100 protein-coding genes, 1 tRNA gene and 3 pseudogenes (2 of these 104 running past the window's edge) are annotated in these 115,343 nt (G+C 58.3%); 51 read left to right on the top strand and 53 right to left on the bottom strand.

Annotated elements, in window-relative coordinates:
- Positions 1-684 carry the 5' portion of a septum site-determining protein MinD gene (gene minD / locus ACOYXE_RS13830; RefSeq protein WP_007913953.1) on the bottom strand. 129 nt of this gene lie to the left of the window's left edge, so the window shows 684 of its 813 coding nt (coding positions 1-684); its start codon is at positions 682-684; its stop codon lies off the left edge, out of view.
- A gap of 169 nt (positions 685-853) precedes the next feature.
- On the bottom strand, positions 854-1,591 hold the full coding sequence (gene minC / locus ACOYXE_RS13825) for a septum site-determining protein MinC (protein ID WP_095114357.1): 738 nt from the start codon (positions 1,589-1,591) through the stop codon (positions 854-856).
- Positions 1,592-1,708: 117 nt separating this feature from the next.
- Here minC and ACOYXE_RS13820 point away from each other — a divergent pair, with 117 nt between their 5' ends.
- Together ACOYXE_RS13820 and ACOYXE_RS13815 are read left to right on the top strand one after the other, a co-directional pair.
- Complete coding sequence (locus ACOYXE_RS13820; RefSeq protein WP_095050911.1) at positions 1,709-2,641, top strand: lipid A biosynthesis lauroyl acyltransferase; 933 nt, start codon at positions 1,709-1,711, stop codon at positions 2,639-2,641.
- Positions 2,642-2,676: 35 nt separating this feature from the next.
- Complete coding sequence (locus ACOYXE_RS13815; RefSeq protein WP_110721143.1) at positions 2,677-3,849, top strand: patatin-like phospholipase family protein; 1,173 nt, start codon at positions 2,677-2,679, stop codon at positions 3,847-3,849.
- A gap of 133 nt (positions 3,850-3,982) precedes the next feature.
- Here ACOYXE_RS13815 and ACOYXE_RS13810 read toward each other — a convergent pair whose 3' ends face one another.
- The 8 genes from ACOYXE_RS13810 to puuE form a co-directional block, all read right to left on the bottom strand.
- Entirely contained in the window at positions 3,983-4,768 is a 786-nt protein-coding gene (locus tag ACOYXE_RS13810; protein WP_122609080.1) for an outer membrane protein OmpK, read from the bottom strand.
- A 374-nt stretch (positions 4,769-5,142) separates the two neighbouring features.
- Entirely contained in the window at positions 5,143-5,928 is a 786-nt protein-coding gene (locus ACOYXE_RS13805) for an outer membrane protein OmpK (RefSeq protein ID WP_460929649.1), read from the bottom strand.
- 177 nt (positions 5,929-6,105) lie between these two features.
- Complete coding sequence (locus ACOYXE_RS13800; protein ID WP_460929647.1) at positions 6,106-7,464, bottom strand: nucleobase:cation symporter-2 family protein; 1,359 nt, start codon at positions 7,462-7,464, stop codon at positions 6,106-6,108.
- A 166-nt stretch (positions 7,465-7,630) separates the two neighbouring features.
- Positions 7,631-8,944, bottom strand: a complete 1,314-nt coding sequence (locus ACOYXE_RS13795; RefSeq protein ID WP_160056978.1) for a urate hydroxylase PuuD — start codon at positions 8,942-8,944, stop codon at positions 7,631-7,633.
- A gap of 51 nt (positions 8,945-8,995) precedes the next feature.
- On the bottom strand, positions 8,996-9,499 hold the full coding sequence (locus ACOYXE_RS13790; RefSeq protein WP_034151759.1) for an ureidoglycolate lyase: 504 nt from the start codon (positions 9,497-9,499) through the stop codon (positions 8,996-8,998).
- A gap of 147 nt (positions 9,500-9,646) precedes the next feature.
- Positions 9,647-10,642 carry an allantoicase gene (alc, locus tag ACOYXE_RS13785; protein ID WP_007913974.1) on the bottom strand — a complete coding sequence of 332 codons (996 nt, stop codon included), beginning with the start codon at positions 10,640-10,642 and terminating at the stop codon, positions 9,647-9,649.
- An 88-nt stretch (positions 10,643-10,730) separates the two neighbouring features.
- A complete protein-coding gene (uraD, locus tag ACOYXE_RS13780) occupies positions 10,731-11,246 on the bottom strand; it encodes a 2-oxo-4-hydroxy-4-carboxy-5-ureidoimidazoline decarboxylase (RefSeq protein WP_034151758.1) in 516 nt (171 codons plus the stop codon).
- The gene (puuE, locus tag ACOYXE_RS13775) at positions 11,243-12,169 is read right to left on the bottom strand and encodes an allantoinase PuuE (RefSeq protein WP_034151757.1); all 927 of its coding nucleotides are present in this window, start codon (positions 12,167-12,169) and stop codon (positions 11,243-11,245) included. Before puuE ends, uraD begins: the two co-directional genes overlap by 4 nt.
- A 420-nt stretch (positions 12,170-12,589) precedes the next feature.
- Here puuE and uraH point away from each other — a divergent pair, with 420 nt between their 5' ends.
- The gene (uraH, locus tag ACOYXE_RS13770; protein ID WP_160056980.1) at positions 12,590-12,943 is read left to right on the top strand and encodes a hydroxyisourate hydrolase; all 354 of its coding nucleotides are present in this window, start codon (positions 12,590-12,592) and stop codon (positions 12,941-12,943) included.
- 166 nt (positions 12,944-13,109) lie between these two features.
- Here the strand turns inward: uraH and ACOYXE_RS13765 are convergent, their stop codons facing one another.
- The 8 genes from ACOYXE_RS13765 to ACOYXE_RS13730 all read right to left on the bottom strand — a co-directional run bounded on the left by ACOYXE_RS13765 (position 13,110) and on the right by ACOYXE_RS13730 (position 27,543).
- Positions 13,110-14,984 (bottom strand): hypothetical protein, encoded by a 1,875-nt coding sequence (locus ACOYXE_RS13765; RefSeq protein WP_160056982.1) that lies wholly within the window; start codon positions 14,982-14,984, stop codon positions 13,110-13,112.
- Positions 14,985-15,033: 49 nt separating this feature from the next.
- On the bottom strand, positions 15,034-16,884 hold the full coding sequence (locus ACOYXE_RS13760; protein WP_405122045.1) for a hypothetical protein: 1,851 nt from the start codon (positions 16,882-16,884) through the stop codon (positions 15,034-15,036).
- A gap of 93 nt (positions 16,885-16,977) precedes the next feature.
- Positions 16,978-18,708 carry a hypothetical protein gene (locus ACOYXE_RS13755; RefSeq protein ID WP_460929642.1) on the bottom strand — a complete coding sequence of 577 codons (1,731 nt, stop codon included), beginning with the start codon at positions 18,706-18,708 and terminating at the stop codon, positions 16,978-16,980.
- A gap of 230 nt (positions 18,709-18,938) precedes the next feature.
- Positions 18,939-20,789, bottom strand: a complete 1,851-nt coding sequence (locus ACOYXE_RS13750; RefSeq protein ID WP_460929640.1) for a hypothetical protein — start codon at positions 20,787-20,789, stop codon at positions 18,939-18,941.
- Positions 20,790-20,961: 172 nt separating this feature from the next.
- A complete protein-coding gene (locus ACOYXE_RS13745; RefSeq protein ID WP_238785239.1) occupies positions 20,962-24,507 on the bottom strand; it encodes a calcium-binding protein in 3,546 nt (1,181 codons plus the stop codon).
- A 230-nt stretch (positions 24,508-24,737) separates the two neighbouring features.
- Positions 24,738-25,367, bottom strand: a complete 630-nt coding sequence (locus ACOYXE_RS13740) for a LysE family translocator (RefSeq protein ID WP_038366975.1) — start codon at positions 25,365-25,367, stop codon at positions 24,738-24,740.
- Positions 25,368-25,455: 88 nt separating this feature from the next.
- Positions 25,456-26,805: an NCS2 family permease gene (locus ACOYXE_RS13735; RefSeq protein ID WP_460929638.1), complete on the bottom strand. Its 1,350-nt coding sequence runs from the start codon at positions 26,803-26,805 to the stop codon at positions 25,456-25,458.
- Between the two features lie 291 nt (positions 26,806-27,096).
- The gene (locus ACOYXE_RS13730) at positions 27,097-27,543 is read right to left on the bottom strand and encodes a MarR family winged helix-turn-helix transcriptional regulator (protein ID WP_160056992.1); all 447 of its coding nucleotides are present in this window, start codon (positions 27,541-27,543) and stop codon (positions 27,097-27,099) included.
- A gap of 82 nt (positions 27,544-27,625) precedes the next feature.
- On the opposite strand from ACOYXE_RS13730, the gene ACOYXE_RS13725 reads away from it, so the two are divergent.
- Positions 27,626-28,792: an aminotransferase-like domain-containing protein gene (locus ACOYXE_RS13725; RefSeq protein WP_460929636.1), complete on the top strand. Its 1,167-nt coding sequence runs from the start codon at positions 27,626-27,628 to the stop codon at positions 28,790-28,792.
- 161 nt (positions 28,793-28,953) lie between these two features.
- Here the strand turns inward: ACOYXE_RS13725 and ACOYXE_RS13720 are convergent, their stop codons facing one another.
- The 3 genes and pseudogenes from ACOYXE_RS13720 to ACOYXE_RS13710 all read right to left on the bottom strand — a co-directional run.
- Complete coding sequence (locus ACOYXE_RS13720) at positions 28,954-29,325, bottom strand: glutathione S-transferase N-terminal domain-containing protein (protein WP_405122040.1); 372 nt, start codon at positions 29,323-29,325, stop codon at positions 28,954-28,956.
- Positions 29,326-29,431: 106 nt separating this feature from the next.
- Entirely contained in the window at positions 29,432-29,977 is a 546-nt protein-coding gene (folE, locus tag ACOYXE_RS13715; protein ID WP_019826593.1) for a GTP cyclohydrolase I FolE, read from the bottom strand.
- Positions 29,978-29,999: 22 nt separating this feature from the next.
- A pseudogene (locus ACOYXE_RS13710) lies at positions 30,000-30,249 on the bottom strand (site-specific integrase); the annotation flags it as partial.
- Positions 30,250-30,498: 249 nt separating this feature from the next.
- Here ACOYXE_RS13710 and ACOYXE_RS13705 point away from each other — a divergent pair.
- A complete protein-coding gene (locus ACOYXE_RS13705) occupies positions 30,499-31,119 on the top strand; it encodes a hypothetical protein (RefSeq protein WP_405122039.1) in 621 nt (206 codons plus the stop codon).
- Positions 31,120-31,261: 142 nt separating this feature from the next.
- On the opposite strand, the gene ACOYXE_RS13700 is transcribed toward ACOYXE_RS13705, so the two are convergent.
- The 3 genes from ACOYXE_RS13700 to ACOYXE_RS13690 form a co-directional block, all read right to left on the bottom strand.
- Entirely contained in the window at positions 31,262-31,819 is a 558-nt protein-coding gene (locus tag ACOYXE_RS13700) for a Smr/MutS family protein (RefSeq protein WP_127926454.1), read from the bottom strand.
- A 74-nt stretch (positions 31,820-31,893) separates the two neighbouring features.
- Positions 31,894-32,214, bottom strand: a complete 321-nt coding sequence (locus ACOYXE_RS13695; RefSeq protein WP_007914024.1) for a hypothetical protein — start codon at positions 32,212-32,214, stop codon at positions 31,894-31,896.
- A 130-nt stretch (positions 32,215-32,344) separates the two neighbouring features.
- Complete coding sequence (locus ACOYXE_RS13690; protein ID WP_007914026.1) at positions 32,345-32,935, bottom strand: cysteine hydrolase family protein; 591 nt, start codon at positions 32,933-32,935, stop codon at positions 32,345-32,347.
- Between the two features lie 239 nt (positions 32,936-33,174).
- On the opposite strand from ACOYXE_RS13690, the gene prmB reads away from it, so the two are divergent.
- Complete coding sequence (prmB, locus tag ACOYXE_RS13685; RefSeq protein ID WP_460929632.1) at positions 33,175-34,083, top strand: 50S ribosomal protein L3 N(5)-glutamine methyltransferase; 909 nt, start codon at positions 33,175-33,177, stop codon at positions 34,081-34,083.
- An 89-nt stretch (positions 34,084-34,172) separates the two neighbouring features.
- Here the strand turns inward: prmB and ACOYXE_RS13680 are convergent, their stop codons facing one another.
- Both ACOYXE_RS13680 and ACOYXE_RS13675 read right to left on the bottom strand, forming a co-directional pair.
- The gene (locus tag ACOYXE_RS13680) at positions 34,173-34,964 is read right to left on the bottom strand and encodes a hypothetical protein (RefSeq protein WP_150794495.1); all 792 of its coding nucleotides are present in this window, start codon (positions 34,962-34,964) and stop codon (positions 34,173-34,175) included.
- A 99-nt stretch (positions 34,965-35,063) separates the two neighbouring features.
- Positions 35,064-36,017, bottom strand: a complete 954-nt coding sequence (locus ACOYXE_RS13675) for an alpha/beta hydrolase (RefSeq protein WP_127926456.1) — start codon at positions 36,015-36,017, stop codon at positions 35,064-35,066.
- A gap of 130 nt (positions 36,018-36,147) precedes the next feature.
- On the opposite strand from ACOYXE_RS13675, the gene aroC reads away from it, so the two are divergent.
- The 5 genes from aroC (at position 36,148) to mtnC (ending at position 40,366) form a co-directional block, all read left to right on the top strand.
- Positions 36,148-37,239, top strand: a complete 1,092-nt coding sequence (aroC, locus tag ACOYXE_RS13670; RefSeq protein ID WP_077571784.1) for a chorismate synthase — start codon at positions 36,148-36,150, stop codon at positions 37,237-37,239.
- A gap of 31 nt (positions 37,240-37,270) precedes the next feature.
- Positions 37,271-38,416, top strand: coding sequence for an MFS transporter (locus tag ACOYXE_RS13665; protein WP_160057002.1), 1,146 nt, complete (start codon positions 37,271-37,273; stop codon positions 38,414-38,416).
- Positions 38,413-39,039: a methylthioribulose 1-phosphate dehydratase gene (locus ACOYXE_RS13660; RefSeq protein WP_008080933.1), complete on the top strand. Its 627-nt coding sequence runs from the start codon at positions 38,413-38,415 to the stop codon at positions 39,037-39,039. Before ACOYXE_RS13665 ends, ACOYXE_RS13660 begins: the two co-directional genes overlap by 4 nt.
- A gap of 93 nt (positions 39,040-39,132) precedes the next feature.
- Positions 39,133-39,678, top strand: coding sequence for a 1,2-dihydroxy-3-keto-5-methylthiopentene dioxygenase (locus ACOYXE_RS13655; RefSeq protein ID WP_405122036.1), 546 nt, complete (start codon positions 39,133-39,135; stop codon positions 39,676-39,678).
- Positions 39,679-39,682: 4 nt separating this feature from the next.
- The gene (gene mtnC, locus ACOYXE_RS13650) at positions 39,683-40,366 is read left to right on the top strand and encodes an acireductone synthase (protein ID WP_160057004.1); all 684 of its coding nucleotides are present in this window, start codon (positions 39,683-39,685) and stop codon (positions 40,364-40,366) included.
- A gap of 189 nt (positions 40,367-40,555) precedes the next feature.
- On the opposite strand, the gene ACOYXE_RS13645 is transcribed toward mtnC, so the two are convergent.
- Complete coding sequence (locus ACOYXE_RS13645) at positions 40,556-40,834, bottom strand: DUF3509 domain-containing protein (RefSeq protein ID WP_008080936.1); 279 nt, start codon at positions 40,832-40,834, stop codon at positions 40,556-40,558.
- A 51-nt stretch (positions 40,835-40,885) separates the two neighbouring features.
- Between ACOYXE_RS13645 and ACOYXE_RS13640 the strand changes: the two genes are divergently transcribed.
- The 11 genes from ACOYXE_RS13640 to ACOYXE_RS13590 all read left to right on the top strand — a co-directional run bounded on the left by ACOYXE_RS13640 (position 40,886) and on the right by ACOYXE_RS13590 (position 50,297).
- Entirely contained in the window at positions 40,886-41,119 is a 234-nt protein-coding gene (locus ACOYXE_RS13640; RefSeq protein WP_160057009.1) for a hypothetical protein, read from the top strand.
- 105 nt (positions 41,120-41,224) lie between these two features.
- A complete protein-coding gene (locus ACOYXE_RS13635) occupies positions 41,225-43,063 on the top strand; it encodes a long-chain-acyl-CoA synthetase (protein WP_160057011.1) in 1,839 nt (612 codons plus the stop codon).
- 97 nt (positions 43,064-43,160) lie between these two features.
- On the top strand, positions 43,161-43,679 hold the full coding sequence (locus tag ACOYXE_RS13630; protein ID WP_160057013.1) for an ankyrin repeat domain-containing protein: 519 nt from the start codon (positions 43,161-43,163) through the stop codon (positions 43,677-43,679).
- A gap of 86 nt (positions 43,680-43,765) precedes the next feature.
- Positions 43,766-44,296 carry a hypothetical protein gene (locus ACOYXE_RS13625; RefSeq protein WP_160057015.1) on the top strand — a complete coding sequence of 177 codons (531 nt, stop codon included), beginning with the start codon at positions 43,766-43,768 and terminating at the stop codon, positions 44,294-44,296.
- Positions 44,297-44,367: 71 nt separating this feature from the next.
- Complete coding sequence (locus ACOYXE_RS13620) at positions 44,368-44,559, top strand: PLDc N-terminal domain-containing protein (RefSeq protein ID WP_007914053.1); 192 nt, start codon at positions 44,368-44,370, stop codon at positions 44,557-44,559.
- 239 nt (positions 44,560-44,798) lie between these two features.
- Complete coding sequence (speE, locus tag ACOYXE_RS13615) at positions 44,799-45,674, top strand: polyamine aminopropyltransferase (RefSeq protein WP_460929625.1); 876 nt, start codon at positions 44,799-44,801, stop codon at positions 45,672-45,674.
- Between the two features lie 172 nt (positions 45,675-45,846).
- Positions 45,847-46,080, top strand: coding sequence for a hypothetical protein (locus ACOYXE_RS13610; protein ID WP_093441755.1), 234 nt, complete (start codon positions 45,847-45,849; stop codon positions 46,078-46,080).
- A gap of 209 nt (positions 46,081-46,289) precedes the next feature.
- Complete coding sequence (locus ACOYXE_RS13605; RefSeq protein WP_007914059.1) at positions 46,290-46,637, top strand: ribonuclease E inhibitor RraB; 348 nt, start codon at positions 46,290-46,292, stop codon at positions 46,635-46,637.
- A 487-nt stretch (positions 46,638-47,124) separates the two neighbouring features.
- The gene (locus tag ACOYXE_RS13600) at positions 47,125-48,534 is read left to right on the top strand and encodes a circularly permuted type 2 ATP-grasp protein (RefSeq protein ID WP_007914061.1); all 1,410 of its coding nucleotides are present in this window, start codon (positions 47,125-47,127) and stop codon (positions 48,532-48,534) included.
- Between the two features lie 12 nt (positions 48,535-48,546).
- Positions 48,547-49,497 carry an alpha-E domain-containing protein gene (locus ACOYXE_RS13595; RefSeq protein ID WP_016982907.1) on the top strand — a complete coding sequence of 317 codons (951 nt, stop codon included), beginning with the start codon at positions 48,547-48,549 and terminating at the stop codon, positions 49,495-49,497.
- The gene (locus ACOYXE_RS13590; RefSeq protein WP_102901166.1) at positions 49,494-50,297 is read left to right on the top strand and encodes a transglutaminase family protein; all 804 of its coding nucleotides are present in this window, start codon (positions 49,494-49,496) and stop codon (positions 50,295-50,297) included. The genes ACOYXE_RS13595 and ACOYXE_RS13590 overlap by 4 nt, the downstream gene beginning before the upstream one ends.
- 112 nt (positions 50,298-50,409) lie before the next feature.
- Here ACOYXE_RS13590 and ACOYXE_RS13585 read toward each other — a convergent pair whose 3' ends face one another.
- Positions 50,410-51,231, bottom strand: a complete 822-nt coding sequence (locus tag ACOYXE_RS13585; protein ID WP_160060064.1) for a c-type cytochrome — start codon at positions 51,229-51,231, stop codon at positions 50,410-50,412.
- Positions 51,232-51,816: 585 nt separating this feature from the next.
- Here ACOYXE_RS13585 and ACOYXE_RS13580 point away from each other — a divergent pair.
- The 3 genes from ACOYXE_RS13580 to ACOYXE_RS13570 all read left to right on the top strand — a co-directional run bounded on the left by ACOYXE_RS13580 (position 51,817) and on the right by ACOYXE_RS13570 (position 56,005).
- Positions 51,817-53,022: an acetyl-CoA C-acetyltransferase gene (locus ACOYXE_RS13580; RefSeq protein ID WP_460929621.1), complete on the top strand. Its 1,206-nt coding sequence runs from the start codon at positions 51,817-51,819 to the stop codon at positions 53,020-53,022.
- Between the two features lie 23 nt (positions 53,023-53,045).
- Positions 53,046-55,190 (top strand): 3-hydroxyacyl-CoA dehydrogenase NAD-binding domain-containing protein, encoded by a 2,145-nt coding sequence (locus ACOYXE_RS13575; RefSeq protein ID WP_160057019.1) that lies wholly within the window; start codon positions 53,046-53,048, stop codon positions 55,188-55,190.
- Between the two features lie 92 nt (positions 55,191-55,282).
- On the top strand, positions 55,283-56,005 hold the full coding sequence (locus ACOYXE_RS13570) for an amidotransferase (RefSeq protein WP_160057021.1): 723 nt from the start codon (positions 55,283-55,285) through the stop codon (positions 56,003-56,005).
- Between the two features lie 109 nt (positions 56,006-56,114).
- Here the strand turns inward: ACOYXE_RS13570 and ACOYXE_RS13565 are convergent, their stop codons facing one another.
- The 3 genes and pseudogenes from ACOYXE_RS13565 to ACOYXE_RS13555 form a co-directional block, all read right to left on the bottom strand.
- Positions 56,115-57,086 (bottom strand): magnesium and cobalt transport protein CorA, encoded by a 972-nt coding sequence (locus ACOYXE_RS13565; RefSeq protein WP_134175048.1) that lies wholly within the window; start codon positions 57,084-57,086, stop codon positions 56,115-56,117.
- A 134-nt stretch (positions 57,087-57,220) separates the two neighbouring features.
- A pseudogene (locus ACOYXE_RS13560) lies at positions 57,221-57,944 on the bottom strand (lysophospholipid acyltransferase family protein).
- A 217-nt stretch (positions 57,945-58,161) separates the two neighbouring features.
- Entirely contained in the window at positions 58,162-58,851 is a 690-nt protein-coding gene (locus ACOYXE_RS13555) for a crotonase/enoyl-CoA hydratase family protein (protein WP_405122032.1), read from the bottom strand.
- A 295-nt stretch (positions 58,852-59,146) separates the two neighbouring features.
- Here ACOYXE_RS13555 and ACOYXE_RS13550 point away from each other — a divergent pair.
- Together ACOYXE_RS13550 and ACOYXE_RS13545 are read left to right on the top strand one after the other, a co-directional pair.
- Positions 59,147-59,236: transfer RNA gene (locus tag ACOYXE_RS13550), tRNA-Ser, on the top strand.
- A gap of 143 nt (positions 59,237-59,379) precedes the next feature.
- The gene (locus tag ACOYXE_RS13545; protein ID WP_016985528.1) at positions 59,380-59,700 is read left to right on the top strand and encodes a YbjQ family protein; all 321 of its coding nucleotides are present in this window, start codon (positions 59,380-59,382) and stop codon (positions 59,698-59,700) included.
- 60 nt (positions 59,701-59,760) lie between these two features.
- On the opposite strand, the gene ACOYXE_RS13540 is transcribed toward ACOYXE_RS13545, so the two are convergent.
- Positions 59,761-60,045: a hypothetical protein gene (locus ACOYXE_RS13540; protein ID WP_460929617.1), complete on the bottom strand. Its 285-nt coding sequence runs from the start codon at positions 60,043-60,045 to the stop codon at positions 59,761-59,763.
- Positions 60,046-60,285: 240 nt separating this feature from the next.
- On the opposite strand from ACOYXE_RS13540, the gene ACOYXE_RS13535 reads away from it, so the two are divergent.
- The 5 genes and pseudogenes from ACOYXE_RS13535 to ACOYXE_RS13515 all read left to right on the top strand — a co-directional run bounded on the left by ACOYXE_RS13535 (position 60,286) and on the right by ACOYXE_RS13515 (position 63,457).
- On the top strand, positions 60,286-60,474 hold the full coding sequence (locus ACOYXE_RS13535) for a hypothetical protein (RefSeq protein WP_095050941.1): 189 nt from the start codon (positions 60,286-60,288) through the stop codon (positions 60,472-60,474).
- Between the two features lie 324 nt (positions 60,475-60,798).
- Positions 60,799-61,170, top strand: a complete 372-nt coding sequence (locus ACOYXE_RS13530; RefSeq protein WP_016983669.1) for a glycine zipper domain-containing protein — start codon at positions 60,799-60,801, stop codon at positions 61,168-61,170.
- Positions 61,171-61,289: 119 nt separating this feature from the next.
- Positions 61,290-62,621 (top strand): annotated as a pseudogene (locus tag ACOYXE_RS13525) (IS4 family transposase).
- Positions 62,622-62,741: 120 nt separating this feature from the next.
- Positions 62,742-63,161: a YMGG-like glycine zipper-containing protein gene (locus tag ACOYXE_RS13520; RefSeq protein WP_007914081.1), complete on the top strand. Its 420-nt coding sequence runs from the start codon at positions 62,742-62,744 to the stop codon at positions 63,159-63,161.
- 122 nt (positions 63,162-63,283) lie between these two features.
- Positions 63,284-63,457 carry a hypothetical protein gene (locus tag ACOYXE_RS13515; protein ID WP_174244440.1) on the top strand — a complete coding sequence of 58 codons (174 nt, stop codon included), beginning with the start codon at positions 63,284-63,286 and terminating at the stop codon, positions 63,455-63,457.
- Positions 63,458-63,538: 81 nt separating this feature from the next.
- On the opposite strand, the gene ACOYXE_RS13510 is transcribed toward ACOYXE_RS13515, so the two are convergent.
- From ACOYXE_RS13510 to ACOYXE_RS13500, 3 genes are all read right to left on the bottom strand, one after another.
- Positions 63,539-63,757 (bottom strand): hypothetical protein, encoded by a 219-nt coding sequence (locus tag ACOYXE_RS13510; protein WP_238785296.1) that lies wholly within the window; start codon positions 63,755-63,757, stop codon positions 63,539-63,541.
- Between the two features lie 312 nt (positions 63,758-64,069).
- Positions 64,070-64,309 (bottom strand): contact-dependent growth inhibition system immunity protein, encoded by a 240-nt coding sequence (locus ACOYXE_RS13505; RefSeq protein WP_238785308.1) that lies wholly within the window; start codon positions 64,307-64,309, stop codon positions 64,070-64,072.
- A gap of 52 nt (positions 64,310-64,361) precedes the next feature.
- Entirely contained in the window at positions 64,362-69,149 is a 4,788-nt protein-coding gene (locus tag ACOYXE_RS13500; protein ID WP_460929613.1) for an RHS repeat-associated core domain-containing protein, read from the bottom strand.
- Between the two features lie 246 nt (positions 69,150-69,395).
- On the opposite strand from ACOYXE_RS13500, the gene ACOYXE_RS13495 reads away from it, so the two are divergent.
- Positions 69,396-70,091, top strand: coding sequence for an HAD-IA family hydrolase (locus ACOYXE_RS13495; RefSeq protein WP_034152892.1), 696 nt, complete (start codon positions 69,396-69,398; stop codon positions 70,089-70,091).
- 73 nt (positions 70,092-70,164) lie between these two features.
- Here the strand turns inward: ACOYXE_RS13495 and ACOYXE_RS13490 are convergent, their stop codons facing one another.
- Positions 70,165-70,911 carry a 3-oxoacyl-ACP reductase family protein gene (locus ACOYXE_RS13490; RefSeq protein WP_053116857.1) on the bottom strand — a complete coding sequence of 249 codons (747 nt, stop codon included), beginning with the start codon at positions 70,909-70,911 and terminating at the stop codon, positions 70,165-70,167.
- Positions 70,912-71,038: 127 nt separating this feature from the next.
- Here ACOYXE_RS13490 and ACOYXE_RS13485 point away from each other — a divergent pair, with 127 nt between their 5' ends.
- The gene (locus ACOYXE_RS13485) at positions 71,039-71,965 is read left to right on the top strand and encodes a LysR family transcriptional regulator (RefSeq protein WP_405122030.1); all 927 of its coding nucleotides are present in this window, start codon (positions 71,039-71,041) and stop codon (positions 71,963-71,965) included.
- Between the two features lie 121 nt (positions 71,966-72,086).
- Here the strand turns inward: ACOYXE_RS13485 and ACOYXE_RS13480 are convergent, their stop codons facing one another.
- From ACOYXE_RS13480 to ACOYXE_RS13470, 3 genes are all read right to left on the bottom strand, one after another.
- Positions 72,087-72,815, bottom strand: a complete 729-nt coding sequence (locus ACOYXE_RS13480; protein WP_405122029.1) for an aspartate/glutamate racemase family protein — start codon at positions 72,813-72,815, stop codon at positions 72,087-72,089.
- Between the two features lie 54 nt (positions 72,816-72,869).
- Complete coding sequence (locus tag ACOYXE_RS13475) at positions 72,870-74,408, bottom strand: NCS1 family nucleobase:cation symporter-1 (protein ID WP_405122028.1); 1,539 nt, start codon at positions 74,406-74,408, stop codon at positions 72,870-72,872.
- Positions 74,409-74,983: 575 nt separating this feature from the next.
- Positions 74,984-75,718, bottom strand: a complete 735-nt coding sequence (locus ACOYXE_RS13470; RefSeq protein ID WP_160057037.1) for a phosphoadenylyl-sulfate reductase — start codon at positions 75,716-75,718, stop codon at positions 74,984-74,986.
- A 165-nt stretch (positions 75,719-75,883) separates the two neighbouring features.
- Here ACOYXE_RS13470 and thrH point away from each other — a divergent pair, with 165 nt between their 5' ends.
- Positions 75,884-76,501, top strand: coding sequence for a bifunctional phosphoserine phosphatase/homoserine phosphotransferase ThrH (gene thrH / locus ACOYXE_RS13465; RefSeq protein WP_160057039.1), 618 nt, complete (start codon positions 75,884-75,886; stop codon positions 76,499-76,501).
- Between the two features lie 95 nt (positions 76,502-76,596).
- Here thrH and pabB read toward each other — a convergent pair whose 3' ends face one another.
- From pabB to rloA, 4 genes are all read right to left on the bottom strand, one after another.
- Positions 76,597-77,940, bottom strand: a complete 1,344-nt coding sequence (pabB, locus tag ACOYXE_RS13460; protein WP_460929609.1) for an aminodeoxychorismate synthase component I — start codon at positions 77,938-77,940, stop codon at positions 76,597-76,599.
- Between the two features lie 323 nt (positions 77,941-78,263).
- A complete protein-coding gene (locus ACOYXE_RS13455; protein WP_460929607.1) occupies positions 78,264-79,250 on the bottom strand; it encodes an alpha-L-glutamate ligase-like protein in 987 nt (328 codons plus the stop codon).
- Positions 79,250-80,785 (bottom strand): osmotic stress tolerance membrane protein RloB, encoded by a 1,536-nt coding sequence (rloB, locus tag ACOYXE_RS13450; RefSeq protein ID WP_134175033.1) that lies wholly within the window; start codon positions 80,783-80,785, stop codon positions 79,250-79,252. The genes ACOYXE_RS13455 and rloB overlap by 1 nt, the downstream gene beginning before the upstream one ends.
- 5 nt (positions 80,786-80,790) lie before the next feature.
- On the bottom strand, positions 80,791-81,327 hold the full coding sequence (rloA, locus tag ACOYXE_RS13445) for a retropepsin-like aspartic peptidase RloA (protein WP_008081000.1): 537 nt from the start codon (positions 81,325-81,327) through the stop codon (positions 80,791-80,793).
- 357 nt (positions 81,328-81,684) lie between these two features.
- Here rloA and ACOYXE_RS13440 point away from each other — a divergent pair, with 357 nt between their 5' ends.
- From ACOYXE_RS13440 to prpD, 6 genes are all read left to right on the top strand, one after another.
- Positions 81,685-82,407 (top strand): GntR family transcriptional regulator, encoded by a 723-nt coding sequence (locus tag ACOYXE_RS13440; protein ID WP_174244498.1) that lies wholly within the window; start codon positions 81,685-81,687, stop codon positions 82,405-82,407.
- A complete protein-coding gene (gene prpB / locus ACOYXE_RS13435) occupies positions 82,404-83,297 on the top strand; it encodes a methylisocitrate lyase (protein ID WP_103303868.1) in 894 nt (297 codons plus the stop codon). The genes ACOYXE_RS13440 and prpB overlap by 4 nt, the downstream gene beginning before the upstream one ends.
- Positions 83,298-83,433: 136 nt before the next feature.
- The gene (gene prpC / locus ACOYXE_RS13430) at positions 83,434-84,561 is read left to right on the top strand and encodes a bifunctional 2-methylcitrate synthase/citrate synthase (protein WP_460929604.1); all 1,128 of its coding nucleotides are present in this window, start codon (positions 83,434-83,436) and stop codon (positions 84,559-84,561) included.
- A gap of 199 nt (positions 84,562-84,760) precedes the next feature.
- Positions 84,761-87,355, top strand: a complete 2,595-nt coding sequence (acnD, locus tag ACOYXE_RS13425; protein ID WP_460929602.1) for a Fe/S-dependent 2-methylisocitrate dehydratase AcnD — start codon at positions 84,761-84,763, stop codon at positions 87,353-87,355.
- Positions 87,356-87,409: 54 nt separating this feature from the next.
- The gene (prpF, locus tag ACOYXE_RS13420) at positions 87,410-88,600 is read left to right on the top strand and encodes a 2-methylaconitate cis-trans isomerase PrpF (RefSeq protein ID WP_405122024.1); all 1,191 of its coding nucleotides are present in this window, start codon (positions 87,410-87,412) and stop codon (positions 88,598-88,600) included.
- A gap of 294 nt (positions 88,601-88,894) precedes the next feature.
- Complete coding sequence (gene prpD / locus ACOYXE_RS13415; RefSeq protein WP_160057053.1) at positions 88,895-90,379, top strand: 2-methylcitrate dehydratase; 1,485 nt, start codon at positions 88,895-88,897, stop codon at positions 90,377-90,379.
- An 88-nt stretch (positions 90,380-90,467) separates the two neighbouring features.
- Here prpD and ACOYXE_RS13410 read toward each other — a convergent pair whose 3' ends face one another.
- The gene (locus ACOYXE_RS13410; RefSeq protein WP_174244499.1) at positions 90,468-91,382 is read right to left on the bottom strand and encodes a DMT family transporter; all 915 of its coding nucleotides are present in this window, start codon (positions 91,380-91,382) and stop codon (positions 90,468-90,470) included.
- 114 nt (positions 91,383-91,496) lie between these two features.
- On the opposite strand from ACOYXE_RS13410, the gene ACOYXE_RS13405 reads away from it, so the two are divergent.
- Positions 91,497-92,906, top strand: coding sequence for an aminotransferase-like domain-containing protein (locus ACOYXE_RS13405; RefSeq protein WP_405122023.1), 1,410 nt, complete (start codon positions 91,497-91,499; stop codon positions 92,904-92,906).
- Positions 92,907-93,020: 114 nt separating this feature from the next.
- Here the strand turns inward: ACOYXE_RS13405 and ppsR are convergent, their stop codons facing one another.
- Positions 93,021-93,839 carry a posphoenolpyruvate synthetase regulatory kinase/phosphorylase PpsR gene (ppsR, locus tag ACOYXE_RS13400; RefSeq protein WP_034152875.1) on the bottom strand — a complete coding sequence of 273 codons (819 nt, stop codon included), beginning with the start codon at positions 93,837-93,839 and terminating at the stop codon, positions 93,021-93,023.
- A 174-nt stretch (positions 93,840-94,013) separates the two neighbouring features.
- Here ppsR and ppsA point away from each other — a divergent pair, with 174 nt between their 5' ends.
- The 8 genes from ppsA (at position 94,014) to ACOYXE_RS13360 (ending at position 102,260) form a co-directional block, all read left to right on the top strand.
- Positions 94,014-96,389 carry a phosphoenolpyruvate synthase gene (ppsA, locus tag ACOYXE_RS13395; protein WP_160057057.1) on the top strand — a complete coding sequence of 792 codons (2,376 nt, stop codon included), beginning with the start codon at positions 94,014-94,016 and terminating at the stop codon, positions 96,387-96,389.
- Positions 96,390-96,574: 185 nt separating this feature from the next.
- Complete coding sequence (locus ACOYXE_RS13390) at positions 96,575-97,564, top strand: alpha/beta fold hydrolase (RefSeq protein ID WP_460929598.1); 990 nt, start codon at positions 96,575-96,577, stop codon at positions 97,562-97,564.
- 224 nt (positions 97,565-97,788) lie between these two features.
- Positions 97,789-98,280, top strand: coding sequence for a ribonuclease E activity regulator RraA (rraA, locus tag ACOYXE_RS13385; RefSeq protein WP_137218790.1), 492 nt, complete (start codon positions 97,789-97,791; stop codon positions 98,278-98,280).
- Between the two features lie 22 nt (positions 98,281-98,302).
- Positions 98,303-99,298, top strand: a complete 996-nt coding sequence (locus ACOYXE_RS13380; protein ID WP_160057059.1) for a zinc transporter ZntB — start codon at positions 98,303-98,305, stop codon at positions 99,296-99,298.
- A gap of 63 nt (positions 99,299-99,361) precedes the next feature.
- Entirely contained in the window at positions 99,362-99,610 is a 249-nt protein-coding gene (locus tag ACOYXE_RS13375; RefSeq protein ID WP_008076827.1) for a hypothetical protein, read from the top strand.
- Between the two features lie 2 nt (positions 99,611-99,612).
- Complete coding sequence (locus tag ACOYXE_RS13370; RefSeq protein WP_007916401.1) at positions 99,613-100,437, top strand: mechanosensitive ion channel family protein; 825 nt, start codon at positions 99,613-99,615, stop codon at positions 100,435-100,437.
- Between the two features lie 90 nt (positions 100,438-100,527).
- Positions 100,528-101,118: an RNA polymerase sigma factor SigX gene (sigX, locus tag ACOYXE_RS13365; RefSeq protein ID WP_011333251.1), complete on the top strand. Its 591-nt coding sequence runs from the start codon at positions 100,528-100,530 to the stop codon at positions 101,116-101,118.
- A gap of 107 nt (positions 101,119-101,225) precedes the next feature.
- Complete coding sequence (locus ACOYXE_RS13360) at positions 101,226-102,260, top strand: OmpA family protein (RefSeq protein ID WP_160057060.1); 1,035 nt, start codon at positions 101,226-101,228, stop codon at positions 102,258-102,260.
- A gap of 87 nt (positions 102,261-102,347) precedes the next feature.
- Here ACOYXE_RS13360 and cobA read toward each other — a convergent pair whose 3' ends face one another.
- From cobA to ACOYXE_RS13320, 8 genes are all read right to left on the bottom strand, one after another.
- Complete coding sequence (cobA, locus tag ACOYXE_RS13355) at positions 102,348-103,091, bottom strand: uroporphyrinogen-III C-methyltransferase (protein WP_160057061.1); 744 nt, start codon at positions 103,089-103,091, stop codon at positions 102,348-102,350.
- 13 nt (positions 103,092-103,104) lie between these two features.
- On the bottom strand, positions 103,105-105,819 hold the full coding sequence (locus ACOYXE_RS13350) for a nitrate reductase (RefSeq protein WP_160057062.1): 2,715 nt from the start codon (positions 105,817-105,819) through the stop codon (positions 103,105-103,107).
- Positions 105,819-106,136 carry a nitrite reductase small subunit NirD gene (gene nirD / locus ACOYXE_RS13345; RefSeq protein WP_053118721.1) on the bottom strand — a complete coding sequence of 106 codons (318 nt, stop codon included), beginning with the start codon at positions 106,134-106,136 and terminating at the stop codon, positions 105,819-105,821. The genes ACOYXE_RS13350 and nirD overlap by 1 nt, the downstream gene beginning before the upstream one ends.
- Positions 106,133-108,586, bottom strand: a complete 2,454-nt coding sequence (nirB, locus tag ACOYXE_RS13340; RefSeq protein ID WP_160057063.1) for a nitrite reductase large subunit NirB — start codon at positions 108,584-108,586, stop codon at positions 106,133-106,135. Before nirB ends, nirD begins: the two co-directional genes overlap by 4 nt.
- Before the next feature lie 423 nt (positions 108,587-109,009).
- Positions 109,010-110,680, bottom strand: coding sequence for a protein kinase domain-containing protein (locus ACOYXE_RS13335; RefSeq protein WP_405122022.1), 1,671 nt, complete (start codon positions 110,678-110,680; stop codon positions 109,010-109,012).
- 7 nt (positions 110,681-110,687) lie between these two features.
- Positions 110,688-111,899 carry a nitrate/nitrite transporter gene (locus ACOYXE_RS13330; RefSeq protein WP_095120053.1) on the bottom strand — a complete coding sequence of 404 codons (1,212 nt, stop codon included), beginning with the start codon at positions 111,897-111,899 and terminating at the stop codon, positions 110,688-110,690.
- 434 nt (positions 111,900-112,333) lie between these two features.
- Positions 112,334-112,909: an ANTAR domain-containing response regulator gene (locus ACOYXE_RS13325; protein WP_007916390.1), complete on the bottom strand. Its 576-nt coding sequence runs from the start codon at positions 112,907-112,909 to the stop codon at positions 112,334-112,336.
- Between the two features lie 15 nt (positions 112,910-112,924).
- Entirely contained in the window at positions 112,925-114,136 is a 1,212-nt protein-coding gene (locus ACOYXE_RS13320; protein ID WP_460929591.1) for a CmpA/NrtA family ABC transporter substrate-binding protein, read from the bottom strand.
- A 223-nt stretch (positions 114,137-114,359) separates the two neighbouring features.
- On the opposite strand from ACOYXE_RS13320, the gene ACOYXE_RS13315 reads away from it, so the two are divergent.
- Positions 114,360-115,343 carry the 5' portion of a quinone-dependent dihydroorotate dehydrogenase gene (locus ACOYXE_RS13315; protein ID WP_160057066.1) on the top strand. The gene runs 36 nt beyond the window's last position, so the window shows 984 of its 1,020 coding nt (coding positions 1-984); it begins with the start codon at positions 114,360-114,362; the stop codon falls past the right edge of the window.

The raw sequence follows: 115,343 nt of genomic DNA, 5'->3' as shown, positions 1-115,343 counted from the left end.
GAGAATCACCGGCACGCCCTGGTTGGATGCCTTGAGCACCGCCTGGGATTCCGGGATCACGCCGAGCAGCGTTACCGAGAGGATTTCCTTGACGTCTTCAACGCCGAGCATTTCGCCCTTTTCAACACGCTCTGGATGGTAGCGAGTGATCAGCAGGTGTTCCTTGATCGGGTCTTCGCCACGTTCGGCGCGACGCGATTTGCTGGCCAACAGGCCGAGCATGCGGTCCGAATCTCGTACCGAGGACACTTCCGGGTTGGTCACGACGATCGCTTCGTCAGCGAAGTACATGGCCAGGTGAGCACCTTTTTCGATGCCGGCCGGGGAGTCGCAGACGACGAACTCGAATTGTTCCTTGAGCTCCATCAGGACTTTTTCCACGCCTTCGACAGTCAGCGCGTCTTTGTCGCGGGTCTGACTGGCGGCCAGTACGTAGAGGTTTTCCAGACGCTTGTCTTTGATCAGCGCTTGTTGCAGGTTGGCTTCGCCATTGACCACGTTGACGAAGTCATACACCACGCGGCGCTCGCAACCCATGATCAGGTCAAGGTTACGCAAGCCCACGTCGAAGTCGACGATCACTGTTTTGTGGCCGCGCAGAGCGAGGCCGGTACCGATAGCGGCGCTGGTGGTGGTCTTACCCACACCACCCTTGCCGGATGTAACCACGAGAATCTTGGCCAAGGTGTTTCACCCCTAAGGAAGAAGGACTTTTTAGCCCCTGAAAAACATCTCTTGAAAACTACTGCAGTCGGACAGCCTTGGCTGGAATTCGGCGTTGAGCCTTTTTCCTACTTCGTTTGAGCCGTTTTCGCTACGTTTTAGAGATGCTTGGAAAATGCGGCAGTATCCGTTAAAGCCGAATGATGTTCAACACGTCGCCCGACAGGCTGACCTGTACGCCCGAGCCCCACATAGGGTCGCGACGCAAATCTTCGGAAACCTTGTAATGACCGGCGATGGAGATCAGTTCAGCGCTCAATTGCTGACAGAAAATCCGTGCCTTGGTGTCACCCTTCACGCCGGCCAGCGCCCGACCGCGCATCGGGCCGTATACATGGATGTTGCCATCGGCGAGAAGTTCCGCCCCCGGACTGACCGAGGACACCACGACCAAATCGCCACCCTGCGCATATATCTGTTGGCCACCACGTACTGGCGTGGTGATGACGCGGGTCGGTTTGACCGTTGGTTCAGGAGGTTTTTCCGGTTTCTTTTTGACTTCGGCTTCCGCTGTTTCCAGCGGCCGCTCACGGGCGCCGGACGGCGGCAGCACCGGAATATCGATGGCGATGGCGGCGGCGATGTCTTCGATGCGGCTGGCGCGAATCGCCAGGGTGCGCAGGCCATGTTGACGACAGACGCGCATCAGGCCCGGCAGATCGACGGCGCCTTCGCTCGGCGGCAGTTTGTCCAGCGCCAGAACCAGCGGCGCGTTGCTGAAGAAGTTCGGCGCCTGGGCGACTTTGGCGGCCAGTTGCCGATCGAGGCTTTCGAGGTCGTTACGGGCCAGTTCCAGCACAGTAATGGCCAGCATGCTGCCCTTGAGCTGGAATACGGGATCTTGGTCTAACGGTTCGGTTTGGCTCATGTCGGCATACAACGGCTTGTCACTAAAAGTGCCGAGACTTATAACGAGAACGCCCGCAGGCCGCAAGCCGGGTCGAACGATGTAGAATGCGCGGCCACTGTATTTACGGAAGCTTTAATGGATCGCCCGCGTTTTCGAAAAGCATTTCTTGCTCCACGCTTCTGGCCGCTCTGGTGCGGTCTGGGGCTTTTATGGCTGATCGTGCAGTTGCCGTATCCGGCGTTGCTGACCATCGGTCGAGTTTTGGGCGCCTTGATGTATCGCGTGGCCGGCGACCGGCGGCGCATCGCCAAGCGCAATCTTGAGCTGTGCTTCCCGGAAAAATCCGCCGCCGAGCGCAAACGTCTACTCAAGGAGAACTTCGCCTCCACCGGCATCGCTTTCTTTGAAATGGCCATGAGCTGGTGGTGGTCGCGTGAACGTCTGGCCAAGCTGGCCCACGTTGAAGGCCTGGAGCATCTGCAAAAGGCCCAGCGCGAAGGCAAAGGCGTGATCCTGATGGCGGCGCATTTCACCACGCTGGAAATCGGCGCGGCGTTGCTCGGCCAGCAGCACACCATCGACGGCATGTACCGCGAGCACAAGAATCCGTTGTTTGACTATGTTCAGCGTCAGGGCCGTGAGCGGCACAACCTCGATTCGCTGGCGGTGGAGCGTGACGACGTGCGCGGCATGCTCAAGCTGCTGCGCTCCGGTCGGGCGATCTGGTATGCGCCGGATCAGGATTACGGCGCCAAGCAGAGCATCTTCGTGCCGCTGTTCGGCATTCAAGCCGCGACTGTTACGGCGACAACGAAATTTGCCCGTCTGGGCAAGGCGCTGGTCGTGCCGTTCACGCAGGAACGTCTGGCCGATGGCAGTGGTTATCGGTTGGTGATTCATCCGCCGCTGGAAGATTTCCCTGGCGAAACCGAAGAAGCCGACTGCATCCGCATCAACCAGTGGGTCGAGAGCGCTTTGCGTGCCTGCCCCGAGCAATATCTGTGGGCGCACCGTCGCTTCAAGAGCCGTCCACCGGGCGAGCCAAAGCTGTACGCCAAACGCGGTTGATTCACCCATCCTTTTAAGCACCATGGAGTGTTGCGATGAGCCCAGCTGAACCGGTCACAGGTTTGATTCTTTCCGGCGGCGGGGCTCGGGCGGCGTATCAGGTGGGGGTGCTGGCGGCGATTGCCGAATTGCTGCCGGTGGGCGCGGACAATCCGTTTCCGGTGATCGTCGGCACCTCGGCTGGGGCGATCAATGCGGTCAGTCTCGCCAGTGGTGCCACGGATTTTCGCGCTGCGATCGAGCGTCTCACCTTGTTCTGGCAGGGCTTTCGCAGTCATCGCGTGCTGCGCAGTGACTGGCCCGGGGTTATCCGTCAGGCCAGCCGCTTTGTCAGCCACAGCCTGCTCGGCCTCGGTCGGCAATTGCCGGTGGCGCTGCTCAACAGTTCGCCGCTGCGCGAACTGCTCAATGAAAAACTGCACATGCCCGGCATCGCCGAATCGATTGCGCGCAAGCAATTGCATGCCGTGGCCGTGACCGCATTCGGCTATGAGTCGGGGCAGGCGGTGACGTTCTATCAGGGCGGCGGCAAGATCGATTCATGGCTGCGCCATCGGCGCATTGGCGTGCCGACGCAACTGTCGGTGGATCACCTGCTGGCCAGTTCGGCGATTCCGTTGTTGTTCGCGCCGGTGAAAATTGGCGATGAATACTTTGGCGATGGCGCGGTGCGGCAATCGGCGCCGATCAGCCCGGCGCTGCACTTAGGGGCGAGCCGGGTGCTGGTGGTGGGTGTCAGCGGCAACCCGCGCGGGTTTGACCCGCAGCAGCCGCTGGAGCGCGCTTATACGGGGCAACAGCCGACGCTGGCGCAGATTGGCGGGCACATGCTCAACAGCACGTTCATTGACAGCCTTGAGAGCGACATCGAGTTGCTGCAGCGTCTCAACCAGTTCAGCCACTTGATGCCTGCCGGCACGCCGACGCGCGAGTTGGGCGTGGCACCGGTGGAGGTGCTGGTGATCTCGCCAAGTCAGCCGATCGATGAGATCGCGGCGCGGCATCGCCAGGAATTGCCGGCGGCGTTGCGTCTGTTTCTGCGTGGGCCGGGAGCGACCAAGACGAGTGGGGCAGGGGTGTTGAGTTATCTGTTGTTCGAGGCGGGGTATTGCAGCGAGTTGATTGATTTGGGGCGCAGGGATGCGTTGGCCAAGCGCGAGGAGCTGTGCCGGTTTTTGGGCATATCCGAGGCGGTGGTCCCGGCTTGAGATTTGTGGTGCCGCCATTCGCGAGCAAGCTCGCTCCCACAGGGTTCGGCGTCGTATGCGGCATTTGCATTCAACATAGAACCACTGTGGGAGCGAGCTTGCTCGCGAAGGCGTCCATACGGACGCCGCCGGATCAGAAGTGGAACTTCACCAGGAAGCTCGTGGTGCTCTGATTGGTCTTGAACGCACCGGTGTCGTCGATGCCGTACTTGTCTTTCCAGTAGTCGTATTCAACACCGACATACAACTGCTTCTCGCCGAAACTCAGCGCCTTGCCCAAGTCGTATTTGACCTGTGGGTTGAAGTGCAGGTTGGCGTGGTAATCGCCTTTGGAGTTGGAATCGTTGTCGGTGACCCAGTCCATGAAGCCGTCGATCAGGATGTCCGATTTGCCGACCGGGATGGTGTAGGACCAGACCGGGGTGATCTGCCAGACGTTGTCGCCGGCGCGAGCACCTTGGGTGTGGCGCTGGTAGAAGTTCAACTGGAAGTAGTCGAAGCCCGGAATCGCCAGATCGAAGCCTGGACCGATCAGGTACGACTCGGTGTCGCCTTCGCCGAACTCGTAAGTCATCGCCAGCAGAACGTCTTTGATCGGGCCGAACTCGATCTTCTGGTCGAGCACTTTGCCCAGCGAGATGCGCGGGCTGAACTCACCGTAGTAGGTGTTTGGACCGTTGCTGAAGTCCTTGCCACCGTTGTAGAAGATCTTGTCGAAGAAGAAGAAGTTGTCCCCATAAGTCCACGCGTCGGCGTGTTCGAAAGTGACGGTCTGCTGGATGCGCGGGTTGACCTGGAAGTCCTTGCCGTAGAGGTAGGTCAGGCTGTTGTTCTGCCACTGCAGCAGGCCCTCGGCCATGGCCTGGCCGCCGGCCAACATCGATCCCGCGAGCATCAGGCTGGTGCACATACGTTTCATTCGGTTGCTCCCAAAGTAGGTGTTCCACGTTTATTTTTTTTAAGATCGGCGCTCTGGTGTGGCGCCTTTTTTCATTGCTGCAAAAGTCATCCGATCGGTCAGCTTCGTTGCTGTTAGCAAGAGCCGAGCCAAGGCTTTCGAAAAGCAAAAAAACACCCGCTCGGCTGCTGAAAAACAGTCGATTGAGTGTGTTTTCGGGATGCCTCGGTACTGACCGGGGCCGGGATAAGTTGGCTTTTCGGTCAGGAATTAAATCCGGGCTTTTTTTTAGACCGAATTCATGAGGCCGCGGAGAATACTGACTCAACGGCCAGGTCTCAAGTGCCCCGCAACAGAGCACCGACGACAGGCATGGGGCACGGTTGCGGGCCATCTTAAAAGTGCACCTTGACCAGCAGGCTGGCGGTGTTCTGATTGGTGTCGAAGTTGTGCGTATTTTCGACGCCGTATTTATTTTTCCAGTAACTGTATTCGGTGCCGACATACAGTTGTTTGTGGCTCCAGCCCAAGGCTTTGCCGAGGTCATATTTGATCTGCGGATTGATGTGCAGGTTGGCGTGGTAGGTGCCGCGCGAGTTCTCATCGTTGTCGACCACCCAATCGAGGTAGCCGTCGATCAGCACATCGGAATTGCCTAAAGGAAAGCTGTAGGACCAGCCGGGGGTGATCTGCCAGATGCCGTCGCCGGGGCGCGGGCCTTCGGTCTGGCGGCGAAAGATGTTCAGGGTGAAGTAGTTGAAGCCGGGCACCTTGAGGTCGAAGCCTGGGCCGATCAGGTAGGCCTCGCTGTCGCCTTCGCCATATTCGTAAGTCATCGCCAGCAGCACGTCTTTGATCGGGCCGAACTCGAGCTTCTGGTCGAAGATCTTGCCGAACGAGAAACGCGGGGTGAATTCACCGTAGAACGCGTGCGGGCCTTTGTTCGCGTCTTCCTTGCCGTTGTAGAAGATCTTGTCGACGAACAGGAAGTTGTCGCCGTACTTCCACTTGTCGGCGTGCTCGAAGGTCAGCGTCTGCTGGATCGACGGGTTGATCGCGAAATTCTTGCCGTACAGATAGCTGAGGCTATTGGTCTGCCACAGCAGTAAATCGCCGGCCATGGCCTGACTCGCGGCCAGCAGGCCGCCACTCAACAAGATGTTGGTTTGCGTGCGAATCATCTGTTGCTCCCTCTTGTTTTTATTGTTTGAGGCGCAGAGCTGTTGCTTAGCCCTTGTGGGAGCGAGCCTGCTCGCGAAGAGGGCGTGTCAGTCGCCATCACTGTTGAATGACACACCGCTTTCGTCGGAACGCCGCCCGGAGCAGGCTCGCTCCCACAGGGTTTTGTGGTGACTTCGTTAGTGCTGGTGCGCGTGGCAGTCGTTGATCGCTGCGCGCTCTTTGCCGCCGAGAATGTTGAACAGCAGGTTCAGCGTCAGCGCACTGAGCGTTGCCATGGCGATGCCACTGTGAGTAATCGGGCTCATCCACAGTGGCAGATGCGCGAAGAACTCCGGACGCACTACCGGGATCAAGCCCATGCCGATGCTCACCGCGACCAGCAACTGGTTGCGGCGGTCACCGATGTCGGCTTCCTGGAGAATCTTGATGCCGGTCGCCGCGACCATGCCGAACATCGCAATCGCTGCGCCGCCGAGTACCGCCGGTGGAATCGACGCCACCAGAAACGCCGCTTTCGGCAGCAGGCTCAACACGATCAGCAAGCCACCAGCAACGATGGTCACCGAGCGGCAGCGCACACCGGTCATCTGCACCAGACCGATGTTCTGCGCGAAAGAGGAGTGGGTAAACGTGTTGAAGAAACCCGCCACAAACGAGGCGCCGGCATCACACAGCAAGCCGCGACGCAGCATGCGTGGGCAGACTTCCTGGCCGGTGATTTTACCTAGCGCGAGGAACATCCCGGTGGATTCAACAAAGATGATCACCACCACCAGACACATCGACAGGATCGGCGCGAGCTCAAATTTCGGCATGCCGAAATGCAGCGGAGTGACGAACTGAATCCATGGCGCGTTGGCCATGCCGCTCAGGTCGACCATACCGATCGCGCCGCACAGCAGGTAGCCGAAGCACATGCCGATCAGTACTGAGATGTTGACCCAGAAACCGCGCATAAAGCGGTGGATCAACAGAATGGTGCCCAACACCAGCGCGGCGATGGCCAGATAAATCGGTGAGCCGAATTGTGCGGCGGCGGCACCGCCACCGGCCCAGTTCACGGCCACGGGGAACAGCGACAAACCGATCGAGGTGATGACCGTGCCGGTCACCAGCGGCGGGAAAAAGCGCACGACCTTGGACATGAACGGCGCGATGAGCATGCCGAAGAAACCGGCGGCGATCGTTGCACCGAAGATGCCTTGCAGGCCGATGCCGGGCATGCCGGCCATGGCGACCATGCTGCCGACTGCAGCAAAACTGGCGCCCATCATCACCGGCATGCGAATGCCCATCGGGCCGATGCCCATGGACTGCACAATGGTAGCGATGCCGGCGACCAGCAGATCGGCGTTGATCAGGAAGGCAATTTCTTCACGACTCAGGCCAGCGGCCTGTCCAATGATCAGCGGCACCGCGATGGCACCACCGTACATCAGCAGAACATGTTGCAAACCGACCAGGATCAGTTGCAAAAGGGGCAATCGCTGAATGGCGGGTGCGTCGGGGATGCGCGCTTTGGACAGCTCGGACATGCAACACCTCGGATCTTTTTATTCTTGTGATTGAACAGCTGCCGGGTTGCTCACAGCTGTTTCTTTACATCAGGTAAACCGCGTTATGGCGATTCGCGAGCAGGCTCGCTCCCACAGGAAATGCGCGATCTCTGTGGGAGCGAGCCTGCTCGCGAAGCTTTGTTGCTTAGTTGGTCTGTGCTCCCTGGGCAATCCATGCACCGATCAGGTCACGTTCCTGCTGGGTCATCTGCGTGATGTTGCCCAGTGGCATGATCTGCGTGGTGATGGCTTGCGCCTGGATGCGCGCCGCGTTCTGACGGATCTGCTCTGGAGTGTCGAACATCACACCGGCAGGCGCCGCGCTGAACAACGGGCTGGTTGGTTTGGCCGAATGGCAAACCGCGCAGCGTTCCTGGATCACTGTGTGCACTTTGTCGAAACCCGGGCCAGCATTCGACGCCTGTGCCGGTGCTGCAGGTGCCTCTGCGGGTGCAGCAGGTGCCGCCGCTTCAGCCGGTTTCGCGCCACCGCCCAGTGCCGTTTCCGGCAGCGGTTGGTATTCGATTTTCGCTGGCGCCTTGGCCACTTCCGGAGCGGTCGACATCGGCATCGGGCCGGTGACGTACGCCAGACTGATCATGCCCACCGCCGCAACCGGCAGGGTCCAGGCAAACTTGTGGCTGTCATGACGGGTGTTGAAGTAGTGACGCACCAACACCGCCAACACCGCGATCCCGGCCAGGATCAACCAGTTGTACTGGCTGCCATAAGTGCTCGGGAAGTGGTTGCTGATCATGATGAACAGCACCGGTAGGGTGAAGTAGTTGTTGTGACGCGAACGCAGCAAGCCTTTGGCTGGCAGCGCCGGATCCGGCGTACGGTTCTCGGCAATCGCCGCGACCAGTGCGCGTTGCGCCGGCATGATGATGCGGAACACGTTGCCGACCATGATGGTGCCGATAATCGCGCCGACGTGCAGGTACGCGCCACGACCGCTGAACACTTTGCTGAAGCCATACGCCGCGCCGATGATCAGCACGAACAGAATGAAGCCGAGCAGAGCAGGGCGTTTGCCCAGGGCCGAATCACAGAGGAAGGAGTAGATGAACCAGCCGATAAACAGCGAGCCGATACCGATGGCCACACCTTCAGGGCCGCTCAGCGTGCTGCCCGGAGCCAGCAGGTAGAGCGTCGGGTTGGAGTAGAACACCACGCACAGCAGCGCGATACCCGACATCCAGGTGAAGTAGGCTTCCCATTTGAACCAGTGCAAGTTCTCCGGCATTGCCGGCGGTGCCAGTTTGTATTTTTCGAGGTGATAGATACCGCCACCGTGGATCGCCCACAGGTCACCGGCCAGGCCGGTTTTCGGGTTGACGCGGTTGAGGTTGTTCTCCAGCCAGACGAAGTAGAACGACGCGCCGATCCAGGCCACGCCAGTAATCATGTGAACCCAGCGCACGCTCAGGTTCAGCCATTCCAACAGATGTGCTTCCACAGTCTTTACCTCTCGCCTGTCACTCTTGTTGTCGAGTGATCAGACCTTCTCTTATTGGTGGGGGGCGAGGATCAAACGCTCATCCTCTTTGAAAAAATGCTCATCGCAGTTGTTGCCTGTGCCACTGCGATCAACCACCAGGAAGTCATCCCGCTTTTCGATCGTCAGCACCGGATGGTGCCAAACGCCGCGATGGTAATTAATGCCCTGCCTGCCGTTGGTGACGAAGGCGCGGACCAAGCCTGATACAGGTTCATCGCCAACTGGCGCGACCACGATCAGAAAGGGGTTGCCGAGCAGCGGAATGAAAGCCTGGCTGCCCAGCGGGTGGCGTTCCAGCATGCAAACGGTCAGGGGCATGTCCTGCGCGTCGGCGCGGAAGATGCTGATGATCGCGTTGTCCTCAGGCTGAGCGGTTTCGACCGTCGCCAGTTTGTGGAAGCGCATGGTCGAACCGTTGTTGATCATGAAGTGATCGCTGCCGTCGGTTTCGATGACGTCACCGAAAGGGGCGAAGGCTTCTTTGCTCAGCGGTTCAATCGTTAGTGTGCGCATGCTGTTCTTCTTATCCGAATTCTGTGTTGTTCAACTTGTCAGTGCGTCTTGCGCGATCCCTGTAGGAACTGGCGAAGCCTGCGATCTTTTGACTTTGTTTTTAAGATCAAAAGATCGCAGCCTGCGGCAGCTCCTACAGGCTCAGCATTACTTCGCGACCTTGCCGAGAACGCGCAGGCGACTCACACCACCATCCGGGAACACGTTCAGACGGATGTGGGTGATCGGGCCCAGCGCTTTGATCTGCTCGACGAAGGTGTGTTCGGCGTGCATTTCCAGCTTCTGGCTTGGCAGCAGTTCGCGCCAGAACAGCGACTGGGTTTCGATCTGGCTGTCAGTACCGCCTTTCACGAACGCGCCCTGGATCGAGCAAGTGTCCGGGTAGTTGCCTTTGAAGTGCAGGGTGTCGACGACGATCTTCTCGATCTCGCCCGGGTGACCCAGCGCGACGATTACCCAGTCATTGCCTGGCGTGCGACGACGTGCAGTTTCCCAGCCGTCGCCCATGTTGATGCCACGGCCCGGGTTGAGGATGTTGCTCATGCGGCCGAAGTGTTCGTCGGAGCAGGCGAGGGCGCGGCCACCATTGAGGGCTGCTGCCAGATCGACTTGCTCGTTGTCGCCAACAGCGGACCAGTCGCGGAACGGAATGCCGTACACGCGCAGACGGGCAACACCGCCGTCCGGGTAGATGTTGAAGCGCAGGTGGCTGAACGCTTGGTCGTTGCTGATTTCGTGGTAGTGGTGGCTGTTGCCCTGCAGCTCGACGGCCGACAGCACTTCAGTCCACTGGGTGTTTTCATCGGGCTCGCCCGACGCCAGGAAACACGCTTCCAGAGAGGCCGATGGCGGGAAGTTGCCGGTGAAGAATGAAGTGTCGATGTCCACGCCTTTGATCGAACCCGGTACGCCCAGACGGATCACTGCGCTGTCGAAGCCTTCGAAGCGCTTGCGGCGCGATTCCCAGCCGTCCATCCACTTGCCGTTGTCATCGAACACGCCCTCCTTCCATACGGCCGGGGTCGGTTGGAACAGACGATTGGCGTCTGCGAACCAGTCATCGGTGACCGAGATGATTTTGGTGCCCAGACGGGCATCGGCCAGGTTGACGAATTTTTCGAAAGGTACGGCGTAAGCTTTCATTCTTCTTGTCTGCCTTTAAATAAGTGGCTGGGGATGCTTGCAAGACCCTGGGTGCTCTCCGCGTCTGATGCACTCGGGTCAGGCTTCGCTAAAGAGTCAGTAAACGGAACAGGGCGATCTTGTTGATCTCCGCCAGCGCGCATTTGAACTCGGTATCTTGCGAGTTGTGAATGCGCGTTTCGAACGCCGCGAGGATCTGATGCCGGTTGCTGCCTTTTACCGCCATGATGAAGGGAAACTTGAACTTGGCTTTGTAGGCGTCGTTCAGCTCGGTGAAGCGCTGGAACTCTTCGGCCGTGCATTGGTGAATACCGGCGCCAGCTTGTTCATTGGTGCTGGCTTCGGTCAGTTGGCCCTGGACGGCGGCTTTGCCGGCCAGGTCCGGGTGAGCGTTGATCAGGGCCAGCTGACTGGCGTGATCGGCGCTCAACAGGATGTCGCTCATGCGCTGGTGCAGGGTTTCGATCTCGTCGATCGAAGCGTCCGCGCCCAGGTCGTAGGCCTTCTCGGCTACCCATGGCGAATGTTCGTAGATGTCGGCGAAAGCGTTGACGAAAGCGTCGCGGCTCAGGCTCGACGGTTGCAGGGTTTGAAAGCGGCTCATTTGGCGGCCCCTTGGTACGGCTGGGTTTCGTGCCAGTGACGCGCGATGTCGACGCGACGGCTGAACCACACCTGTTCATGACTTTTGGCGTATTCGATAAAGCGTTTGAGCGAAGCGATGCGACCCGGACGGCCGATCAGACGGCAGTGCAGACCGATCGAGAGCATCTTCGGCGCTTCGGCACCTTCGGCGTAGAGCACGTCGAACGCGTCTTTGAGGTATTCGAAAAAGTCGTCACCCTTGTTGAAACCCTGCACTTGCGTGAAGCGCATGTCGTTGGTGTCGAGGGTGTACGGGATCACCAGATGCGGCTTGCCGGTCGGGTTGTTTGGTTCCCAGTAGGGCAGGTCATCGTCGTAGGTGTCGCAGTCGTAGAGGAAACCACCTTCTTCCATGACCAGACGACGGGTGTTCGGGCCGGTGCGGCCGGTGTACCAGCCCAGTGGGCGCTCGCCGGTGATTTCGGTGAGGATGCGGATCGCTTCGAGCATGTGCTCGCGTTCCTGCGCTTCGTCCATGTACTGATAGTCGATCCAGCGGTAGCCGTGGCTGCAGATTTCGTGGCCGGCATCGACCATCGCGCGGATCACGTCCGGGTGGCGCTGGGCGGCCATGGCGACAGCGAAGATGGTCAGCGGAATGTCGAATTCCTTGAACAGTTTCAGGATCCGCCAGACGCCGGCACGGCTGCCATACTCGTAAAGCGATTCCATGCTCATGTTGCGCGCGCCTTGCAGCGGCTGAGCAGCAACCATTTCAGACAGGAAGGCTTCGGATTCTTTGTCGCCGTGCAGAATGTTGCGCTCGCCGCCTTCTTCGTAATTGAGTACGAACGACAGGGCGATGCGGGCATTGCCCGGCCAGTGTGGGTGAGGAGGGTTACTGCCGTAACCGATCAGGTCGCGTGGGTAGTCAGCGCTCACTGCAGTCTTCCTTCTTTTTCGTTGACAGATTTGTGTGGCGGCCTGGCTGGCTGGCGTCACAGCGATGGGCTGATTGTATACAACTTTATTCGCAATTTGTAAGCCTGAATTTTCGCATTTCTCACCGACTGTCATCTTTTACTGCGATTGGCGTGAGCCTGCAAGAAACCTGCCTGACCAGTCAGCTAATGGATAGGAGGTTCAATGAATAGGCGTATCGCTGGCTCATCGGCAGGAAACCCCCGAATGGCGGGGGTGATATGAAAAATGTCGTTTTTATTGTGTACAATTTTTTTGAAAAGTGTCTTAATCAATTGCTCGCCGCAGCTTTTCGTGCTCCGAATCGGTGCGGTCTCCTTTTCAACTGACTTCGGGAGGCGCGAAGTCTGACTGCTCAATGCAGGCAGGCGCGCAGAATCAATGGGACGTTTGACAACACACGTTTTGGACGCTGCACACGGTTGCCCGGGCAGTTCGATCAAGGTCGAGCTGTACCGCGTTGAAGGTTTGCAACTGGAATTGGTCGCCAGTGCGATAACCAACAGCGACGGCAGGGTCGATGCACCGTTGCTGCAAGGCGATGATTATCGCACCGGCGTTTATCAGGTTCAGTTCCACGCCGGCGATTACTACCGCGCTCGTGGCGTGCAGTTGCCGGAGCCGGCATTTCTGGACGTGGTCGTGCTGCGCTTCGGCATCTCTGCCGAACAGGATCACTACCACGTGCCATTGCTGATTTCGCCGTACAGCTATTCCACGTACCGGGGCAGCTGACCCCCAAGCAGCTGCCCCCACCGGGAAGCGACTGCGCATATAGCTTCTTTGGTCTTTCGCCCGCCCACACTGCGGGCTTTTTTTTATTCCAGCATTTTGTGTCGATCTGCCTGCGTACGCTCCAGAGAACTGCGGAGCGCGTTGCTCCGCTTCCTGTAAGGGGCATTCAGCTGTGTCGGGTGACGATAAGGTTGTGTTCGTGAGTAGGAAGAGGCTCGTTGGTGCCCAGCAAAAAAATGATCCTGTCCGTGTGTAAATGCTCCATCAGGTCATCTTTGATGTGGGTGTCCATGTTGTCGACAAAGACTCTTTTTTTCAGCCAGGCAATGGGATCAGGGAGAAAAACAGTGTTGTTTTGAATCCTGTCCATGAACATGATGAAAACAGGGTCAACCCCCGTTCGCTTGATCAACAAGGCATTCCCCAGGTTGGCGCCAAAATCATGGGCAATGTTGTAGCCGTGTGCGCTAAGAAGATCTTTGAAAAGTGTTCGCGTTGTTCGGCCACCCCTGTGATGTTGCGAACCGGAGAGCAGTTTCGGGTTGAAGTCGATTCTTTGCAGACCTTCAGTGGACGGTAGCGGCATACGCATGTAGCCATGTACGTCGGCCGCAAGCGGCGAGAGGAGCATCAACGGGTCGCTCAAGTCCTGGCGAACGACTCTGTTATCGCCGACGAAGACAGAGCGGTTTTCCCAGTACTTGAAAGTCTCGAACAATGCACTGATCCCGGGCCCTGTTATTTTGTCGGAGTGACTGGCCCGGTGGAACATCTCCCGTGCGGCTTTACTTGCCGAGTGATCGGAAAGGTAGGGAAACTGATCGCTGACATATTGAGTCAGGCTTTTTTCAAATGGCCGACTCTCGATGATTCTCCATGCTTCACCGCCGTGCCCCGTATTGTCCGCCAACTTCACCGCACCCCTGGGTTGTAACTCAGGATTGGTCAGCAGCAACTGTTCGAAAGCATCGAAACGAGCAGCAGAAAACAGTGGGGGCTTGATGAAGGCAAAGGCGTCAACGGCGTGAGTCGGCTGGTCAAGTATCGCAAAGTGCTTGCCGGCGATTTCGATGGAGTCGCCGGCTGACGGTTTCGTCGTGGTTCCCCAGCCTTTCCATAATTCACTGATGCCCATGAGTACGAAGGGATTGAGAGGATCACTGTCTTCTGGCAGTCGAGGGCGTTTACTTGGGCTCGGGCCGGGTTTTTCCGAGTGGGTGAGGGCACGGGAACTGCCCGGTTGTGGATCTGTAGCGGTGTTCAGTTTACGGCGCCAGACGAATTGCCCCGGAATCTGTTCGAAGGTTATATCCGGCACATTGATCGTTGTTGCAGAAGCCAGTTTGTATTCGCCTTGTTCATTCCTGCGAACCAGGATGGTTCCGTCGGCAATATCGACATAGGTTTTCCCGCGCGGTCCTTTGCGGATGCCGTCCAGGGACTCGCGCGCGGCAGGGAGAAGGGTCGCCAGGTGCGGGTCGACAAGGATGATTTCTTGTGGCAGTTCGGCAGTCCGTTGCTGCGCTGACAGATTTCTCTGCCTGGATTGAGCCGTGTACCACTGTGCCTCGACTCGCCAACGTGGCTGGCCGTCGATTTTTTTCAGAATCGGTGGCGTAACGCCTGGCGCTGCAGGCCAGGGAATCTGGTAATCACCGGCGGTGTTGAGTTCAACCCGGTAATGACGGCCGTCTTCCAGATGCGCGTAAATCTGACCGCCCGGGGCCACGAATAAGCCGTCGACGGATTTGTGTGGCTTCAGCAGATGGGTTTGTAATACCGGCAGGGATATCTCCGCCAGTCTGGCATTGGCTTCGGCGAGCACCGGATCCGTTAGGTAACTCACCACAACACGTGGATCGCCAACCACTTCGCTGCCAGATGTGTGGGGAGTGGAAGTGTCGGACGGTCGATTCGAACCTGGCGCGAAAGTCTCAGAAGTACCGGTATTTTTCAGGCTGCCATTGCCAGCCTCAGACCTGTTGATAGTTGAGTTGTCGGGCGACGGAGGGCGAACCGTGGTCTTTGTAGGTTTGGTCATTGAAGTGCCTCTAAGCGATTGATGTTTTTGTGCTCACTGCGCTGCTCGATCATTGGTCTTTGAAAATGAACAGCGTGGTTTGCCCCAGAACATCTGTCTGGGTTCCGCCGAGCAGGTAGCTGATCTTTTTTTCTTTGCTGTAAGCCGACAGTGGCTTTGGTTCGCTGCTGGATGTTTGCACCACGACCTCACTGCGTTGAAAATGCTCAGGCTGAAATCGCTGCAACTTCCCGTTAATAAGAGGGGGCAGTTTCAGCACGAATACGTGATCGATTTTCTCGCGGTGAAACAGCAATTCGTTCTCGGCAAACGTGCTTGTCGAGGAGGTCAGCACGTATCCTTCATCTGCCAGAAGCTGGCTGAACAGCCTTCGCAAGTTGGGCGCAGTTGGCGCTGCGGCGTACTCGTTCCAGTGCCGAGAGAAGCGTCCGGGATCAAAATCCAGTCGCATCAAGCCCTCCCCCAGTGAGGAGGGAATCGCCAGGGTTTCTTCCGGTCCGGAAACAGGGCGCAACATGAGTAACGGGTCAGCCAGTTCTCGACGCGGCGCTCTGCGCTGACCCCTGTTGGCCCAGTAACGAAACACCAGATTCATCAGCGCCAAGCCGGGGGCAACGATGATTTCGGATCGGTTCGCCTGATTGAACATGGCTCGGGCGAGTGAGTTGACCGATTGATCCGAGAGATATTTGAAGGTTCTGGAGATGTACTGAGTGATCGGCATCTCAAAGGGCACGACGCTGTCCAGTACCGTCCACTGGTTGTTTCGTTTGACCGCCCATTTCGGCTGCATCGACGGGTTATCCCGCAGCATGTATTCGAAGGTGTCGTACAGGGCGGGTGAGAACAACGGATGTTGCAGGTAGACCAGTCGCGGGTTGGCATTCAAGTCCTGTTGCATCACTCGGTAATACTGACCGTCTATCTCGATATGCTGGCCTGATCGTGGGCGAATACTGTGTCCCCAGTTTCGCCATAACCCGAAACTCAGGTTGATTGCGTCGGGATTGGCCGACAGCAAACTCTCGGTCAGCGCGTGGGTGGCGTCTGTCCCTTCTTCCTGATGCAGTCGTTTGCTGGAGCCGGCCGTGGGCTCCGGTGTATCGGTTGAGGCTTTGCGTTTTTCCTGTGGCGACCGCTCCGGTACAGAATCGGTTTGCTCGGTTTTGCGCCGCCACAGTCGCGTCCCCGGAATCTGTTCGAACAATAATGCGGATGCATCGCGCACGGTCGCGGAGGTTTGCTGATACTCACCGTTGGCGTTTTTACGCACCATGACGGTTCCTTCAGTGGTATCGATATAGGTTTTGCGGTGCTTGTCGTAGCGGATTCCATCCGGTGTTTGCAGGCGAGGAGAGAGCAGGGCTGCATCATCGGGGGCGAGGTAGATCGGTTGCTCCGTCAGGAAACCCTCGGCGGCAGCATTTCGCCTGTCGCTTTCTGTATTGTGTGCCAGCCAGTTCGGTCGTTCGAAAGTCCAGACAGGCTGGCGCTCTGTCTTGATCAGGAAGGGGCCAGGCAAGTGCGGGGCGAAGTTGAAGGGGATCTGGTAACGGCCATCGTATTGAATCTCGACCAGCAGGTGTCCTTCATTTTCCACGTGGGCATACAACTTGCCATCCGGACTGGTGAACAGTCCGCTGTCTGGATCGAGACGTTGTAGCAGATGTACTTGATCGGCAGGCCAGGTGATTGATTGCAGCGCGGCTTCAAGCCGTGATTGAGGTGCAGGAATCTCGTGGACCTGTACCGACGGCTGGTCCATTGAGATGCCCGGCAGACCTGTGGAGGAACCCGCGCTTGCCTGGCTTTCGCCCGGGAGTCTGTGGGAAGTGTTACCGGTATTGGGATGTGAATCGGGCGCAGTAACCCCGGCCACACGCTTCGGTGGTTTGACCATTAAGTGAATCTCGCTATTGGAAAGGTGGGGTGCTCAGGCTGTGGCTTGTCCACAGGCGGTTGCGGACGCGCCGCTCAGATGTTCGGCGCAGGCTCAGCCCTCTCTCACAATGAACAGCGTCGGGTTGTCAGGGGAAATATGTTGTATGCCACCCACCAGATAGATCAGTTCGGTATGGGCCAGATGGCTGTCCAGCTTGTGTTTTTGCGCAGTGCTGAGTCTGGTCAGATAGGCGGGATCGGTAAGTTCGGATCCAGCGGGAGTGGTGCGAGGAACCTGGTTTCCAGCGATGGGCGGCAGCTTCAACACGAATACAGCAGCAACGCCTGGACGGTGGAAAATCAATGCGCCTTCGCTGAGTCTGCGCGTGGTCGGATTGATGCTGTAACCGTTGTGTTGCAGCACGTTCACCAGTAATGCACGCAGGTTGCCTGGCGTCGGCGTCGCTGCGTAAGGAGCCCACTCCTGAGGGAATCGTTGTGGATCGAAATCCAGGCGCTGCAGCACGGCTGAATTGTACGCAGGCAAGGTCAGCAAGCCACCGCTTGGCAGGTGGCCGGGCGGTGTCGGCAGTTTTGGCAGCATCACCAACGGGTCCGACAGGTTGTGCATCGGTGGCTCGTTATTCACCCGATCTACCCAGTGGCGAAAGGTCAGCGCCATCACCGAAAGTCCATGGGCGTTTACTCCCTCAGGCAGGGAGACCCGATCGAATACCGCTCTGGCGACGTTGCTGGTCGACTGTTCCGACAGATAGTTATAAGCGGTGGAAACATATTGCCTGGCGGACATTTCGAACGGTGCATGGTTGTCCAGAACCTTCCAGTGGCCCTGGATTTTCAGCGCCCATTTCGGCTGACGCGAAGGTTCATGACGCAGCATGTTTTCGAAAGCGTCATAGCTGTCCAGTGAAAATCCGGGGTGCTGCAAATAGACTAGTGCGGTATCGGCGCGTAAACCTTGAGCAACGATCTGGAAGTGCTGCCCGTCGATTTCAATTGACTCGCCTGAGCCGGGTTTTGTGGCTCTTCCCCAGTTTTTCCACTGACCTGCGGAAAGATCCAGCGCGACGTTCTGTTGGGAGAAAAGATGTTCGACCAGTGTGCTTGTGTCCGTTGCAACATGGGTATGTTCGTCGAGGCGCGGGGGCCTGCTCGGACCGGGCACGGCGTCAGTCGTTTCGGTGGTCACTGAATCGGTCGCAGCTTGATGACGGGGTCGCGTCACGTCGGTTTCACGCCACAGCTTTGTGCCGGGAATCTGTTCAACCCTCTCACCCGTAGGGGTCGATTCCCCGGCGTGAGTCTGTCGCCAGCCGTCCGGGGTTCTGCCCACCATGACCATACCGCCGGGCATTTCGACATAGGCTTTCTTGCGCTTGTCGTATCGAAAACCTTCTTCGGTGTCTGGCTGCAACTTCAGTCGGCTTGCCGATTCGGCGTTGATGAAGACCGGGTGCTGCGCTCGCTCTCTCGTGGAGGTACTTGCCACGGCGGCCTGCTGGTTTTCGCTGAAGTGCAGGGCGACCCACTCCGCGGCGTTTGCAAGCGTTGAAACCTCAGGAAGGTGGTGGACGATGACTGGGGGGCGTTGGGAAGCTTCAGGCGGTAAGTGATGGATAGTGACAGTGGGGCGCGGTTCCGGTGCCGCCGGCAAGGCATTGGCAGATGACGATTCGGCTAAGGCAGGCACGTTGGCGGTGCCAGGAGCAGGATGAACGTTTTCACCAGTATTGGCCTCGTGAGCAATGTTTGAATGTTCGACTGATGTCACGTGTGAGTCGGGTGGAAGCGTGCGCGGAATTTTCTTGGGTGGCTTGGCCATTGAATGACTCCTTTGGATGGTTGATCCAGTCGTTTGCATAGGGGCAGATGTTCAGGTCGCCACTTTGCGGTCGCCTGGCCAGTGACTCCGAAGGGATCATGGTCGGCAAAAGAAGTCCTTGGCGTGCGGTATATATGTATTGTGATGAGGGCAAGTGCTGCACGGTGTTACGAGACGTCTGTAGGATTGCCACTCGCTCCGGCAGGCGCGGTGCGAGTGTCAGAGACAACTCAGCGCTCTCTGATAACGAACACCGAATCCGGAGTGGAATCGACCTTCAATACTCCACCGATGAGCCAGATCACTTTGTTTTCTATCGTCGCGGTTGTCAGAGCAGCAAACGCCTCGTTGCCAATCCGCGCCGGCAAGTTCGGTTCTGCCAGTTCATTGCCGGGCGTGTGGGACAAGCCGACATGTTCCACCGCACCCAGTTTCATGAAATAAATCTGGTCATGGGTCTCGCGCCGAAATACCAGGGTTGGCATGCGATGCTCATAAGTCAGGGGAAAGACGTCGTAGCCGCTGCGCACCAACAGGGCGCCGAGCAGGCGTCTGAGGTTCAGATCTGTCGGGTAGGTTTTGTAGTGATTCCATTCGATGGGAAAGCGCTGTGGATTGAAGGTGAGTCGTTGCAGTTCGCCGTCGACCTGGGAGGGCATCCGGATCAGTTTTTTTCCGTTGAAGTCGATGGACGGCGCCACAGACAGCATGTTCAGCGGGTCGGCATACGCAGGGGCGGTGGGAAACGGTCGTTGCTTCCACTGATGCAGGACCGCCTGAATATTGACCAGTCCGGTGCCGGTAATCTCCGGTGAGTTGTCGGCGAGTTCAAACAGTTTTCTGGCGACGGTATAGGCAGTGGCATCAGAAAAGTCGGGGAACGCATTGGCAACTGACCGGGATATCGGTTCATCAAAAAAACGCTTTCCGGGGTTTATTTCTCCCGGGTCGTTGCCGATGCGAAATGTTGCAACAGGCTGCAGCGAGGGCGCTGTACGCAGCATTTGCTCAAAGGTGTCGAAGCCCGCTGGCGTAAAGTCAGGATGCTGTACAAAGTAGACTTTGGGGTTGCGGTTGGAGCCAATGGGCACTATCGGATAATGAAACCAGCCGAGCTGGACGGATTCCACCTGCACGGGTTTGTTCAGATGGCCCCATGGTAGCCAGAAGAACGGTGTCTGCTCGGCTGGGGGGGGCGGTTCGAAAGTTGGCGATGGCACTGGATCTTTAGGCTCTTCGACCCGCGCGCGTTTGCTCGGGCCGGGTTGCGGTTCGTCCGCCTCGGCTAGCGGCCGAGACCTGCTCGCAGCAGGATTTTCAATGGTTGGCGAGCCTGGATTCTTCAAGCGCCAGAGCACCGTTCCGGGAATCTGTTCAAAAAATACATCAGGCAAGTCTCTGCTCGTTGCAGAGGTCAGTTGATAATCGCCTTGCTGGTTTTTCCGCACCATGACCGTGCCTTCTGCCGTATCGACGAAGGTGTGTTTGAGTTTGTTGTAACGGATTCCACCCGTTGATAGTTCTGCTCGGGTCAGCGTTTTTGCGTCATCGTGCGCCAGGTAGGAGAGGGTTAATGGCGTGGCAGGCGTACCGGGCCGGGTCTGTGTCGATTGCCAGCCGGGACGCTGGATGTGCCAACTGGCCTGGCCTTCAATCCTGGTCAGTACCGGACCGGGAATTCCGGGCGCAAAAGTCAGTGGAACGTAGTAGTTGCCCTGCAAGTCTCGTTCGACGACGAACCGGCCTTCGTTGCCGATTTGCGCGTAGATTCGCTGATCCGGCCCGGTGAACAAGCCGGTGTTTTCTCCGCTTGGCGTCAGTTCGTGCAATCGATCCTGAGGCCAGGCGATTGCGCTACGGGCGGCCCTGTAGGTATCGGGGATTTCATTGACGATGACGGCTGGCGGCCGATTGGTGGAGGTGCCGGGGGGCTGTGACCCCGTGGTTGAGTCGACGCCAGACAGCGGGGTATCAGGTAGGTTTGTGGTAACCCGGCTACCCGAGCCTGACTGCGCAGGTCTTGTTGTAACAGTCGTATCGGCTGCTGCTGTCACTGGGACTTTCTTGGGTGGTTTCGCCATGTGAAATTACTCGTTGAGGGATGATGCGCAACGCACGCAAGTGCCTCGCCGCATTTTTCAGGCGCACTCGTCTACATCCCGGAAAATCCGGGTCGGGAAAACGATGGAGAAGTTTGGTTACTTCAACTTCGGAGTGCGCGCGTGGTATCGGGTTCGCCTGGTATACGGCGTGTCAAGCGACAGGCACATTCATCAAGGGCGGCGGCGTGAAGAGGGTGAGATCTTGATGGCTGCAGCGGTTGATCACGTGCAGTGCGGAATATTCAACGCGAGATTTGTCGCTGCGCAGGATCCAGCCGTGCGCGGGGAAGCTGTAACTCAGCGCTCCGGGCCGGTTGTCGGCAAGGACGATATTTCTCACTTTGATCTCTTTATTGGCCATTGCCGCGAAGGCTTCGGGCAATGTTTTTGCCGAGTCGGGCTCTTCAAAGAACCGTGCATCCAGGCCGTCCAGGTAAACCCTGTCGAAGGAAAGATCGACGGTATGGACGACACCTTTTTCGGTGATGACGCGAACTTGATCGATCAGGTCTTCGCTTTCGTATTCGGGCAGATGAATAATGCAGGTGCCGACGTGCAACTGGTTGTTTTCCAGCCTGATCTCGACTTTGCCAAGTGCTGTCGCATCGAGATCCCAAGTCGACGAGTAAGGCAATCGCTCTGGGGCGTTCGCGAGTGCTCCTGGTGTCGAGAGTCTGATCGCTATATCGGCAACCAGATGTATCAGGTACGTGGCGCCAGCACCTTCAAGATTCTGGATCGAGGTTTGTTCGGGGTAGGAAAAAAGCGAGCCGCACCCCGCCCTGTCGAATTTGAAGGGTTTGCTGTCCGGTAATTCAAAAGAGGTCTGATCCGCACGACGTGGCAGCGGCAGTGAAAGCGGCGTTGTCCAGCGATCAAAGCCATACGGATTGTGGCTTGCAAGGGGGCACACATCGGTTTCGGGTGTCAGTCCGGCATTGACAGTGACGCCACCTTTAAAAATGAGCACAACCCGGTAGTTGGGGCGTGCGGCCATGGTTCTCAGGATTCTGGTCATGTTTCGGGGGTCAGATCCGCCTTCCGCATAGGCGAAATCCCTGAACTTGATTGTGTTTTGGCCAAAGTGATAACGCAGGTCACATCCGACAAAGAATTCTCGATTGGCTTTCCACTCGCCGGAGCCAAAGTGCGCTTCGACCTTGGTCAGTTCACTGATGTCGTAGTCCAGATGCAGGCGGACTACCGCTTCGGCACGCTTTACCGACCAGAATGTAGTATTTTTCCTGGACCTTGGGAGGTAGTAACTCGCCTCGCGTTGATGTTCGATCGAGCACTCGGGAGCGTGGAGGATAAGCGGTCTTTCGGGTGTTCCTTTTTTTACAACGACGACCTCGATTTCGAGCTTGTGGTCATTGTCGATACTCTCGGGAAGGTCATGTGCATCAGGCAGTTTTAAAGAGTAGCCGTCGCTGGTCATGAACGTCAGTTTGCTGTTCTGTAGTACGAATTTGTTTTCGTTTTTCTTATAGACGTTCTGGATGGCCACGACGCTTTTGGGGTTGTCCGCGAATGCGAACCGTGAACTGATAAACAGCGAGCCATTCTCGATTATCCAGCTATCGATCAGTTCATATTTCCAGTTGAGCAGGATGATACTTTCCTCTGCTCCGTCTTCTATGATGGAGATCCGGCCTGGTTTATGGTCAATGATGTATTCGTCAATGCCAGCTTCGCCGGAGGCTGTTGCTCCCGGGTATGACAGATGGATTTGATCGTTTCCAGCCCCCGCATTAACAGTGTCCTCGCCGCGCGAATTAATAACGTTGCGTTGTTCTGAGCCAGTTACGACACTGATTGCACCGCTTACGGTTTCAACATTTTCGATACTTTCAAGAAGGCTGTGGAGCGTATATTTTTCAGCCCCTTCGGTAGACGGGTCGTTGATGATTATCTGCAGGGTTTGTGCGAGCAGATCGACGTCATAGCCTTTTTTATCGGTATGGCGGGTGTAGTTGTTTCCGGCCAGGACAAGGGTGTCGATGCCTGCGCCTCCTTTCAATGTCGAGTATTCAGATAGCTGCACATCCTGTACTAAAAGGTCCCCTGCACCCTCAAACACGAAGCGGTCGTTTTTCTCACCCCCCGTCAGCTCTTTTTTTCCCGATCGGTAATGAAAGCTGTTTGGCTTGTCCTCGACGCCCTTGATCGAATCCTGACCATCGCTGATGAACCAAAGAATGCCCTTGTGTTCGGCAGATGTTCCCAGTTCTGCCCCAGGCGTGTCCTTGGTCACACCGTCACGGGCGTCAATGACATCATCGCCGCCCCTGATTTCGGGGATTTGTACCGTTTCCCAGCTGTCTTGTTTGGTCCACCAGTTGCGCTTGCGCACCCGCGATGGTTTGAGGTGGACTTCGAATTTGCCATTAACAATGGCTTCGGTGGTGTCCTTTAACTGGCCATCCAGCAGTTTTCTGGCTGTTTCTTTCAATTGCTTCGCGTGTTGAAATCTGGTTTTTGCCAGCAGATAGCGGTTCTGCACGGCTTGGTCAGGATCCATCATGCAGAACGAAAACCAGCCTGTACGCCAGCGTTCGTCCAGGGTCAGTTCGATGTAGTCATCAATGTCGTCCACCACACGCACTGCGCCATAAATTTGCGATCCGATGGCCAGGATCGCTCCCGCCGCCAGCCCCACCGGGCCTGCAAATGAAAACCCTGCCAACGCAGCGGTGCCGAGGATGATCGTCATGGCTGCGCTGGTAATACTCAATCCAGCGCTCACGTAATGATCCATGGCTTCTTTGCCGGTTGCATTTTCAGCGGCATTGATCGATCTGACGGCGGTGAAGATATCGAACGGCAATGTCAGTGCGCCGCCGATCAAACCGCCGGAACGGCCGAGCCTCAGCGCAAACCGGGTCTTGGCAAAATCCAGCAGGGCACCTTGCCCGGCCGAGAGCATATTGGATGCAATTTTGCTGACGGCAATGTCAACCGCGATGGAGCCGACTTCCGTGCCAATACCCACGCTGTTGATTACAACCTCAGTAGTATTGTCAGCTTTGATGGCATCCACCACGCCGCGCAAACCCATGAAGATCCCGAAACCCTGAATGCCGACACTTGAGCCGAGCGTTGCATAGCTTTTTGTCACACCCACCCAGCGGGGGTTATGTTTGGGCAAGTTTGCGTGATAGAGGTCAAGTTTTTGTGCGGAGCCCAGTAGTTTTACCAGTTTGCTGCGATAGCTGCCTTTGTCTGTAGTGGCGTTCGAACTTTCTCTTATCAGGTGAGGGGCGCTGAGTGGACGTTCGCTGGCCATTTCGAACAGCAGTGTCGTCAATAAATAACTGTCCTGGCCCGTTGAGGACTTCATGTAGTGTTCAATATCGACAGCGCTGAATTGCAACGCGTTGATGAAAGATCGCTTGGGAACCCTGAAGAAGGTGTTCTTGCCATTGAGCGGCTGGCCGGCAAACGTTGCACCCAAGGCATCGAGAGACGCTCGGGTTATGGAAATGTTGCCGATTTGTAGCGGGCCGAATACGGAGTCGGCAAGTTGCAACTGATCTACTTTGCTTTTGGCTTTTATGCTGGTTGTTTCATCAGGGCTGCGTTTGAGGTCAATGGTCGAAGCATGACGCTCATTACTTTCAAAGCGCATGTCAGTGATGACGACAGCGTCTGTGATTTCCGCAGTTTCCAATGACGCTTTACGTATCATGGTGGCCATTTGAACTTCCTTGTTCTGGCAGGTTTTTGTTTGCGCGAGTCGTGATAGTACGGTCGCTTTTCGAACGATGTACATCAACGGGTTGTTGCTGTGTATTGCGCGTCAGAGATGGGGTTTTTATTGCGGGGATATGTCACGAGCAACGCGAGCGGTCGCTGCGAAAGCCATCCAGACTTGTGCGTTGCAGTCAGGATGGCTTCAGGTAAACAATGATCAGTGATTCACGCGTTTCAGTGACTGCTGAGCAACGATGCAGCGCCAGCGCCTCCGAATAAACCGGCACTGATCCGGTTGAACCAGCTTTGTCCTTTGCCACTGCGCAAGTAACGCGCAGCGCCGTGGGCACCGAGACCGTAGGCCAGCTTGCACAGCAGATCCAGCAGGGTCCAGGTGGCGATCATCACCAGTAGCTGCGGCAGGAAGGGCTGTTCGGCGCTAAGGAACTGTGGCAGGAAGGCGGCAAAAAACAGGATGTCTTTCGGGTTGCTGGCACCCAGTACAAACGCGCGTCCGAACAATGCGCGAAAGCGTGGAACGGCTGCCGCTTGCGGTACGACGGCGCCCACCGATGGCTGGCGCGATTGCTGCCAGCTCTGCCAGGCCAGATAGAACAGGTACAGCCCGCCGACGATTTTCAAGGCGCTGAACAATTGCTCCGATGCCAGCAACAAGGCACCCAGCCCCAGCGCCGAAGCACTGAGCAAACAGATCGAGGCGAATACGCCGCCGAGAAATGCCGGGTACGAGCGGCGCAATCCATAATTCAGACTGTTGCTGATCATCAGCAACGACAGTGGCCCCGGAATCAGGATCACCACCAGCGCAGCACCGCTGAACAGCAGCCAGGTTTCCAGACTCATCACTTTCCTCCTTTTTTGTTGTATTGAAAAATGCACAAAGCCCCACCCGTCAGGGTGAGGCTGTTTTGAAGCCTGAACCGCGTAGCGCTTACAGGAAGATGAACTTGGCGATGAAGATCGCGCAGAGCATCCACAGGCTCACGGAAATTTCCTTGTACTTGCCGGTCCCGGCCTTCAACGCCACATAGGTGATGAAGCCCAGCGCGATGCCGTCGGCGACCGAAAAGGTCAGTGGCATCATGATCGCGGTGACGATGGCCGGGATAGCGTCAGTCGCTTCGTCCCATTCGATGTGGGCCATGCCGCCCATCATCAGCATCGCAACGTAGATCAGTGCACCGGCGGTGGCATAAGCGGGAATCATGCCGGCCAGCGGTGCGAAAAACATTGCCGCTATAAATAGCACACCTACGGTGACTGCGGTAAGACCAGTCCGACCACCAGCGGCGACACCGGCAGCACTTTCCACATAGCTTGTTACTGGAGGAACTCCAACCACGGCACCGAATACGCTGGAGGCACTGTCGGCTTTCATCGCCCGGGAGAGGTTTTCGATGCGGCCGTCAGCGTTCACCAGATTGGCGCGCTGGGCGACCCCCATCAGGGTACCGGCGGTGTCGAACATGTGCACAAAGAGGAAGGCCAATACCACGCTGATCATGCTGACGTTGAATACGCCGGCGACGTTCATGGCCATGAACGTCGGAGCCAGACTCGGCGGGGTCGACATGATTCCTTCGTAGTGCACGATGCCCAGGCCCCAACCGGCCAGGGTCACGGTGATGATGCTGATGAGAATTGCGCCGAAGACTCGGTGATAGCTGAGGATCGCGATCATCAGAAAGCAGATGGCCGCGAGCAGCGGGCCAGGTTCGCGCAGGGAGCCGAGTTTGATCAGTGTGGCCGGGCTATCGACGACGATGCCTGCAGTTTTCAAACCGATCAGGCCGAGGAACAAACCAACGCCAGCACCCATCGCAAAGCGCAGGCTGACCGGAATGCTGTTGAGCAGCCACTCACGAATCCGCGAAAAAGTCAGGATCATGAACAGCACACCGGAGACGAACACCGCACCCAGCGCAGTTTCCCAGTTGTAGCCCATGGTGCCGACCACGGTGTAAGTGAAGAACGCGTTGAGACCCATGCCCGGCGCCAGACCCACTGGCCAGTTGGCATACAGGCCCATCAACAGGCAGCCCAGTGCAGCGGCGATACAGGTGGCGACGAAGGCTGCACCGTGATCGATCCCGGCATCGGCCATGATGTTCGGGTTGACGAAGATGATGTAGGCCATGGTGATGAAGGTTGTCAGACCGGCAATCAGCTCGGTCTTCACCGTGGTGCCATGCAAGCTGAGTTTGAACAGACGTTCCAGCAGACCACTGCGTAATGGTGGCGAGAGGTCCAGCGTCGATGCTTCGGATTTGCGGCTTTCCACAGCGAGTACTCCTCAAGAGTTTTATTGTTATTTCCAGGGCCGGACCCATGAGGGGTGGCAGCGGCCCTTTGAGGCATACGCGAATTTGTTGACCATGCGGTCAGGAACTCGCACGCTGTGGATTATGCTTTTGTGTACAAATAAAGCAAATATTGTTTTTGGTTTTGTTTACGAAAGTTCCGTCGATAGGGATATATCGCCCTTGATGGCCCCTTCGCGAGCAAGCTCGCTCCCACATTTGAAATGCGTTCCTCTGTGGGAGCTAGCCTGCTCGCGAAGAAGCAGTCCCATTCAATCGAGAGCCGTCTGACTTTTCCCCAATGCCAGATTCACCGCCAACCAGCCATTCACCGCCGCTTCACCAGCCTCGGCAAACACCCGCTCCAGCAATTTCACCTGCTCACGGCGCAACGCCTGTTCAAATTTCGCGCCTTCCGCCGTCAGCTCCAGCAGGCGTTTACGCTTGTCGGCCTCCGACGCCACGCTGTCCACCAGATGCATTTCCTGCAACTGCCGCAACGGCATGTTCAGCGCCTGCTTGCTCACGCCGAGTAATCCCAGCAATTCCTTCACGCTCAAATTCGGATACCGCGCGATGAAAAACACAATGCGCTGATGCACCCGCGACAGCCCACGGCGCTCGAGCATTTCATCAGCCTTGGCGGTGAAGGCCTGATAGCCGAAGAAAAACGCTTCCATCGCCTGTTGCTGACTGGATGGGTTTTTAAGGTCAATCATGTTGACGTACTCGCTCAAGCTGTCGTAATTTCAGTCAACCAGTTTGACTCATTTTTCGTCCGCCTCGCTACCGGTGACTTCCATGGCTTTTTCCGAACGTGTCTCACGCCTTAAAAGTTCTTTGATCCGTGAAATCCTCGCCGCCGCCCAGCGTCCGGAGGTCATGTCGTTCGCTGGCGGCTTGCCTGCTGAAGCCATGTTGCCCAAGGTTGAATGGGCCGACATGCCGCTGTCTCTTGGCCAATACGGCATGAGCGAAGGCGAACCGGCGTTGCGCGAAGCGTTGGCGGCGGAGGCGAGGGCGCTTGGACTGGAGTGTCAGGCGAGTCAGGTGCTGGTGGTCAGCGGTTCCCAGCAAACCCTCGATCTGGCGGCCAAGTTGTACATCGACAAGGGCACGGAAATTTTGCTGGAGGCGCCGACGTATCTCGCCGCACTACAGATATTCCAGCTGTTCGGCGCCGATTGCCTGACCGTGCCGCAGGAGTCCGACGGCCCGAACCTGGCGCAGTTGCGCGAGCGTTTGGAGCAACATCACCCAGCGTTTATCTACCTGATTCCGACGTTCCAGAACCCGTCCGCCGTGCGCTACAGCGAAGAAAAGCGTGCAGCGGTAGCGGCTTTGCTCGACGAGTTTGGCGTCACCCTGATCGAAGATGAGCCTTACCGTGAACTGACTTTCGACGGTGGCAGCGCGAAGCCGATTGCCGGGCGTCTGCAGAAGTCCAGTTGGATCTACACCGGCACCGTGTCGAAAACCCTGCTGCCGGGTTTGCGTGTCGGCTATCTGATCGCCAGTCCCGATCTTTTTCCGCACTTGCTCAAACTCAAGCAATCGGCGGATCTGCACACCAATCGCATCGGCCAATGGCAGGCGTTGCAGTGGATTGGTACTGAAAAGTATCAGCAGCATTTGAGTGAGTTGCGCGGCTTCTATCGGCAGCGGCGGAATGCCTTTCAAGCGGCGCTGGAAACGCATTTTTCTGATCTGGCGGATTGGAACATGCCACAGGGTGGGTTGTTTTTCTGGCTAACGTTGAAGCAACCGCTGGATACGCGAACACTATTGAATGATGCGTTGGCCAGTGATGTAGCGTTTATGCCGGGTGAGCCGTTTTTCCCGGATCCGGATAATCATCATGGGCATTTACGTTTGAACTTCAGCCACATCGATCCGGCGCGACTGGATGAGGGATTGAAGCGATTGGCGGCGGTGGTGCGCCAGGCGCAGCTAGAGAAAGCGGCCTGAAAACAAATAAACCGGCTCGAGGGCCGGTTTATTTTTGTCTGGGATTTGCCGTGGCTGAGAGGGCCTCTTCGCGAGCAGGCTCGCTCCCACAGTGAAAATGCATTCCAAAGGGTGGGAGCGAGCCTGCTCGCGAAGGCGTCAATCAGCCCACCACATAATCATCAGACCGCAGCGAAGCGCTTATCCAGATAATCAATAATCGCCTTGGACTCGTACATCCAGGTGGTCTGGCCATTCTCTTCAATCCGCAGGCAAGGCACCTTGATTCGGCCGCCCTGTTCCAGCAGCGCCTGACGATCCTGCTCGTTGTTCTTCGCATCCTTCAGCGCCACCGGCACATTCAGGCGGTGCAGCGTACGACGGGTTTTCACGCAGAACGGGCAGGCATGGAACTGATACAGGGTCAGACCCTTCGCAGCGGCGTTGACCTGTGCCTGAGTTTCGGCAGGGCGCTGTTTCTTGCCCGGACGGGTGATGAAGTCGATGAAGATAACCAGTTGGCCGAGGCCGACACGAAGCGCTTTGACAAACACGTTGAAAGCCTCACGGTGCAAATAAAGAAAGGCGCGCAGCTTACCCGATTTTTCCCGGGCGAAAAAAAACCGGCGATGAATGCCGGTTTTTTTTTCGTACTGCGAATTATTTGATCAGGCTGAGAAATTCGCTGCGAGTCGCTGCGTTTTCGCGGAACTCACCGAGCATCACCGAAGTGATCATCGACGAATTCTGCTTCTCGACACCGCGCATCATCATGCACATGTGCTTGGCCTCAATCACCACGGCTACGCCCAGCGCGCCGGTGACTTGCATCACTGCATCGGCGATCTGACGGCTGAGGTTTTCCTGGATCTGCAGGCGACGGGCGTACATGTCGACGATCCGCGCGACCTTAGACAGGCCCAGCACTTTGCCGCTCGGGATGTACGCAACATGCGCCTTGCCGATGAACGGCAGCAGGTGGTGTTCGCACAACGAGTACAACTCGATGTCCTTGACCAGCACCATTTCGCTGTTGTCGGAGCTGAACAGGGCACCGTTGGTGACCTCTTCGAGCGTCTGTTCATAACCGCGGCAGAGGTACTGCATGGCTTTGGCGGCACGCTTTGGCGTGTCGAGCAGGCCCTCGCGGGAGACGTCCTCGCCCAATTGGCCGAGAATCGCGGTGTAGTTCTGTTCCAGTGTCACAGGGGCTGATTCCATAAGGGTTTCAGAGGGGTACTGTTTCTGTCTGTACCAATTTTGTACCAATCAAGCTGTTTTCGAGCTTGCCGAGTTCACCCCAGTCAGTGCTGGAATGGGGTCCATCGTGCGTAAGTCGATAGCAACATCTGAACGCTATGACCGAGCTGAGTGGCAATAAACGCAGGGTTCATACCCGCCATGAGGCACATGGTAGCGTATGTGTGTCGGCAGTTGTATTGCCGGCGGGCGCGAATCCCCAATTCGGTCAGCGCGGCCTGAAACGCTCACCGACACCCAGAGCGCCAGACCCGATCTCTCACTTCAGCGATTTTATCGAGTAAAATCGCGGGCCGCAGGTCACGTTTACCGTGTAAAGAACGCGCAGAGCGGCTGCGTGTCGAGGCTGAGCCTTGGCATGTGGAAGGCAACAAGCGTTGAGTGAAAGGTTCATTGAAACGACGGCCCGAAAGGGCCTTTTGCATTACCTGGATGCGATTTTCGCGCCCGTTAGCCAAAGGAAAATCATGAAAAGTACAATCAATGATATGGCGTTTACCGAGCGTCGCCGCGTGCCTGTGAGGGCTTTATTGGGCGGTGTTTTATTCTTGGTCATGGCCATCCAGGGGTTCCGTATGGACTCCAATGGAATCGCTGCGCTGCTGCTGGTGTGTTCGTTATGGTATTTGGGCATGGCGTGGCTGAATCGCAACGCGGGCTCGCAAACCTTGATGATCCTCAAGGACAAAGGCATCTGGTTTTTCAATGCTGATGGGTTAGTCCCCTACACATCGATTGAAGCCACAGAGGTCGAATCGTACAGCGGGATAGCTCAGATGCAGCTCAATACAGTACTTCATATCATTGCCGAAAAGGCTGACACCCTGCCGAACTTTAATGACAGCCGATGGAAGATCTTTTTCAAGATGCCAAGTGCGCGAAAGGGTAAAGGCTTTCGTAAGCATCTTGTGGTGTTCAACTATGGTGGTCTGCGCGACGAAGATGGCAAAAACGTCGACTATGAAAACCTTGAAGAAGAACTTGCGTACCGTATCGAAAAGGCTCACCACGAGGAACATGAGCAGAGCAATTCGGTTTATGTGCCCTCATCGTCAGCGAACGATGCGCTGTCGCCTGTCACTCATTGAATCCCGCTTATCGCGACGGGCGCTGGCAGTGGGTGCAAAGCCGACTGCCGAAAGCTGCCGTTCAGCAACGCCATTCGAACAGCTTCAGCAAAGTGAAAGCCCTGCATCGTGACTAACGATGCGGGGCTTCAGAGGGGGCGGATTATTCGTCGCGGCCTTCCATCATGGTGCGTTTGAGCATCACGTAAACCGCGCCGGCACCGCCGTGTTTGGCCTGGCACGAGCAGAAACCCAGGACCTGCGCATGTTGGCGCAGCCAGGTGTTGACGTGGCTTTTGATCATCGGCCGCTTGCCGTCCAGACGCACAGCCTTGCCGTGGGTGACGCGTACGCAGCGGATTTCGAATTTGGTCGCTTCGGCAAGAAACGCCCAAAGGGTTTCCCGGGCTTTTTCCACACTCATGCCATGCAAATCGAGGCTGCCCTCGAACGGAATCTGGCCGACCTTGAGTTTGCGCATCTGACTTTCCTGCACCCCGTCACGAGCCCACATCAACTCGTCTTCCGGGCCGACGTCGATCACGAACTGATCGGACAGACCATCAACGGTAGCGGTGTCAGTGCGCACGGTGGCCGACTGACGCAGCTTGGCAATCTGTGCGCGGTCAGCCTTGGGTTTGCCGGTGTCGGCGCGGTCGTGCTTGATCGGCTTGACGCCTTGGATCGCACTTTTGAACAGGGAAAAATCGTCGTCTTGCATGTCAGCCTCCGCGAAGGGCGGCCAGTTTACCCAAGTCGAAACAAAACGGCCCGGCAAAAAGCCAGGCCGGTGATTCAGTCGTGTTTTTTCATCAGGTGCGGGGACATGTTCAGTTCCCGCGATTGCCGCGCGCGACGGCGGCAGCGGCGCCACAGAGCAACACCGAAATACAGAAACAGCAAACCGACCGCCAGAATGATTGCCGAGCCCATTGGCGTGGCATTCAAGTCACCGAGCGCTGGTGGGCGCCCGAGCAGGCTGGCCGCCCCGGCCATCGCCAGCAGCACGCCGAACGTCGCCAGAATGGCCGCGATCGCCGCGCCGAATCGAAAACGCCAGTTGCTTTGGCCTTTGGGCCGCAAGCGGCGTGCGTCAAATCCATCGGATAACTTCATTCCGACCTTCCTCAATGGGTATCGGCCCTTCGACCGGGAGTTGACCGGGTTGTTCCTGAGGCTATGGCATTTGCGGCAAATGAGAGGAATTTGCGGATGAGCGGCGTGCTGAGCCGCTCATCAGAGCAGATCAGATCAGGTCTTGAGTCAGTGCGAGGGTGGCGAAGTTGTCCGCCATGATCGCCATTTCCGCTTCCTGCACCACGGCGGCGCTGAGCACGCGGCCCTTGAACGGCAAATCGCGGGTGGCGCAGGCGTCTTCCACCAGGGTGCAGCGGAAACCCAGGTTCTTAGCCGCGCGCACGGTGGTGCTGACGCTGGAGTGGCTCATGAAACCGCAGACGATCAAGTCGAGCGAGCCAAGGTTTTGCAAACGATCGAGCAACTCGGTGCCGTGGAACGCGCTCGGCAGCAGTTTGCCGATAATGGTTTCATCGCCTTGTGGCTCGAGGCCCGGGATGAATTCGCCGCGTTCGCCCTGCGGGTCGAACAAGCCACCGACGGTGCCGAGATGACGCACGTGCACGATCGGCCGACCGGCTGCACGGGCTGCGGCAACCACTTGTTTGATGTTCGCGACGGCCGCGTCCATGCCGCTCAGGGCCAGCGGGCCACTGAGATACTCTTTCTGGGCATCGATGATGACCACGGTGGCATGGCTCAGTGTGGCCGCTGCGTAACCGCGACCGCTGAGTTGAAACATCGTTTTTGGAACGGACATTCTGGGGCTCCTTGGGGTGGGGCTTTTGCGACATTGTCCTCTGGCTGAGCGGTTCTGTGAATCGCTACCATCGTAGGCACCGTCGTTATTGGCCTGCAGCCTTGTCAAGTTACACGTTCTGTTCAATAGCCGATGCAAAAAACAGAAAACTCCTACCGTCGTCCGGATGATTTTCCTGCGTCGTCGTGGCACGTTTTGGCTGCTAGAATCGCCAGTCGTTTTTTCTGGAGTTCTGCGCCGTGATCACTTCCCGCCTTCGTACCCTGCGTGACCATATCCGTTGGGCCGTCAGCCGCTTCCATGGGGAGGATCTGTTTTTCGGCCATGGCACCGACAATGCCTGGGACGAAGCCCGGCAACTCGTGCTCGGCGCGTTACACCTGCCGTGGGAAATCGCCGACAGCTACCTCGATTGCGCGCTGGAAGACGACGAGCTGGTCAACCTGCAACGCCTGCTCAAGCGCCGCATCGAAGAACGCATTCCCACCGCTTATCTGTTGGGTGAGGCGTGGTTCTGCGGCATGTCGTTTATCGTCGATGAGCGCGTGTTGATCCCGCGTTCGCCGATTGGCGAACTGATCGAAAACCGCTTCGCCCCGTGGATCGGCACCGAACCTGCGCGGATTCTCGACCTCTGCACCGGCTCCGGTTGCATCGGCATTGCCTGCGCCTACGAGTTCCAGAACGCCGAGGTGGTGCTGGCCGATCTGTCGTTCGAAGCGCTGGAAGTGGCCAACCAGAACATCGAGCGCCATGGCGTCGATGAACGCGTCTACACCGTGCAGGGCGATGGTTTTGATGGTTTGCCGGGTCAGCGTTTCGACCTGATCGTGTCGAACCCGCCTTACGTGGATGCGGAAGATTTCGCCGACATGCCGGACGAATATCAACATGAGCCCGAGCTGGGTCTGGCGTGTGGCGATGATGGTCTGAATCTGGTTCGACGGATGTTGGCTCAAGCGGCCGATCATCTGACCGAGAAGGGCTTGCTGATCGTTGAAGTGGGCAACAGCCAGGTACACGTTGACGCGCTGTACCCGGAAGTCGATTTCGCCTGGCTCGAGTTCGAGCGCGGCGGGCATGGCGTGTTCATGCTGACGGCGGAGCAGTGCCGCGATCATCAGGCCTTGTTCGCTTCCCGCGTCTGACCCGTTAAAAGCAAAAGATCGCAGCCTTCGGCAGCTCCAGGGGGTACACCATCCCGTGTAGGAGCCGCCGAAGGCTGCGATCTTTTGATCTACCGGTGCGTGGCAATCCAGATCAACAACCCTGCCTGAAACACTGCAAACGCCACCAGACAAGTGATGGTGAAACGCAGCCCGGCGTCTTCACGCTTGAACTTGCTGACCTTGTCTTCCTGCTTCTTCAGCTTCACTTCCTGCTCGGCCAGATTTTGCTCCGCTTGCTGAAGCATCTGCGCCGCTTCAAGAATTTCGACGATCTGCAGCTTTTCGCTGTTCCAGTCACCGAGCAGATCGCCAACCTGCACTTCCTTGACGCTACCCTTCAAATGCTGGGCATCGGCATAGACCACATCAAAACCATGCACACGCAGGAAATGATCGCGACGCAGACGCGTGTCTTCGTTCAGCGCGTCCTTGTTGTTCAAATCCATGCCGTCGACGGTGTAGGTCGGCCAGCGCTTTTTCGCCCAATTGATGCCTTGCGCGGCCATATAGCGGCCAATGCCACGGTTCATCGGTTCGATCTGCAAGCCGCTGTCCGGGCCGAAGTGCACACGCTTGGTCGTGTGATCAACCCACACGTCCAGTTGATTCTGCTCTTTGCGCACACGCTGGCCGGGCAGTTTGATGGCCATGCGCATCAGGCTTTTTTCTTTGCTGTTGCGCTCGGCATAGCCGAATTCGACGAAGCGCAAAGGGCGACCGCCGGTGTTGCGGTCGGTCTGCAGCGGGGCCAGGCGGAGCATCTTGTGGTGCTCGACGTGGACATCCGCCCACGGCAGCTCGACCGCTGGCGGTGCGTCTTTTTCAGCGGTGGTGTCGGGTGAAGTCGGGGTATCAGTCATAACGGCGAGATCCTGTCCAAGCCCTGCTTGTCGCCAGCCATTGCGCTGGCGACAAAGGCTTATCGGCCGTTTTTTGCAGGACTGGAGGGCAAACAACGCTTAACTGGCGCGAAGTCCGTCAATAAACTCGATGATCTTGCTGCCCAGTTCCGCTGCCAGCGGCAAATTTGGATCTTTGTAAGAAGCCAATTGCCGCTTCATATCGTTGTGCACGATGCGCATGACGTGGTTCATGCCTTCGATCACCACCAGATCGGCGTCCGGTTTGACGGCTTTGAGGCGTTTCGCGTCCTCGGTGCCAACCTGGATATCGTTGCTGCCCTGAACAATCAGCGCCGGCATCTTCAATTGCGCGAACGCTTTTGCCGGGTCCTGGCGGAACAGTGAAATCAGATACGGCTGCACGCTCGGGCGGAAAATCACCTGCAACGGCTGCGGAACATTGTCGTCGGTGTGGCCAGCCTTGAGGCTGTCGAGCAGTTCGTTACTGCGCAGCATCAGCGGTGGCGGCAGGCTGCGGGCTAGTTGCTCGCGGATCACCTGATCGACCGGACGGGCGCTGCCGGACAGAGAAATCACCGCCGCTGCATCGACTTTCGGCGCAGCGAGGCTGGCAATCAGCGCGCCTTCGCTGTGCCCGAGCAGAATCAATTTGCCGAAACGCGGATCGGCCTTGAGCTTCTGCCCCCATGCCACCGCGTCCGCCGCGTAGGCTTCTATCGACAAATTGCGCTCATCCGGCGTCGCAGCGAGACTCGCGGCAACACCGCGTTTGTCGTAACGCACGCTGGCAATGTTGTGTTTGGCCAACACCCAGGCCAGGCGCTTGAGGCTGTCATTGCGCCCACCGTCGGGGTTGTTTCCGTCACGGTCCGTAGGACCCGAGCCAGAAATAATCAGGACAACCGGCACCGGGTTGTCAGATTTTGGCAGCAGCAGCGAACCGAAAAGTTCGCCGGTGCCGGTATCCAAAGTGACCGGGCGTTGTAGGACCGTCGCTTGGGCAAAGCCCGTAAACAGGGTAAGACTCAAGATCAAAACTCGCAGCATCATCACGCCATCATTCGCCAAGGTGCCGGTTGGACTCGCCAGCACCACTAAGGTTCGAGGATGAACTACTCGGTTAGCCTGCGTATACTGGCGCGCATCACGAATTTGGGTTTGATTTCACGGAGCGTCCTGCATGTCCGGCAATACCTACGGCAAGTTGTTCACTGTCACCACCGCTGGCGAAAGCCATGGTCCGGCGTTGGTCGCCATTGTCGACGGCTGCCCGCCGGGCCTGGAGATCTCCCTCGAAGACCTGCAGCGCGACCTCGATCGCCGCAAGCCCGGCACCAGCCGCCACACCACCCAGCGTCAGGAAGCCGACGAAGTCGAAATCCTTTCCGGCGTGTTCGAAGGGCGCACCACCGGTTGCTCGATCGGCTTGCTGATCCGCAACACCGACCAGAAGTCCAAGGACTACTCGGCGATCAAGGACCTGTTCCGTCCGGCCCACGCCGACTACACCTACCACCATAAATACGGTGAGCGCGACTACCGTGGCGGTGGCCGCAGTTCGGCCCGCGAAACCGCGATGCGCGTGGCCGCCGGTGCAATCGCCAAGAAATACCTGGCCAGCCAAGGCATCGTCATTCGTGGCTACATGAGCCAGCTCGGCCCGATCGAAATCCCGTTCAAGACCTGGGATTCGGTGGAAGAGAACGCCTTCTTCAGCCCGGATCCGGACAAGGTTCCTGAGCTTGAGGCCTACATGGATCAATTGCGTCGCGACCAGGACTCGGTCGGCGCAAAAATCACCGTGGTCGCCGAAGGCGTCATGCCAGGTCTGGGCGAGCCGATTTTCGACCGCCTCGACGCTGAACTGGCCCACGCACTGATGAGCATCAACGCAGTGAAAGGCGTGGAAATCGGCGCTGGGTTTGCCTCGGTCGCGCAACGCGGCACCGAACACCGCGATGAAATGACTCCGGAAGGTTTCCTCAGCAACAACGCCGGCGGCATTCTCGGCGGTATTTCCTCCGGTCAGCCGATCGTTGCGCATCTGGCGTTGAAGCCGACTTCCAGCATCACCACCCCGGGTCGATCGATCGACATCCACGGCAATCCGGTGGACGTGATCACCAAGGGTCGTCACGACCCTTGCGTCGGCATTCGTGCCACGCCGATCGCCGAAGCGATGATGGCCATTGTGCTGATGGATCACCTGCTGCGTCACCGTGGCCAGAACGCCGATGTGCGCGTGAGCACGCCGGTGCTGGGTCAGCTTTGATGGCAGGCTCTAAAGCCGTCGCGGCATAACCGTGACGGCGCTCCCTTACTGGCGGCTGTCCAGTTTCTATCTGTTCTATTTCGCCTTGCTCGGTTCGACAGCGCCGTTTCTGGCGCTGTACTTCGATCACCTCGGCTTCAGTCCGGCGCGGATTGGTGAGCTGGTCGCCATTCCGATGCTGATGCGCTGCGTGGCGCCGAACATCTGGGGCTGGCTCGGCGATTACACCGGCAGACGCCTGGCCATCGTGCGCTTTGGCGCGGTGTGCACACTACTGACCTTCTCGTTGATTTTCGTCAGCAAGACCTACGCCTGGCTGGCGATGGTCATGGCGCTGCACGCATTCTTCTGGCACGCGGTGCTGCCGCAGTTCGAAGTCATTACCCTGGCGCATTTGCAAGGGCAGACCTCGCGCTACAGCCAGATTCGTTTGTGGGGCTCGATCGGTTTCATTATCACCGTGGTTGTGTTGGGGCGGCTGTTCGAATGGCTGAGCCTCGACATTTATCCGGCGGCGCTGGTGTTGATCATGGCCGGCATCGTCCTCAGCAGCCTGTGGGTGCCGAATGCGCAACCGCCGCAAGGCAATCGGCCGAGCAGTGAGGGCTTCCTCAAGCAACTGCGCAATCCCGGCGTGCTGGCGTTCTATGGCTGTGTGGCGCTGATGCAAATGAGCCACGGCCCGTATTACACCTTTCTGACCTTGCACCTCGAACGACTCGGCTACACACGCGGCACGATCGGCATGCTCTGGGCCGTGGGCGTGGTCGCCGAAGTGCTGATGTTCATGGCCATGAGCCGGATTCTTGCGCGGTTTTCCCTGCGCCGCGTGCTGATGGCGAGTTTTCTGCTGGCGGCGCTGCGCTGGTTGCTGCTAGGTTCGTTCGCCGAGTTTCTGTGGGTGCTGTTGCTCGCGCAGATTCTGCACGCGGCGACCTTCGGCAGTTTTCACGCCGCTGCCATCGCGTTCGTGCAACGTAGCTTCGGCGCCCGCCAGCAAGGGCAGGGCCAGGCGTTGTACGCAGCACTGGCCGGCACCGGTGGTGCGCTCGGCGCGTTGTATTCCGGTTACAGCTGGAATGCCCTCGGCGCGACATTGACCTTTAGTATTGCCAGTCTCGCGGCGCTCGCTGCTGCCGTTATCATTGCCACACGTATGCAAGAGGACAGGCCATGAGCCTTACGCGTGAACAACTCGCCCAGCAAATCGTCGACGCCGGGCGCTTTCTTTATGGTCGCGGCTGGTCGCCGGCCACCAGCAGTAATTACTCGACGCGCCTGTCGCCGAGCGAAGCGCTGCTGACCGTGTCCGGCAAGCACAAGGGCCAGTTGGGTCTGGACGATGTGCTCGCCACTGACCTTTCTGGGAACAGCCTGGAGCCGGGTAAAAAACCGTCTGCCGAAACCTTGCTGCACACCCAGCTCTACAGCTGGCGCCCAGAGATCGGCGCGGTGTTGCATACCCATTCGGTCAACGCCACGGTGCTCTCGCGCCTGACCCCGGAAGACTTTATCGAGTTCGAAGACTACGAATTGCAGAAAGCCTTCAGCGGCGTTTCGACCCACGAATCCCGGGTGCGCGTGCCGATTTTCGACAACGATCAGGACATTGCGCGCCTCGCCGCCAAGGTGCAGCCTTGGCTCGACGCCCATCCTGATTGTGTCGGTTATCTGATTCGCGGCCACGGCCTCTACACCTGGGGCGCGCAGATGAACGACGCGCTGCGGCAGATCGAGGCCTTTGAATTTCTGTTTGAATGCGAGTTGAAAACCCGCAGCGTCATGAACCGCCAAGGCTGACTTCACCGGAAGTAGCCATTTGCCTGATGAAATGCTGTGCCCGACCGGTCTGCAAGAACCGGACGGCAAGGCCGATACCGAGGAATTGCCCCAATGAGCAGCCTGTCCGTCTATCACGTCTCCAGCCCCGAGATTCCCAACAAAGTGCTGACCCACTTTGAAGACATCGCCTCGACCCTGGCCGAACAGGGCGTGCGCTTCGACCGCTGGCATGCCGCCGCGAAAATCCAGCCCGGTGCCACCCAGGAAGAAGTGATCAGCGCTTATAAGGAGCAGATCGACCAACTGATGACCGAGCGCGGTTACATCACTGTCGACGTCATCAGCCTGAACAGCGATCACCCGCAAAAAGCCGAATTGCGCGCCAAGTTTCTCGAAGAACACCGCCATGGCGAAGACGAAGTACGCTTTTTCGTTGCTGGCCGTGGCCTGTTTACCTTGCACATCGACGATTACGTTTACGCCGTGCTCTGTGAGAAGAACGACCTGATTTCAGTGCCGGCCGGCACCAAGCATTGGTTCGACATGGGCGAGCATCCGCACTTTGTCGCGATCCGTCTGTTCAACAACCCTGAAGGCTGGGTTGCCAATTTCACCGGCGAAGACATCGCCGGTCGTTTCCCGCGACTGGAGGACTGATTCGATGTCGATCAAAGCCATTGTCACCGACATTGAAGGCACCACCAGCGCGGTGAGTTTCGTCTTCGACGTGCTGTTTCCGTATGCCGCTAAACACCTGCCGGACTTTGTCCGTCAGAACGCCGAGCGCGCCGATGTCGCCGAGCAACTTGATGCCGTGCGCCGTGACAGCAATGCACCGCAGGCGGATGTTGAACGGGTTGTTGAAATCCTCTTGAGCTGGATCGAGGAAGATCGCAAAGCCACTCCGCTCAAGGCCTTGCAAGGCATGGTCTGGGCCCAGGGTTATCACGCCGGGCAGTTGAAAGGGCATGTTTATCCGGATGCCGTTGAAGCGCTCAAGCAATGGCATCAGGCGGGTTATCAACTGTTTGTGTACTCGTCGGGCTCGATTCAGGCGCAGAAGCTGATTTTCGGCTGCTCGGAGGCGGGGGATCTGACACCGCTGTTCAGCGGCTATTTCGACACGACGTCGGGGCCCAAGCGCGATTCGCAGTCGTACACCAATATCCAGAAAGCCATTGGCGTCGAACCCGAAGAAATCCTGTTCCTCTCGGATATCGTCGAAGAACTCGACGCCGCGCAGTCTGCCGGCCTGCAAACCTGCGGTTTGGCTCGCGAAGGCGGCGAGCTGGGCAGCCACATCACCGTCGACACCTTCACCGGCATCGAACCCGAAGCCTTCTAACCCACACAATCCCTGTAGGAGCTGCGGAAGGCTGCGATCTTTTGATTCTGATCTTAAAAAAAAGATCAAAAGATCGCAGCGTTCCGCAGCTCCTACAAAGAGTTCGCGATCGCGATGGAGATCGCGCATAAAAAAACAGGCCGTGAAGCGAGAGCTCCACGGCCTGTTTTGTTTAAAGCGCTTTAGAAGTTACAGCGAGTGATAAGTCGGCAGGGCAAAACGCTGCTGGCTCTGCAGCATGGCAATTTGCGGCAGTTCACTGGCCTGTTCAGCCAGGTCGCGGCGAATTGCACTGATCGCCCACGACAGTTGGTCGCCGGCATGCAGTTGTTGATAAGTCAGTGCGCGTTTAAACACTTTGCCGTCGCTGCTGCGCAGAGTCAGCAGGATCCCGCCATCGGGACGTGGCGCAGTGGTGACGTCGAAGTTGGAGAACAGGGAGGTAAATTTTTCTTGGATCAGGCTCATGTCTTTCAGCTCCGTATGCACTTGAATGGCAAGCATGCAAAGGAGGTTGCAGTGATTGTGCCAGCATTTAAAAATAAAATTATCGTTATAAATCAATTAGTTATAAATAATGAAAATTCAGGTCGTCGTGCAAACTGCATGAATGGCCATCGTGCATCCTGCATTTTGCGGGATCGTTATCGAAACAACGGAACCAATCGCTTACCCGATGATCATCGCCGCCCTCGGCCGATCAGCGGATACAAAACATTGCAAAAACCGCGTGTACAGTCTGAGAAGCGCTGACGTATTTTCGATCTCGACCCGCGCTCGCACGCGTCGGTTACTGCAAGCCAAAGCCCGAAAAATAAAAACATCGACCTGCACGCCAAGGTCGGACGGGGAGCTTTTATGAGCCACGCGCCAAGCGACACGATTACCTGGGGCATGATGCTCCGCAAACTGCCGATGATCGCCAAAGCTATCCCTCGGGTGGTCAAGGGCATGAAGGTGGCCAACGTCACGGATCCGACCCAAAGCTGTGGCCTTGGCTGGACGTTCGAGCAAGCGACACTGCGCAATCCCGAGGGGCCGGCGTTATTGCAGGGCGATGTATCGCTGACCTATTCGCAGGTCAATCAGTGGGCCAACCGCATTGCTCATTATCTGAACGGGCAGGGCATCGGCAAGGGCGACGTGGTCGCGGTGTTTATCGAAAACCGCCCGGAGTTGCTGGTGACCATTCTGGCGCTGGCCAAGGTCGGCGCGGTCAGTGCTCTGCTCAATACCTCGCAGACTCGCGACACGCTGATCCACAGTGTGAATCTGGTGGCGCCGGTGGCAATTGTCGTCGGCGAAGAACTGCTTCCGGCGTATGCGGCGATTCGCGAGCAAGTGGCGATTACCACGCCGCGCACCTGGTTTGTCGCCGATCAGGACACCTATAGCCATCCGGGCATTGCGCCCGAAGGCTACGTCAATCTGATCAGCGCCAGTGCCGACGCCGCCAGTGATAATCCGCCGAGCAGTCAGCAGGTGTTTTTCGACGATCCGTGTTTCTACATTTACACCTCCGGCACCACCGGCCTGCCCAAGGCCGGGGTGTTCAAGCACGGGCGCTGGATGCGCAGCTCCGCCAGTTTCGGCATGATCGCCCTCAACATGGGCCCCGACGATGTCGTCTACTGCACCTTGCCGCTGTATCACGCCACCGGTCTTTGCGTGTGCTGGGGCTCGGCAGTCAACGGCGCCTCGGGCTTCGCGATTCGTCGCAAGTTCAGCGCCAGCCAGTTCTGGAACGACGTGCGTCGTTATCGCGCGACGACCATCGGTTACGTCGGCGAGTTGTGCCGCTATCTGGTCGATCAACCTGCCAGCGCCGATGACAGCCGCCACGAGGTGCGCAAGATGATCGGCAATGGCTTGCGCCCCGGCGCCTGGGCTGAGTTCAAGACGCGCTTTGCCGTCGAGCACATCTGTGAGCTGTACGCGGCGAGCGACGGCAACATTGGTTTTACCAACATCCTCAACTTCGACAACACCATTGGCTTCTCGCTGATGGCTTGGGAGCTGGTGGCTTACGATCATGACAGCGGAGAGCCGCTGCGCGGTGCCGACGGTTTCATGCGCAAGGTCGGCAAGGGCGAGCAGGGCTTGCTGCTGGCGCGAATCGACGAAAAGGCGCCGCTGGATGGCTACACCGATCCGCAAAAAACCGCCAAAGTTGTCCTTCACGACGTGTTTAGCAAAGGCGATCGCTTTTTCAACACCGGTGATCTGCTGCGCAACATCGGTTTCGGCCACGCACAATTTGTTGATCGACTCGGTGATACCTATCGCTGGAAGGGCGAGAACGTCTCGACCACTGAAGTCGAAAACCTGTTGCTGCAACACCCGCACATCTCCGAAGCGGTGGCCTATGGGGTGGAAATTCGCAATACCAACGGCCGTGCCGGGATGGCGGCTATCACGCCGGCGGAGTCCCTGGCGACGCTGGATTTCGCCGAGTTGCTGACCTTTGCCCGCGAACGTATGCCGGCTTACGCGGTGCCGTTGTTCCTGCGGGTGAAGGTAAAAATGGAAACCACCGGTACCTTCAAATACCAGAAAACCCGATTGAAAAATGAAGGCTTCGACCCCGGCCAGACCAGCGATGACCCGATTTACGCTTGGCTGCCCGGCACGCAGACTTACGTTCGAGTCACCGACGAAGTGTTGGCGGAAATTCATCAGGGCAAGCATCGTTATTGAAACTGGCTATGGCGTGACTTGAGAAAAAGGGGGTGACAGCCAGCGTCTCGCTCGGGAAACTGTCGGCTTTCCGATTGACCGAAAGTGGAGTTGCACCATGTCCGACCAAAGCCGCCAGATGACCCCTGAAGAAGCTGCCGAATTCACCGAGCAGGTTTTCAACAAGGCGCGCGACGGTGATGCCGAGATGCTTGATCGTCTGGTCACGGCCGGTTTGCCGGTGAACCTGAAAAACAGCAAGGGCGACACATTGCTGATGCTGGCCAGCTACTACGGCCATGTGGATGCGGTGCAAGTGCTGCTTAAACACAAGGCCGACCCGGAAATGCGCAATGGCAACGGCCAGAGTCCGATTGCCGGTGCGGCGTTCAAAGGTGATCTGGCAGTGGTCAAGGCGCTGGTCGAGGCGGGTGCCGAGATTGAGGGCTCGTCGTTTGACGGGCGTACGGCGCTGATGATGGCAGCGATGTTCAACCGTGTTGAAATCGTTGAATACCTGATCAGCAAAGGCGCCAACGCGCAGGCCAAGGACGCCAATGGCGTGACTGCGCTGGACGCTGCACGGACGATGGGCGCGGTTGATACCACTGCTCAGTTGGAAAAGCTGTCGGGCTGAAATCCCTTCTGATGGACTGTGGCGAAGGAGAGAATGCGCTATCCTTCGCGCCCTCGAAATTCACCTTCGCCACAGGATCCGCCCTCATGAAAGCTGCACTCGTCGAACTCATCAGCAAAATCAGCTCCGGCTGCATGGGCGAGGACGAGATCGTGAAAGTCGCCGACGAAGCGGCACAGGCCTACGCCGATGCCGATGCTTTTCTGGCAGCCAACCCCGACATCAACTACGACGACACCTTCCCGATCCCGCTGGGCGAGTGGGTCGTGGTCGGTAGCTTGCCGGAAACCGTGCTGTTCCAGGCAGACACCTATGGCGACCTGTTCGCGCAGATCGTCGCCTCGTTCGGCCCAGGCGTGGATTTCAACCTCAAGCCCAAGCAATTGGCCAAGACCGAAGCGCTGGTCGCGCTCAACCGCATCCAGGTGCAGATGAGCAGCATGAACAAGGAAAACGGCGGCTACACGCTGATGAACTTCAGTCAACTGCTCGACGACGAATTGCAAATGGTGTTGGTTTTCGGCAACGACGTGCCTCGGGTGCTGGAACTGTGCGCCGAAGTCGGCATCGCCGCCGCGCCTTCGCTGGAAGCCTTGAAGATCGCCGTTCACGTCTGAACGTAATAAAAGGGAACCCTGCGCGCGACCGTCTATCCTAAAAGTGCATGCCACTATTCTGGAGCGACACCATGGGTTCCACGTTCAACGGTCTGATTGGCCTGATCATCCTTGCCCTCGACATCTGGGCCATCATCAATGTGCTGAAAAGCGGCGCGACCACCGGGATGAAAATCGTCTGGGTGTTGCTGATCATCCTCCTGCCAGTGCTGGGCCTGATCATCTGGGCGATCGCCGGGCCGCGCGGCAACGTGCGGATCTGACCCGATCCCGAGAACACCGCAATACCCTGTAGGAGTGAGCCTGCTCGCGATAGCTATTTTCCAGTCAATGAGTCAGTGACTGAAAAACCGCTATCGCGAGCAGGCTCACTCCTACAAGGGATTATGGTTTGCCGATGAAGTGAGGTTCGACCTGTCATCTTCGGCAACGTAGAATGCGCGCCTTTCCCGGGCAATCGTCCCCACGATTGGCGCCCGCGCATTCATCGGAGCACTTGACCATGACCGTCACCAAAACCAGCGAGTACCTGGAAACCCTCTACGAAGGCTACGGCCAGCGTTTTCGCATGGAAAAACTGCTGCACGAAGTGCGCACCGAACACCAGCACCTGGTGATCTTCCAGAACCCGCGTATGGGCCGTGTCATGGCGCTGGACGGCGTGATCCAGACCACCGAAGCCGACGAATTCATCTACCACGAAATGCTCACCCACGTGCCGATCCTCGCTCACGGCAGTGCCAAGCGCGTGCTGATCATCGGTGGCGGTGACGGCGGCATGTTGCGCGAAGTGGCCAAGCACGCCGGTGTCGAGCACATCACCATGGTCGAGATCGACGGCACCGTGGTCGACATGTGCAAAGAGTTCCTGCCGAACCACTCCAGCGGCGCCTACGACGATCCACGTCTGAACCTGGTGATCGACGACGGCATGCGTTTCGTCGCCACCACCACGGAAAAATTCGACGTGATCATCTCGGATTCCACCGACCCGATCGGCCCGGGCGAAGTGCTGTTCTCGGAAAACTTCTATCAGGCCTGCCACCGCTGCCTGAACGAGGGCGGCATCCTCGTGACCCAGAACGGCACGCCGTTCATGCAGATCGACGAAGTGAAAACCACCGCCGGTCGCCTCAACAGCCTGTTCCCGGACTGGCACTTCTATCAGGCGGCCGTACCGACCTACATCGGCGGCTCGATGACATTTGCGTGGGGCTCGACCAACCCGGCCTACCGCAAGCTCAGCCGTGAAACCCTGCAACAGCGCTTCATCGGCAGCGGCATCGTTACCCGCTACTACAACCCGGAAATCCACATCGGCGCCTTCGCCTTGCCGCAATACGTGCTGCAGGCGATCAACAAGCCAAGCAACGACTAAAAGAACACTGCAACTCCCCTGTGGGAGCCGGCTCGCTCCCACATTTGTTTGCCCCCCACGATAGATGTCGTTTTTTTCATCTTTGCCCGCTGTAATCCTTTTGAACCAACTTTCGGCGTACACAGTCGAGATAGGTGTAAGCCCATTTGCGGGTTTGATCGAGGAGGCACCGATGCAAAAGTGGAAAGTCACTTTCGTGGACGATCATGGTGAAATTGTCGATGAGGTGTTCGAGCGCGCGGAATGCCCCAGCGACGATGAGGCCGCTCGATTGATCAAGGCACGGCTTCTGCCCGTCGCCGCCGAACTGGACCTGAACGATCTGGAAGGGCGCACCGCCGATGCGGGCGTGAAAAACCTGAAAACCCAGAACAGCATCGAAATCCGCAGCATTACTCCCGTCTGACATTCTTCCTGACACCTTTCACACCAGGCCTTGGCAGCGGCTCTAACTTGGGGCTACTCTGCAAGCGAGATCAGCGAACGGATCGCTAAGGTCTGGTCTTGTCAGCTACATGCTTGTTCCCGCGTGCAACCACGTTGCCGTAGTACTTTGGCCAGAGGCCCGGGGCGGGAATACGGAAAGTCTATCCATCTATGCGAGGGGGACGATTCATGAGCACAGCCTATCAAGAAGACATCAGCAGCAATGTTCTGCGCCGCATGAAAGAAGGCGGTTTCGATTTTTCCCGATTCCATCCCATCGAGTTCTACGCAATTTTCCCGGACGAGGAGCGGGCGCGCAGGGCGGCAGGCAAATTTCGCGGTGAATCCATCAATGCTCAGGTCAGCGTGCGTGATGACGGTGCGTGGGCGCTGGAATTGAGCAAAGTGATGTACGCGACGTATGACGATATCGGCGACTTCGAGCAGGGATTCTCTGCCGTGGTTGAACCTTTGGGCGGCATCATCGAAGGCTGGGGCGTGAAGCAGGAGGTGCGCAATCGCCACCGTTTGAACTGATCTCTGATTTCAATGGTTGAACAACGGCTGACCTTCGGGTTGGCCGTTGTCGTTTCCGGCGTACGCAAAGCGCCGTGGCAAAACCCTGAAACAAGAAACCGAGGCAAAAAAGAGCCACCGGAGAGGGTGGCTAAAAGGGAAGACCGACAAGGAGAGGAAACCGGTCAGGGTTACAGCGGGGCGGGCTGCGAGGGCAGTCCAGATCAGTTGAGCTGGCGACTTCGCGGCGCTGTGCACGCGGAAGTTTTGCAGCGAATGCGCGGATTATCCGCAGGCAGCGCCGGGCAGTGAAATCAACTCTGACTATGCTGGTGATAGGCGATGCAGTGCGTCGCAATGAAGCGGGGGCAATCCGGTTGGGGCATTTGCCGCACAGGAATGGTGCGGTGCCTGCGGCGTGTATTTCCAACCGATTGAAATCAAAGCGTTTATGCCGATGGCACGGGCCTTGCGAAGGCCTGTATGTCCGGGTGACAAGGAGTACGGCATGATCCGCACCTATTTTGATGAGATGTACGATGCCGGCGGCCAGGTTCGCCCGCATTATCGGGAGTTCGCCCGCTGGCTGGCCGACACGCCTGACGAACTGCTGGCTCAACGGCGACGCGAGGCCGATCTGCTGTTCCATCGCGCCGGCATTACCTTCACGCTCTACGGCGACGAGCAGGGCACCGAGCGCCTGATTCCTTTCGACACCATTCCGCGCAGCATCCCTGCCAGTGAATGGCGGATCGTCGAGCGCGGCTGCATCCAGCGCGTCAAAGCGTTGAACATGTTTCTCGCCGACCTCTATCACGAGCAGCGCATCATCAAGGCCGGGATCATTCCCGCCGAACAGGTGCTGGCCAACGAGCAATACCAGTTGGCGATGCAAGGCCTGGATCTGCACCGCGATATCTATTCGCACATCTCCGGCGTCGATCTGGTGCGTGATGGCGACGGCACGTATTACGTGCTCGAAGACAACCTGCGCACGCCGAGCGGCGTTAGCTACATGCTCGAAGACCGCAAGATGATGATGCGCCTGTTCCCGGAGCTGTTCGCCGCCCAGCGCATTGCGCCGATCGATCACTACCCGAACCTGTTGCTCGATACCCTGAAAAGCTCAAGTCCGATCGATGACCCAAGCGTGGTGGTGCTGACGCCGGGGCGCTTCAATAGTGCGTTCTTCGAGCACGCTTTTTTGGCGCGGGAAATGGGCGTGGAGCTGGTCGAGGGTGCGGATCTGTTCGTGCGTGACGACAAGGTTTTCATGCGCACCACTGACGGCCCGAAAGCGGTGGACGTGATCTACCGCCGCCTCGACGATGCGTTCCTCGATCCACTGGCGTTCAATCCTGATTCGATGCTTGGTGTGCCGGGGCTGCTGTCGTCCTATCGCTCGGGCAACGTGGTGCTGGCCAACGCCATCGGTACCGGCGTGGCGGACGACAAATCGGTGTATCCGTTTGTCACCGACATGATCCGTTTTTACCTCGACGAAGAACCGATCCTGAAGAACGTGCCGACCTGGCAATGCCGCAACCCGTCTGAACTTTCCCATGTCCTGGCCAATCTTCCAGATCTGGTGGTCAAGGAAACCCAAGGCTCGGGTGGTTACGGGATGTTGGTGGGGCCAGCATCGACGAAGGCCGAAATCGACGCCTTCCGCGAGCGCATCAAAGCCAAGCCGCACGCATACATCGCGCAACCGACGCTGTCGCTGTCGACCTGTCCGACCTTTGTCGAAAACGGCATCGCCCCGCGCCATATCGACTTGCGTCCATTTGTCTTGTCCGGGCGCGAAACCCGCGTGGTGCCTGGCGGTTTGACCCGTGTGGCACTGCGCGAAGGCTCCCTGGTGGTGAATTCCTCCCAGGGCGGCGGAACCAAGGACACCTGGGTGGTCGAGGATTGAAGGAAGCTTGCCATGTTAAGTAGAACTGCCTCGGATCTGTATTGGATGTCGCGTTACCTGGAGCGGGCGGAAAACCTCGCACGGATGCTCGACATCAGTTATTCGCTGTCGCTGATGCCGCAGGACGGCCGTGGTGACGGTCTGCACGAACTCGCCATGCCGCTGCTCATCACTGGCACCCTCGACGATTATCTGGAGCGTCACGGCGCGCTGCATGCCGAACGCCTGCTGCACTTTTTTGCCCTCGACGCCGCCAACCCGGCGAGCATTTACAGCTGCCTCGGCGCGGCGCGGGCCAGCGCCCATGCGGTGCGTGGGCGCATCACGGCGGATATGTGGGAGAACATCAATTCGACATGGTTGGAGATTCGCGGGATCGCCGAACAGGGTCTCAGTCGCTATGGAATGAGCCGTTTCTGCGAGTGGATCAAGGAACGTTCACACCTGTTCCGTGGTGCGTCGTACGGCACGATCATGCGCAACGATGCGTTTCGTTTCATTCGTCTCGGGACGTTTATCGAGCGCGCGGACAACACCTTGCGACTGCTCGATGCCCGTTATGAAATGGCCGGTGATCAGGCCGAAGCGGTCAGCGACGGCACTGCCCACGCCTATTATCAGTGGAGTGCCTTGCTGCGTGCGTTGTCTTCCTTTGAGGCCTACACCGAAATCTACCGCGATGCGCCCGGCGCCCGTCACGTCGCCGAGTTGCTGCTGTTGCGCGCCGATGTACCGCGCTCACTGCGTGCCTGCACCGAAGAGATTGATCAGATCCTCGCGCAACTGCCCGGTGCCAACGGTCGTCCGGCGCAACGTCTGGCGGCAGAGATGGACGCGCGCCTGCGTTACACCGGCATCAACGAAATTCTCGAGGAAGGCCTGCACGCCTGGCTGACCGAATTCATCCCGCTGGTGCGCCAGTTGGGTAACGCCATTCACAGTTCATACCTGGAGGCTGCATGAGACTTTCCATAAGCCACGAAACCACCTATCACTACGAAGATCAGGTGCGGGCGAGCATCCAGTACCTGCGGCTGACACCCCACGACAGCGAGCGTCAGCACGTGTTGAGCTGGCAGCTCGACCTGCCGCGCCCGGTGCGTGCGCAACTCGATCCGTTCGGCAATATCCTGCATGTGCTGACCATGGATGAACCGCACGAAGCGATCATCATCGGCGCGCGCGGGCAGGTTGATATCGACGAACTGCGCGAGGCCGAGCATGAGAGCCAGTCGGCGCTGCCGTTCCTGCGCTTTACTCGCTTGACCGAGGCGGACGAGGCCTTGCGCGCGTTTGCCGAGAGGTCCTGCAAGCAACGGCGGGATCGCACCGCGCTGATTGATCTTATGCACGGTTTGAATCAACACATGACTTACACGCCGGGATCCACCGAGGTCGATACCAGCGCCGCTGAGGCCTTCGCCGGGCGTGCGGGTGTTTGCCAGGATCATGCTCACGCGTTTCTGGCTTGTGCACGTAGTCTCGGGATTCCGTCGCGTTATGTGTCGGGGTACTTGTACAGCGAGGATTGCGAACATCTCGCCAGCCACGCCTGGGCAGAAGCATGGCTGGATGACGCCTGGTACAGCTTTGACGTGACCAATCAACTGGCGCGGCCGGAGCGGCACTTGAAACTGGCGGTGGGTCTGGATTATCTGGATGCCTGCCCGGTGCGCGGCATGCGCCGGGGCGGCGGGTGTGAGCAGATGCACGCGAAGGTATTTGTCTCGCCGACGCCAGTCATCTCCGTACAACAACAGTAAACGCCGTACTCCTGTGGGAGCGAGCCTGCTCGCGATAGCGGTCTGTCAGTTACAAATGTGCTGACTGATACACCGCTATCGCGAGCAGGCTCACTCCTACAAGGAAATGTGCTCAGGGCTTAACTTTGCGTCCGGCCATGTGCTGGAGATACCCCACAAGCATTTCCAGATCCCCCTCCGGCAACACCTCTACCGAAAACCCCGGCATCTTCGCCTGCGGCCACTGACGCAAACTCTGCGGATCACGAATGTAACGCTTGAGGAAATCCGCGCCGAAGTACTCGGTCGGGTTATACGGAATATTCAGATCCGGCCCGAACTGCGCATCCCCCGCACCGTTCAACCGGTGACACGCCAGACAGTTTTTCTGAAACAGCGCAAATCCCAGGTTCACAGGGTCATCCGCTTTCAACGCAGAATCCGGTAGCAGGGCAGGAAAGCGCTCGGCCACTGGTGCCATGCGCTTGATGCTCGCGACCTGGAATGGCCATTGCTCCGGGCTGATATTGCCGGCTTGCGGATCGCTCCAGACCAGATAGAACGGCCCGGCGCTGTGCTTGCCTTCCGACAGTGCTGGCCACGGCTGCGCCGGATCTTCGATGGCCAGCCAGGCCCGTGCGCCGTCGCGGTTAAGCAGTGGCGCAGCGGCCAGTTCTGCAGCAAACCCGTCCAGTGCCACCGCTTGCAGATGATCTTGCGGTTTTATCCCGGTCAGCAGCGCAGCCACAGGCACGACGCGATAGGTCATGTCCTTTTTATAGGACACATCGTTTTTGATCGTGAGGGTTTGCACTTGAGGATGCTTGAGCAATTCCTCGGTCTGCCAGGTGCGGCTGTTTGTACCCAGTTGTAAGTTCAACTGAGCGGCAGACAAGGGCATGCTCAGCAGCATGGCCCCGAACACAATGAGCGCTTTCAAATGATCGCCGTCCATGTCGTGGGAGTGCGCCAAGGTTGGCACAGCCACGCTGGCCCGGGTAGCGGGCCAGTCACATTTTCAGTGGCGATAAACAGCACCTGCCGCTCGATTCAGCCGATGACCTTGGTCAGATTCGGCAAAATCAACAACAGCGTCGTGGCGAAAAGAATGAGCCCTGCTTGACGAACTTTCGGTTGTTTGAACATGGCTTGACCGCCTTTATTGTTATTTCCTGATGCTTGCCTGCATATCCATGACGGCGAGCGCTGCACTTCCTGTTGAAGAACGTAGGCCTCGGCAAAACCCGACGACCCTGACGTACATGTACTACCTTAGGGCCCGCGTCACGCTTGCCTTAGATCCATTTCATATGGAGTTACTGAAAATCGCGATTAAAAAAGCATGAGGCGTATTGCCAGCTTCTTTGCCGCCCGCTGGCTAGACAACTCGCTGACCTGAACCGGTTCACCCGGCCTTTGATGACCGTCCGTCTGAGCGTGTGCGTCAAGTGTATTGAGCACTGTGGTCATTGAAACGATGACGGCTTGGGCCAAGAGTGAAGGTACAAGAAATCACTCACCGCACAGGTTCGAGGACGACATGACCCAAGCTTTGATATTCGATGCGTTACGCACGCCCCGTGGCAGAGGCAAGGCCGATGGCGCCCTGCACAGCGTCAAACCGGTGAATCTGCTGGCCGGTCTGCTGACCGCGCTGCAAGCGCGCACCGCGCTGGACACCAGTCAGGTCGATGACGTAGTGATCGGCTGCGTGACGCCGATTGGCGATCAAGGCTCGGACATCGCCAAAACCGCCGTGCAAGTGGCCGATTGGGACGTCAGCGTCGCGGGCGTGCAGATCAACCGTTTCTGCGCCTCGGGACTCGAAGCGGTCAACCTCGGCGCAATGAAAGTGCGTTCGGGCTTCGAAGACCTGGTGGTGGTCGGTGGTGTCGAGTCGATGTCGCGGGTGCCGATGGGCAGCGATGGCGGCGCCTGGGCACTGGACCCGCAGACCAACCTGCACAGCCACTTCACCCCGCAAGGGGTTGGCGCTGACCTGATCGCCACGCTGGAAGGCTTCAGTCGTCAGGACGTCGATGCCTACGCCTTACACTCGCAACAGAAGGCCGCGTGGGCCCGGGCTGACGGCTCGTTCAACAAGTCGCTGGTGCCGGTGCAGGACCAGAACGGCATCATCCTGCTCGATCATGATGAGTTCATTCGTGCCGAGTCGACTCTGGAAGGCTTGGGCAAGCTCAAGCCGAGTTTCGAAATGATCGGGCAGATGGGCTTCGACGCCACGGCGTTGCGGGTCTACAGCCATGTCGAGCGAATCAATCACGTGCACACACCGGGTAACAGTTCCGGGATCGTCGACGGTGCGGCGCTGATGCTGATCGGCTCAGAAGCGAAGGGACGGGCGCTGGGCTTGCAACCTCGGGCGCGCATCGTCGCCACGGCGGTCACCAGCACCGACCCGACCATCATGCTCACCGGCCCTGCGCCGGCGACGCGCAAGGCACTGGCCAAGGCCGGGTTGCGCGTTGAAGACATCGATCTGTTTGAGGTCAACGAAGCGTTCGCTTCGGTGGTGCTGAAGTTCATCAAGGACATGGCAGTCGACCCCGACAAGGTCAATGTCAACGGCGGCTCCATCGCCATGGGCCACCCGCTGGGCGCGACCGGTTGCGCGATCCTCGGTACCTTGCTCGATGAGCTGGAAGCGCGACGCCTGCGCTATGGCCTGGCGACGCTGTGCGTCGGCGGCGGCATGGGCATTGCGACCATCATCGAACGCCTCTGAGCCCGAATCCAAGGAACCTTGTTATGAGCGAAGCCATTCGTTACGAAAAAGGCCAGGACGCTATCGTCGTGCTGACCATCGACATGCCGGGCCAGAGCGCCAACACCATGAACGCTGTGTACCGCGAGGCCATGGCCGCTTGCGTTGCCCGTCTGGTGACTGAAAAAGACCAGATTGCCGGGGTCATCATCACCTCGGCGAAGAAAACCTTCTTTGCCGGCGGCGACCTTAAGGAGCTGATCAAGATCGGCAAGCCCGAAGCCAAAGCCTTCTACGACATGGTGCTGACCCTCAAAGCGCAGTTACGCACCCTGGAGACCCTTGGCAAACCGGTGGTCGCGGCGATCAACGGCGCGGCGTTGGGCGGCGGTTGGGAAATCTGCCTCGCCTGTCATCATCGCGTGGCGCTGGACGATGCATCGGTGCAGCTCGGTCTGCCGGAAGTGACTCTCGGCCTGTTGCCGGGCGGCGGCGGAGTGGTGCGCATGGTGCGCATGCTCGGGATCGAGAAAGCGCTGCCGTATTTGCTCGAAGGCAAGAAAGTACGTCCGCAACAGGCGTTGCAGGCGGGGTTGATTGATGAACTGGCGGCGGATCGCGATGAATTGCTGGCCAAGGCGCGCGCCTGGATCGTTGCCAATCCGACGGCAGTGCAGCGATGGGATGTGAAGGGTTATCAGATTCCGGGCGGCACGCCGTCGAATCCGAAAGTCGCGCAGATGCTGGCGATTGCGCCGTCGATTCTGCGCAGCAAGACCCAAGGGACAATGCCGGCGCCGGAGAAAATCCTCTGCGCGGCAGTCGAGGGCGCTCAGGTCGATTTCGACACCGCGCACCTGATCGAAACCCGTTACTTCACCGAACTGACCACCGGGCAGATCTCGAAAAACCTGATCGGCACGTTCTGGTTTCAACTCAATGAGATCAACGCCGGTGGTTCGCGGCCGCAGGGCTTTGCGCCTTATAAGACGCAAAAGGTCGGCGTGCTTGGCGCTGGGATGATGGGCGCGGGGATTGCGTTTGTCAGTGCTTCGTCGGGTATTGAAGTGGTGCTCAAGGACGTCAATCTGGCTGCCGCCGAAAAAGGCAAAGCACATTCTGCGGCGTTGCTGGACAAGAAAGTCGCTCGCGGACAGATGGATGCTGCGAAGCGTGATGAGGTGTTGGCGCGGATCAAGCCGTGCGAAAGTGATGCGGACCTCGCGGGATGCGATCTGATCATCGAAGCGGTGTTCGAAGATCGCGATCTCAAGGCTAGGGTTTCCTCTGCCGCCCAGCAAGTGGTTGGCGCCGAAGCCGTCATCGCTTCCAATACTTCGACGTTGCCTATCACCGGTCTGGCAAAGGCTGTGCCTGATCCTGGCAAATTCATCGGCCTGCATTTCTTCAGTCCGGTGGAAAAAATGCCGCTGGTGGAAATCATCAAAGGGGCACAGACCACCGATGAAACGCTTGCCCGAGGTTTTGATTTCGTCCTGCAAATCAAGAAAACCCCGATCGTCGTCAACGACAGTCGCGGCTTCTTTACTTCACGCGTCTTCGGCACCTTCACCAACGAAGGCATCGCCATGCTTGGCGAGGGCGTGAGTGCGCCGATGATCGAAACCGAGGCGCGCAAGGCCGGCATGCCGGTCGGGCCTCTGGCGATCTCCGACGAAGTTTCCCTCAGCCTGATGAGCCATATCCGTCAGCAAACTGCCAAGGACCTACAGGCAGAAGGGAAATCGCTGATTGAGCACCCGGCCTTCGCCGTGATTGACTTGCTGCTCAATGAATACAAGCGCCCGGGCAAAGCGGCGGGTGGCGGCTTTTACGATTATCCGGCCGGTGGACAGAAACATTTGTGGCCCGAACTGGAGGCGCGTTTCGAGCAGGTCGACGGGCAGATTTCGCCCAAAGACGTGCGTGATCGACTGTTGTTTGTGCAAGCCATCGAAACCGTGCGCTGCGTGGAAGAGGGCGTATTGACCTCGACGGCGGACGCCAATATCGGTTCGATCTTCGGCATCGGATTTGCGCCGTGGACCGGTGGCGCCTTGCAGTTCATCAACCAGTACGGGGTGAAGGATTTCGTCGCTCGCGCGCAGTATCTGGCCGAGCAGTATGGCGAGCGTTTCGCGCCGCCAGCGTTGCTGCTGGATAAAGCGGCAAAAGGTGAAATGTTCTAAGGGCAACGAGCATTCCGGGGCTTGCCTTGCCAGGGTGTTTCAAGGCAGGCTCTGGGGTGTTCATTATTCCCATCACGTGTCAGGTATTTTTTATGTCGCTACGCATCTGCATTCTGGAAACCGACATCCTGCGTCCAGAGCTGGTCGATCAATATCAGGGTTACGGGCAGATGTTCCAGCGCCTGTTCTCACAGCAACCGATTGCCGCCGAGTTCACCGTCTACAACGTGATGCAGGGCGAATACCCAAGCGACAACCAAACCTTCGACGCGTACCTGGTCACCGGCAGCAAGGCTGACTCGTTCGGTACTGATCCGTGGATCCAGACCCTCAAGGAATACCTGCTGACTCGTTACGAGCGTGGTGACAAACTGCTCGGCGTGTGCTTCGGCCATCAACTGCTGGCGCTGCTGCTCGGTGGCAAGAGCGAGCGCGCCACGCAAGGTTGGGGTGTTGGCACCCACAATTACAAACTGGCAGCCAAGGCGCCATGGATGAGCCCGGTACGCGAAGAGTTGACGCTGCTGATCAGCCACCAGGATCAGGTCACAGCGCTGCCGGAAAACGCGACGGTTATTGCATCCAGCGATTTCTGCCCGTTCGCGGCCTATCACATCAACGATCAGGTGCTGTGCTTCCAGGGGCATCCGGAATTTATCCACGATTATTCGCGGGCGCTGCTGGATCTGCGTCAGGAAGCGTTGGGTTCGCAGATCTACACCAAGGGCGTGGCCAGTCTTGAGCAGGAACACCATGGTGCGACGGTTGCGGAGTGGATGATGCGTTTTGTGGCGCATAAGCCAGAAACTGTCTAAGGCCAAAAAGCTTCGCGAGCAGTCTCGCTCCCACATTGGATGTTCGGTGCGCCATCGATCAGTGTGGGAGCGAGCCTGCTCGCGAATGTTCCAGACAACTCGGTCTGCGCTACAACCACCCGGACTTCTTGAAGCTCGCCCACAAACTCACACACCCCACCGCAATAAACCCCAGCACCCCGAAGTAACCGTAGTGCCAGCTCAACTCCGGCATGTTCTGGAAGTTCATCCCGTAAATCCCCGCCACCGCCGTCGGAAACGCCAGGATCGCCGCCCAGGCAGCAAACTTGCGCTGCACCACGCTTTGCCGTGAAGCCTCGAGCAACACACCGATCTCGATGGTCTGGCTGGCGATGTCGGCCAAAGTGCTCAGGTCTTCCATCTGCCGCGTTACGTGGATCTGCACATCGCGGAAGTACGGGCGCATGTTCTTGTCGATAAACGGGAAACTCAGTTTCTGCAGTTCCTCGCCAATCTCCACCATCGGCGCCGCGTAACGGCGCAGGCGCACGACATCGCGGCGCAAGCCATGCAGCTTCTGAATGTCGCGTTCGTTCAACGCGCTACACAACACGTTGCGTTCCAGTTCATCGATTTCGGCATGAATGGCTTCGCCCACCGGTTGGTAGTTCTCGATGACGAAATCCAGCAGCGCATAGAGTACGAAATCTTCTCCATGCTCCAGCAGCAGCGGACGCGCCTCACAACGTTGGCGGACATGCGCGTAGGACGCCGAGTGACCGTTACGCGCGGTGATGATGTAGCCCTTGCCGGCAAAGATGTGCGTCTCGATAAATTGCAGAACGCCGTTTTCGCGGATGGGCGAATAGGTGACGATAAACAAAGCGTCGCCAAAGGTTTCCAGCTTCGGTCGGCTATGTTTTTCCAGGGCATCTTCAATGGCCAGTTCGTGCAGGTTGAACTGACGTTGCAGATTGGAAAGCTCTTGAGCGTCCGGCTCTTCCAGGCCGATCCAGACAAAGTGACCGGTTTTCGCGGCCCAGGCAGCGCCTTCGTCGAGGGTAATATTGGTGACTTTCTTGCCTGCGCTGTACACCGCAGCAGCAACAACTCGACCCATGGTGGTGATTCACTTCTTCTTGGCAGGTGGCAGGGAATACACGGCTTCAGCTTAGCCGTGTCGTTGCTTGAGAGTCAGTGAAATCTGTACAGTTCACCGGGCAAAAGAAAACCCGCACAGGGCGGGTTATCTTTTCAGGCGGCTTGCAGTTGCCGATCCATCGACTCAATGCACTCGCGCATCTGTTCGCGGCACTGATTGATGAGCATGGGCATGTCATCCATGGTCAATCCGGCTGTAGGAATCGCCGGCAGCGAGCGTATGAGGATTTTCCCGCTACGCCAGCGATTCAGACGCATGTGCTTGATGTAACTGCTCACGCAAACCGGAACGATCGGTACACCGGCGGCAATCGCCATCTGGAACGCGCCTTTCTTGAAGGGCAGCAATTCTTCGCCGAGATTGCGCGTGCCTTCCGGAAACACCCAGATCGAGGTGTCTTCGTTCTGCAAGGTATTGGTGGTGGTCAGCATCGACTGACGTGCTTTGTGCGCATTGCCACGATCGATCAACACATTGCCGGCCCAGCCAGAACAGTTGTCCGAACAGTGGCACCCACTTGAGGCTCTTCTTGCCGATGCACACGGTACGGCGCGGCACGACGTTGCCGAAAACGAACAGGTCATAGTTGGACTGATGGTTGGCGATGATCACGCAGCTATCGGGTTTGTTCAGCAAACCGCTGACATCGGATTTCACTCGTAAACGCAAAATACACATCGCTGGTAGCGCATAGAGGCGGGCGCACAGACGGCTGTTGTCAGGATTGAACGGGCGGCAGATCCCGAGAATCACCCCGAGCACGCCGGCCAGAATAAAGTGCAGGCTCATCAATAACATACGAAACACGAACAGCATTTTCAGGCCCCACCGGGACAAAAGGTGGCGCAGTGTACGGATGTGCACTGTTTTCGGCAATTGCCACTATAGAGTCCGGAGATAGCCGATGTTTAAGCGCATGTTTCCGAATTGATGATCAGACCTGTCCTAGAGCTGTTGCAGACTTTTAAACCATATGTGCAAGTAAAAGCCCGACACGACGGTCGGGCTTTTCGTTCCGTTCTTGAATCCAGGCTTAACCCAGATGCTCCTGATCCTGGATGATCGCGCTATCCAGCGCTTCCAGCAGTGCCTTACGGACTTTCAACTTGGTGTTCTTGTGCGCGAGCATGTTGATCTTCTTCAGTTGGCGCGCAGCGGCGAGGGCGGCGCCTTGCAGCTCCTCGGCGGAAACCACCTTGTCGAGAAAACCGGCATCCACGGCGCTTTTCGGATCGAACATCTCGCCGTTGATTACCGAGCGGTGAAATGCCGAGCGACGCAGACGGTCACGCGCCAACTCGATACCAGCGTGGTGCATGGTCATACCGATCTGCACTTCGTTCAGGCCGATGCTGAACGGGCCATCAACACCGATGCGGTAATCGGCAGACAACAGAATAAACGCGCCCTTGGCCACGGCATGACCCGGGCAAGCTACGATCACCGGGAACGGGTGAGAGAGCAGACGACGGGCCAGCGTCGAACCGGCAGTCACCAACGCTACCGCTTCTTTAGGGCCGGCTGTCATCACCTTCAGGTCATAGCCGCCGGACAAAATCCCTGGCTGACCGGTGATGATCACGATGGCACGATCCGTTACCGCCTGATCCAGCGCCGCGTTGAATGCCACAATCACGTCCGGAGAAATGGCATTGACCTTGCCGTTGCTCAAGGTCAGGGTCGCGATACCGTCTTCGAGGTGGTAGGAAATCAACTCACTCATGACGCTATTCCTTGTAAGAAAGATCGGCAGACGTTACCCACCGTCGCAGGCCAGGTAAAGCGCCGTGACTGACTCGCCAGTCACCGTTTCCCGGCCCACCCAGCGTAACGAGGCATTGCGCTTCTATATAGAAGGGCCGCGCCCACCGAAGATTGGCCGGTTTGCCATGGCCCGTCGGTGGGCAAAATGGTTTTTTCTCTTAACCGCATGAAAATTCTGAAAAAAAGTTTGCCATCGCAAAAGCTTTCGACTACATTAGCGCGCCTCGACAGACAGAACATGTTTGAAGAGATACGGTGAAGTGTCCGAGTGGCTTAAGGAGCACGCCTGGAAAGTGTGTATACAGGAAACTGTATCGAGAGTTCGAATCTCTCCTTCACCGCCATATTCAGTACACAAAACCCCTGATTTCGAAAGAAGTCAGGGGTTTTGTGGTTTCTGGCGTCTGGATTTTATTGGCTGCGGCTTGAATTCCGCTTTGAGCTATTACAATCGCGGATTTATTCATCCATATAGGCACGACATTCCATGATTATTTCCACCACGCACGCAATTGAAGGTCGGCAGATCACCGCATACCTGGACATCGTCAGCGCCGAGTCGGTGCAGGGCGTCAATGTGATCCGTGACATGTTTGCCGGTATGCGCGATTTTTTCGGTGGGCGTTCGCAGACGCTGGAGCGGGCGTTGAAGGAGGCGCGTATTCAGGCGACTGAAGAGATCAGGGAGCGCGCGCGTGCTCTGCAAGCTGATGCGGTGGTCGGAGTGGATTTCGAAATCAGCATGCCCGGCGGCAAGGGCGGGATGGTTGTGGTGTTTGCGACGGGTACAGCGGTGAAGTTGCGCTGAGTTTGTTGGGCGGTGTGTGAGCCCATTCAGAGATTGAACGGGCTCAGTCTTTCTGTGTAATCAGCCTTGTGGCTTGAGGAGCGCGGTGCCTCTTTCGTCATAGGTCAGTGGTGTATCAATGGCGACCAGAGGGGGTGTATCAGTAGGTGGGTTGGGTTCGACTGGCTTGCTGGGATGGTAAATGACCCCTGGTTGCAGAACCGGTGTATCCGGATCTGGATACTTGATGGTGATTTCACCGGAAGCGATCTTTTCCTTGAGTTTTTCAGCGCCAGCCTTGCCGGCTGCGATCTGTTCGTCCGTGAGTTTTACGACAGGCATATTCGGGAATCCGTTGATTTGCATGTTCTCTCCTTGAGATTCATTTGTATGAAAAAGGGCAACGGCCTGTCTCTGCAATTCTTTAGCGGTGTAGGACCAATGGCACTACATCGCGTTGAGTTTTTGTAGGCCATTCGTCGGGCATCAGGAGATCTGAATAACAAGTCCAGGAATGACCAGCTAGTCTCAAAAACGTTGGAGGTCGATATTTTTTCAGGCGAATGGGTTTTTGCCGGTGTCGACCGGTGGCGAAGGGGCGATGGTATGACTGATCCGTATATCGAAGACGATGGCGCTGAATTTTCCTTCAATAACTGTGTACGGTGCGGTCAGACCGAGTACCAGTCAGGCTTTGGCGAGGACCGGGTGCAGACCGGCAAGATCAAATCCACAGCACCGAAAGGACCGAAGGCAAAATTTCTACCCAAGGTCAGCGCGCGATCCAGAAAATAATCTGTCACTGCATAACCCCGTCATTGAACGGGGTTTTTTATGCCTGATTGAGTGAGAGACATGTCCTACTCAGTTCGGCGGCAAATGCAGTGGGCTTTCACAAACTTTTCACGTCTACCGCGGTAGGGTGAAGCCATCCGTTAGAAAGCAAGTCTCCAGCCCGTCTCCCCAGCGGGCTTTTTTTTGCCTGTCATAAAACCTTTTGCAGAATCGCTGTCCAATCGGCGCCAAGTGCGCGAAGCCACTGATTTCGGCTGGACTTCTTCGTGGCGACAGCATTAAATCCCGGCCCTTTTTGTCATCCCAATTTTTGAGGTTTTCGTCATGCGTTTAACATTGCCTGCTCTGGTTCTCGGGCTTCTGGTTGCTCAAGGTGCAATGGCTGCTGGCGATGGTACTGCGGCGCTGGGCGGTGGTCTGGGTGGCGCGCTGGGTAATGTCGTCGGCCAGAAAATGGGCGGCAGCACTGGCGCGGCAATCGGTGCTGGCGTAGCAGGCGCGGCGGGCAGCGCAATGGCGGCACGCAAGGGTAGCCGGACCAAAGCGGCCATTGGCGGCGGTGTTGGTGCAGCCGGTGGTTCGGTGATCGGCAACAGCCTGGGCGGCAGAACCGGCGCCACGATTGGTGCAGGCCTGGGCGGCGCAGCTGGCGGCGCGGTGGGCAGCAACTTGTCCAAAGGTCACAAGCGTCACTGAGACTGATTGTTTGTCCGAAAAAGCCCGGCTTGATGTCTAATGCTGTTCACTTAAGCATTTGAATCCTCGCCGGGCTTCTTCGAAAATCCGATGTCAGATCTCTGGCATCGGATTTTTTTATGTCTGTTCAACAGGACTTGCTCGACCTCGGCGACCTTTTCAACTTCTGTGACTTGAGTACTTTCACTCAAAATATTCCCATCGAGTGGGTTGCGTCTGCGCTGGATCTGTCTAGCCAGGCCACTATCCGGCGGCGTCGCTTGCCTGCCGACCAAGTGCTCTGGCTGGTGCTCGGCATGGCATTGTTTCGCGACGAGCCCGTTCATGAGGTCGCCCGACGTTTGAACATCTGCGCCCAAGGTCTGGCTTCTGACCATCTGTTGGCCCGTAGCGGTGTGACCGAGGCCCGCAAGCGGCTGGGGGCCGACCCGGTTGAGTGGTTGTTTCGCAAAACGGGTACTCAATGGGGCGCGCAGCGCTATCCCGATGATGCCTGGCAGGATCTGCAAGTATTTGCAGTCGATGGTGCGCTTCTGCGCACGCCGGATACGCCGGAGTTGCGAGACCATTTCGGTTCTGGAAACACCTCGACCGACCGCCAGACTCCCTTTCCCATGCTGCGCCTGGTGGCGCTGATGAATGTGCGTTCACACCTGATCCTGGATGCACAGCTTAGCCCTTACCGACGCAGCGAAATGCGTCTGGCCGATGAGTTTTTGCAGCAGATCCCCGACCACTCCGTGACGCTGTTCGATAAGGGATTCTGGAGCGCCGATCTCATGCTCAGCCTGAGCGGCGACGGCAACCAGCGCCACTGACTGATTCCGGCAAAAAAGGGATTGGTTTGCGAGGAGATAGCCCGTTACAACCAGCACGACCGTTTGGTGCGTATGAAAGTGTCGCCGCAAGCCAGAAAGCGAAATCCGACTCTTCCCACACACTGGGAGGCGCGTGAAGTCAGTTATGAAATTCAAGGCAAAGTAAAAACAGTCATGACGTCGTTGCCGACCAAGATCTACAGCACCAAGTCTGTTGCCAAGCTTTATCAGGAGCGCTGGGAAATCGAATTGGGCTTCAGGGATATCAAAAGCTCAATGCAGCAAAACGCAATGACCTTGCGCAGCAAAAAGGTCGATCTGATCTACCAGGAAGTATGGGGGTTGTTGCTGGCTTACAACGTGATTCGTCGGGAGGCAAGTCAGGCAGCAGTGGCGTTTGGTCGAGCGCCGTCGGACGTCCGTTTCAAGCCGGTTTGCCAGTACATCGCCGTGCAGTTGATCGTGATGGCTGCGGCCAATCCTGTTTCAGCGACGGGTAGACGGTTGGCGGAACTTAGAAAAGGCGTTGGCGGGTTGTTTCTGGATCACCGCCCAAGGCCTTCGAGGCCAAGGACGGTGAAGAGCTCAAAAACCCGGTTTCCGGTGGACCGTAAGGCTGCTCCGCTTAAGTGAACAGCATTAGGCTTGATGTCGGGCTTTTTCATGGCTGAACGTTTTTCCCGTTTGCGTCTCCAATCTCACATAGGCCCATGTCTGGGCGGACTGTCCCGCTTCGGGAACTGTGAGGTTCATATGCGCTTGTCATTATCTGCACTGTTTTTCGGTTTGCTGGTAGCACAAGGGGCGATGGCCGCTGGTGATGGCACCGCCGCTGTGGGTGGCGGCCTGGGCGGCGCGCTCGGCAATGTGGTCGGTGGACAACTCGGTGGCAGTACTGGCGCGGCGGTAGGTGCGGGTGTTGGCGGCGCGGCCGGCAGTGCCGTCGGGGCGAATAAGCGTAATCGCACCGAAGCTGCCATTGGTGGTGGTCTCGGCGCGGCGGGTGGCTCGGTCGTCGGCAACAGCCTCGGCGGCTCAACGGGTTCGACCATTGGCGCAGGGTTGGGCGGCGCGGCGGGTGGTGCGGTCGGTAATAACCTCGGTGACGATGGTGGCTCTCATTCGGGCGGCGGTCATAAACACAAGAACAAACATAAAAACCGCCATCATTGATGGAGGTTTGAACAGAAACCCGGCTTTTTGCCGGGTTTTTTGTATTTGCTCGTCAGACACCGGAACGATTGGCCGTAGGGCTTTTCGAACTTCATACACTCCACCAGATGATGAGGTTTGCCATGACTCCCGAAACTGAAGGCAAGGAAGAGAAAGGTTCGAGTGGATTGCCGTTTATCAATGACCCGGGGAATGAGGATCCGGGGTCGTTGATGGATGATGCCACGGTGCCGTTGAATGATTCGGATGAGGCGGATATGGAGTATGAAGAGGATGAGGATGAGGATGAGCAGTGAACGCTTGTCTTCAAACCGAACCTAGTTATCTGAACCTGAATCTACTGGGCCTGTAATTTCAGGCCCTTATAGGTGTGCATGCTAGTCAGCCATACTTTCGTTTAACTTCCTTTCGATGTGATGTAGCCATACTTCGCCAGATGCCCATTCGTTCCAGTAACAGTAGTAGCAATGCAGTTCCTTTAACAGAAACGCCCGTAGGTCCATTTCGTTTAGCCTTCGGCTGAGTAAGGTTTGCAACTCGTTACGGACTAATAGTAATACTTCCTTGTCGGAGTTTCTCAAAAAATCGTCAATCACTTGATCAGATGTGTCGTGCTCCACCAGCCAGTCTTGATGAAAGTAGGCGCCAAAAAATCATGAGCCTCTGGAAAGTCACTTTTCATAGCTCTGGAAATCCCGTTAGTAAAAAATATCCCAAAGGTAGCGCAGGGTCTTTTTTCAAGACCAATAGTAATTTTGATGTTGAGTGAGAGTGCGTGAAGCCATTGAGCATGTTTGTAGATGGTTTTCACACTACAGGGCCTGTTTTCAGGCCCTATTGGAAGTAAGTGGTGATTTGGTAGTTTCCTTCGACTGGATGATGTTTTTTAAAAATCAATGATCGATCGTTTACCTCCGTTTTTTTAGTAAAAGCTTAACGTGATCTAGCCATTCGATCCCATTCGGCCATTCATGCCAGTAGCAGTAACAACATCCTATTTCTTTGAGTAAAAAACTCCGTAAGTCAGTTTCTGTAAGATTTAGCGCCAATAGGGTTTCAATTTCTTTTGCGACATCGAGCAATGTTACTTCCTCGGAGTCTGCTATGAACGACTTGATAATGTCGTCTGCCCGTGCTGACTCACACATCCAGTCTTCATGGAAATATGCGCCGAGGAATTGAAAGAGCTGGGGGTGATCATCATTTGTCATTTACGAATCCTGTCAAAATGAAATAGCCGAGAGGTGCTTTTGCCTCACGTTGGATTATCAGCCTAATGCTGAATAGCGGTTCCAGCTTCCCGCTCTGCCGAACAACACCTACGCCTGCCGGAGCAATTGTAGGTTCATTGATAACAAGTTTCTTTCCCTTACCTTTGAGAAAGCTGTCTATCTTGTTTTGATTGTTTTTGATCACGGCTGAAATAGAGGATTCGGCTTCAGTTCTAGTGAGAAATGTGGAGGCAATGGGTATGTTTGGCTCTGCTTTTAACCTATGTCTTAGCTGGGCCTCAGATCGTTCGACATGTTTTTCATAAACATGCCCTCCCCGAGAGTCGTTTGCCTTCAAACCACCTCCTGGAACTATCTCACTATAGGGTCCATCAGCTTGTATTGCTCCCGGACACGGAGTGCAAGTCAACCCCAACGGATCCACCCACCCCGTCGGATTCGGCACGTACTGGTACTGATTCAACCCACCGGCCAACTTGATCGGATCCGGCGTCAGATACCGTCCCAGCCGCGGGTCGTAGTACCGGTGCCGGTTGTAATGCAGGCCGCTTTCCCCGTCGAAATACTGCCCCTGAAAGCGCAGCGGCTGATTCAGGTAGTCGTCGCCGGCCAGGGTCAGCGTGGCGACTTTGCCGTAGGCGTCGTATTGCGCGGACCAGACGATGTCGCCGCTGTAGTCGGTGAGTTCCTGCGGGGTGCCGAGATGATCGAGTTGGTAGTAGAACGGGCAGGCCTTTTTCGGGCCTTTGCCGTCGAGCAGCGCGAGCGGGCGGAAGGTGCCGGGTTCGTAGACGTAGCTGCGGTATTCGTGTTCGCTGCTTTCGGCGACGAGGTGGTCGCCTTGCCAGAAGAATTCGGTGGTGGCGTCGCCGACGGTTTTGCGGATGCGTCGGCCGAAAGCGTCGTAGGCGTAAGTCGCGGTCTGGCCGTCGGGGCGGGTCAGGCCGATCAGGCGGTGCTGGCTGTCGTAGCGGTATGCAGTGACGAGGGTTTGCGCGCGGCCGCGGCGTTCGCGGATCAGGTTGCCGAAGGCGTCGTAGTCGTAATGGCGGTCGCCCTGCATGAGCAGGCGGTTGCCTTTGATTTGACTCGGGCCGGGGCGGTCCTGCATCAGCAGGTTGCCGGCCAGGTCGTGGGCGAAGGATTCCGGCAGTTCGTCGCGTGAGTGACGTACGCGGATGAGGCGGTCGAGGGCGTCGTAGCCGTAGGTGCGTTGGCCGTGGCGGCTGTCGGCGATGTGCGCGAGATTGCCGTTGGCGTTGTAGGCATAATCGCGGCGGTACAGCGCATCGCGTTGATGACCTACGGCGTGGGCGAGTAATCGTCCCTGATCGTCGTAGGTATATTCGCTGAGCAGCAGACCTTGCTGACGTTGCCTTTCGCGTCCGGACTGATAGACGTGACGGGTCAACGGCGTGCCGTTGAGGTCGATGTCGGTCAGCGCGCCGCCCTTGGCGTGGCGGTAATCGAGCACGCTGTTGTCCGGTAGACGCAGGCGCTTGAGCTGACCGCAGGCGTCGTAGCGGTAACGCAGAGTGCCCCAGCCCTGATGCTCGGTGATCAAGCGGTCCTGGCGGTCGTACTCGAAGGCGAGCGGATGGTTCTGGCCATCGTCGACGCTGACCAGTCGGCCGAGGCGATCGTATTGGTAGGTGACCTTGATCCCATCGGGCAGGGTTTTGACTAACAGCCGGCCAGCGGCATCGCGCTCATAAGCGGTGAGCAGACAAGAGCCGTCATCGCCGAACTCGGTTTTCTCCAGCAGATGGCCGTTGAGGTCATAGGCATACGCGGTACGCCGGCTATCAAAACCGCTTTCCTGGCGAATCAGCCCGGTCGGCGTGTAATCGAGCCGGTATTTTTCCCCCGATTCGTTTTCGATCTCGGTGAGCAATAACTGCGCATGGTCGTAGCGATACTGCACCTGCGTGCCGTCGGGGTTGATTCGCCGCGAAACCAGGTGCAGGTCGTCGTCATACTCATAACGGGTGATGCGCCCCAGTTCATCGCGCTCGGCAATGACCTGACCGTAGGCGCCGTAGCTGTAGGCGCGAGTGCTGCCGGTAGGAAAAGTCGTCTGAATCAGTCGGCCAACGGCGTCCCAATGCTGGCGGGTGACCGCACCGTGTTCGTCTGCGGTTGTGGTCCGGCGCCCCAGTGCATCGTAGGAAAAACGCCGCACGCCACCGTCGGGCAGGGTTTCCTCGGTCAACTGGCCGAGGTTGTTCCAGACCAAGCGATGGCGGCTGCTGTCCGGATAACGGATCGACAGCAACTGACCCCAGGTGTCGTAGTAGTAATGGGTGACCTGACCATCGGGGTCGACCGCTTCGGTGACATCGCCCTCGGCATTGCGCCGGTAGATCCACACCGCCTCGCCGCGCGAACGCCGATGCAAGAAACCGTTGCGATACTCGTAGGACGTGGGCGCCTCGTCCGGCGGAATCAGCGCGATCAGCCGTCCGACCTCGTCGTAGCGGTATTCGGTGACCGCCCCCAAGGCATCCTGCTCGGCGATCAACCGCCCCGATGAGTCATAGGCCTTGAGCTGCTCGCCACCATCCGCCGAGACTTTACGCACCAGCCGCGCACGCTCGTCGTGGACGTACGTTTCTTCGGTGCCATCGACGTAATGCACCGCGACACTGCCGTCGTCGTTCCAGACGTAGCGCGTGTCCATCTGCGAAAACGAGGCCCAATGCCTGACACAGCGAGAAGCCTTGCCCGAACGTTCCCACTCCCAGAAGAAACTCGCGCCCCCAGCCAGTTGCCGCTGCAGGATCACGTGAGCGTCGTCGTAGTCGTAACGCTCGCTGTCACCGACGGCATTGGTCGCTTCGATCAGATGCTGATAGGCGTCGTAGCGGTAACTGACCAGCGCCTGTTCGGTGCTCCAGGCACCGTCGCGAAACACTTGGTAATCCACACCAACCAACTGCGCGCGGTCATAGCGCAACAGCAGCGAACGCCCGGCGCCGTTATCCAGTCGCTGCACCCGGTCAGAGCGATCGCGCTGCACCGTCAGACGATTGCCATAGGCATCGCTGATCGCCGTCAGCCGTCCCGCGCGAAAGTGATAAAACCGCGCCGCGTCCCCGGCCAGCGCGAGAATCAGCTCTTCCGGTTCATCGCCCAGAAAAATCGCCGCCCGCGACAGGCTGTTGTGAATCGCCGGCCGTTCAATACTCGGCAACGGAAAACGGGTGCGGCGGTTTTCGTGATCGACCCAAACAACCTCATCAGCGAAAAATTCCAGCCGATGCGCCAGCGAATGGCTCCAGCCAAAACCCAACCCAACATCGATCTCAGCGGCACTGCTGCGATACAACCGCGTGAACTCAAACGGCAATACACCATCGAGCACAGCATCAGTCAGGGTCAGCAGTTCTTCACCGGTGACCATCGACACCGGGCAACCGTTGGTGCAGGTACGCGGCACACAATCGGCGCTGTCACCGTTGGGATTTTTCGCCTGATCCGGCGAGTCGTCATGCGGCTCATGTCGCTCGATCCGGCTCGAACCCCCAGGCTTGTCCCGCACAACAGGCGCCGGATTCGGCACCGTCAACACCACAGAATCGGCCTGACGAATGTTCAGCGGTATCGACGGTGTCGGTTTCAACTCAACGTCACGCACATTGAGCATCAGCGGCTTCAAAACGCTGGCATGCCGCGTCAAATCCGCGGAGGACGTCAGTTCGGCCAAGCGCAACGCAGAGGCCGCCAGCCATTCCCGAGCGCGAGGCGACTTGATCTTCGCCAGCACTTTGTTGCTCAAGCGCACCGGCACGCCGACGCCGCCCGACAACCCCATCAGCAGAAAACTGATCAGCAGTTCGACCCGCACCTCGGCTACCACTTCAGCTACATACTGCGGCGGCAGCATCTTCAGCCAACTGGTGAACGCGGCCAGATGAATGAACAGCAAAGGCTCGTCACTGAGGATCAGCAAGCCGTTGGCAATGGCATCGCTGGACGCTTGCAGTAGCGCTTCAAGTTCAGCCTCGCTGAGGTACTCAAGCAGTTTTTCACTGTTGGCCTGCAAGTCGGCGAGCAGGGCGAATACCTGTTTGATGTCATCCCAAACGCCGTTCAGGGCTTGCTCGAACCCGCGCCAGTCGGCCTGTTGCAACTGGCCGTAACGGTCAAGAAATCCGGCGCTGGAGAACTCCGTCCACTGGGGCTGAAATCCTGCCCACTCAGCGCGCAGCCAGCCTTCCAGGCCTGCAATGACACCTTCATAAGAGGCATACAGCGCACGCACATGGTCGGTGGACACATCGGGAAAGAAGGTGATGCGATAACGCTGGCCCCGATCGCAATCGGTCACCTGCAGAATGCCGCTGGGGCCGATGGTGTAATGCAGCGCTTCGCCGAAAGTCAGCACGCCGCCGACATCGGCAAGCACCGGTTCGAGCGTCACCGGCGTATCGCCGATCGGCACGAACCGCGCGGCCTCGAACATGTGCACCAGCGTCAACGTCCCGCTGGCCGGGCACATGACCACCGATGAACTGAGCGGCTGGCGCGACGTGATCGGCGCGCTGAGGCGCATGTCGTTGCCGACAGTGAACACCTGCTCGACCTCCAGCGCGGTGCCTGTCCAGAACTGCTCGGCCCAGGCGTCGTAGTGGTTCAGGCACAGGCGAAACTCGCCGATCAGGTTGTCAAAATCCGGCTCATCGGGATTCAAAGCAGCAACAACGAGCAGGCCGATGCTGTTGTTCAGGGCCAGCAGCCGATCGGTTGGAAGCATTCGCAGTCTCTCGCGCACATCAAAAAGGTGCGGGGACTTTGCGGGGGATCAATCAGGAAAGAAGTCGGGCGAGTAGGCAATACCTGTAGGATGTTTCGCTGAATTGTTGCGAGTCGTTCATCGCTGCGATGGACATTGCCGTTGCTCAATGTCCGTCGCGCTCGTTATGCTGCTGAACCCTTTAATCAGATCCGCGTAGTGGCGCCAACTGTGCCGCCCGGGATGTCTTTGTTAACGGATCCGATGATGAATGCACCGCTGAAGGCGTTCGGCCCGATCAAGGCCGTGATTTTCGATATGGACGGTTTGCTGCTGGACACCGAGGGCATTTACACCGAAGTCACCTCGTTGATTGCCGGGCGCTACGGGCGCACCTTCGACTGGAGCATCAAGCAGAACATCATTGGTCGCGGGGCCAACGATCTGGCGAACTACGTGGTGCAGGCGCTGGATCTGCCGATCACCGCCGAAGAGTTTCTGGTGATTCGCGAGCCGCTGATGCGCGAACGTTTTCCCACCGCACAAGCGATGCCGGGCGCAGAGGAATTGATTCGCCATCTCAAGGCGCACAACATCCCGATTGCTGTTGGCACCAGTTCCTCGCGTCAATCGTTCGGCCAGAAAACCACGCTGCACCGTGACTGGTTTGCGTTGTTCGACTTCATCGTCACGGCAGACGACCCGGAAGTCGGCGCGGCCAAACCGGCGCCGGATATCTTCCTGACCGCTGCCCGTCGTTTGGGTGTCGCGCCTGAAGATTGTCTGGTGTTCGAGGATTCGCCGTTTGGCGTGACCGCTGCGAAAGCCGCAGGCATGACCGCGATTGCGATCCCCGATGCTGCCATGGCCGATGAAAAGTACGCACACGCCGACGGGATTCTGCGCACACTGAAAGCGTTTACTCCGAGTGCTTGCGGCTTGCCGGCGCTGGAATGGGCGTAAGCATCTGACACAAAAAACGCCGCCCCTCTGTAACAAGAGGGGCGGCGTTTTTCGTTCAGGCGACCCGGAAAAATCAGGCGCCGAAACCACCGTCGATGGTCAGGCTGGCACCGGTGATGTAACCGGCTTCCGGGCCTGCCAGGTAGGCGACGAAACTGGCGATTTCTTCGGCTTTGCCGTAACGACCCACTGCCATCAACGGGATCAGGCTTTCGGCAAAGTCACCGTGCGCCGGGTTCATGTCGGTGTCGACCGGGCCGGGTTGCACGTTGTTGACGGTGATACCGCGTGGGCCGAGGTCGCGGGCCAGGCCTTTGGTCAGGCCGACCAGCGCTGATTTGCTCATCGCATACACACCGCCGCCGGCAAAGGGCATGCGGTCGGCGTTGGTGCTGCCGATGTTGATGATGCGCGCGCCTTCGCCCATGTGCTTGGCGGCTTCCTGCGAGGCGATGAAGACGCTGCGGATGTTGATCGCCACGGTCTGGTCGAAGTCTTCGAGTTTGAAATCTTCCAGTGGTGCGACGGCCAGCACGCCAGCGTTGTTGACCAGAATATCGACGCGGCCAAAGGCTTCGACGGTGGCGCTGACGGCGTGGCGAATGGCGGCGGCATCAGCGCTGTCAGCCTTGATCGCCAAGGCTTTGCCGCCGTTGGCGGTGATGCTGTTCTGCAATTCTTCGGCTTTGGCGGTGGAGCTGACGTAGGTGAAGGCTACTGCAGCGCCTTCAGCGGCCAGGCGTTTGACGATGGCTGCGCCGATACCACGGGAACCGCCTTGAATCAGAGCAACTTTACCGCTGAGGTGTTGAGTGGTCATGTTCGATCTCCAGTGTGATCAAGGCGGGAATGCCTTGGTATTGGTGCCGAGTATCGGCGTGGTATCGACAACTGTGTAGACCATGATTGCTATAGTCTGTGTAAACCAGAAGTTTATAGTGGCAATCATGGAAACCTTCAGCAGCATTGAATGCTTCGTGCGCAGCGCCGAAGTCGGCAGCTTTGCCGAGGCCGCGCGACGCTTGAGTCTGACCCCGGCAGCCGTCGGCAAAAGTGTGGCCAAACTCGAAGTGCGGCTCGGCGTGCGGCTGTTCCAGCGTAGTACACGCAGCCTGACGCTGACCGAGGCCGGGCAACTTTTCCTCGATCAGGTCAGTGGCAGTTTGACGACGATTCAAAATGCCGTGGCCAATCTGTCCAGTGTCGAAGGCCTGCCGGCGGGAACGCTGAAAGTCAGCATGGGCGCAGCATTTGGCTGTCTGCATATCGTGCCGATGCTCGGTGAGTTTCTACGACGATATCCCGCGATCAATCCGGACTGGCATTTCGATAATCGACAGGTTGATCTGATCGGGCAGGGCTTTGATGCGGCCATTGGTGGTGGTTTTGAACTGCCGCAAGGGGTGATCGCACGCAAGTTGAGCCCGGCGCACCGTATATTGGTGGCATCCAAAGATTATCTACAGGCCAACCCCAAGATCATCGATCCAGACGACCTCAGCCATCACGACGGCATTCTGATCCGCTCGCCGCAAACCGGACGCGTGCGTTCCTGGCAATTGACCGGACGTAATCCACAGAACTGTCAGCCGTTGATGCTCAAGGCGCGAATGACCATGAGTGATTCCGAGGCGGCTTGCAGGACAGCAGCACAAGGCTTGGGAATCGCGCTGGTGAGTATGCCGTTTGCGGTGGGCTATCTGCAGGCCGGGACATTGCAGCGGGTGTTGCCGGACTGGTTTGTTGATGATGGCAATATCTCGATCTATTACGCCGAACATAAATTGTTGCCTGGCAAGACTCGGGCGTTTGTGGATTTTGTGATTGAGCAGTTTGCGGAGCAGGGGTTGGCGCGACGGTTCAGTGCGATTTGAGTAAGGCATCAGATCGAGTTGTGGCCTTCGCGAGCAGGCTCGCTCCCACATTTGGAATGCGTTTCCCCTGTGGGAGCGAACCTGCTCGCGAATGGGTCGACTCGGTTTTTCGCTGATGACCTCAGCGGGCAAACCGCCCCGGCCAGCCAATGATGGTCTTCGGTCGCGGTGTCGCGTAAGTCCGCACTTTCGAGGTTGATAACTTCAGTCGAACCAGCGATTCCGCAATCGTCACCGCCGCCGTCACTCCATCCACCACTGGCACCCCGGTACGCCGACGAATCTGCTCATCCAGCCCGGCCATGCCGCCGCAACCCAGGCAGATCACCTCGGCTTTGTCCTGCGTCACCGCCAGTTCAGCCTGATGCACGATGGCTTCCAAGGCACGCTGCGGCTCGTGTTCCAGTTCCAGCACCGCCAAACCACTGGCCCGTACCGAAGCGCAGCGGTCCCACAGACCGGACAGTTTCAACCGATCCTCAATCAGCGGCACGGTGCGATCCAGCGTGGTCACCACCGAATACGCATGCCCCAAAAACATCGCCGTACTCGCTGCAGCATCGGTGATGTCCACCACCGGCACGTTGAGCAATTCCTGCAAACCTTCACGACCATGTTCGCCGTAACCGGCCTGAATCACCGCGTCGAACGGTTGATCGTAGGCCATCACCCGATCCATCACCGCGATGGCCGCCAGATAGCTTTCGAAGTTGCCTTCAATCGAGTCGGCACCGAAGTACGGCGTCAAACCGACGATTTCGGTACCGGGTGACGCAACAGTCTGCGCTGAACGGGCGATGGCCTCGGTGATGGACTCGGTGGTGTTGACGTTGACCACGAGAATACGCATGGGGAAATCCTTATAGCGGGCAGTTCTGCGGCCCGAAACCGGGCCGCGAGGGAGTTAATGGCAGACGTTGTCGACAGCGATCGATTCGCCGCTGATGTCGGCGTAGTGCGGTTGGCGTTTGGCGATGATCAGGTAAAGCATTCCGGCGATCCCGGCGCCGATCAGCCAGGAGAACGGCGAGACGCTGTGGAAACCGGGAACCAAGGCCAGGACGATCGCGATCAGCGCCGCAGGAATAAACGCCGCCACCGCACGGAAATTGACGCCGTGGCTGTAGTAATAAGCGCCGTTGGGATCTTCGCTGTAGAGCTGCGGGACGTTGATCCGGCCTTTGCGGATCAACCAGTAGTCAACCATGATCACCCCGTACAACGGGCCGAGCAGGGCGCCGAGACCGGACAGGAAGTACACGATCACCAGTGGGCTGTTGTAGAGATTCCACGGCAGGATCAACACAGCGATGGTCGCGCTGATCAGCCCGGCGCGGCGGAAGGTCAGGTACTTCGGCGCGAGGTTGCTGAGGACGAAGGCCGGGGCGACGAAGTTGGCCATGATGTTCACCGCCACGGTGACAATCAGGAATGCCAGGCAACCGAGCACCAGGAAGAAGGTGTTGGGAATCGAGGCGATGATCTCGGTCGGGCTTTCGATGATCCGGCCATTGATCTGAAATTGCGCGCCGCAGAGCAGGACAGTAATCGCAGCGAACACCAGAATATTCACCGGCAAACCCCAGAAGTTTCCTACCTTGATGGTCTTGCGGCACGGCGAGGAGCGGGCGAAGTCGCAGAAATTCAGAATCAACGTGCCGTAGATCGCCAGCCACAACGCGCCGCCGGCAAAGATGTTGCGCCACATCTCGCCACCGGTGAGCGGTTCGCGGATCGACCAGGCGATGGTCGCGTCGGCCTGGAAATACATCCAGGCGGCGAGGGCGGCAACGGTTAGCAGAATCACCGGCCCGGCAAACGCTTCGTAGCGGCGAACCATCTCCATGCCGTAGGCGAGGATCGCCAGTTGTACGAACCAGATCGCCACGAAGCAAATCCAACCCAGCGTCGACAGGCCAAGAATCGAATCGTGGTCGTATTCGGCAAAACCGGGATGCACCGCTGTGAGCAACACGCGGAACACCACCGAGGCGAGATACGTCTGAATCCCGAACCAGGCAATGGCGATAACCGCGCGGATCAGCGCAGGAATTTGCGCGCCATGGATGCCGAAACTGATCCGGCTGATCACCGGAAACGGTACCCCGGTTTTCTGCCCCATGTAACCGGACAGGTTCATGAAGAAATACACCAGCGCCGCACCAATCCCCAGCGACAGCAGAATCTGCCAGCCCCCCAGGCCCAGGGCGTACAGGCCAATGGCGAACGAGTAGTTGGCGATGTTGTGCACATCGTTGGTCCACAGGGCGAAGATGCTGTATTTGCCCCAGCGTCGACCTTCGGCCTTGGTTGGCGCCAGATCGCTGTTGTGCAGGCGGGGGCTCAGTTGCAGCGGCTCAATCAGGCCATCGTGCGGCGACGGTTGATCGAGAGCAGAGGCAGGCAGATTCAGCGCGATGTTATTGGAGAGACTTGTACGCATTCCGGCAGGCTCCTGATGTCCAAGGCTGCGATGACTGTGCATAAGCCGTGAGGCTCGACAAATCTTCGTCGCGGCCAGCAAACATCACTGGTTACGGGGCATCTGCAGCCTGTACGGGATAGGGCGCTTCAGGCTTGCGGATCGAAAGTGTTTATGTTTTGCAGTTTTGTATACAAAACATGTATGCACCTAAGCCAGATCTGTGCCAGTCGTTGATCTATGCGCAACCGTGCTCATTTCGGAAAGTTATCGATGAGCGCTAAGTGTCTGAAAATAATTGGTTAAAAATTGACCGGTTGAACAGGTATTTATTTTTGGCGCGGGAATTTCATCGCGGATTGGGGTGAGCGTTTTGCAGGCGGGATGTAACTTTTCAGGGCGCGGAAACAAAAAAGTGCACACATAAATGGCACCGATGGTGACATTCGTGTGTACACGTTTTTAGAGTCGCTAGTGACCTTTGTAGGAGTGAGCCTGCTCGCGATAGCGGTATATCAGGCAAAAAATTCATCGACTGAGACACCGTTATCGCGAGCAGGCTCACTCCTACAGGGGGAAATCAGCGCGACAGGGAGTTACGTCTTGCTGATGATGTTACCGGCATGCAGCCCGCACTCTTTCTGCGTCGCTTCTTCCCACCACCAGCGCCCCTCGCGCTCGTGCTGGTTCGGCAGCACCGGGCGGGTGCACGGTTCGCAGCCGATGCTGATAAAGCCGCGCTCATGCAGGCTGTTGTACGGCAGTTCGAGCATGCGGATGTAACCCCAGATCTCTTCGCTGGTCATCTGCGCCAGCGGGTTGAACTTGTACAGGGTGCGCTCAGGAGTGGAGAACGCAGTATCGATTTCCATCACCGCCACGGCACTGCGTGTACCCGGGCTCTGGTCGCGGCGCTGGCCGGTGGCCCAGGCTTTGACACCGGACAGTTTGCGGCGCAGCGGCTCGATCTTGCGGATGCCGCAGCATTCGCCGTGGCCGTCCTTGTAAAAACTGAACAGGCCTTTTTCCTTCACGAACGGTTCGAGTTTCGTGTAGTCCGGCGACACCAGTTCGATATCGATCTTGTAGTGCTCGCGCACTTGATCGATGAAGCGGTAGGTCTCTGGATGCAGACGGCCGGTGTCGAGGCTGAACACCTTGACGTTCTTGTTGAGCTTCCAGGCCATGTCCACCAGCACCACATCCTCGGCGCCGCTGAAAGATATCCACAGGTCATCGCCGAACTCGGCAAACGCGAGTTTGAGGATGTCTTGCGCGGATTTGTTGGCATAGGTCGTGGCGAGTTCCACGACGTCGAACGTTGCACTCATCAGGGCGGCTTCCTACAGGTCGGTGGCGCTGGGCGCTCTATATGGCGCTGATGGTAACAAAAAGCTGCACGACTCGGGGACGTGCTGTGCGTTGCGCGTCTGCATGTGAGTCGCTAGAGTTCGGCCTCGCTCGACTCAAATAATCAATACAAACGGGAGTGTCTTGTGGAAATTGCTTGCCTGGATCTTGAAGGGGTGTTGGTGCCGGAAATCTGGATCGCCTTCGCCGAAAAAACCGGAATCGAATCCCTCAAGGCCACGACCCGGGACATTCCCGATTACGACGTGCTGATGAAGCAGCGCCTGCGCATCCTTGATGAGCATGGCTTGAAGCTGTCGGACATTCAGGAAGTGATCGCCACGCTGAAGCCACTGGACGGCGCGGTGGAGTTCGTCAATTGGCTGCGCGAACGCTTTCAGGTAGTGATTCTGTCGGACACGTTTTACGAGTTTTCACAGCCGCTGATGCGCCAGTTGGGCTTCCCGACGTTGCTTTGCCATCGTCTGATTACTGACGAGACCGGGCGGGTGACCAGCTATCAACTGCGTCAGAAAGATCCCAAGCGTCAGTCGGTGCTGGCGTTCAAGAGCCTGTATTACCGGGTGATTGCGGCGGGGGATTCGTATAACGATACGACGATGCTGGGCGAGGCGGACGCGGGGATTCTGTTTCACGCGCCGGAGAATGTGATTCGCGAGTTTCCGCAGTTTCCGGCGGTGCATACCTTTGCCGAGTTGAAACAGGAATTCTTGAAGGCTTCTAATAGAGAGTTGAGTTTTTAGTCGTCTGGAAGGACGCCTTCGCGAGCAGGCTCGCTCCCACATTTGGAACGTATTCACCCTGTGGGAGCGAGCCTGCTCGCGAAGCTTTTAAGCTTTTAGAGGTTCTGCAGGGTTTCCAGGAGGATTTTGACTTTGGTGATCGACTCCTGATACTCCGCCTGCCAGTCCGAATCGGCAACAATCCCGCCGCCGCCCCAGCAACACACCTGCCCATCCTTGACCAACAGACTGCGGATCGCGATGGAACTGTCCATCTCGCCGCGCACGTCCAGATACAGCAGCGACCCGCAATACAACCCACGCCGCGTCGGCTCCAGCTCATCAATGATCTGCATCGCGCGAATCTTCGGCGCGCCGGTGATCGAGCCGCCGGGGAAGCTGCCGGCAATCAGATCCAGTGCATCGCGGTCATCCGCCAATTCACCGGTCACGCTGCTGACCAGGTGATGCACGTTCGGATAGCTTTCCAGGCTGAACAACTCCGGCACCCGCACCGAGCCGATGCGGCAGGTGCGGCCGAGGTCGTTGCGCAACAGGTCGACGATCATCAGGTTTTCCGCGCGATCCTTGGGGCTGGCCAGCAGTTCAGCGGCGTTGGCGGCATCTTCGGCGGGTGTCAGGCCACGCGGGCGGGTGCCTTTGATCGGGCGAGTTTCCACCTGGCGCTGGCTGACTTTGACGAAGCGCTCGGGTGACAGACTCAACACGGCGCCGCCGTCGGGCAGGCTCTGGAAACCGGAAAACGGCGTCGGGCAGGCTTCGCGCAATTTGCAGTAGGCCAGCCACGGGTCGCCCTGGCACGACGCGCGGAAACGCTGAGCGAAATTGACCTGATAGCAGTCGCCGGCCTGGATGTAATGCTGAATGCGTTCGAACGCCTGGCGGTAATCGTCGGCCGAGAGATCGGCGGCCATCGGCTTGTTCAGTTTGAACGGGATCAGTGCACTGGCGACTGGCTGCGTGAACAACGCAATCAGCCGCTGTTTCTCGCTATCAATCACCGACGGGTGGAAGACCAATTGGCTGGTGGTCGCCTGGTGATCGCTGATCAGTGCCCAGTCGTAGAGGCCAAAACGTGCATCCGGCAGCTGCAGATCATCGCGGGCCTGGCTCGGCAGGTTTTCCAGATGCCGGCCGAAGTCGTAGCTCAGATAACCGATCAAGCCGCCAGCGAATGGCAGTTCGAAACCCGCTGGCAAATCAGCCTCACCGAGGCGATTCAGATTGTCACGCAGACGTTGCAGGAAATGGCTGCCGCTTTCGTCAGGCAACACCGCCAGTTGTTCCAGTGGCCAGGCGCTGAGCAGGTCATAACGGCCACGGTCAGCGCTCGGCCGGCCACTGTCGAGCAGCACGGCGCCGGGCGCGTTGCGGATGGCCGCGAAATAGTCGGCGGGATTGGCGCGGTAGGGCAGCGGGTGTACGGAACAGGTCAACATGGGCGGGGCAGATCGGCCGTTGAGGCGGGGTGGGGATTGTAGTCCTCTCCGATGCCAGATCAAAGTCAAAAGCCTCCCCCTCACCCCAACCCTCTCCCCCAAGGGGGGGGCGAGGGGGAAAGGGAGCCGATCTTCATGCTTTTCAAGATCCAGGTTCGGCTCGATATCTCAAGCTGGCGAGGGGGATGGGGGCAGATCGGGGGCTTTTCAAGACCTGAGTTCGACTCGATATCTCAGGTCGATGTACCTCGAACAATCGACTCGGTCAGTCCCCTCTCCCTCTGGGAGAGGGCTAGGGTGAGGGGCTTTTAGTTTTTCAGCTCTTAGCCTTCGACCGCAGGAATATGCCCAAACATTTCCTGAGTAAACGCCACCCGCTCCTCAACCGTCTCCGTCACCCCACGCGCCTTCAGCTCTTCCAACCGCGCTTCCACCGCATGCGTACGCAACGTCAGCCCACAGTCGTTAGCGATCTGGATATTCAGCCCCGGCCGCGCATTCAGCTCCAGAATCAGCGGACCTTTCTCCTGATCCAGCACCATATCAACGCCGATATAGCCCAACCCGCACAGCTCATAACAGCCAGCCGCGAGCTTCATGAAACCGTCCCAGTAGGGCAGTTGCACGCCGTCCACCGCGTTGGTGGTGTCGGGGTGTTTGGTGATGATGTTGTTCAGCCAGGTGCCACGCAACGTCAAACCGGTCGCCAGATCGACACCGACGCCAATCGCGCCCTGGTGCAGGTTGGCCTTGCCGCCCGACTGCCGGGTCGGCAGGCGCAGCATCGCCATCACCGGATAACCCATCAGCACGATGATGCGGATGTCCGGCACACCTTCGTAGCTGATGCTTTTGAAGATCTGATCCGGCGTTACCCGGTATTCGATCAGCGCGCGGTCACGGTGGCCGCCCAGCGAATACAGGCCAGTGAGGATGCTCGAGATGTGATGCTCAAGCTCTTCGTGAGTAAGGATCTTGCCCGACACCGTGCGATAGCGACCCTCGAAGCGGTCGGCAATCACGATGATGCCGTCGCCACCCGCGCCCTGCGCCGGTTTGATCACGAAGTCGCTGCGCCCGCCGATGATCTCGTCGAGCTTGTCGATTTCCTTCTCGGTGGAGATCACGCCATACAGCTCCGGCACGTGAATGCCGGCCTTGATGGCGCGCTCCTTGGTGATGATCTTGTCATCGACGATCGGGTACAGGCTGCGCTTGTTGTACTTGAGCACGTAGTCGGCGTTACGCCGATTGATGCCCATGATGCCCCGCGCCTCCAGGGCCTTCCAGGTCTTCCAGAAACCGAACATCAGGCGTCAGCCTTCTTCAGGAAAGCCTTGAAGCGCACCAGCTCGGTCAGGCGGTAGCCGCGATAACGCCCCATCGCCAACATGAAGCCGACCAGAATCAGCAGGATCGCCGGGAAGGTGAACACGAAGTACACCAGCTCTGGCACGGTCATGATCAGGTGCGCGAGTGACGCCGCGAACAGTGTGCCAATGGCGACTTTCATCGCATGGCTGGCACCGCGCTCTTCCCAAGTGATCGACAGGCGTTCGATGGTCATGGTCAGAATCACCATCGGGAACAGCGCCACCGACAGCCCGCGTTCCAGGCCCAGCTTATGGCTGAACAGGCTGATCGCTGCGATCAGCACCACAACAAAGGTCAACACCACCGAGAGTCGCGGCAGCATTTGCAACTTCAGGTGTTCCAGATACGAACGTAATGACAGGCCCAGCGCGGTGATCACGGTAAACAGCAGAATGCCGAAGCCCAGCTGCGTTTCGCGGAAGGCGAGAGCGATCAGTACCGGGGTAAACGTGCCGAGGGTCTGCAGGCCGATCAGGTTTCGCAGGATCAGAATGACAAGCACGCCGATCGGGATCATCACCATGATCATGAAGGTCTGCTGGGTCTGCAGCGGCAAGCCATACAGCGAGTATTCGAGGAAGTTGGCGTCGGTGTTTTCGTCGGTCAGCTTGGCCAGACGAATCGCGTTCATCTCGCTGTTGTTCAGGCTGAAGGTCACGTTGGCTTTTTTGCCACCGTCGACGGTGATCAGGTTTTCATCGCCGGTCCACCACAGCAGGCGGTCGGTCGGCAGGCCTTGCTCGCCGGTTTCCGGGTTGAAGTACAGCCAGTCGTTGCCGTTGAAGCTGCGCAGCCACAGTTCAGGCATTTGTGGCTGGTCGGCGACGAGGCGGATGGTGTGGACTTTTTCCACCGGGACGTGGGCGATGGACAACAGCAGTTCGACGATTTTGGCTTTGTGCGCCGTCGATGGATCGCCGGCCAGCAGCAGTTTCACGTTGTCATCGTTAAGGTTGTTGACGCGTTTGATCGCCTCGCCAATAAAGGTTTCGACGTCGGCCGAGTGTTGGCGAATCGGCGCGAGCAGGGCTTCGGCGGCGATTTTCTCAGGGCCTTCGATGGCGATGCTGTCGCGGAAGGTCGGGCCCTTGATCTTGGATTTTTCGGCGGTGTAACGCTTGGTCAGCACCAAACGGTAATAAAGGGTTTGGTTGCCCTTGGCCCGGCGCGCCGACCAGGTGACCTTGCGGTTGCCGTCGACGCGGTTGACGGCGACGCCGTAGTTATTGGAGATAAAGCTTTCGTTGAGACTGACGTAGTCGCGGCTCAACGGTGGCACGAACATCTGGATCTTCACCGGATCCTTGGTGCTGGCGACGAACTCGACCTTCGCGTCGATGTTCCACAAGTCGTCGGTGGCATCTTCGGTCACCGGGATGCCGAGCACGAAAATCTGATAGGCCGTAACCGAAACGCCCAGGAGCACCAGAATGGTGATCAGGATTTTCAGGTGGAAGGTTAGAGAACGCATGGAAATTACTCGGCGGTATGAGCGGCGATGGTGCAGGCGGGTTTGCCGGCAGCGTATTTAAGGCTTGGATCGACCAGCGCATCGAAGCGTTTCAGCGCTTCGGAGCCAATCAAAAGCGGGTATTGGAACGCACTTCGGTCGGTCAGGTTCACTTCGATGCTGCGAAGCGCCGTGCCCATGCAGATATCCAGCTCGATCACCGGACGGGCGGTGTACTTCTTACCCTCTTCAGGGTCGTAGTCGCCGGCGCGGCGCTTGATCTTGCTGACCCGGGCCAACGGCCGTTCGATCGGGTGCGAATGCGCGGCGTCAATCGCCAGGTAGAAACGTACCCAGGACTCACCATTGCGTTTAAAGCGTTTGATGTCGCGGGCACTCAGCGAGGCGGTTTTCGCGCCCGTATCGAGTTTGGCTGCGACTTCGAGATTGATGCCGTCAAGCGAAGCGTATTCGTTGAGGCCGTACACGGTTTTTTCCCCCGCGGCGGCGAGGCCGGGCAGGCAAAACAGGGCAAAGAATGTGGGAAAAGGCTTGAGTCTCATAAATCCTGGTGCGCAGCGTTCCGTTTTCGGTTCAGGTCCTTGGCAAAACTTGCGCAAGGCCCTTCGTGTGCCTGGCAGCTTTATATGACAAGCCGTACAAATGGCCAGCAAATGCGGGCGGCATTCTAGCACGGTGGTTTTATGGCGCCAGCGCCGGGGCCGGTCTATAAAACATCAAAAGATCGCAGCCTTCGGCAGCTCCTACATAGGATTTGCGTGCGACCTGTAGGAGCTGCCGAAGGCTGCGATCTTTTAAGGTTATTAGACGATTGTCGACAATGCCCATTTATCCTTTGACTGATGCGGGCTAATTGGCTAGTTTTTGCCGCATTGGATTTAAAGGTGTCGACAATCATGCTGGATCAACTCGATCCCCCGGTCATCAGCGGCGACGATTCCGAGACACTCTCGGAAAACGTCTTCCGGCGCATTCAGGCAGCCATCGTCAAAGGCGAGATCGCTCCGGGCAGCAAGATCTCCGAGCCGGAGCTGGCGCGCACCTACGGCATCAGCCGTGGGCCGTTGCGTGAGGCGATTCATCGCCTGGAAGGCCAGCGCCTGCTGGTGCGCGTACCACACGTTGGTGCGCGGGTGGTCTCGCTCAGCCACGCCGAATTGCTCGAACTCTACGAAATCCGCGAATCCCTCGAGGGCATGGCCTGCCGTCTGGCGGCCGAACGCATGAGCGTCGAAGAAATCGACGAACTGCGCCGGGTGCTGGAAACCCACGAGCGCGACGCGGCGTTTCAGGCCGGCGTGGGTTATTACCAACAGGAAGGTGATTTCGACTTCCATTACCGGATCATCCAGGGCAGCGGCAACCGCACGCTGACGCAGATGCTCTGCGGCGAGCTCTATCAATTGGTGCGCATGTACCGCATCCAGTTCTCCACCACACCGAACCGCCCGCGTCAGGCCTTCGCCGAACACCACCGGATTCTCGATGCCATCGCCGACCGTGACGGCGAGCTCGCGGAATTGTTGATGCGCCGTCACATCGGCGCCTCGAAACGCAACATCGCCCGTCATTACCAGGACGGCACCCACAATAAGACAGCCACTGAACGAGGTGAGTCATGAGTTCCAAGCACAGCACCCCAGGCCAGCGTTTCCGCGATGCGGTCGCCAGCGAGCATCCCTTGCAGGTGGTCGGCGCGATCAACGCCAACCACGCGCTGCTGGCCAAGCGCGCCGGTTTCAAGGCGATCTACCTGTCCGGTGGCGGGGTGGCCGCAGGCTCGCTCGGCGTGCCGGATCTGGGCATCACCGGTCTGGATGACGTGCTGACCGACGTGCGCCGTATCACCGACGTTTGCGATCTGCCGCTGCTGGTCGACGTCGACACCGGTTTCGGCTCGTCGGCGTTCAACGTCGCGCGCACGGTGAAGTCGATGATCAAGTTCGGCGCGGCGGCGATTCATATCGAGGATCAGGTTGGCGCCAAGCGTTGCGGCCACCGTCCTAATAAAGAGATCGTCAGCCAGCAGGAAATGGTCGACCGCATCAAAGCCGCCGTTGATGCCCGCACCGACGACAGCTTTGTGATCATGGCCCGCACCGATGCGCTGGCGGTGGAAGGTCTGGAATCGGCACTCGATCGCGCTGCCGCGTGCATTGAGGCCGGTGCTGACATGATTTTCCCGGAAGCGATCACTGAGCTGGAGATGTACAAGCTGTTCGCCAACCGTGTGAAAGCGCCGATTCTGGCCAACATCACCGAGTTCGGTTCGACACCGCTGTACACCACCGAGCAACTGGCTGGCGCCGATGTTTCGCTGGTGCTCTATCCACTGTCGGCGTTCCGCGCGATGAACAAGGCCGCGGAAAACGTCTACACCGCAATCCGCCGCGACGGCACGCAGCAGAATGTCATCGACACCATGCAGACTCGCATGGAGCTTTACGATCGCATCGATTACCACACGTTCGAGCAGAAGCTCGATGCGTTGTTTGCACAAAAGAAAGGCTGAATCAAACCCTGTGGGAGCGAGCCTGCTCGCGAAAGCGGCGGGTCAGGCAATATCAATGTGACTGACACGACGCATTCGCGAGCAGGCTCGCTCCCACAAGTTTCCCCATACAAATTCAAGAAGATTGGAGAACACAATGGCCGAAGCAAAAGTACTCAGTGGCGCCGGGCTCCGTGGCCAGGTTGCCGGGCAAACCGCACTGTCCACCGTGGGCCAGGCCGGTGCCGGGCTGACCTATCGCGGCTACGACGTGCGTGAACTGGCAGCCGATGCGCAATTTGAAGAAGTCGCGTACTTGCTGCTGTACGGCGAGCTGCCAACGAAAGCGCAACTTGACGAATACCAAGGCAAACTGAGCAAGCTGCGCGACCTGCCGCAAGCGCTGAAAGAAGTGCTCGAACGCATCCCTGCCGAAGCCCACCCGATGGACGTGATGCGCACCGGTTGCTCGTTCCTCGGCAACATCGAACCGGAGAAAGACTTCTCCGAGCAGCGCGACAAGACTGACCGTCTGCTCGCCGCGTTCCCGGCGATCATGTGCTACTGGTATCGCTTCAGCCACGACGGCAAACGCATCAACTGCGTTAGCGACGAGCCGACTATCGGCGGCCACTTCCTGCACCTGCTGCACGACAAGAAACCGAGCGAACTGCACGTCAAAGTGATGAACGTCTCGCTGATCCTTTACGCCGAACACGAATTCAACGCCTCGACCTTCACCGCCCGCGTTTGCGCCTCGACCCTGTCCGATTTGTATTCTTGCGTGACCGCCGCCATCGGCTCACTGCGCGGCCCGTTGCACGGTGGCGCCAACGAAGCGGCGATGGAAATGATCGAACGCTTCTCGTCGCCGGAAGAGGCAATCAAAGGCACCCTCGGCATGCTCGAACGCAAAGACAAGATCATGGGCTTCGGCCACGCGATCTATAAGGACAGCGATCCGCGCAACGAGGTGATCAAGGGCTGGTCGAAAAAACTCGCGGATGAAGTCGGTGACAAGGTGTTGTTTCCGGTTTCCGAAGCGATCGACAAGACCATGTGGGAGCAGAAAAAACTGTTCCCCAACGCCGATTTCTACCATGCCTCGGCGTACCACTTCATGGGCATCCCGACCAAGCTGTTCACGCCGATTTTCGTCTGCTCGCGCCTGACCGGCTGGGCTGCGCATGTGTTCGAACAGCGCGCCAACAACCGCATCATCCGTCCAAGCGCCGAGTACGTCGGCGTTGAACAGCGCAAGTTCGTGCCAATCGAACGTCGCTGAAATGGTGAGCTGACCCGGAACCAGAGAGCACCGCTAGACCCTGTGGGAGCGAGCCTGCTCGCGAAGACGGACTGACATCCAGCATGGATGTAGACTGATCTACCGCTTTCGCGAGCAGGCTCGCTCCCACAGTGGACGGTGTGTAACTCAGGTTTCTGGCCTCACCCTTTGAAACTACCGTGACCCGAGTCCTGACCCGATGAACACAGAATTCCGTAAAACCCTGACCGGCAGCCCTCTGGATTATTTCGACGCCCGTGCGGCGGTCGAAGCGATTCAGCCCGGCAGTTACGACACCCTGCCGTACACCTCCCGCGTGCTGGCGGAAAACCTCGTACGTCGCTGCGACCCGGCCACGCTCACCGATTCCCTCAAACAACTGATCGAACGCAAACGCGACCTCGACTTCCCGTGGTTCCCGGCGCGCGTGGTCTGCCACGACATTCTCGGCCAGACCGCGCTGGTCGACCTCGCCGGTTTGCGTGACGCGATCGCCTTGCAGGGCGGCGATCCGGCGCAGGTCAATCCGGTGGTGCCGACGCAATTGATCGTCGACCACTCGCTGGCAGTGGAAGCGGGCGGTTTCGACAAGCAGGCGTTCGAGAAAAACCGCGCCATCGAAGACCGGCGCAACGAAGACCGTTTTCACTTCATCAACTGGACCAAAAAGGCTTTCAAGAACGTTGATGTGATCCCGCCGGGCAACGGCATCATGCACCAGATCAACCTGGAGAAAATGTCACCGGTGATTCAGGTGCGTGAGGGCGTCGCGTTCCCCGATACTTGCGTCGGCACCGACAGCCACACCCCGCATGTCGATGCTTTGGGCGTGATCGCCATCGGCGTCGGCGGCCTCGAAGCCGAGAGCGTGATGCTCGGTCGCGCGTCGTGGATGCGTCTGCCGGAAAGCGTCGGCGTCGAACTGACCGGCAAGCTGCAACCGGGCATCACCGCCACCGACATGGTGCTGGCGCTGACCGAATACCTGCGCAAACAGAAAGTCGTCGGCGCGTGGCTGGAATTCTTCGGCGAAGGCGCCGCCGCGCTGACCCTCGGCGACCGCGCAACCATCTCCAACATGGCCCCGGAATATGGTGCTACCGCGGCGATGTTCTACATCGATCAGCAAACAATCGATTACCTGAAACTCACTGGCCGTGAAGACCAGCAAGTGCAGCTCGTCGAGCAATACGCCAAGCTCACCGGCCTGTGGGCAGACAGTTTGAAAGGCGCGCAATACGAGCGCGGCCTGACTTTCGATTTGTCCTCGGTGGTGCGCAACATGGCCGGCCCGAGCAACCCGCACGCCCGCGTCGCGGTATCGGATCTGGCCGCCAAAGGCATCTCCGGGCAGTGGGATGACGTGCCGGGGCAAATGCCCGACGGCGCAGTGATCATCGCCGCCATCACCAGTTGCACCAACACTAGCAACCCGCGCAACGTGATTGCTGCCGGCCTGCTGGCGCGCAACGCCAACAAGCTCGGCCTGACGCGCAAACCGTGGGTGAAATCCTCGCTGGCGCCGGGTTCGAAAACCGTGGCGTTGTACCTCGATGAAGCAGGACTGACCACTGAGCTGGAGCAGCTCGGTTTCGGTGTCGTCGCCTTCGCTTGCACCACGTGCAATGGCATGTCCGGCGCGCTCGATCCGGTGATCCAGCAAGAGATTATCGATCGCGATCTCTACGCCACCGCCGTGCTCTCGGGCAACCGCAACTTCGACGGCCGCATCCACCCGTACGCCAAACAAGCGTTTCTCGCGTCGCCGCCGCTGGTGGTGGCTTACGCCATCGCCGGGACCATCCGTTTCGATATCGAGAAGGACGTGTTGGGCGTGGTCGATGGCCAGGAAATCCGCCTGAAAGACATCTGGCCGAGCGACGAGGAAATCGACGCCGTGGTGAAGTCTTCGGTCAAGCCTGAGCAGTTCCGTCAGGTCTACATTCCGATGTTCGCCGTCCATGAAGACACCGGTCCGAAGGTCACGCCGCTGTACGACTGGCGCGAGATGAGCACCTACATCCGCCGTCCGCCGTACTGGGAAGGCGCACTGGCCGGCGCCCGTCCGCTCAAAGGCATGCGCCCGCTTGCGGTGCTGCCGGACAACATCACCACCGATCACCTGTCGCCGTCCAACGCAATCATGCTCGACAGCGCCGCCGGCGAATACCTGGCGAAAATGGGTCTGCCGGAAGAAGACTTCAACTCGTACGCCACCCACCGTGGTGACCACTTGACCGCGCAGCGCGCGACCTTCGCCAACCCGAAACTGTTCAATGAAATGGTCGTGGAAAACGGCAAGGTCAAACAGGGTTCGCTGGCGCGCGTCGAGCCGGAAGGCAAGGTCATGCGCATGTGGGAAGCCATCGAAACCTACATGGAACGCAAGCAGCCGCTGATCATCATTGCCGGCGCAGATTACGGTCAGGGATCGTCCCGCGACTGGGCGGCGAAAGGCGTGCGTCTGGCCGGTGTCGAGGCGATTGCCGCTGAAGGTTTCGAGCGCATTCACCGCACCAACCTGGTGGGCATGGGCGTGTTGCCGCTGGAGTTCAAAGCGGGCACCGACCGTCACACCCTGGCCATCGACGGCAGCGAAACCTACGACGTGATCGGCGAGCGCAAACCGCGGGCGGATCTGACGCTGGTGATCCATCGCCAGAGCGGCGAGCGCGTTGACGTGCCGGTGACCTGTCGTCTGGATACCGCTGAAGAAGTGTCGATCTACGAGGCTGGCGGCGTGTTGCAACGCTTCGCTCAGGACTTCCTTGAAGAGTCGGCGGTTGCCGTTTAAATCAACTGATGTGGGCATGGGATTTTAAGTCCCATGCTTTCGGTAAGGAGCAATATGGCTCACGCACCACAAATCAAAATCCCCGCCACCTACATGCGCGGCGGCACCAGCAAAGGCGTGTTCTTCAGCCTCAAGGATCTGCCTGAAGCGGCACAGATTCCCGGCCCGGCTCGGGACGCTTTATTGCTGCGCGTGATCGGCAGTCCTGACCCGTACGACAAGCAGATCGACGGCATGGGCGGCGCGACTTCGAGCACCAGCAAAACCGTGATCCTGTCGAAAAGCATCAAGGCCGATCACGACGTCGATTACCTGTTCGGACAGGTCTCGATCGACAAGCCGTTCGTGGACTGGAGCGGCAACTGCGGCAACCTCTCGGCTGCGGTCGGTTCGTTTGCCATCAGCAACGGTCTGGTCGACGCCAGCCGCATTCCGCACAACGGTGTCGCGGTGGTGCGCGTGTGGCAGGCCAACATTGGCAAAACGATTATTGCCCACGTGCCGATCACCAACGGCGAAGTGCAGGAAACCGGTGATTTCGAACTCGACGGCGTAACCTTTCCTGCGGCCGAAGTGCAAGTTGAATTCATGGACCCGGCAGCGGAAGAAGAGGGTGGCGGTGGCTCGATGTTTCCTACCGGCAACCTGATCGATGAGCTGGAAGTGCCGGGTGTCGGTACGTTCAAGGCGACCATGATCAACGCCGGTATCCCGACGATTTTCGTCAACGCCGCAGACATCGGTTACACCGGGACCGAGTTGCAGAGTGCGATCAACAGCGATCCGCAAGCGCTGCAGATGTTCGAGACGATTCGAGCTTATGGCGCGTTGCGCATGGGCCTGATTGCCAATGTGGATGAAGCGGCCAAGCGGCAGCACACGCCGAAAGTCGCGTTCGTTGCCAAGCCTGCTGATTACGTGGCGTCGAGTGGCAAAGCGGTTGGGGCTGGCGATGTGGATTTGCTGGTGCGCGCGTTGTCGATGGGCAAGTTGCACCACGCGATGATGGGCACGGCGGCGGTGGCGATTGGGACTGCGGCGGCTATTTCCGGCACGTTGGTAAACCTTGCTGCCGGTGGCGTTGAACGCAATGCCGTGCGTTTCGGGCATCCGTCCGGGACCTTGCGCGTTGGCGCTGAAGCCAGTCTGGAAAACGGCGAGTGGATCGTCAAAAAAGCCATCATGAGCCGTAGTGCCCGCGTGCTGATGGAAGGCTATGTACGCATCCCCGGAGACTCTTTCTGATTCGATAACCTTTGCCCTCACCCCAGCCCTCTCCCGGAGGGAGAGGGGGCCGACCGAGGTGTCTGGGGTTGTACATTGATCTGATCGATTATGGATTCAGCGCAGATCGTTCACTTCGGTGAACCTCTGAAGCATCCCCCGATCAGTCCCCTCTCCCTCGGGAGAGGGCTAGGGTGAGGGGCCTCCCACTGAAGAAACCCCAAACAAGCAGGCACCCCAGACCTGCAATCAACCAGACCCGCCAAGCCCTGAGGAAGACCGCACCACTCATCATTCCCGCACAGGAGAACCGCAATGAGCGCCAACGTCGACCTGAACAACCGCCCCGATTACGACCGTGTCCTGCAGGACATTGCCGACTACGTCCTCACCTTCAAAGCCCCCTCTGCCGAAGCCCTCGACACCGCCCGCAACTGCCTGATGGACACGCTGGGCTGTGGCCTGCTGGCGTTGCGCTTTCCCGAGTGCACCAAACACCTGGGCCCGATAGTCGAAGGAACGGTGGTTCCTTACGGTGCGCGGGTCCCCGGCACCTCCTATCGCCTCGACCCAGTCAAGGCCGCGTGGGACATCGGCTGCATCGTCCGCTGGCTCGACTACAACGACACCTGGCTCGCTGCCGAGTGGGGCCATCCATCCGACAACCTCGGCGGGATTCTCGCGGTGGCCGATCATCTTTCGCAGAAGCGTCTGGCCAGCGCTGAAGCGCCGCTGACAATCCGCGATGTGCTTGAAGCGATGATCATGGCCCACGAAATTCAAGGCGTGATTGCCCTGGAAAACTCCTTCAATCGTGTAGGACTCGATCACGTCATTCTGGTGAAAGTCGCTTCAACCGCTGTCACCGCCAAACTGATGGGCGCCAATCGTGAGCAACTGTTGTCGGCGTTGTCTCATGCGTTTGCCGATGGTCAGGCCCTGCGTACCTATCGTCATGCGCCGAACGCCGGTTCACGAAAATCCTGGGCGGCGGGGGATGCGTCGAGTCGCGGTGTGCGTCTGGCCGATATTGCGATGCGTGGCGAGATGGGCATTCCCGGCGTTCTCACCGCCAGGCAATGGGGCTTTTATGATGTGCTGTTCAGCCACACCAACAGCGATCTGGCGCTGAAACCGGAAGATAAACGCGCCTTCAATTTCTCTCGGCCATTCGGCAGTTATGTGATGGAAAACGTCCTGTTCAAGATCAGCTTTCCCGCCGAATTCCACGCGCAAACCGCCTGCGAAGCCGCGGTGACACTGCACCCGCAAGTGCGCAATCGCCTGCACGAAATCGACAAAATCGTCATCACCACCCACGAATCGGCAATCCGCATCATTTCCAAGGTTGGACCGTTGGCCAACGCCGCCGACCGCGACCACTGCATCCAGTACATGACCGCCGTGCCACTGGCCTTCGGCAATCTGGTCGCCGAGCAATACGAAGACGATTTCCACCGTGCGCATCCGATCATCGATGTGCTGCGCGAGAAAATGCTCATCGTCGAAGAACCGCGTTTCACCCGCGAATATCTGGAGGCTGACAAGCGCTCGATCGCCAACGCCGTGCAGGTGTTTTTCAAGGATGGCAGCAGCACGGAAAACGTTGTCGTGGAGTACCCGATCGGCCATCGCCGGCGCCGTGCCGAGGGCATTCCATTACTGGAAGACAAGTTCAAGGCCAATCTGGCAACACGTTTCACCGGCCAGCGCAGCGGTGAGATCTTTGCGTTGTGCAAGGATCAAACCCGGCTCGAGGCCACCCCGGTAAACCGTTTCGTCGACCTACTTGTGATCTGACGAAAAACCTGTAGGAGCTGCCGCAGGCTGCGATCTTTTGACGTTGATGTTTAAAACAAGATCAAAGGATCTCAGCCTTCGGCAGCTCCTACACGGACCGCGTACGCCATTTTTCGATGGGCAATTTGGTGATCGCAAAACCGCTCAACAAAATCGCTGAATAGATCATCAACTCCCGGGACAGGGGTTGTCCCTCGTACCAGGCGCCGATGATCACGGCGAACACCGGGAAAATGATAAACACGAACGACAGAATGATCGGGCTCAAGCGTTTAAGCAGCAAAAAGTAAACGATGAATCCGCCGACCGACGCCACCAGTCCTAGGTAAAACAGGGCAGCCCAGGAGCGTGCGCTGACATCCCTGAACACCGGCGTCTCAATGCTCAGCCCGACAATAAATAACATCGCCCCGGCAATGCCGATCGGTAGCGTGTTGTAGGTAATCACGCTGATGGCGCTGCCATGTTTTTTCGTCACCACGTAACACAGCGCGTGCATCACCGCTGCGCACAGGATCGCCAGCCCCCCCAGCCATTCGGCCTGATCCAGGTGCAGACCCTGACTGCGGATAATCATGAGCAGACTGCCAAAGCCAATCGCGATACCGAGCATCTGCGACGGGTAGATTTTCTCGCGCAGAAACAACGCGGAAAACAGCAGGATAAACACCGGCATGCAACTGAACAGCAGGGCGGTCAAGCCTGATGACACGTGCATCTCGCCGTAGTTGAGCAGGTAGTAGGGCAGGCTGAAATACGACAGCGTGACGAACACAAAAAACCAGCGACTTTTTCTGGGAAACAACAGCGGTTCCTTGCGCAACAGCGCGAAGCTCAGAAACAGCGGAAAAGCGATCAAAAAACGCAATCCGGCGGCCGTCAGCGGCGGCACGCTTTCCACCGCAATCTTGATCCCCAGCCACGTCGTGCCCCAACTCAGGCAGACGATCAGAAACAAGGTGCTGGTAACCAGTCCTGCGAGCCAGGGTTTGCTGATGTGCATCGGTGTGCTGACGGCGGTCGACATGTGGCGTGCTCCGAACGGTGGAATTGACCTGATCGCGGAAACGGTCTATTTCTGATTGACCCTTTTTTAATCACGCTATTCGGGGTGAGAATGACTGTCAAAGTAAGTATTGCCATGGTGTCAATCCTCCGTGATGGTCTCGCCAATGGCGTGGGCGTGAAGTACAAACGCCTGGCGAATGCCGTCGCGCAGGCCATCGATGAGGGCGTCATCGATTCCGGTAGTAAACTGCCGCCGCATCGGTTGTTGGCCGACAATCTCGGAGTGACCATCGGTACGATCAGCCGTGCCTACGGCGAATTGGAACGCGTGGGATTGGTCGTCGCCCGCGTCGGAGATGGCACTTATGTGTGTCAGCGCGGGATGGAGCGGGCGCAGGACAAAGGCTTTCGTAATGTCAGTGATGAGCCTTCGGCTTGTTTCGATATGAGCCGCAATCAGCCGATTCCCGCACAGGAAGCGGCGTTCATGAGCCAGAGTCTGCAGGAACTGGCCAGTGATCCGCGGGTGTTACAGCAGTTGACCGGTTACACCGCCGAAGCGGGGCTGGCACGGCACCGATTGGCCGGGGCGGTCTGGCTGCAGCACGAAGCGTTCGTGCCGCACGCCGATCAGGTGTTGTGCGTCAACGGTGGTCAGCATGGCTTGTTGTGCGCGTTGATGGGCCTGCTCAAGGTCGGCGACACAGTGGTGACTGAGCATTTGTCCTACCCGGGATTGATCGGCGTCGCACGCCAGCTTGGGATAAAACTTGTCGGCGCGACGATGGATGACGAAGGACTGTTGCCGTCGGCACTGGAGGACATCTGCCGTCAACATCGTGTTTCAGCGCTGTATTGCACGCCAACGATCCAGAATCCTACAGCCGCTGTGATGTCGATCTCACGGCGCCAGGCGATTGCCGATATCTGCCGCCAGCACAATTTGCTGATTATCGAAGACGAAGCCCATGCGGTTCTGGACCGCCAGCGCCCGTTGCCGCTGAGTTATTTCGCGCCGGAGCGCTCGGTGTTGATCGGCAGTCTGAGCAAGGCTGTTTCCGCCGGATTGCGCGTCGGTTACCTGCATGCGCCACTGCCGCTGGTCGGGCGTTTGAGTTCCGCCATTCGTGCAACGTGCTGGATGGCCAATCCGTTATCGATGGAAGTGGCGAGCCTGTGGATTGAAAGCGGCATGGCCGAGCGCTTGTTGGACGAGCAAATAAGCGAGATTGGCCGGCGCAAGGCACTGGTTTCGCCCGTTCTGCAGGGCTTGAATTACAAGACTCATGCTTACAGCCCGCATTTCTGGGTGGAGGTGCCTGAGCTGTGGCGGGCGTCGCAGATTGCCGCGGAGTTGAAGGAAAACAACTATCTGGTCGCCACCGCTGAGGCGTTTGCGGTCGGGCATGCGGCGGTGCCGCAGTTTGTTCGGGTGAGTGTGTGTAATGCAGTGGGGGATGATGGGTTGTTGCTGGGGGGCTTTGAAGCTCTGGCGCAGGCATTAACAGAGTCCGTGTAATCGTTCTTCGCGAGCAAGCTCGCTCCCACAGTGGACCGCATTCTTTCAGTTGGAATGCATTCCCCCTGTGGGAGCGAGCCTGCTCGCGATAGCGGTCATTCAGACACCACAAATCTATTTGAACCGCCGCTCCACACCTTTCTCCACCAGAATCTTCGCCGAAATCTCTTCCACCGAAAAATGCGTGGAGTTGATGTTGGGGATGTTCTCGCGGCGGAACAGATTCTCTACCTCACGCACTTCGAATTCGCACTGGGCGTAGCTCGAATAGCGGCTGTTGGGCTTGCGCTCGTTGCGGATCGCGGTGAGGCGGTCGGGGTCGATGGTCAGGCCGAACAGCTTGTGCTGATGGGCGCGCAGGGCCGTCGGCAGGGTCAGACGTTCCATGTCGTCTTCGGTCAGCGGATAGTTGGCCGCGCGAATGCCGAACTGCATGGCCATGTACAGACACGTCGGCGTTTTGCCGCATCGCGACACGCCCACTAGTATCAAATCGGCTTTGTCGTAATAGTGCGTGCGCGCACCGTCGTCGTTGTCGAGGGCAAAGTTAACCGCCTCGATACGCTCCATGTAATTGGAGTTGTGCCCGATCGAGTGCGACTTGCCGACCGTGTAGGAAGAGTGCTCGGTCAGTTCCTGCTCCAGCGGGGCAAGAAAGGTCGAGAAAATGTCGATCATGAAACCATTGGACGTTGCGAGAATCTCACGGATGTCCTGATTGACGATGGTGTCGAAGATGATCGGGCGAAAGCCGTCGGTTTCAGCGGCTTTGTTGATTTGTTGTACCATGGCCCGCGCTTTTTCAACGCTGTCGATGTACGGTCGCGTGAATTTGCTGAAGGTAATGTTTTCGAACTGCGCCAGAAGGCTTTGACCCAGGGTTTCGGCAGTGATGCCGGTGCCATCGGAGATGAAGAAAGCAGATCGTTTCATTTGCACCTTGGGCCTTAAGCTAATGAGCATTTCTGGATATGATAGGCGCGATTTGTCGGCCGCGACTGGCCCGCATTCTCACTTATTTTCCAGGTCCAGGCCATACAACCGGCCAAGGCTCCCCCGGGCCGCCGGTTTCTGAGCTTTTCCAACACAGTTAGTGGAGAGATCACCTTGGTAGAGTACGTAGTTTCCCTCGATAAGCTCGGCAAACACGATGTTGAGCATGTGGGGGGCAAGAACGCATCCCTGGGCGAGATGATCAGTAACCTGGCAGGCGCCGGTGTTTCGGTCCCCGGCGGCTTCGCCACGACGGCTCAGGCTTATCGTGATTTCCTCGAACTGAGCGGCCTCAATGACCAGATCCACGCGGCCCTCGATGCGCTCGACGTCGACGACGTCAACGCCCTGGCCAAGACCGGCGCGCAGATCCGTCAATGGATCATGGAAGCCGAATTCCCGGAAAAACTGAATGCCGAGATCCGCACCGCCTTCGCCGCGCTGTCGGCCGGCAACCCTGACGTGGCCGTGGCCGTGCGTTCTTCCGCCACCGCCGAAGACTTGCCGGACGCCTCGTTCGCCGGTCAGCAGGAAACCTTCCTGAACATCCGTGGTGTGGAAAACGTTATCCGCGCCGCCAAAGAGGTGTTTGCTTCGCTGTTCAACGACCGTGCGATTTCCTACCGCGTGCACCAGGGCTTCGACCACAAACTGGTCGCCCTGTCGGCTGGCGTGCAGCGCATGGTGCGTTCGGAAACCGGCACTGCCGGCGTGATGTTCACCCTCGATACCGAATCCGGTTTCCGTGACGTGGTGTTCATCACCGGCGCTTACGGCCTGGGCGAAACCGTCGTACAAGGCGCGGTCAACCCGGATGAGTTCTACGTGCACAAGGGCACGCTGGAAGCCGGTCGTCCGGCGATCCTGCGTCGCAACCTCGGCAGCAAAGCCATCAAGATGATCTACGGCGACGAGGCCAAGGCCGGTCGTTCGGTCAAGACCATCGATGTCGACAAGGCTGACCGCGCGCGTTTCTGCCTGTCCGACGCTGAAGTCAGCGAGCTGGCCAAGCAAGCGATGATCATCGAAAAGCACTACCAGTGCCCGATGGACATCGAATGGGCCAAGGACGGTGACGACGGCAAGCTGTATATCGTTCAGGCCCGTCCGGAAACCGTGAAAAGCCGCACCCAGGCCAACGTCATGGAACGTTACCTGTTGAAAGAAACCGGCACCGTGCTGGTTGAAGGTCGCGCCATTGGCCAGCGCATCGGCGCCGGTAAAGTGCGCATCATCAAAGATGTCTCCGAGATGGACAAAGTCCAGCCGGGCGACGTACTCGTTTCCGACATGACCGACCCGGACTGGGAACCGGTGATGAAGCGCGCCAGCGCCATCGTCACCAACCGTGGCGGCCGTACTTGCCACGCAGCGATCATCGCTCGCGAGCTGGGTATTCCGGCTGTGGTTGGTTGCGGCAACGCCACCCAATTGCTGAAGGATGGCCAGGGCGTGACCGTGTCCTGCGCTGAAGGCGACACCGGTTACATCTTCGAAGGCGAGCTGGGTTTCGACATCAAGAAGAACTCCGTCGACGCCATGCCGGAGCTGCCGTTCAAGATCATGATGAACGTCGGCAACCCGGACCGCGCTTTCGACTTCGCACAGTTGCCGAATGCCGGTGTCGGCCTGGCCCGTCTGGAATTCATCATCAACCGCATGATCGGCGTCCACCCGAAAGCGCTGTTGAACTACGACGGTCTGCCACAGGAAATCAAGGACAGCGTCGACAAGCGTATCGCCGGTTACAATGACCCGGTCGACTTCTACGTCGACAAACTGGTGGAAGGCATCAGCACCCTGGCTGCAGCGTTCACGCCGAAAAAAGTCATCGTGCGTCTGTCGGACTTCAAGTCCAACGAATACGCCAACCTGATCGGTGGCAAGCTCTACGAGCCGGAAGAAGAGAACCCGATGTTGGGCTTCCGTGGCGCTTCGCGTTACATCAGCGAATCGTTCCGTGACTGCTTCGAACTCGAATGCCGCGCGCTGAAACGTGTGCGCAACGAGATGGGCCTGACCAACGTTGAAATCATGGTGCCGTTCGTCCGTACCTTGGGCGAAGCCAGTCAGGTTGTCGATCTGCTCGCCGAAAACGGCTTGAAGCGCGGCGAAAACGGTCTGCGCGTGATCATGATGTGCGAATTGCCATCCAACGCGATTCTGGCCGAAGAGTTCCTCGAATTCTTCGACGGTTTCTCGATCGGTTCCAACGACCTGACTCAGCTGACGCTGGGCCTGGACCGCGATTCCGGTATCATCGCGCACCTGTTCGACGAGCGTAATCCGGCGGTCAAGAAGCTCTTGGCCAACGCGATTGCCGCGTGCAACAAGGCCGGCAAGTACATCGGCATCTGCGGTCAGGGTCCTTCGGACCACCCGGATCTGGCCAAGTGGCTGATGGAACAGGGCATCGAAAGCGTGTCGCTGAACCCGGATACCGTGCTGGAAACCTGGTTCTTCCTGGCGGAAGGCCAGGCGCCGGCTTGATCAACATGTGAATGGGCCGCGTCCCCCTGTAGGAGTGAGCCTGCTCGCGATAGCGTCATGACAGTCTGCATTGATTCGAATGACACACCGCCATCGCGAGCAGGCTCGCTCCTACACGATTCGGCTCCTTATGATTCAAACAGGGCGGGGTCTCCGGATGCCGCCCTTTTTTGTGCAAGAGCATTATGCAAAGCAGCAGCAACCTGTTTCCTGTCGCCCTGATCAGCGCCGAACGGCGCGGCGATCTGAGCGAAGACGTTTACCGACTGAAACCCGGCAACAGTCCCGACTGGTCCGTGGAGATCGCCGTCACCCGTTTGGGCATGGCCGATGACTCCGCGCCACGCGGCGTGCCGGTGATTCTGCTGCACGGCAGTTTTTCCAATCGTCGCTTCTGGTTTTCACCGAAAGGCCTGGGCCTGGGCGCGTTTCTGACGCGACTGGGGTTCGACGTGTGGATTCCGGAGATGCGCGGCCACGGCCTGTCGCAGCGCAATGAGGAGTACCGGCGCAATCGTGTCGCCGACTACGCCCGTTACGATCTGCCGGCGATTGCCGCGTTCGTGCGTGAGCAGAGCGGGCAGATCCCGCACTGGATCGGCCATTCGCTGGGCGGCATCACTTTGGCCGCAGCGCTCGGTGGCGAATACCTCGGCGAGCCTGCCGTAGCTTCGGCAGCGTTTTTCGGCACACAAGTCAGCCGCACTTACTGGCCGCTGAAAATTCCGCCGGTGGAGTGGAGCAGCCGCTTTATTCTCAAGCGTTTTGCGCAACTGTCGGGTTCACGCCTCAAGCGCGGCCCGGAAGATGAGCCGATCGGTCTGGCGCTGGAAAGCATGCGCTGGTACGGCTTGTTCGGCCGTTTTGGCGACAAGGACACGGATTGGTGGGCGGGGCTGGCCGATGTTCAAGTGCCAGTGCTGGCGGTGACTGCAGCAGGGGATCATCAGGATCCTGCGTGGGCCTGTCGCAAACTGTTTGAGCAAATTGGCTCCGAACACAAGCAGTTCATCAATCTGGGGCGCGAGAAGGGTTTCACTGATAATTTCGGTCATGTTGAAATGTTGGTGAGCAAAACCGCGCAGACTGAGGTGTGGCCGTTGGTGGCGCGCTGGTTGAACGATCAGCACGCGCCGTTGCTGGGCGAGCAGCCTGATCTGGTTGCTGCGGTCTGAGACGGAGGCTCTGAAGGGCATTTCGTTCAGATCGGCTTGCGGCTAAGATATGACGAATTGTGCGGTTCTGGTCATATTCGGTGACTGTTTAGCAATTACGTTTCAGCGTTTGTTCAGGTTCATTCAGCGAACATTCAATGAGCTAAGGTAAACAGCGACCAGCGGAGCTCGTCTCTTCAGAACGCGGCATCCTTGATCGTCTTCCTTTTTACAGGAGTTTTTCGATGAACCATTACCTTACGCCTGACCTGTGCGACGCCTATCCGGAGCTGGTGCAGGTGCTGGAACCGATGTTCAGCAATTTCGGTGGCCGTGATTCGTTCGGTGGCGAAATCGTGACCATCAAATGCTTCGAAGACAACTCGTTGGTCAAGGAACAAGCCGAACTCAAAGGCAACGGCAAGGTGCTGGTGGTCGATGGCGGTGGTTCGCTGCGTCGCGCGCTGCTGGGCGACATGATTGCCGAGAAGGCTGCTAAGAACGGCTGGGAAGGGCTGGTGATCTACGGTTGCATCCGTGACGTCGACGTCATCGCGCAAACCGATCTGGGTGTGCAGGCGCTGGCCAGCCACCCGATGAAAACCGAAAAACGTGGTATCGGCGACCTCAACGTTCCGGTGACTTTCGCCGGTGTGACGTTCCACCCGGGCCAGTACATTTATGCGGACAACAACGGCGTGATCATTTCGCCGAGCCCGCTGCAGATGCCTGAATAAGAGTTTCGACAAAGGGATGCGGATGTTCGAGGAAGAAAACGCGCAATGGGGGCTGGTGCATGCCCTGGTGCTGGACGGAAAAGGCGGTGCGCGTTCGATAGCCCGGACTGAGCTCGACGATTTGCAGTTGCAGGCCCATGAAAGCCTGTGGCTGCATTGGGATCGCAGCCATCCGCAGACCCAGACCTGGCTGCGCAAATCCAGCGGTCTCAACGAATTCACCTGCGACCTGCTGCTGGAAGAGAACACGCGTCCGCGCCTGTTGCCGTTGCCGGATGCCGAACTGCTGCTGTTTCTGCGCGGGGTCAATCTCAACCCGGGTGCCGAGCCGGAAGACATGGTTTCGGTGCGGATTTTTGCTTCGGCCCAACGGGTGATTTCCCTGCGCTTGCGCCCATTGCGCGCCACCGATGAACTGTTGGTGCAATTGGCGGATGGCAAAGGTCCGAAAACGGCCTCTGAACTGATCCTTTATCTGGCGCAGTTCCTCACCAACAAGGTTCAGGATCTGGTCACTTGCCTCTCGGAAATCGCCGATGAGGAAGAAGAAAAGATGGATGCCGACGAACGGTATACCCCTGAGCATGGCGCCATTTTGCACATCCGTCGCAGGGCTGCCGGGCTGAAGCGTTTTCTTGCGCCGCAGCGGGATATTTTTGGACAACTCACGCGGATAAAACTGCCGTGGTTTGTCGATGACGATGCCGATTACTGGAACGAATTGAACAACAGCCTGACCCGCTATCTCGAAGAACTCGAATTGACCCGAGAGCGCGTGGGGCTTGTGCTTGAGGCTGAAGACCGGCGTTTGAGCGAGCGCATGAATCGCACGATGTACCGCTTCGGCATCATCACCTGCATCTTTTTACCGATGAGTTTCATCACCGGTCTGCTGGGCATCAACGTTGGCGGCATTCCATTCTCCAGCAGCCCCTATGGTTTCCTGATTGCCTGTTTGACGGTGCTCGCCCTGGCCTTTGGTCAGTGGTGGTTGTTCCGTCGTTTGCGCTGGGTTTGAACATGGAGCATGTGACCCGACCAAATCTGCCCGCGTCTTTCACAGACATCACGAGAGGTGCGTATGCACGATCCGTTTGAACAGTCTTTGCGCGACATGCTCAACGCCTCGCCGTCCAGCCGCGACGACGATGCGTGCTTGGGCCGCGTACTCAAAACCGCCAACCGCCAGGTTGGCGCCGGTGATCTGTTCAGCCTGCTGGGCCGCTGGCTGCCCGCGCTGATGATCGCCCTGAATAACGGCTCGGCCCATGTCTCGCCGGTTTCCCGTCTTCGTAAACCTACCGCTCGCACTGCTGATAAGGCTGATTGAATATGGAACTCGACCTCTGGACTCAGAGCCTCGTCACTGCAATGACTGCGTTGTGGACCAAAGTGGCCAATTTCATCCCGAACCTGTTCGGCGCACTCGTCGTGCTGCTGTTGGGTTTCGTCGTGGCCAAGCTGCTCGATACCTTGCTCTCCAAGCTGCTCGCCAAACTGGGCCTTGATCGCCTGATGGGCGGTACCGGGCTGACCAAATTGATGTCCCGGGCGGGACTGCAGGTTCCGATTTCGACGCTGATCGGTAAAATCGTTTACTGGTTCGTCCTGCTGATTTTTCTGGTTTCTGCAGCAGAATCCCTTGGCCTTGAGCGAGTTTCAGCTACGCTGGATATGTTGGCGCTCTATTTGCCGAAAGTATTCGGCGCGGCGCTGGTGTTGCTGGTAGGTGTCTTGCTCGCGCAACTGGCCAACGGACTGGTGCGCGGGGCGGCAGAAGGCGTAGGCCTGGACTACGCTTCGGGGCTTGGGCGAATTGCTCAGGGGCTGGTAATCATCATCAGCATTTCGGTCGCGATCAGCCAGCTTGAGGTCAAGACCGACCTGCTGAACCATGTGATCGTCATCGTTTTGATTACCGTTGGTCTGGCGGTTGCGCTGGCCATGGGTTTGGGAAGCCGGGAAATTGCCGGTCAGATTCTTGCGGGAATCTATGTGCGTGAGTTGTATCAGGTTGGGCAACAAGTGCGTGTTGGCGAGGTCGAAGGGCAGATCGAGGAGATCGGCACGGTGAAAACCACATTGCTGACCGATGAGGGTGAGCTAGTCTCTCTTTCCAATCGGATCCTGCTGGAACAGCATGTGAGTAGCCGCTAATCCGGCAAACCCTGCTAATGTATGCCGCCGCAAAATGCCAGCTGATGCTGGTCGCGGTGGACATTGACCTGACTGTCGGCACGACTTGTTTTGAATAAAGCCCAAACGCTATCCACGCGCTACGACCCCCGCGAGCTCTCTGATGAGGAGTTGGTCGCGCGCTCGCATACCGAGCTTTTTCACGTAACGCGCGCTTATGAAGAACTGATGCGGCGTTACCAGAGAACATTATTTAACGTTTGTGCGAGATATCTTGGGAACGATCGCGACGCAGACGATGTCTGTCAGGAAGTCATGTTGAAGGTGCTGTATGGCCTGAAGAACTTCGAGGGGAAATCGAAGTTCAAAACGTGGCTCTACAGCATCACGTACAACGAATGTATTACGCAGTATCGGAAGGAACGGCGAAAGCGTCGCTTGATGGACGCATTGAGTCTTGACCCCCTCGAGGAAGCGTCCGAAGAAAAGGCGCCGAAACCCGAGGAGAAGGGCGGGCTTGATCGCTGGCTGGTGTATGTGAACCCGATTGACCGCGAAATTCTGGTGCTTCGATTTGTCGCAGAGCTGGAATTTCAGGAGATCGCAGACATCATGCACATGGGTTTGAGTGCGACAAAAATGCGTTACAAACGTGCTCTAGATAAATTGCGTGAGAAATTTGCAGGCATTGCTGAAACTTAGTTCAGCGCAAATATCTCTTACGTGTAGGCAAGTTCTGATAGACTTGCCGCCGAGTTGTCCCCCGGTTTGCGGGACTGCTTCACAATCACCAGATGGGGATTTAACGGATGAAACTGAAAAACACCTTGGGCTTGGCCATTGGTTCTCTGATTGCCGCCACTTCGTTCGGCGCTCTGGCACAAGGCCAAGGCGCAGTTGAAATCGAAGGCTTCGCAAAGAAAGAACAATTCGACAGCGCTCGTAACTTCAAGAACAACGGCAACCTGTTCGGCGGTTCGATCGGTTACTTCCTGACCGACGACGTTGAACTGCGTCTGGGCTACGACGAAGTGCACAACGTGCGTTCCGACGACGGTCGTAACATCAAGGGCGCTAACACCGCTCTGGACGCTCTGTACCACTTCAACAACCCAGGCGACATGCTGCGTCCATACGTATCGGCTGGTTTCTCCGATCAGAGCATCGGTCAGAACGGTTCCGGCGGTCGTAACCGTTCCACCTTCGCCAACGTTGGCGGCGGTGCCAAGCTGTACTTCACCGAGAACTTCTACGCCCGTGCCGGCGTTGAAGCTCAGTACAACATCGACCAGGGCGACACCGAGTGGGCTCCTAGCGTTGGTATCGGTGTGAACTTCGGTGGTGGCTCCAAGCCTGCTGCTGCTCCAGTTCCAGCACCAGCTGAAGTTTGCTCCGACAGCGACAACGATGGCGTTTGCGACAACGTTGACAAGTGCCCGGACACCCCAGCCAACGTAACTGTTGACGCTGACGGCTGCCCAGCAGTTGCTGAAGTTGTTCGTGTTGAGCTGGACGTTAAGTTCGATTTCGACAAATCTGTTGTTAAAACCAACAGCTACGGCGACATCAAGAACCTGGCTGACTTCATGAAGCAGTACCCATCCACCACCACTACTGTTGAAGGTCACACTGACTCCGTCGGTCCTGACGCTTACAACCAGAAACTGTCCGAGCGTCGTGCAAACGCCGTTAAGCAAGTTCTGACCAACCAGTACGGTGTTGAATCGTCCCGCGTTCAGTCTGTTGGCTACGGCGAATCCCGCCCAGTTGCTGACAACAAAACTGAAGCTGGCCGCGCTGTAAACCGTCGCGTAGAAGCGCAGGTTGAAGCTCAAGCTAAGTAATTAGCTGCCGCTCTGAGAAAAGCCCGGCTTAGGTCGGGCTTTTCTTTGCCTGCGATTTGAGATTGAAGCTTTGAAACCAGGCTGCTCCTACATTGCGGCAATACGCGTCTCGCTGGCTTCCTGCGCATAACCGGCCACGGCGCCGATCACCAGTATCGCAGGGCTCTTCAATTGAAATCTGTAGGCTGCTTCGTTCATTGCCGTGAGATCGCTCCGGCATTCTCGTTGTTCTGGTAACGATGCATTCTCGATCATCGCCACCGGGGTATCCGCCGCCATTCCGCCCGCCAACAACTGATCGCGAATCTCGCCCAGCTTAGCCACGCCCATGTATATCACCAGCGTTGTGCCACTTTGCGCCAGTGCCTGCCAGTTCAACTGGCTGTCGTCCTGAGTATGCGCAGTCACCAGCGTCACCCCGCGCGCTACACCGCGTAACGTCAATGGAATATCGCACTGCGTCGCCCCAGCGAGCCCGGCGGTGATGCCATTGACCAACTCCACCTCAACGCCACGTTCACGCAGCCATTGCGCCTCTTCACCGCCACGGCCGAAGATGCACGGATCGCCGCCCTTGAGCCGCACCACACACTTGCCATGACGGGCATAGCGCAGCATCAACCGATGGATAAATGCCTGCGGCGTGGAACGGCAACCACCGCGCTTACCCACCGCAATAATGCGCGCGCCAGGGCAGTGCTCGAGCACTGCGTCGTTGACCAGATCATCGATCAGCACCACATCGGCCTCGCGCAGGGCGCGCACCGCTTTGAGGGTCAGTAATTCGGGATCACCAGGACCTGCACCCACCAGCCAGACTTTTGCGTTCATGGTGTTTTCCTCATCAGATGACGGCGACTGGCTGCACATCGGCAGCCAGCAAGCGTTTTATTTCCGGGACACAGGAGCCGCATTGCGTGCCGCAGCCCAGATTGTTTTTCAAGCCTTGCAAATCGAGCCCTTGGCGAATACCGGCGCAGACCGCGTTGAGGCTGACGTTCTTGCAGTTGCACAGGGTTTTATCCGCAGCGATCTGCGCCCCGGCACTACCCGGAGGAGCACTCATCGGTGCCAGCAACCAGCGCCGCAGTTGTTCGTCCGCACGGCCCTCCAGCCACAACCCTTGCAGCCAATGCCGGGCGAGGGTTTCGCCGGCCAGGCGAATCGCGGTGATTCGGCCGTTTTCAATGCGTACGCGCTTGCCAATGGCCCGACGTGGATCGTCGTAAGCCAGAACCGGGCCGTCGATCAGTGACAGGCATCGGTCGATTTCATTGAGCAACTGCGCATCCGGCGCCTCGCTGCTGGCTGCGCGTATCAGCAATGCCGGTCGTTCACGTCCGACAAGGCTGAGACTCACGTAGGAAAATGCCTCACAGAGCGGTCGCAGGGCCTCGAAATGCCGTTGAACATCACCCTCAATGAGCGCGAAAAGCTGCCACGGCAGATTGACCGGCTCCAGGCGCACGCCGCTGTGTTTGAGTTCCGGTTGTTTCGACAACGGGTCGAAGGCCGGCAGGGTCAGGCTGTTTACGCCACCCTTGAGAAAGCGGTCGCCCCAGTGCATCGGTAGAAATGCCTGTCCCGGACGCACACTGTCATCGCTGCCAACCGCGACGATCACTGCGCCGCGACGACTTTTGAGGTTGACCAGATCTCCTGGCTGCAAGCGATGCCTGCGCAGTTCGTCCGGGTGCAAGCTCAACACCGCTTCGCTGACATGCCCGAACAATTGCGCCGCCGTGCCGGTGCGGCTCATACCGTGCCATTGATCACGCAGACGTCCAGTGATCAACGTCAGTGGAAAACGTGCGTCGCGCTGTTCTTTGGCGGCGCGATAAGGGTCGGCTATGAATTGCGCGCGTCCGTTGGCGGTTGGGAAAATCCCATCCTCGTACAGGCGTGGCGTTCCTTGCCGCGCTCCGACAGGGAAGGGCCATTGCTGCGGTCCGATCTCGTCGATCAGCGCGTGACTGATCCCGGACATATCCAGATCGCGGCCGCGTGTCAGCCCTTTGAACTCATCGAACAACTGCGCGGGCCGAGTAAACGTAAACAGGCTCGGCTCAGCGGGACGCAGATGTTTCTCCAGGCGCTGTGCGAAATCCACTGTGATCGCCCAGTCCGGCCGCGCTTCGCCCGGTGGGAGGATGGCCTTGCGTACGTGGGAAATGCGTCGTTCGGAGTTGGTCACCGAGCCTTCCTTCTCGCCCCAACTGGCGGCGGGTAGCAGGAGATCGGCAAACGCTGCGGTTTCGGTGGTGCGAAAGGCTTCTTGCAGAACCACAAACGGGCAAGCTTCCAGCGCCGCGCGCACTGAGTTCTGATCCGGCATCGATTGCGCAGGGTTGGTGCAGGCAATCCACAACGCCTTGATCTTGCCGCTGCGCACTTGCTCGAACAGTTCGATGGCGCTGAGACCAGTGTTTTCCGGCAGTTGATCCACACCCCAATAAGCCGCCACTTGTGAGCGATGCTCCGGGTTGGCCGCGTCACGATGACCCGGCAACAGGTTCGACAAGCTGCCGGTTTCGCGTCCGCCCATGGCATTTGGCTGGCCGGTCAGGGAGAAAGGTCCTGCACCCGGACGACCGATTTGTCCGGTGGCCAGGTGCAGATTGATCAGTGCACTGTTTTTCGCGCTGCCAGCCGTGGACTGGTTCAAACCCATGCACCACAGCGACAGAAAACTCGGCGAAGTGCCCACCCATTCGGCGCACTGCTGCAATTGCTCGACGCTGATGCCGCATAACTGCGAAACCATTTGCGGGGTGTAATCGCGCACCAGACTTTTCAGTTCGGCGAGGCCATCGGTGTGCGCTTTGACGAAATCGCGGTCGATCCAGTCTTCCCACAACAACAGATGCAAAATCCCATGAAACAAAGCGACATCGGTACCGGGCAGAATCGCCAGGTGCAAATCGGCAAGGTCGCAGGTGTCGGTGCGCCGTGGATCAATGACGATGACTTTCATCTGCGGGCGGCGAGATTTTGCTTCTTCCAGCCGACGAAAAAGTACCGGATGGGCGTAGGCCATGTTACTGCCGACGATCATCACGCAATCGCTGAGCTCCAGATCCTCATAACTGCACGGCGGGGCGTCGGCGCCGAGGCTGCGCTTGTAGCCGACCACGGCTGAGGACATGCACAGGCGCGAATTGCTGTCGATGTTGTTGGTCCCGACCAGTGCCCGTGCCAGCTTGTTGAAGGCGTAGTAGTCCTCGGTCAGCAACTGTCCGGAGATATAGAACGCCACGCTGTCAGGGCCGTGCTCGGCGATGGTCTCGGCGAACACGTTGGCAGCGTGTTCCAGTGCGGTGTCCCAGTCTGTGCGGCTGCGCGCCAGGCCTTTGCCCAGGCGCAATTCCGGGTACAGCGCGCGAGCGGCAAGGTCGCCGGTCAGATGCAGGGTCGAGCCTTTGCTGCACAGTTTGCCGAAGTTGGCCGGGTGCGCCGGATCGCCGCTGACGCCGAGGATGCGCTCGCCGTCATGCTCGATCAGCACGCCGCAGCCGACCCCGCAATAACAGCAGGTCGAGGCGGTCGTCTGGCGGTTCATCAGATGGCGTCCCGCAGGGCCAGTTGCACACGACCGTTTTCGACCCGCGCCGGGTGATGGTGCGCGCAACCGATGTCCGGCGCCTGCGCTTCGCCGGATTCGAGATCGATCTGCCAGTTGTGCAGCGGGCAGGCCACACGTTTGCCGTAGATCAAGCCTTGCGACAACGGCCCACCCTTGTGCGGGCAGCGGTCGTCGAGGGCGAAAACCTCATCGTCGCTTGTACGAAAAATCGCGATGTCACCTTTCGGCCCGGCAATGATCCGCGAGCCGAGGGCGTTGATCTCTTCGAGAGCACAGATATCCAGCCAGTTCATGCCGGCACCTCCAGGTTTTTCACAGGGATCACATCGAATTCTTTCTTCAGTTGCGGCTGCGCCAGGCGTTCTTTCCACGGGTCTTGTTCGAACGACAGGGAGAATTGCAGGCGTTCGTTCAGCGCTCTGCGGCGCTCCGGGTCTTCCAGCACGGCTTTCTTGATGTGTTCCATGCCGACCCGTTGCAGGTAATGCACGGTGCGTTCGAGGTAGAAGGCTTCTTCGCGATACAGCTGCAGAAAGGCGCCGTTGTATTCGCGCACTTCTTCGGCGGTTTTCAGCTTGACGAAGAATTCGGCGACTTCGGTTTTGATCCCGCCGTTGCCGCCGATGTACATCTCCCAACCGGAGTCGACGCCGATGATTCCTACGTCTTTGATCCCCGCTTCCGAGCAGTTGCGTGGGCATCCGGAGACAGCGAGTTTCACTTTGTGCGGCGACCACATGTTGAACAGGTCGTGCTCGAGTTCGATGCCCAGTTGTGTCGAGTTCTGCGTGCCGAAGCGGCAGAACTCGCTGCCGACGCAGGTTTTCACCGTGCGGATGGATTTGCCGTAAGCGTGGCCGGACGGCATGTCGAGGTCTTTCCAGACGCCGGGCAAGTCCTGCTTCTTGATGCCGAGCAAGTCGATGCGCTGACCGCCGGTGACCTTGACCATCGGCACGTTGTACTTGTCGGCGACGTCGGCAATCCGTCGCAGTTCCGAAGGATTGGTCACGCCGCCCCACATCCGTGGCACCACCGAATACGTGCCGTCCTTCTGGATGTTGGCGTGTGCACGTTCGTTGATCAGGCGTGATTGCGGATCGTCCTTGGCTTCGCCGGGCCAAGTGGAAATCAGGTAATAGTTGAGAGCAGGGCGGCACGTTGCGCAGCCGTTCGGCGTGCGCCAGTTGAGGTAGCTCATGGTGCCGGCGATGGTCAGCAGATGTTGCTCGCGAATGGCTTGGCGGATCTGCCCGTGATTGAGGTCGCTGCAACCGCAGATGGCTTTTTCGCTTTTCGGTTTGACGTCGGCCGCACCGCCGACGGTGTTGATCAGGATCTGTTCGACCAGCCCGGCGCACGAGCCACAGGAGCTGGCAGCCTTGGTGTGTTTCTTCACCTCATCGACGCTGAACAGGCCGTGTTCCTGAATGGCTTTGACGATGGTGCCTTTGCACACGCCGTTGCAGCCGCAGACTTCGGCGGTGTCGGCCATGACCATGGCTTTGTCCTGGCCCTGATGTCCTACGTCGCCGAGGGCGTTTTCGCCGAACATCAAGTGATCGCGGATCTCGCCGATGGCGTGATTCTCACGAATCTGCCGGAAATACCAACCGCCATCTGCCGTATCGCCGTACAGACAGGCGCCGACCAGTACGTCATCCTTGATCACCAGTTTTTTGTACACACCGCCGATCGGGTCGGAGAGGGTGATGGTCTCGGTGCCTTCGCCGCCCATGAAGTCGCCAGCGGAAAACAGGTCGATGCCGGTGACTTTGAGTTTGGTCGAAGTCACCGAACCCTGATAACGGGCGAACCCCAGTTGTGCGAGGTGATTGGCGCAGACTTTGGCCTGTTCGAACAGTGGCGCGACCAGACCGTAGGCAATCCCGCGATGGCTGGCGCACTCGCCGATCGCGTAAATGCGCGGGTCGTAGGTTTGCAGCGTGTCATTGACCAGGATCCCGCGATTGCACGGGATGCCGGCCTTCTCAGCGAGTTCGGTGTTGGGGCGAATGCCGGCAGCCATCACCACCAGATCAGCGGGGATGATGTCGCCGTTCTTGAATTGCACCGAGCCGACCCGGCCATTGCCAGCGTCGTGCAGGGCTTGGGTCTGTTCGCACAGACGGAAGTGCAAACCACGGGATTCGAGGGCGCTTTGCAGCAGTTGACCGCTGGTTTTATCCAGTTGCCGTTCCAACAACCATTCGCCGATATGCACCACGGTGACGTGCATGCCGCGCAGCATCAGGCCGTTGGCCGCTTCGAGACCGAGCAGACCGCCACCGATGACCACCGCGTGTTTGTGGGTTTTGGCGGTGTCGATCATGGCTTGGGTGTCGGCGATGTCGCGATAACCGATCACACCGTGCAGGGTGTTGCCGGGGATCGGCAGAATGAACGGCGTCGAGCCGGTGGCGATCAGCAGGCGGTCGTATTCGGCTTCGGTGCCGTCCTCGGCGATCACCCGGCGTTTGACCCGGTCGATCTCCACCACTTTGCGGTTGAGCAGCAACTTGATGTTGTTTTCCAGGTACCAATCGAGGTCGTTGAGGACGATCTCTTCGAAGGTCTGCTCGCCGGCCAGCACCGGTGACAGCAGAATGCGGTTGTAGTTGGTATGCGGTTCGGCGCCGAAGACGGTGATGTCGTACAGCTCGTTGCTCAGCTTGAGCAATTCTTCGAGGGTGCGGACCCCGGCCATGCCATTGCCGATCATCACCAGTTTGAGTTTTTTCATCAGGTTCTCCGGGGAGCTGCGGCTGGCCTCTTGTGGGCAGTCAGGCCTTGCTCGAGAAATTTTGCGCAAACAAAAAAAGGCGTCCCGCTAGTTGCCTAGCGAGGACGCCTTTGTCCTGGTCCCGTTCTCTCGGGAAGCGCAGCCTTCGTCGTTGAAGGTTGAGCTTTATGTGTGTGTTGGGAGAGGTAATGCAGTGGTTGTGCCAAGTGGGGACGGTGGCGGGTTTATTGGGGGTGACAGATTTTGAGGATGGATTTTTTGCACTGATTCGAAGCGGGTTGCTCGTTCGTGGGGCATTCAGGCAGTTGAATTTGTGGTGACTGGGCGGGCGCCTTCGCGAGCAGGCTCGCTCCCACAGTGGCTCTTTGTCGTTCACAAATTCCTTGTGGGAGCGCGCCTGCTCGCGAATGACGCGACGCGGTGTCAGCCATGAAACAACAAAACCAGCAGCACCATATTCCCCAATAAAGCCACCAACGCTATCGTCCGCCAAACCTTCAACGGCTCACGCTCCAGTAACGGTCTGGGCCGCACACTCAAACTGCGCCGCTCGCCCTGTTCCAACACCAACAGCCATTCCTCAGCCGTTTCAAACCGTTGTTGCGGATCAGCCGCCACCCCACGCTCCAGGCTCTGCGCCAACCATTCCGGCAGATCCGGCCGAAATCGACTGGCACTCACTGCCACAGCAAATCGCGGCCGCTGAAACGCTTCGATCTCGCCATAGGGAAAATGCCCGGTGAGCAAGAAATACAGGGTCACACCGACCGCATACAAATCCTGCTGCACATTCGGCGGATCCCCACGAAACGCTTCCGGGGCGATATAGGTGGGCGTTCCCGGCAACGTCGACGGCGCGTCTTCGGACAAGCCTGGGCAGTATGCCAGGCCAAAATCCAGCAGACGCAATTCGCCGTCGTCGCCCACGTGCAGATTTTCCGGTTTGATGTCCCGATGCAGGATCTGCCGCCGATGCAGCAGACCGACCGCACGCAACAGGCGCTCGGCGATGTCCTGCCACTGTGCCAACGGCAATGGGCCTGACTGTTGAAACAACTGTGCCAGCGTCGCCCCGGAATATTCTCGCATCACGTAGTACAAATGCTGACGCTGATTACACGCATGGACTTCAGGAAAATGCCGGCCGGCCACGCGTTTCAGGAACCATTCCTCGGACAGCAGCGCCTGCCCGGCGTGAGGATCATCGGCGCTGCGCGACGGCAGGGTTTTCAGCAACCACATCTGACCTTGCTCATCGACAATCCGATACAGCAGCGATTGCTGGCTCTGAGCGACAATGTCCAGCACTTGCCAGCCTTCGAACGACTGACCGGGTTTCAACGGTGGCGGCAGTGGCCATTGCTGCAAATGAATCAGTGCATCGCCGATATTTGCCTCACCCAAAGCATCCACCCGCACCAGCAAAGCACTGGCATTGTCCTGGCTCCCCGCAAGATGCGCGGCGTTGACCAGCGTCTGCGCGGCGCTGTGCAGATCCGGCTGATCACGCAGAATCGCCGCAATGGCGGTATCGCCGAGTGTCGACCAGACACCATCGCTGAGCAGCACAAAGCTTTCGCCTTCACGCAGTTCGCCATCGAGAAAATCCAGCACCAGATGCTGATCCAGCCCCAGCGCGCGTTTGAGCACATGCTGCATGCCCGGCTGATCCCAGACATGATCCTCCGAGATCCGCTGCAAACTATCGTAGTGCCAGCGATACACCCGGCAATCTCCGACGTGCGCGAGGGTAAAACGCCGACCGCGCATGACCAAAGCACTGACCGTGGTGAGCAACGGTTGCCCACCACCGTTGGCCTGCAACCAGCGGTTTTGCGCGAGCAGCAGGCGATCCAGTGCCTGCGCCACGCTCCAGGTTTCCGGCGTGGCGTAGTAGTCGAGCGCCAGGGCCTGCAAGGTCGAACGCGCAGCCAGTCCGCCATCGGCACACTGACTGACGCCGTCGGCGATGGCGAACAGAAAACCTTTGCTCGCCGCCAACGCCGGAGCGGGCGTGACCAGGCGCAAAGCGTCCTGATTCTCTGCGCGCGGGCCGGTGGCGCTGGCTTCGGCGAAACTCAGTTGCAGGGCCATCGATGCTTCAGACCCGCGCCGCCGTCACTGCCGCCGAACCCCAGGTGGTTCTCCAGCGACGCTTGACGCCGTGCAGGCCAAACCATGCCAACACGCCGAGACTGGCGAACAACCACAGGGCCAGTTGATAGCTGCCGGTGCTCTGTTTGATCGCGCCCATGCCGGCGGCCAAGGCAAAACCGCCGATGCCGCCGGCCATGCCGATCAGTCCGGTCATCACGCCGATCTCCAGACGAAAACGCTGCGGTACCAGTTGGAAAACGGCGCCGTTGCCGGCGCCCAGACCGAGCATGGTGCAGACGAAAAGTGCCAGCGCCGCATAGGAACTTGGCAGGTTGAAGCCGACAGCAGCGATACAGACAGCAGCGACGGTGTACATCGCCAGCAAGGTGCGGATGCCACCGAAACGGTCAGCCAGGGCGCCACCCAATGGCCGCATCAAACTGCCGCCGAACACGCAGGCTGCGGTGTAGTAGCCAGCGGTCACCGGGCTCAGCCCGTATTGATCGTTGAAGTAGCCGGGCAGGGCGCTGGCCAAGCCGATGAAGCCGCCGAAGGTGACGCTGTAGAAAAACATGAACCACCAGCTGTCGCGGTCGCCCAAGGCTTTGAAGTAGTCGGTCATGGCTTTGGCTTTCGGCCGCTCAGGCGCATTTTTTGCCAGCCAGGCGAACAGCACCAGAGTCAGGATCAGCGGAATCAAAGCGAAACCGAAGACATTGCTCCAGCCGAACGCGGCGGCGAGCACCGGTGCCAGCAGCGCGGCGAACACGGTGCCGGAGTTGCCCGCACCGGCGATACCCATGGCTTTGCCTTGATGCTGTGGTGGATACCATTGCGAGGCCAAGGGCAGGGCGACGGCAAACGACGCGCCGGCCATACCAAGAAACAGGCCGAGTATCAGCGCCTGTTCGTAACTGTGAATGCCGATTTTCCAGGCGCCGAACAATGCGCAGATGACGATGACCTGGCCGATCAGCCCGGCGGTTTTCGGCGACAGTCGATCGGCGAGCATGCCCATCACGAAGCGCAGTACGGCGCCGGCGAGGATCGGTGTGGCGACGACGAGGCCGCGTTGTTGCGTGGTCAGGTGCAGGTCGGCGGCAATCTGCACCGCCAGCGGGCCGAGCAGGTACCAGACCATGAAGCTCAGGTCGAAATAGAGGAAGGCCGCGAACAGGGTCGGGGTGTGGCCGGATTTCCAGAAGCTTGAATTCATCGCGCACCTCAGCTGAAAAGAGTCTCGAAAGGAGTCATGCAACAGCAGGTGGAGCGCCGCCACGGCCGCACCACCGGCCCCGAGCTGTGGGGCCAAAACGCAAAAACGCCGCTACCTGATGCGCCGGTTGGGCGAACGGGTGAGCGACGTCTTTGTCGTGGGTGGGGCAACCGCCGTTGGTTACCTGTGCGTTTTACGTAGCGAGATTTGTGCCAACAGCTGAAAGATCAAAAGCCCCTCACCCTAGCCCTCTCCCAGAGGGAGAGGGGACTGACCGAGGTGTCTTGCGCAAAACATCGACCTGAAACACGGAGTCGAATATGGATTCACCGAAAATCGTTCAGGTCGGCAGTATTACTGCGCCATCCCCCAATCAGTCCCCTCTCCCTCTGGGAGAGGGCTAGGGTGAGGGGCTTTTCAGCGGTGAGAACACCTCAGCCAAGCAACTCACTCATCGCAATAATCTGCTCCGCCACCTGAATCAGCTTCTGCTGCCGACTCATCGCCTGCCGCCGCATCAGGGTGTAAGCCTCTTCCTCATTGCAATCCTTCATCTTCATCAACAAACCCTTGGCCAGCTCAATACGCTTGCGCTCAGCCAATTGCTGATCACGCGCCTGCAACTGCGCACGCAAGGCCTGATCACTCTCGAAACGCGCCATCGCCACATCCAGAATTGGCTGCAGACGCTGGGCGTGAATGCCTTCGACGATGTAAGCACTGACCCCTGACTTGATCGCCTGGCGCATCACCCCCGGATCATGTTCATCGGTAAACATCACGATTGGCCGTGGCTGGTCGCGGCTGACCAGCACCACTTGCTCCATGACATCGCGGCTCGGTGACTCGGTATCGATCAGAATCACGTCCGGGCGCACCGTTTCGACGCGTGCGGGCAGGTCGATGGTCAGGCCGGACTCGTCGATCACCTCGAAACCGGCCTCGGTCAACGCAGCTTTCAGGCGACCGACTTTTTTCGCTGTGTCGTTGATCAACAGAATGCGCAACATGTTCGCGGTCTCCTGTCAGCGGCGGGCGAGAAGGGGGGCGTCGTCGTTCAACGCGTGCAGCTTGAAACTGCGCGCGTAGCCGGCGGGATCGCTGCCGTCCCAGACTTTGCCGTCGAGCAACTGGCTGCTGCGCATGTCTGTGCCCCACGCCGCTACGCCGACTGCCGTCGCAGCATCGCGGTAGATATCCATTTGCTGGACCTGACGGGCGACGGCGAGGTAATCCGGATCCTCACGCAGCAGGCCCCAGCGGCGGAACTGGGTCATGAACCACATACCGTCCGACAGATAGGGCAGATTCACCTCGCCGTTGCCGTGAAAACGCAGCGCGTGTGGATCCTGCCAGCGATTGCCGAGTCCATCGGCATAATCACCGAGAAAACGCGGCTCGATGCACGAAAGCGGCGCGTCCAGATATTCCGGAGCGCTGAGCAATTGCGCGGTGCTACGGCGATTCTCCGGGCTTTCTTCGATGAAGCGGCTGGCCTCAAGAATCGCCATCACTAACGCCCGTGCAGTGTTCGGGTATTGCTCGACAAATTCACGGGTGCAACCAAGGACTTTTTCCGGGTGATCGGGCCAGATGGTCTGGCTGGTGGCCAAGGTGAAACCGAGATCCTGCTGCACCGCACTGGCCGCCCAAGGCTCGCCGACACAAAAACCGTCGATGCGCCCGGCTTGCAGGTGCGCGACCATTTGCGGCGGCGGCACGACGACGCTGTCGACGTCCTGCAATGGATGAATGCCCTGACTCGCCAGCCAGTAATACAGCCACATGGCATGAGTGCCGGTGGGAAAGGTCTGGGCGAAGGTGAGTTTTGCGCGGCTTTGGTGCACGTGGCGGTCCAGCGCTTCAGGACTGGTCACGCCAAGGTTCTGGAGACCGTGGGAGAGGTTGAGGCTCTGACCGTTCTGGTTCAGGCCCATCAGCACGGCCATATCGGTCGGGGCGACGCCGCCGATGCCCAGGTGCACGGCGTAAATCAGGCCATACAGACTGTGCGCGGCATCCAGTTCGCCGCTGACCAGTTTGTCGCGCAGATTCGCCCAGGAGGCCTGGCGCTTCAGGTTCAGCGTTAGGCCGTAAGGCTGGGCAAAGCCCTGTGTGGCAGCAACGACAACCGATGCGCAGTCGCTCAACGCCATGAAACCGAGGTTGATTGCAGTCTTTTCCGGGGCATCGCTGCCATTGACCCAGGCCAGTGGCCCTACCGAAGGTTCATTCATACACCGCCACCTCGAAAAAAAGCGCCGCCGCGGACTTTGCGCAGGCAAAACCCGGGACGACGCCATTGTCCTTGCCCGCGTGCCGTCATTGGCCTTGCGCGCTGATGGCAAGGAGGGTGCAAGGCATATGCCAGTGACAGCGATTTGCGCGTGCGCCTCGCGCCGCAGGTCGATGCCCGGCTATAATCGCCGCCTCTTTTCGCCGCCCGAGTCATCGCCGCCCATGTACACCCTGGCCCGTCAGCTGTTGTTCAAACTTTCCCCGGAAACCTCCCACGATCTGTCGCTGGATCTGATCGGCGCGGGTGGGCGTTTGGGCCTCAACGGCTTGCTGTGCAAGGCGCCGGCGAAGAAACCGGTGACGGTCATGGGCCTCGAATTCCCGAACCCGGTGGGTCTGGCCGCCGGTCTGGACAAGAACGGCGCGGCCATTGATGGCTTCGCGCAACTTGGTTTCGGTTTTGTCGAAATCGGCACCGTGACTCCGCGCCCGCAGCCGGGCAACCCGAAACCACGGATTTTTCGCTTGCCGGAAGCCGAGGCGATTATCAATCGCATGGGCTTCAACAACCTCGGTGTCGATAACCTGCTGGCGCGGGTGGCAGTGGCGAAATACAAAGGTGTGCTGGGCATCAACATCGGCAAGAACTTCGATACTCCGGTTGAACGTGCGGTCGACGATTACCTGATCTGCCTGGACAAGGTCTACGCCCACGCCAGCTATGTGACGGTCAACGTCAGCTCGCCAAATACCCCGGGCCTGCGCAGCCTGCAGTTCGGTGATTCGCTCAAGCAATTGCTCGCGGATCTGGCCACGCGCCGCGCTGAACTGGCGTTGCGTCATGGCAAACATGTGCCGTTGGCGATCAAGATCGCGCCGGACATGACCGATGAAGAAACCGCGCAGGTGGCTCAAGCGTTGATCGAAACCGGCATGGACGCGGTGATCGCGACCAACACCACCCTCAGCCGGGTTGGTGTTGAAGGCATGGAGCATGGCGACGAGGCGGGCGGTTTGTCGGGCGCGCCGGTGCGGGAGAAGAGTACCAATACGGTGAAGGTGCTGGCCGGTGAGCTGGCTGGGCGTTTGCCGATCATTGCCGCGGGCGGGATTACTGAAGGCAAGCATGCGGCCGAGAAGATCACCGCCGGTGCGAGCCTGGTGCAGATCTACTCCGGCTTCATCTATAAAGGCCCGGCGCTGATT

The sequence above is a fragment of the Pseudomonas sp. MC6 genome (genome assembly GCF_054790575.1).
This window is presented reverse-complemented; position numbering and strand designations above follow the sequence as displayed.

Coding starts and splice junctions, on each gene's coding strand:
- ACOYXE_RS13570 (WP_160057021.1), top strand. CDS start 55,283: ATGTCGCTACGCATCTGCATTCTGGAAACCGACATCCTGCGTCCAGAG.
- ACOYXE_RS13540 (WP_460929617.1), bottom strand. CDS start 60,045: ATGCAAATCAACGGATTCCCGAATATGCCTGTCGTAAAACTCACGGAC.
- ACOYXE_RS13530 (WP_016983669.1), top strand. CDS start 60,799: ATGCGTTTAACATTGCCTGCTCTGGTTCTCGGGCTTCTGGTTGCTCAA.
- ACOYXE_RS13745 (WP_238785239.1), bottom strand. CDS start 24,507: ATGGCCACCATGATACGTAAAGCGTCATTGGAAACTGCGGAAATCACA.
- ACOYXE_RS13555 (WP_405122032.1), bottom strand. CDS start 58,851: ATGAGTGAGTTGATTTCCTACCACCTCGAAGACGGTATCGCGACCCTG.
- ACOYXE_RS13705 (WP_405122039.1), top strand. CDS start 30,499: ATGAAAAGTACAATCAATGATATGGCGTTTACCGAGCGTCGCCGCGTG.
- ACOYXE_RS13590 (WP_102901166.1), top strand. CDS start 49,494: ATGAGACTTTCCATAAGCCACGAAACCACCTATCACTACGAAGATCAG.
- ACOYXE_RS13605 (WP_007914059.1), top strand. CDS start 46,290: ATGAGCACAGCCTATCAAGAAGACATCAGCAGCAATGTTCTGCGCCGC.
- ACOYXE_RS13660 (WP_008080933.1), top strand. CDS start 38,413: ATGAGCCTTACGCGTGAACAACTCGCCCAGCAAATCGTCGACGCCGGG.
- ACOYXE_RS13325 (WP_007916390.1), bottom strand. CDS start 112,909: ATGTTGCGCATTCTGTTGATCAACGACACAGCGAAAAAAGTCGGTCGC.
- ACOYXE_RS13600 (WP_007914061.1), top strand. CDS start 47,125: ATGATCCGCACCTATTTTGATGAGATGTACGATGCCGGCGGCCAGGTT.
- ACOYXE_RS13500 (WP_460929613.1), bottom strand. CDS start 69,149: ATGCTTCCAACCGATCGGCTGCTGGCCCTGAACAACAGCATCGGCCTG.
- speE (WP_460929625.1), top strand. CDS start 44,799: ATGACCGTCACCAAAACCAGCGAGTACCTGGAAACCCTCTACGAAGGC.
- ACOYXE_RS13610 (WP_093441755.1), top strand. CDS start 45,847: ATGCAAAAGTGGAAAGTCACTTTCGTGGACGATCATGGTGAAATTGTC.
- rloA (WP_008081000.1), bottom strand. CDS start 81,327: ATGAGACTCAAGCCTTTTCCCACATTCTTTGCCCTGTTTTGCCTGCCC.
- ACOYXE_RS13765 (WP_160056982.1), bottom strand. CDS start 14,984: ATGACCAAACCTACAAAGACCACGGTTCGCCCTCCGTCGCCCGACAAC.
- uraD (WP_034151758.1), bottom strand. CDS start 11,246: ATGAGCCGCTTTCAAACCCTGCAACCGTCGAGCCTGAGCCGCGACGCT.
- ACOYXE_RS13740 (WP_038366975.1), bottom strand. CDS start 25,367: ATGAGTCTGGAAACCTGGCTGCTGTTCAGCGGTGCTGCGCTGGTGGTG.
- ACOYXE_RS13760 (WP_405122045.1), bottom strand. CDS start 16,884: ATGGTCAAACCACCGAAGCGTGTGGCCGGGGTTACTGCGCCCGATTCA.
- rloB (WP_134175033.1), bottom strand. CDS start 80,785: ATGCGTTCTCTAACCTTCCACCTGAAAATCCTGATCACCATTCTGGTG.
- ACOYXE_RS13375 (WP_008076827.1), top strand. CDS start 99,362: ATGCACGATCCGTTTGAACAGTCTTTGCGCGACATGCTCAACGCCTCG.
- ACOYXE_RS13690 (WP_007914026.1), bottom strand. CDS start 32,935: ATGTCCGTTCCAAAAACGATGTTTCAACTCAGCGGTCGCGGTTACGCA.
- ACOYXE_RS13330 (WP_095120053.1), bottom strand. CDS start 111,899: ATGAATTCAAGCTTCTGGAAATCCGGCCACACCCCGACCCTGTTCGCG.
- cobA (WP_160057061.1), bottom strand. CDS start 103,091: ATGAACGCAAAAGTCTGGCTGGTGGGTGCAGGTCCTGGTGATCCCGAA.
- ACOYXE_RS13520 (WP_007914081.1), top strand. CDS start 62,742: ATGCGCTTGTCATTATCTGCACTGTTTTTCGGTTTGCTGGTAGCACAA.
- ACOYXE_RS13545 (WP_016985528.1), top strand. CDS start 59,380: ATGATTATTTCCACCACGCACGCAATTGAAGGTCGGCAGATCACCGCA.
- ACOYXE_RS13810 (WP_122609080.1), bottom strand. CDS start 4,768: ATGAAACGTATGTGCACCAGCCTGATGCTCGCGGGATCGATGTTGGCC.
- ACOYXE_RS13360 (WP_160057060.1), top strand. CDS start 101,226: ATGAAACTGAAAAACACCTTGGGCTTGGCCATTGGTTCTCTGATTGCC.
- prpC (WP_460929604.1), top strand. CDS start 83,434: ATGGCCGAAGCAAAAGTACTCAGTGGCGCCGGGCTCCGTGGCCAGGTT.
- ACOYXE_RS13405 (WP_405122023.1), top strand. CDS start 91,497: ATGACTGTCAAAGTAAGTATTGCCATGGTGTCAATCCTCCGTGATGGT.
- ACOYXE_RS13335 (WP_405122022.1), bottom strand. CDS start 110,680: ATGGCCCTGCAACTGAGTTTCGCCGAAGCCAGCGCCACCGGCCCGCGC.
- ACOYXE_RS13565 (WP_134175048.1), bottom strand. CDS start 57,086: ATGGGTCGAGTTGTTGCTGCTGCGGTGTACAGCGCAGGCAAGAAAGTC.
- ACOYXE_RS13595 (WP_016982907.1), top strand. CDS start 48,547: ATGTTAAGTAGAACTGCCTCGGATCTGTATTGGATGTCGCGTTACCTG.
- ACOYXE_RS13380 (WP_160057059.1), top strand. CDS start 98,303: ATGTTCGAGGAAGAAAACGCGCAATGGGGGCTGGTGCATGCCCTGGTG.
- ACOYXE_RS13350 (WP_160057062.1), bottom strand. CDS start 105,819: ATGAACCGCCAGACGACCGCCTCGACCTGCTGTTATTGCGGGGTCGGC.
- ACOYXE_RS13700 (WP_127926454.1), bottom strand. CDS start 31,819: ATGCAAGACGACGATTTTTCCCTGTTCAAAAGTGCGATCCAAGGCGTC.
- ACOYXE_RS13485 (WP_405122030.1), top strand. CDS start 71,039: ATGGAAACCTTCAGCAGCATTGAATGCTTCGTGCGCAGCGCCGAAGTC.
- ACOYXE_RS13680 (WP_150794495.1), bottom strand. CDS start 34,964: ATGACTGATACCCCGACTTCACCCGACACCACCGCTGAAAAAGACGCA.
- uraH (WP_160056980.1), top strand. CDS start 12,590: ATGGGACGTTTGACAACACACGTTTTGGACGCTGCACACGGTTGCCCG.
- ACOYXE_RS13535 (WP_095050941.1), top strand. CDS start 60,286: ATGACTGATCCGTATATCGAAGACGATGGCGCTGAATTTTCCTTCAAT.
- ACOYXE_RS13815 (WP_110721143.1), top strand. CDS start 2,677: ATGAGCCCAGCTGAACCGGTCACAGGTTTGATTCTTTCCGGCGGCGGG.
- ACOYXE_RS13790 (WP_034151759.1), bottom strand. CDS start 9,499: ATGCGCACACTAACGATTGAACCGCTGAGCAAAGAAGCCTTCGCCCCT.
- ACOYXE_RS13725 (WP_460929636.1), top strand. CDS start 27,626: ATGGCTTTTTCCGAACGTGTCTCACGCCTTAAAAGTTCTTTGATCCGT.
- nirD (WP_053118721.1), bottom strand. CDS start 106,136: ATGAACTGGCTGGATATCTGTGCTCTCGAAGAGATCAACGCCCTCGGC.
- ACOYXE_RS13410 (WP_174244499.1), bottom strand. CDS start 91,382: ATGCACATCAGCAAACCCTGGCTCGCAGGACTGGTTACCAGCACCTTG.
- ACOYXE_RS13805 (WP_460929649.1), bottom strand. CDS start 5,928: ATGATTCGCACGCAAACCAACATCTTGTTGAGTGGCGGCCTGCTGGCC.
- ACOYXE_RS13480 (WP_405122029.1), bottom strand. CDS start 72,815: ATGCGTATTCTCGTGGTCAACGTCAACACCACCGAGTCCATCACCGAG.
- ACOYXE_RS13575 (WP_160057019.1), top strand. CDS start 53,046: ATGAGCGAAGCCATTCGTTACGAAAAAGGCCAGGACGCTATCGTCGTG.
- ACOYXE_RS13580 (WP_460929621.1), top strand. CDS start 51,817: ATGACCCAAGCTTTGATATTCGATGCGTTACGCACGCCCCGTGGCAGA.
- ACOYXE_RS13390 (WP_460929598.1), top strand. CDS start 96,575: ATGCAAAGCAGCAGCAACCTGTTTCCTGTCGCCCTGATCAGCGCCGAA.
- ACOYXE_RS13320 (WP_460929591.1), bottom strand. CDS start 114,136: ATGAATGAACCTTCGGTAGGGCCACTGGCCTGGGTCAATGGCAGCGAT.
- ppsR (WP_034152875.1), bottom strand. CDS start 93,839: ATGAAACGATCTGCTTTCTTCATCTCCGATGGCACCGGCATCACTGCC.
- nirB (WP_160057063.1), bottom strand. CDS start 108,586: ATGAAAAAACTCAAACTGGTGATGATCGGCAATGGCATGGCCGGGGTC.
- ACOYXE_RS13820 (WP_095050911.1), top strand. CDS start 1,709: ATGGATCGCCCGCGTTTTCGAAAAGCATTTCTTGCTCCACGCTTCTGG.
- ACOYXE_RS13505 (WP_238785308.1), bottom strand. CDS start 64,309: ATGTGTGAGTCAGCACGGGCAGACGACATTATCAAGTCGTTCATAGCA.
- acnD (WP_460929602.1), top strand. CDS start 84,761: ATGAACACAGAATTCCGTAAAACCCTGACCGGCAGCCCTCTGGATTAT.
- ACOYXE_RS13645 (WP_008080936.1), bottom strand. CDS start 40,834: ATGAGCCTGATCCAAGAAAAATTTACCTCCCTGTTCTCCAACTTCGAC.
- ACOYXE_RS13695 (WP_007914024.1), bottom strand. CDS start 32,214: ATGAAGTTATCCGATGGATTTGACGCACGCCGCTTGCGGCCCAAAGGC.
- prpF (WP_405122024.1), top strand. CDS start 87,410: ATGGCTCACGCACCACAAATCAAAATCCCCGCCACCTACATGCGCGGC.
- pabB (WP_460929609.1), bottom strand. CDS start 77,940: ATGTTGACCTGTTCCGTACACCCGCTGCCCTACCGCGCCAATCCCGCC.
- rraA (WP_137218790.1), top strand. CDS start 97,789: ATGAACCATTACCTTACGCCTGACCTGTGCGACGCCTATCCGGAGCTG.
- aroC (WP_077571784.1), top strand. CDS start 36,148: ATGTCCGGCAATACCTACGGCAAGTTGTTCACTGTCACCACCGCTGGC.
- ACOYXE_RS13370 (WP_007916401.1), top strand. CDS start 99,613: ATGGAACTCGACCTCTGGACTCAGAGCCTCGTCACTGCAATGACTGCG.
- ACOYXE_RS13800 (WP_460929647.1), bottom strand. CDS start 7,464: ATGTCCGAGCTGTCCAAAGCGCGCATCCCCGACGCACCCGCCATTCAG.
- ACOYXE_RS13730 (WP_160056992.1), bottom strand. CDS start 27,543: ATGATTGACCTTAAAAACCCATCCAGTCAGCAACAGGCGATGGAAGCG.
- ACOYXE_RS13515 (WP_174244440.1), top strand. CDS start 63,284: ATGACTCCCGAAACTGAAGGCAAGGAAGAGAAAGGTTCGAGTGGATTG.
- ACOYXE_RS13755 (WP_460929642.1), bottom strand. CDS start 18,708: ATGGCCAAGCCACCCAAGAAAATTCCGCGCACGCTTCCACCCGACTCA.
- ACOYXE_RS13635 (WP_160057011.1), top strand. CDS start 41,225: ATGAGCCACGCGCCAAGCGACACGATTACCTGGGGCATGATGCTCCGC.
- ACOYXE_RS13655 (WP_405122036.1), top strand. CDS start 39,133: ATGAGCAGCCTGTCCGTCTATCACGTCTCCAGCCCCGAGATTCCCAAC.
- prpD (WP_160057053.1), top strand. CDS start 88,895: ATGAGCGCCAACGTCGACCTGAACAACCGCCCCGATTACGACCGTGTC.
- ACOYXE_RS13475 (WP_405122028.1), bottom strand. CDS start 74,408: ATGCGTACAAGTCTCTCCAATAACATCGCGCTGAATCTGCCTGCCTCT.
- ACOYXE_RS13470 (WP_160057037.1), bottom strand. CDS start 75,718: ATGAGTGCAACGTTCGACGTCGTGGAACTCGCCACGACCTATGCCAAC.
- ACOYXE_RS13495 (WP_034152892.1), top strand. CDS start 69,396: ATGAATGCACCGCTGAAGGCGTTCGGCCCGATCAAGGCCGTGATTTTC.
- ACOYXE_RS13675 (WP_127926456.1), bottom strand. CDS start 36,017: ATGATGCTGCGAGTTTTGATCTTGAGTCTTACCCTGTTTACGGGCTTT.
- prpB (WP_103303868.1), top strand. CDS start 82,404: ATGAGTTCCAAGCACAGCACCCCAGGCCAGCGTTTCCGCGATGCGGTC.
- minC (WP_095114357.1), bottom strand. CDS start 1,591: ATGAGCCAAACCGAACCGTTAGACCAAGATCCCGTATTCCAGCTCAAG.
- ACOYXE_RS13630 (WP_160057013.1), top strand. CDS start 43,161: ATGTCCGACCAAAGCCGCCAGATGACCCCTGAAGAAGCTGCCGAATTC.
- mtnC (WP_160057004.1), top strand. CDS start 39,683: ATGTCGATCAAAGCCATTGTCACCGACATTGAAGGCACCACCAGCGCG.
- ACOYXE_RS13455 (WP_460929607.1), bottom strand. CDS start 79,250: ATGTTCGGTTTCTGGAAGACCTGGAAGGCCCTGGAGGCGCGGGGCATC.
- ACOYXE_RS13625 (WP_160057015.1), top strand. CDS start 43,766: ATGAAAGCTGCACTCGTCGAACTCATCAGCAAAATCAGCTCCGGCTGC.
- ACOYXE_RS13585 (WP_160060064.1), bottom strand. CDS start 51,231: ATGGACGGCGATCATTTGAAAGCGCTCATTGTGTTCGGGGCCATGCTG.
- alc (WP_007913974.1), bottom strand. CDS start 10,642: ATGAAAGCTTACGCCGTACCTTTCGAAAAATTCGTCAACCTGGCCGAT.
- ACOYXE_RS13620 (WP_007914053.1), top strand. CDS start 44,368: ATGGGTTCCACGTTCAACGGTCTGATTGGCCTGATCATCCTTGCCCTC.
- ACOYXE_RS13490 (WP_053116857.1), bottom strand. CDS start 70,911: ATGACCACTCAACACCTCAGCGGTAAAGTTGCTCTGATTCAAGGCGGT.
- ACOYXE_RS13750 (WP_460929640.1), bottom strand. CDS start 20,789: ATGGCGAAACCACCCAAGAAAGTCCCAGTGACAGCAGCAGCCGATACG.